The organism is Amycolatopsis coloradensis (assembly GCF_001953865.1).
Classification (GTDB): Bacteria; Actinomycetota; Actinomycetes; order Mycobacteriales; family Pseudonocardiaceae; genus Amycolatopsis; species Amycolatopsis coloradensis.
The window spans coordinates 624,237-724,872 of record NZ_MQUQ01000015.1 but is presented as its reverse complement, the minus strand read 5'-3'; the positions used below and the strand labels follow the sequence as shown (position 1 = coordinate 724,872).

91 protein-coding genes and 4 tRNA genes (1 of these 95 running past the window's edge) are annotated in these 100,636 nt (G+C 67.8%); 44 read left to right on the top strand and 51 right to left on the bottom strand.

Translation table 11 applies throughout. From position 1 onward, the window contains the following. Positions 1 to 247 precede the first annotated feature (247 nt). Together BS329_RS29085 and rpoB are read right to left on the bottom strand one after the other, a co-directional pair. Complete coding sequence (locus tag BS329_RS29085; RefSeq protein ID WP_076164395.1) at positions 248 to 4,159, bottom strand: DNA-directed RNA polymerase subunit beta'; 3,912 nt, start codon at positions 4,157 to 4,159, stop codon at positions 248 to 250. Between the two features lie 89 nt (positions 4,160 to 4,248). Further along, positions 4,249 to 7,749, bottom strand: a complete 3,501-nt coding sequence (gene rpoB, locus BS329_RS29080) for a DNA-directed RNA polymerase subunit beta (protein WP_076164393.1) — start codon at positions 7,747 to 7,749, stop codon at positions 4,249 to 4,251. A 716-nt stretch (positions 7,750 to 8,465) separates the two neighbouring features. Between rpoB and BS329_RS29075 the strand changes: the two genes are divergently transcribed. Then, positions 8,466 to 9,707 carry a hypothetical protein gene (locus tag BS329_RS29075; RefSeq protein WP_084750277.1) on the top strand — a complete coding sequence of 414 codons (1,242 nt, stop codon included), beginning with the start codon at positions 8,466 to 8,468 and terminating at the stop codon, positions 9,705 to 9,707. A gap of 65 nt (positions 9,708 to 9,772) precedes the next feature. Here BS329_RS29075 and BS329_RS29070 read toward each other — a convergent pair whose 3' ends face one another. The 13 genes from BS329_RS29070 to rplJ form a co-directional block, all read right to left on the bottom strand. Next, positions 9,773 to 10,747: a hypothetical protein gene (locus BS329_RS29070; RefSeq protein WP_076164389.1), complete on the bottom strand. Its 975-nt coding sequence runs from the start codon at positions 10,745 to 10,747 to the stop codon at positions 9,773 to 9,775. Positions 10,748 to 10,830: 83 nt separating this feature from the next. After that, complete coding sequence (locus tag BS329_RS29065; RefSeq protein WP_076164388.1) at positions 10,831 to 11,352, bottom strand: hypothetical protein; 522 nt, start codon at positions 11,350 to 11,352, stop codon at positions 10,831 to 10,833. A gap of 31 nt (positions 11,353 to 11,383) precedes the next feature. Next, the gene (locus BS329_RS29060; protein WP_076164386.1) at positions 11,384 to 12,649 is read right to left on the bottom strand and encodes an MCE family protein; all 1,266 of its coding nucleotides are present in this window, start codon (positions 12,647 to 12,649) and stop codon (positions 11,384 to 11,386) included. After that, positions 12,649 to 13,866 (bottom strand): MCE family protein, encoded by a 1,218-nt coding sequence (locus tag BS329_RS29055; protein ID WP_143253227.1) that lies wholly within the window; start codon positions 13,864 to 13,866, stop codon positions 12,649 to 12,651. The genes BS329_RS29060 and BS329_RS29055 overlap by 1 nt, the downstream gene beginning before the upstream one ends. Next, positions 13,866 to 15,044, bottom strand: a complete 1,179-nt coding sequence (locus BS329_RS29050) for an MCE family protein (RefSeq protein ID WP_076164384.1) — start codon at positions 15,042 to 15,044, stop codon at positions 13,866 to 13,868. Before BS329_RS29050 ends, BS329_RS29055 begins: the two co-directional genes overlap by 1 nt. Continuing rightward, the gene (locus BS329_RS29045; RefSeq protein ID WP_076164521.1) at positions 15,041 to 16,027 is read right to left on the bottom strand and encodes an MCE family protein; all 987 of its coding nucleotides are present in this window, start codon (positions 16,025 to 16,027) and stop codon (positions 15,041 to 15,043) included. The genes BS329_RS29050 and BS329_RS29045 overlap by 4 nt, the downstream gene beginning before the upstream one ends. After that, the gene (locus tag BS329_RS29040) at positions 16,024 to 17,055 is read right to left on the bottom strand and encodes an MCE family protein (protein WP_076164382.1); all 1,032 of its coding nucleotides are present in this window, start codon (positions 17,053 to 17,055) and stop codon (positions 16,024 to 16,026) included. The genes BS329_RS29045 and BS329_RS29040 overlap by 4 nt, the downstream gene beginning before the upstream one ends. Beyond that, positions 17,052 to 18,389 (bottom strand): MCE family protein, encoded by a 1,338-nt coding sequence (locus BS329_RS29035; protein WP_084750274.1) that lies wholly within the window; start codon positions 18,387 to 18,389, stop codon positions 17,052 to 17,054. The genes BS329_RS29040 and BS329_RS29035 overlap by 4 nt, the downstream gene beginning before the upstream one ends. Further along, on the bottom strand, positions 18,386 to 19,222 hold the full coding sequence (locus BS329_RS29030) for an MlaE family ABC transporter permease (RefSeq protein WP_076164380.1): 837 nt from the start codon (positions 19,220 to 19,222) through the stop codon (positions 18,386 to 18,388). Before BS329_RS29030 ends, BS329_RS29035 begins: the two co-directional genes overlap by 4 nt. A 3-nt stretch (positions 19,223 to 19,225) precedes the next feature. Next, on the bottom strand, positions 19,226 to 19,978 hold the full coding sequence (locus tag BS329_RS29025; RefSeq protein ID WP_143253247.1) for an MlaE family ABC transporter permease: 753 nt from the start codon (positions 19,976 to 19,978) through the stop codon (positions 19,226 to 19,228). A 38-nt stretch (positions 19,979 to 20,016) separates the two neighbouring features. After that, complete coding sequence (locus tag BS329_RS29020) at positions 20,017 to 21,186, bottom strand: ABC transporter ATP-binding protein (protein ID WP_076164376.1); 1,170 nt, start codon at positions 21,184 to 21,186, stop codon at positions 20,017 to 20,019. Positions 21,187 to 21,694: 508 nt separating this feature from the next. Continuing rightward, positions 21,695 to 22,081 (bottom strand): 50S ribosomal protein L7/L12, encoded by a 387-nt coding sequence (rplL, locus tag BS329_RS29015; RefSeq protein ID WP_076164375.1) that lies wholly within the window; start codon positions 22,079 to 22,081, stop codon positions 21,695 to 21,697. Positions 22,082 to 22,129: 48 nt separating this feature from the next. Continuing rightward, the gene (gene rplJ, locus BS329_RS29010; RefSeq protein ID WP_020633288.1) at positions 22,130 to 22,681 is read right to left on the bottom strand and encodes a 50S ribosomal protein L10; all 552 of its coding nucleotides are present in this window, start codon (positions 22,679 to 22,681) and stop codon (positions 22,130 to 22,132) included. Between the two features lie 383 nt (positions 22,682 to 23,064). Between rplJ and BS329_RS29005 the strand changes: the two genes are divergently transcribed. Beyond that, positions 23,065 to 23,907 carry a hypothetical protein gene (locus tag BS329_RS29005; RefSeq protein ID WP_076164373.1) on the top strand — a complete coding sequence of 281 codons (843 nt, stop codon included), beginning with the start codon at positions 23,065 to 23,067 and terminating at the stop codon, positions 23,905 to 23,907. A gap of 88 nt (positions 23,908 to 23,995) precedes the next feature. Here BS329_RS29005 and BS329_RS29000 read toward each other — a convergent pair whose 3' ends face one another. The 6 genes from BS329_RS29000 to BS329_RS28975 all read right to left on the bottom strand — a co-directional run bounded on the left by BS329_RS29000 (position 23,996) and on the right by BS329_RS28975 (position 27,631). Continuing rightward, complete coding sequence (locus BS329_RS29000) at positions 23,996 to 24,760, bottom strand: alpha/beta fold hydrolase (RefSeq protein WP_076164371.1); 765 nt, start codon at positions 24,758 to 24,760, stop codon at positions 23,996 to 23,998. A gap of 77 nt (positions 24,761 to 24,837) precedes the next feature. Next, positions 24,838 to 25,551: a 50S ribosomal protein L1 gene (rplA, locus tag BS329_RS28995; protein WP_076164370.1), complete on the bottom strand. Its 714-nt coding sequence runs from the start codon at positions 25,549 to 25,551 to the stop codon at positions 24,838 to 24,840. 82 nt (positions 25,552 to 25,633) lie between these two features. Beyond that, positions 25,634 to 26,068 carry a 50S ribosomal protein L11 gene (gene rplK, locus BS329_RS28990; RefSeq protein ID WP_076164368.1) on the bottom strand — a complete coding sequence of 145 codons (435 nt, stop codon included), beginning with the start codon at positions 26,066 to 26,068 and terminating at the stop codon, positions 25,634 to 25,636. Between the two features lie 78 nt (positions 26,069 to 26,146). Beyond that, positions 26,147 to 27,001 carry a transcription termination/antitermination protein NusG gene (gene nusG / locus BS329_RS28985; protein ID WP_076164367.1) on the bottom strand — a complete coding sequence of 285 codons (855 nt, stop codon included), beginning with the start codon at positions 26,999 to 27,001 and terminating at the stop codon, positions 26,147 to 26,149. A gap of 77 nt (positions 27,002 to 27,078) precedes the next feature. After that, on the bottom strand, positions 27,079 to 27,531 hold the full coding sequence (gene secE, locus BS329_RS28980) for a preprotein translocase subunit SecE (protein WP_076164365.1): 453 nt from the start codon (positions 27,529 to 27,531) through the stop codon (positions 27,079 to 27,081). Between the two features lie 27 nt (positions 27,532 to 27,558). Further along, a tRNA-Trp gene (locus tag BS329_RS28975) sits at positions 27,559 to 27,631 on the bottom strand. Between the two features lie 206 nt (positions 27,632 to 27,837). Between BS329_RS28975 and BS329_RS28970 the strand changes: the two genes are divergently transcribed. The 3 genes from BS329_RS28970 to BS329_RS28960 all read left to right on the top strand — a co-directional run bounded on the left by BS329_RS28970 (position 27,838) and on the right by BS329_RS28960 (position 31,124). Further along, a complete protein-coding gene (locus BS329_RS28970; protein WP_076164364.1) occupies positions 27,838 to 29,067 on the top strand; it encodes a pyridoxal phosphate-dependent aminotransferase in 1,230 nt (409 codons plus the stop codon). After that, complete coding sequence (locus BS329_RS28965) at positions 29,064 to 29,957, top strand: TIGR03619 family F420-dependent LLM class oxidoreductase (protein WP_076164362.1); 894 nt, start codon at positions 29,064 to 29,066, stop codon at positions 29,955 to 29,957. The genes BS329_RS28970 and BS329_RS28965 overlap by 4 nt, the downstream gene beginning before the upstream one ends. 225 nt (positions 29,958 to 30,182) lie before the next feature. Next, positions 30,183 to 31,124 carry an SGNH/GDSL hydrolase family protein gene (locus BS329_RS28960; RefSeq protein ID WP_143253226.1) on the top strand — a complete coding sequence of 314 codons (942 nt, stop codon included), beginning with the start codon at positions 30,183 to 30,185 and terminating at the stop codon, positions 31,122 to 31,124. 90 nt (positions 31,125 to 31,214) lie between these two features. On the opposite strand, the gene BS329_RS28955 is transcribed toward BS329_RS28960, so the two are convergent. The 6 genes from BS329_RS28955 to BS329_RS28930 all read right to left on the bottom strand — a co-directional run bounded on the left by BS329_RS28955 (position 31,215) and on the right by BS329_RS28930 (position 35,253). Further along, the gene (locus BS329_RS28955; RefSeq protein ID WP_076164361.1) at positions 31,215 to 31,619 is read right to left on the bottom strand and encodes a MaoC family dehydratase; all 405 of its coding nucleotides are present in this window, start codon (positions 31,617 to 31,619) and stop codon (positions 31,215 to 31,217) included. Beyond that, entirely contained in the window at positions 31,616 to 32,065 is a 450-nt protein-coding gene (locus BS329_RS28950) for a MaoC family dehydratase N-terminal domain-containing protein (RefSeq protein WP_076164360.1), read from the bottom strand. The genes BS329_RS28955 and BS329_RS28950 overlap by 4 nt, the downstream gene beginning before the upstream one ends. Positions 32,066 to 32,152: 87 nt before the next feature. Next, positions 32,153 to 32,317, bottom strand: a complete 165-nt coding sequence (rpmG, locus tag BS329_RS28945; protein ID WP_005152047.1) for a 50S ribosomal protein L33 — start codon at positions 32,315 to 32,317, stop codon at positions 32,153 to 32,155. A gap of 45 nt (positions 32,318 to 32,362) precedes the next feature. Beyond that, a tRNA-Met gene (locus BS329_RS28940) sits at positions 32,363 to 32,435 on the bottom strand. A 50-nt stretch (positions 32,436 to 32,485) separates the two neighbouring features. After that, positions 32,486 to 32,558, bottom strand: a tRNA-Thr gene (locus BS329_RS28935). A 79-nt stretch (positions 32,559 to 32,637) separates the two neighbouring features. Continuing rightward, the gene (locus BS329_RS28930) at positions 32,638 to 35,253 is read right to left on the bottom strand and encodes a putative bifunctional diguanylate cyclase/phosphodiesterase (protein ID WP_076164359.1); all 2,616 of its coding nucleotides are present in this window, start codon (positions 35,251 to 35,253) and stop codon (positions 32,638 to 32,640) included. A gap of 280 nt (positions 35,254 to 35,533) precedes the next feature. Here BS329_RS28930 and BS329_RS28925 point away from each other — a divergent pair, with 280 nt between their 5' ends. From BS329_RS28925 to BS329_RS28900, 6 genes are all read left to right on the top strand, one after another. Beyond that, positions 35,534 to 36,472, top strand: a complete 939-nt coding sequence (locus BS329_RS28925) for a GNAT family N-acetyltransferase (RefSeq protein ID WP_076164358.1) — start codon at positions 35,534 to 35,536, stop codon at positions 36,470 to 36,472. Between the two features lie 37 nt (positions 36,473 to 36,509). Further along, positions 36,510 to 37,358 (top strand): SAM-dependent methyltransferase, encoded by an 849-nt coding sequence (locus tag BS329_RS28920; protein ID WP_076164357.1) that lies wholly within the window; start codon positions 36,510 to 36,512, stop codon positions 37,356 to 37,358. 333 nt (positions 37,359 to 37,691) lie between these two features. Continuing rightward, positions 37,692 to 40,094: an endopeptidase La gene (lon, locus tag BS329_RS28915; RefSeq protein WP_076164356.1), complete on the top strand. Its 2,403-nt coding sequence runs from the start codon at positions 37,692 to 37,694 to the stop codon at positions 40,092 to 40,094. Positions 40,095 to 40,263: 169 nt separating this feature from the next. Further along, positions 40,264 to 40,464 (top strand): hypothetical protein, encoded by a 201-nt coding sequence (locus tag BS329_RS28910; protein ID WP_076164355.1) that lies wholly within the window; start codon positions 40,264 to 40,266, stop codon positions 40,462 to 40,464. Beyond that, positions 40,461 to 40,961: a helix-turn-helix domain-containing protein gene (locus BS329_RS42840; RefSeq protein WP_076164354.1), complete on the top strand. Its 501-nt coding sequence runs from the start codon at positions 40,461 to 40,463 to the stop codon at positions 40,959 to 40,961. Before BS329_RS28910 ends, BS329_RS42840 begins: the two co-directional genes overlap by 4 nt. Continuing rightward, a complete protein-coding gene (locus BS329_RS28900; protein WP_076164353.1) occupies positions 40,962 to 42,122 on the top strand; it encodes an alkaline phosphatase PhoX in 1,161 nt (386 codons plus the stop codon). 44 nt (positions 42,123 to 42,166) lie between these two features. Here the strand turns inward: BS329_RS28900 and BS329_RS28895 are convergent, their stop codons facing one another. Continuing rightward, the gene (locus BS329_RS28895) at positions 42,167 to 42,817 is read right to left on the bottom strand and encodes a DedA family protein (protein WP_076164352.1); all 651 of its coding nucleotides are present in this window, start codon (positions 42,815 to 42,817) and stop codon (positions 42,167 to 42,169) included. Positions 42,818 to 42,952: 135 nt separating this feature from the next. On the opposite strand from BS329_RS28895, the gene BS329_RS28890 reads away from it, so the two are divergent. From BS329_RS28890 to BS329_RS28875, 4 genes are read left to right on the top strand one after another with little or no spacing between them, the layout of a single operon-like run. Continuing rightward, entirely contained in the window at positions 42,953 to 44,104 is a 1,152-nt protein-coding gene (locus tag BS329_RS28890; RefSeq protein WP_076164351.1) for a sensor histidine kinase, read from the top strand. Next, positions 44,095 to 44,739 carry a response regulator transcription factor gene (locus BS329_RS28885; RefSeq protein ID WP_076164350.1) on the top strand — a complete coding sequence of 215 codons (645 nt, stop codon included), beginning with the start codon at positions 44,095 to 44,097 and terminating at the stop codon, positions 44,737 to 44,739. Before BS329_RS28890 ends, BS329_RS28885 begins: the two co-directional genes overlap by 10 nt. Before the next feature lie 44 nt (positions 44,740 to 44,783). After that, a complete protein-coding gene (locus BS329_RS28880) occupies positions 44,784 to 45,074 on the top strand; it encodes an ArsR/SmtB family transcription factor (protein WP_076164349.1) in 291 nt (96 codons plus the stop codon). Further along, entirely contained in the window at positions 45,071 to 45,460 is a 390-nt protein-coding gene (locus tag BS329_RS28875) for a VOC family protein (protein ID WP_076164348.1), read from the top strand. Before BS329_RS28880 ends, BS329_RS28875 begins: the two co-directional genes overlap by 4 nt. 77 nt (positions 45,461 to 45,537) lie before the next feature. On the opposite strand, the gene BS329_RS28870 is transcribed toward BS329_RS28875, so the two are convergent. Beyond that, positions 45,538 to 45,918: a VOC family protein gene (locus BS329_RS28870; protein WP_076164347.1), complete on the bottom strand. Its 381-nt coding sequence runs from the start codon at positions 45,916 to 45,918 to the stop codon at positions 45,538 to 45,540. Positions 45,919 to 45,965: 47 nt separating this feature from the next. Beyond that, a complete protein-coding gene (locus BS329_RS43535) occupies positions 45,966 to 46,109 on the bottom strand; it encodes a hypothetical protein (RefSeq protein WP_158075837.1) in 144 nt (47 codons plus the stop codon). Between the two features lie 95 nt (positions 46,110 to 46,204). Here BS329_RS43535 and BS329_RS28865 point away from each other — a divergent pair, with 95 nt between their 5' ends. Both BS329_RS28865 and BS329_RS28860 read left to right on the top strand, forming a co-directional pair. After that, on the top strand, positions 46,205 to 46,843 hold the full coding sequence (locus BS329_RS28865; protein ID WP_076164346.1) for a TetR/AcrR family transcriptional regulator: 639 nt from the start codon (positions 46,205 to 46,207) through the stop codon (positions 46,841 to 46,843). Positions 46,844 to 46,976: 133 nt separating this feature from the next. After that, positions 46,977 to 47,399 (top strand): PPOX class F420-dependent oxidoreductase, encoded by a 423-nt coding sequence (locus tag BS329_RS28860; protein WP_076164345.1) that lies wholly within the window; start codon positions 46,977 to 46,979, stop codon positions 47,397 to 47,399. On the opposite strand, the gene BS329_RS45400 is transcribed toward BS329_RS28860, so the two are convergent. Further along, a complete protein-coding gene (locus BS329_RS45400) occupies positions 47,384 to 47,680 on the bottom strand; it encodes a GNAT family N-acetyltransferase (protein ID WP_341866343.1) in 297 nt (98 codons plus the stop codon). The genes BS329_RS28860 and BS329_RS45400 overlap by 16 nt on opposite strands. A gap of 183 nt (positions 47,681 to 47,863) precedes the next feature. Between BS329_RS45400 and BS329_RS28850 the strand changes: the two genes are divergently transcribed. The 4 genes from BS329_RS28850 to BS329_RS28835 all read left to right on the top strand — a co-directional run bounded on the left by BS329_RS28850 (position 47,864) and on the right by BS329_RS28835 (position 50,323). Then, positions 47,864 to 48,433 (top strand): dihydrofolate reductase family protein, encoded by a 570-nt coding sequence (locus tag BS329_RS28850; RefSeq protein WP_076164344.1) that lies wholly within the window; start codon positions 47,864 to 47,866, stop codon positions 48,431 to 48,433. Positions 48,434 to 48,505: 72 nt separating this feature from the next. After that, positions 48,506 to 48,877 (top strand): hypothetical protein, encoded by a 372-nt coding sequence (locus BS329_RS28845; RefSeq protein ID WP_076164517.1) that lies wholly within the window; start codon positions 48,506 to 48,508, stop codon positions 48,875 to 48,877. Between the two features lie 113 nt (positions 48,878 to 48,990). Continuing rightward, entirely contained in the window at positions 48,991 to 49,317 is a 327-nt protein-coding gene (locus BS329_RS28840; RefSeq protein WP_076164343.1) for a hypothetical protein, read from the top strand. A gap of 10 nt (positions 49,318 to 49,327) precedes the next feature. Continuing rightward, positions 49,328 to 50,323: a hypothetical protein gene (locus tag BS329_RS28835; protein WP_076164342.1), complete on the top strand. Its 996-nt coding sequence runs from the start codon at positions 49,328 to 49,330 to the stop codon at positions 50,321 to 50,323. 58 nt (positions 50,324 to 50,381) lie between these two features. On the opposite strand, the gene BS329_RS28830 is transcribed toward BS329_RS28835, so the two are convergent. Further along, positions 50,382 to 50,463, bottom strand: a tRNA-Tyr gene (locus tag BS329_RS28830). A gap of 119 nt (positions 50,464 to 50,582) precedes the next feature. Between BS329_RS28830 and BS329_RS28825 the strand changes: the two genes are divergently transcribed. Next, positions 50,583 to 51,074, top strand: coding sequence for a YajQ family cyclic di-GMP-binding protein (locus tag BS329_RS28825; RefSeq protein WP_005152002.1), 492 nt, complete (start codon positions 50,583 to 50,585; stop codon positions 51,072 to 51,074). Between the two features lie 52 nt (positions 51,075 to 51,126). Here BS329_RS28825 and BS329_RS28820 read toward each other — a convergent pair whose 3' ends face one another. Further along, positions 51,127 to 51,813, bottom strand: a complete 687-nt coding sequence (locus BS329_RS28820; RefSeq protein WP_076164341.1) for a hypothetical protein — start codon at positions 51,811 to 51,813, stop codon at positions 51,127 to 51,129. Between the two features lie 181 nt (positions 51,814 to 51,994). On the opposite strand from BS329_RS28820, the gene BS329_RS28815 reads away from it, so the two are divergent. Both BS329_RS28815 and rfbA read left to right on the top strand, forming a co-directional pair. Further along, the gene (locus BS329_RS28815) at positions 51,995 to 53,143 is read left to right on the top strand and encodes a sialidase family protein (protein WP_076164340.1); all 1,149 of its coding nucleotides are present in this window, start codon (positions 51,995 to 51,997) and stop codon (positions 53,141 to 53,143) included. A gap of 53 nt (positions 53,144 to 53,196) precedes the next feature. After that, positions 53,197 to 54,078, top strand: coding sequence for a glucose-1-phosphate thymidylyltransferase RfbA (rfbA, locus tag BS329_RS28810; RefSeq protein ID WP_076164339.1), 882 nt, complete (start codon positions 53,197 to 53,199; stop codon positions 54,076 to 54,078). Here the strand turns inward: rfbA and BS329_RS28805 are convergent. The 3 genes from BS329_RS28805 to htpX all read right to left on the bottom strand — a co-directional run bounded on the left by BS329_RS28805 (position 54,068) and on the right by htpX (position 57,738). Beyond that, positions 54,068 to 55,384: an NtaA/DmoA family FMN-dependent monooxygenase gene (locus BS329_RS28805; protein WP_076164338.1), complete on the bottom strand. Its 1,317-nt coding sequence runs from the start codon at positions 55,382 to 55,384 to the stop codon at positions 54,068 to 54,070. The genes rfbA and BS329_RS28805 overlap by 11 nt on opposite strands. 3 nt (positions 55,385 to 55,387) lie before the next feature. Then, the gene (locus BS329_RS28800; protein WP_076164337.1) at positions 55,388 to 56,458 is read right to left on the bottom strand and encodes an LLM class flavin-dependent oxidoreductase; all 1,071 of its coding nucleotides are present in this window, start codon (positions 56,456 to 56,458) and stop codon (positions 55,388 to 55,390) included. Positions 56,459 to 56,871: 413 nt separating this feature from the next. Continuing rightward, the gene (gene htpX, locus BS329_RS28795) at positions 56,872 to 57,738 is read right to left on the bottom strand and encodes a zinc metalloprotease HtpX (protein ID WP_076164336.1); all 867 of its coding nucleotides are present in this window, start codon (positions 57,736 to 57,738) and stop codon (positions 56,872 to 56,874) included. A 145-nt stretch (positions 57,739 to 57,883) separates the two neighbouring features. On the opposite strand from htpX, the gene BS329_RS28790 reads away from it, so the two are divergent. From BS329_RS28790 to BS329_RS44730, 16 genes are all read left to right on the top strand, one after another. Continuing rightward, entirely contained in the window at positions 57,884 to 58,852 is a 969-nt protein-coding gene (locus BS329_RS28790; RefSeq protein WP_076164335.1) for a YncE family protein, read from the top strand. Between the two features lie 52 nt (positions 58,853 to 58,904). Then, positions 58,905 to 60,092: a BtrH N-terminal domain-containing protein gene (locus BS329_RS28785; protein ID WP_076164334.1), complete on the top strand. Its 1,188-nt coding sequence runs from the start codon at positions 58,905 to 58,907 to the stop codon at positions 60,090 to 60,092. 240 nt (positions 60,093 to 60,332) lie between these two features. Then, complete coding sequence (locus tag BS329_RS28780) at positions 60,333 to 62,207, top strand: S8 family serine peptidase (protein ID WP_244197322.1); 1,875 nt, start codon at positions 60,333 to 60,335, stop codon at positions 62,205 to 62,207. A 280-nt stretch (positions 62,208 to 62,487) separates the two neighbouring features. Next, on the top strand, positions 62,488 to 63,723 hold the full coding sequence (locus BS329_RS28775; RefSeq protein WP_076164332.1) for a class I SAM-dependent methyltransferase: 1,236 nt from the start codon (positions 62,488 to 62,490) through the stop codon (positions 63,721 to 63,723). Next, the gene (locus BS329_RS28770; protein ID WP_076164331.1) at positions 63,720 to 64,517 is read left to right on the top strand and encodes a sugar phosphate nucleotidyltransferase; all 798 of its coding nucleotides are present in this window, start codon (positions 63,720 to 63,722) and stop codon (positions 64,515 to 64,517) included. Before BS329_RS28775 ends, BS329_RS28770 begins: the two co-directional genes overlap by 4 nt. Next, positions 64,514 to 65,167 carry a PIG-L deacetylase family protein gene (locus tag BS329_RS28765; RefSeq protein ID WP_076164515.1) on the top strand — a complete coding sequence of 218 codons (654 nt, stop codon included), beginning with the start codon at positions 64,514 to 64,516 and terminating at the stop codon, positions 65,165 to 65,167. The genes BS329_RS28770 and BS329_RS28765 overlap by 4 nt, the downstream gene beginning before the upstream one ends. A 5-nt stretch (positions 65,168 to 65,172) precedes the next feature. Beyond that, on the top strand, positions 65,173 to 66,195 hold the full coding sequence (locus BS329_RS28760) for an NAD-dependent epimerase/dehydratase family protein (RefSeq protein WP_076164330.1): 1,023 nt from the start codon (positions 65,173 to 65,175) through the stop codon (positions 66,193 to 66,195). Next, positions 66,195 to 67,469: a DUF4910 domain-containing protein gene (locus BS329_RS28755; RefSeq protein ID WP_076164329.1), complete on the top strand. Its 1,275-nt coding sequence runs from the start codon at positions 66,195 to 66,197 to the stop codon at positions 67,467 to 67,469. Before BS329_RS28760 ends, BS329_RS28755 begins: the two co-directional genes overlap by 1 nt. 6 nt (positions 67,470 to 67,475) lie before the next feature. Next, the gene (locus BS329_RS28750) at positions 67,476 to 68,750 is read left to right on the top strand and encodes an MATE family efflux transporter (RefSeq protein WP_076164328.1); all 1,275 of its coding nucleotides are present in this window, start codon (positions 67,476 to 67,478) and stop codon (positions 68,748 to 68,750) included. After that, entirely contained in the window at positions 68,747 to 69,697 is a 951-nt protein-coding gene (locus BS329_RS28745; protein WP_076164327.1) for a glycosyltransferase family 2 protein, read from the top strand. The genes BS329_RS28750 and BS329_RS28745 overlap by 4 nt, the downstream gene beginning before the upstream one ends. Beyond that, on the top strand, positions 69,694 to 70,881 hold the full coding sequence (locus BS329_RS28740; protein WP_076164326.1) for a polysaccharide pyruvyl transferase family protein: 1,188 nt from the start codon (positions 69,694 to 69,696) through the stop codon (positions 70,879 to 70,881). Before BS329_RS28745 ends, BS329_RS28740 begins: the two co-directional genes overlap by 4 nt. Further along, on the top strand, positions 70,878 to 71,426 hold the full coding sequence (gene rfbC, locus BS329_RS28735; protein ID WP_076164325.1) for a dTDP-4-dehydrorhamnose 3,5-epimerase: 549 nt from the start codon (positions 70,878 to 70,880) through the stop codon (positions 71,424 to 71,426). The genes BS329_RS28740 and rfbC overlap by 4 nt, the downstream gene beginning before the upstream one ends. A gap of 4 nt (positions 71,427 to 71,430) precedes the next feature. Beyond that, the gene (locus BS329_RS28730; protein WP_076164324.1) at positions 71,431 to 72,747 is read left to right on the top strand and encodes a glutamate-1-semialdehyde 2,1-aminomutase; all 1,317 of its coding nucleotides are present in this window, start codon (positions 71,431 to 71,433) and stop codon (positions 72,745 to 72,747) included. Further along, positions 72,744 to 74,243 carry a right-handed parallel beta-helix repeat-containing protein gene (locus BS329_RS28725; RefSeq protein WP_244197321.1) on the top strand — a complete coding sequence of 500 codons (1,500 nt, stop codon included), beginning with the start codon at positions 72,744 to 72,746 and terminating at the stop codon, positions 74,241 to 74,243. The genes BS329_RS28730 and BS329_RS28725 overlap by 4 nt, the downstream gene beginning before the upstream one ends. 56 nt (positions 74,244 to 74,299) lie before the next feature. Further along, positions 74,300 to 75,745, top strand: a complete 1,446-nt coding sequence (locus tag BS329_RS28720; RefSeq protein WP_084750267.1) for a right-handed parallel beta-helix repeat-containing protein — start codon at positions 74,300 to 74,302, stop codon at positions 75,743 to 75,745. A gap of 154 nt (positions 75,746 to 75,899) precedes the next feature. Further along, positions 75,900 to 76,850, top strand: coding sequence for a hypothetical protein (locus tag BS329_RS44730; RefSeq protein ID WP_244197320.1), 951 nt, complete (start codon positions 75,900 to 75,902; stop codon positions 76,848 to 76,850). On the opposite strand, the gene BS329_RS28710 is transcribed toward BS329_RS44730, so the two are convergent. The 14 genes from BS329_RS28710 to ddaH all read right to left on the bottom strand — a co-directional run bounded on the left by BS329_RS28710 (position 76,834) and on the right by ddaH (position 95,996). Next, positions 76,834 to 77,469 carry a phosphatase PAP2 family protein gene (locus BS329_RS28710; protein ID WP_076164322.1) on the bottom strand — a complete coding sequence of 212 codons (636 nt, stop codon included), beginning with the start codon at positions 77,467 to 77,469 and terminating at the stop codon, positions 76,834 to 76,836. The two genes, BS329_RS44730 and BS329_RS28710, sit on opposite strands and share 17 nt — an antisense overlap. Further along, entirely contained in the window at positions 77,466 to 78,647 is a 1,182-nt protein-coding gene (locus tag BS329_RS28705) for a glycosyltransferase family 4 protein (RefSeq protein WP_076164321.1), read from the bottom strand. The genes BS329_RS28710 and BS329_RS28705 overlap by 4 nt, the downstream gene beginning before the upstream one ends. Further along, positions 78,644 to 79,864, bottom strand: coding sequence for an O-antigen ligase family protein (locus BS329_RS28700; RefSeq protein ID WP_084750263.1), 1,221 nt, complete (start codon positions 79,862 to 79,864; stop codon positions 78,644 to 78,646). The genes BS329_RS28705 and BS329_RS28700 overlap by 4 nt, the downstream gene beginning before the upstream one ends. Before the next feature lies 1 nt (position 79,865). Then, entirely contained in the window at positions 79,866 to 81,395 is a 1,530-nt protein-coding gene (locus tag BS329_RS28695) for a right-handed parallel beta-helix repeat-containing protein (protein ID WP_076164320.1), read from the bottom strand. Next, on the bottom strand, positions 81,392 to 83,338 hold the full coding sequence (locus BS329_RS28690; RefSeq protein ID WP_076164319.1) for a heparinase II/III family protein: 1,947 nt from the start codon (positions 83,336 to 83,338) through the stop codon (positions 81,392 to 81,394). Before BS329_RS28690 ends, BS329_RS28695 begins: the two co-directional genes overlap by 4 nt. Then, complete coding sequence (locus tag BS329_RS28685) at positions 83,338 to 85,518, bottom strand: bi-domain-containing oxidoreductase (protein WP_076164318.1); 2,181 nt, start codon at positions 85,516 to 85,518, stop codon at positions 83,338 to 83,340. Before BS329_RS28685 ends, BS329_RS28690 begins: the two co-directional genes overlap by 1 nt. Positions 85,519 to 85,669: 151 nt before the next feature. After that, positions 85,670 to 87,598 carry an asparagine synthase (glutamine-hydrolyzing) gene (gene asnB / locus BS329_RS28680; RefSeq protein WP_076164317.1) on the bottom strand — a complete coding sequence of 643 codons (1,929 nt, stop codon included), beginning with the start codon at positions 87,596 to 87,598 and terminating at the stop codon, positions 85,670 to 85,672. 13 nt (positions 87,599 to 87,611) lie between these two features. Then, positions 87,612 to 89,363 carry a Wzz/FepE/Etk N-terminal domain-containing protein gene (locus tag BS329_RS28675; RefSeq protein WP_076164316.1) on the bottom strand — a complete coding sequence of 584 codons (1,752 nt, stop codon included), beginning with the start codon at positions 89,361 to 89,363 and terminating at the stop codon, positions 87,612 to 87,614. Then, entirely contained in the window at positions 89,360 to 90,640 is a 1,281-nt protein-coding gene (locus BS329_RS28670; protein ID WP_143253245.1) for a YveK family protein, read from the bottom strand. The genes BS329_RS28675 and BS329_RS28670 overlap by 4 nt, the downstream gene beginning before the upstream one ends. A 138-nt stretch (positions 90,641 to 90,778) precedes the next feature. Next, entirely contained in the window at positions 90,779 to 91,966 is a 1,188-nt protein-coding gene (locus tag BS329_RS28665; RefSeq protein WP_076164314.1) for a glycosyltransferase family 4 protein, read from the bottom strand. After that, a complete protein-coding gene (locus BS329_RS28660) occupies positions 91,947 to 93,263 on the bottom strand; it encodes a nucleotide sugar dehydrogenase (protein WP_076164313.1) in 1,317 nt (438 codons plus the stop codon). The genes BS329_RS28665 and BS329_RS28660 overlap by 20 nt, the downstream gene beginning before the upstream one ends. 357 nt (positions 93,264 to 93,620) lie before the next feature. Next, positions 93,621 to 94,292, bottom strand: coding sequence for a glycoside hydrolase family 75 protein (locus tag BS329_RS28655; protein WP_076164312.1), 672 nt, complete (start codon positions 94,290 to 94,292; stop codon positions 93,621 to 93,623). A 115-nt stretch (positions 94,293 to 94,407) separates the two neighbouring features. After that, the gene (locus BS329_RS28650) at positions 94,408 to 95,064 is read right to left on the bottom strand and encodes a polysaccharide deacetylase family protein (RefSeq protein WP_076164311.1); all 657 of its coding nucleotides are present in this window, start codon (positions 95,062 to 95,064) and stop codon (positions 94,408 to 94,410) included. A gap of 89 nt (positions 95,065 to 95,153) precedes the next feature. Next, positions 95,154 to 95,996, bottom strand: coding sequence for a dimethylargininase (ddaH, locus tag BS329_RS28645; protein WP_208619286.1), 843 nt, complete (start codon positions 95,994 to 95,996; stop codon positions 95,154 to 95,156). Between the two features lie 74 nt (positions 95,997 to 96,070). Between ddaH and BS329_RS28640 the strand changes: the two genes are divergently transcribed. The 4 genes from BS329_RS28640 to BS329_RS28625 all read left to right on the top strand — a co-directional run bounded on the left by BS329_RS28640 (position 96,071) and on the right by BS329_RS28625 (position 100,544). Then, positions 96,071 to 96,517 (top strand): Lrp/AsnC family transcriptional regulator, encoded by a 447-nt coding sequence (locus BS329_RS28640; protein WP_005151923.1) that lies wholly within the window; start codon positions 96,071 to 96,073, stop codon positions 96,515 to 96,517. A gap of 13 nt (positions 96,518 to 96,530) precedes the next feature. Further along, positions 96,531 to 97,283, top strand: coding sequence for an enoyl-CoA hydratase (locus BS329_RS28635; RefSeq protein WP_076164309.1), 753 nt, complete (start codon positions 96,531 to 96,533; stop codon positions 97,281 to 97,283). A gap of 289 nt (positions 97,284 to 97,572) precedes the next feature. After that, complete coding sequence (locus tag BS329_RS28630; RefSeq protein WP_076164308.1) at positions 97,573 to 99,480, top strand: 2-oxoacid:acceptor oxidoreductase subunit alpha; 1,908 nt, start codon at positions 97,573 to 97,575, stop codon at positions 99,478 to 99,480. After that, positions 99,477 to 100,544, top strand: coding sequence for a 2-oxoacid:ferredoxin oxidoreductase subunit beta (locus tag BS329_RS28625; RefSeq protein WP_076164307.1), 1,068 nt, complete (start codon positions 99,477 to 99,479; stop codon positions 100,542 to 100,544). Before BS329_RS28630 ends, BS329_RS28625 begins: the two co-directional genes overlap by 4 nt. Positions 100,545 to 100,560: 16 nt before the next feature. On the opposite strand, the gene BS329_RS28620 is transcribed toward BS329_RS28625, so the two are convergent. Continuing rightward, positions 100,561 to 100,636, bottom strand: partial view of a sunset domain-containing protein gene (locus BS329_RS28620; protein WP_076164306.1) — the 3' portion only. Its footprint extends 1,271 nt past the window's final position; the window shows 76 of its 1,347 coding nt (coding positions 1,272-1,347); its start codon lies off the right edge, out of view — the gene reads right to left on this strand; it ends in the stop codon at positions 100,561 to 100,563.

Here is a 100,636-nt window from a genome sequence, read left to right as displayed (position 1 = left end):
CGCCCGCCGACTCGCGTTTAGCCCCCTAATCGCGATCCGGGCCGCGTCGCTCCGGAACGCGTTCAGCGGGCAAAGTGCGATCCGGGCGGCGTCGCTCCCCTGGCGGCCAGATCGCACTTTGCCCGCTAAACGCAAGTCGCTCCCCCTGCCGCCGGAGCGCGATTAGCCCGCTGAACGCGAGTCGGGGGGCGCAAACGGGAAGGGCCCCCGCCGAATGGCGAGGGCCCTTCTCGTGGATTCGCTTCGATCAGCGGAAGTCGCGGCCGAAGTCGTAGTCGTCCAGCGGCACCGCGGCGCCCGGCGTGGAGCCGAACACATCCGGGGTGTAGTAGCCGTCGTCGTAGGACGGGATCGCGTAAGCGGCGACCCGCGCCTCCTCGGTCGGCTGCACCTGGATGTTGCGGTACTTGTTGATCCCGGTACCGGCCGGGATCAGCTTACCGATGATCACGTTCTCCTTGAGGCCCACGAGCTTGTCCGAACGGCCGTTGATGGCCGCGTCGGTCAGGACACGCGTGGTCTCCTGGAACGAGGCCGCCGACAGCCACGAGTCCGTGGTCAGCGAGGCCTTCGTGATCCCCATCAGCACCGGGCGACCCGAAGCGGGCTCGCCACCCTCGGCGACCGACGCCCGGTTCTTCGCCTCGAACTTGGTCCGCTCGGGCAGCTCGCCCGGCAGGAAGTCCGTGGCACCGGAGTCGATGATCGTCACGCGGCGCAGCATCTGCCGCACGATGACCTCGATGTGCTTGTCGTGGATCGACACACCCTGCGCCCGGTACACCTTCTGGACCTCGTCCACCAGGTGCATCTGCGCCTCGCGCGGCCCCATGACCCGCAGGACCTCGTGCGGGTCCGGCGTGCCTTCGAGCAGCTGCTGACCGACGTTGACGCGGTCACCGTCGCCCAGCGGGCCGTTCGGGGTGTTCGCGAGCCGCTGACGCTTGGACAGCTTGTCGAAGACGATCTCTTCGCTGCCGTCGTCCGGGATCAGCGTGATCTTCCAGAACCGCTCGCTCTCCTCGATGCGCACCCGGCCATCGACGTCGGCGATCGGCGCCTTGCCCTTCGGGACCCGGGCCTCGAACAGCTCCTGGACACGGGGCAGACCGGTCGTGATGTCGTCACCGGCGACACCACCCTGGTGGAACGTACGCATCGTCAGCTGCGTACCCGGCTCACCGATCGACTGGGCCGCGACGATACCCACGGCCTCGCCGACATCGACGAGCTGACCGGTGGCCATGGACCGGCCGTAGCAGGTGGCGCAGATACCGACGGCCGACTCGCAGGTCAGCACCGAACGCACCTTGACCTTGGAGATCCCGCTCGAGATGAGCTTGTCCAGTGCCGGGTCGCCGATGTCGTCACCGGCGTTGAGCACGACGTTGCCCTTGGCGTCGACCGCGTCGGTCGCCAGGTTCCGCGCGTACACGCTGGTCTCGACGTGCTGGTCACGCAGGACCTTGCCGTCGCCGATGTCCTCGCCGATCGGCATGTTGATGCCGCGGGTGGTGCCACAGTCGACCTCGCGGACGATGACGTCCTGCGACACGTCCACCAGACGACGGGTCAGGTAACCCGAGTCGGCGGTACGGAGCGCCGTGTCCGCCAGACCCTTACGGGCACCGTGCGTCGCGATGAAGTACTCCGCCACCGACAGGCCTTCACGGAAGTTGGCCTTGATCGGACGCGGGATGTACTCACCCTTCGGGTTCGACACCAGACCACGCATACCGGCCAGCGACCGGACCTGCGTCATGTTGCCCGCCGCGCCCGACTTCACGATCATCGCGATCGGGTTGTCGTCCGGCAGCGCCGTCTCCATGATCTTGTGGACCTCTTCGGTGGCCTGCGTCCACACCTTGACGAGCTCGTTGTTGCGCTCGGTGTGCGACAGCTGACCACGCTGGTACCGCTTCTCGACCTGGTCGGCCTTGCCTTCGTACTCGTCCAGAATGGCTTTCTTGCCCGTCGGGACCAGCACGTCGGAGATCGCGACCGTGACACCCGAGCGGGTCGCCCAGTAGAAACCGGCGTCCTTCAGGCGGTCCAGGGTCTGCGCGACCTGCGTCATCGAGTAGCGCTCGGCAAGGTCGTTCACGATCAGGGCCTGACGCTTCTTCGGCATCGGCTCGTTGATGAACGGGTAGTCCGCCGGCAGCAGCTCGTTGAACAGCACGCGGCCAAGAGTGGTCTCGGCCAGCCAAGCCTTGCCCGGCTCCCAGCCCTTCTCCGCGAGCCTCGCTTCGTCGGCCTTGGCGGGCTGACGGTCGACGATGCGGATCTTGACCGGGGCGTGCAGGCTCAGCGCCTTGAGGTCGTACGCCATGATCGCTTCGGCGGGCGAGGAGTACGCGTTGCCGGCACCCTCGGCCTTCTCGGTGAGACGGGTCAGGTGGAACAGACCGGTCACCATGTCCAGCCGCGGCATGGCGAGCGGGCGGCCCGACGCCGGCGAAAGGATGTTGTTCGCCGACAGCATCAGGATGCGGGCCTCGGCCTGCGCCTCCGCGGAAAGCGGGAGGTGCACGGCCATCTGGTCACCGTCGAAGTCCGCGTTGAACGCTTCACAGACCAGCGGGTGCAGCTGGATGGCCTTGCCTTCGACCAGCTGCGGCTCGAAGGCCTGGATACCGAGGCGGTGCAGGGTCGGCGCACGGTTCAGCATCACCGGGTGGCCGGTGATGACCTCTTCGAGCACGTCCCACACCTGCGGGCGCGAGCGCTCCACCATCCGCTTGGCGGACTTGATGTTCTGCGCGTGGTTCAGGTCGACCAGCCGCTTCATGACGAACGGCTTGAACAGCTCGAGCGCCATGTCCTTCGGCAGACCGCACTGGTGCAGCTTCAGCTGCGGGCCGACGATGATGACGGAACGGCCGGAGTAGTCGACACGCTTGCCGAGCAGGTTCTGGCGGAACCGGCCCTGCTTGCCCTTGAGCAGGTCGGACAGCGACTTCAGCGGGCGGTTACCGGGACCGGTGACCGGGCGGCCGCGGCGGCCGTTGTCGAACAGCGCGTCGACGGCCTCCTGCAGCATCCGCTTCTCGTTGTTGACGATGATCTCGGGCGCGCCGAGGTCGATCAGCCGCTTCAACCGGTTGTTCCGGTTGATGACCCGGCGGTAGAGGTCGTTCAGGTCGGAGGTGGCGAACCGGCCACCGTCGAGCTGGACCATCGGGCGCAGGTCCGGCGGGATCACCGGGACGGCGTCGAGCACCATGCCGCGCGGGTCGTTGCCGGTGGCCTGGAAGGCCGCGACGACCTTGAGCCGCTTCAGCGCGCGGAGCTTCTTCTGCCCCTTGCCGTTGCGGATGGTGTCGCGCAGGTTGTCGGCTTCGGCCGCGACGTCGAACTCGGTGGCCAGCTTCTGGATGGCCTCCGCGCCCATGCCGCCGGTGAAGTACTCGCCGTAGCGGTCGATGAGCTCGCGGTAGAGCAGCTCGTCGGCGATCAGCTGACGGACGTCGAGCTTGGTGAAGGTCGTCCAGACCTCCTCGAGACGGTCCAGCTCGCGACCGGCGCGGTCACGCAGCTGACGCATCTCGCGCTCGCCGCCTTCCTTGACCTTGCGGCGGACGTCGGACTTGGCGCCCTCCGCCTCCAGCTCGGCCAGGTCGGCTTCCAGCTTCTGCGCCCGTGCCTCGATGTCCGCGTCACGCTTGGTCTCGAGGTTCTTGCGCTCGACGCCGATCTCGTTCTCGAGGGTCGGCAGGTCGTTGTGCCGCAGCTCGGTGTTCACACCGGTGATCACGTAGGCCGCGAAGTAGATGATCTTCTCGAGGTCCTTCGGCGCCAGGTCGAGCAGGTAGCCGAGGCGGGAAGGAACACCCTTGAAGTACCAGATGTGGGTGACGGGAGCGGCCAGCTCGATGTGGCCCATCCGCTCACGGCGCACCTTGGCGCGGGTGACCTCGACGCCACAGCGCTCGCAGATGATGCCCTTGAAGCGGACCCGCTTGTACTTACCGCAGTAGCACTCCCAGTCCCGGGTCGGGCCGAAGATCTTCTCGCAGAAGAGGCCGTCCTTCTCGGGCTTGAGCGTCCGGTAGTTGATGGTCTCCGGCTTCTTGACCTCACCGAAGGACCACTGACGAATGTCGTCGGCGGTGGCGAGGCCGATGCGGAGCTCATCGAAGAAGTTGACGTCCAGCACGTCTTTGCATCCCCTTGGGGTTGAGTCGACTAGAGGGGTTGGCGGTCGAGGCGGGGCCCACGGGAGGCAGGCCCCGCCTCGGACAGCCGTCAGTGCACGACGTCGTCCACCGAGGGCGACTCGTTGCGGGACAGGTTGATGCCGAGGTTGGCGGCGGCGCGCTCGAGGTCCTCGTCGTCGGAGTCGCGCATCTCGATCGCGGCGCCGTCGCTGGACAGCACCTCGACGTTGAGGCAGAGCGACTGGAGCTCCTTCAGGAGCACCTTGAACGACTCGGGGATACCCGGCTCGGGGATGTTCTCCCCCTTGACGATCGCCTCGTACACCTTCACGCGGCCGACCACGTCGTCCGACTTGATGGTCAGGAGCTCCTGCAGGGTGTATGCGGCGCCGTACGCCTGCATCGCCCAGCACTCCATCTCACCGAAGCGCTGGCCACCGAACTGCGCCTTACCACCCAGCGGCTGCTGCGTGATCATCGAGTACGGACCGGTGGACCGGGCGTGGATCTTGTCGTCGACGAGGTGGTGCAGCTTCAGGATGTACATGTAGCCGACCGCGACCGGGTACGGGTACGGCTCGCCGGAGCGGCCGTCCAGCAGCGTGGCCTTGCCGTTCTGCTTCACCATGCGCTCACCGTCGCGGTTCGGCTTGGTGGCACCGAGCAGGCCGGTCAGCTCGTCTTCCTTGGCGCCGTCGAACACCGGGGTGGCGGTGTTCGTGCCGGGGTCGACGTCGTACAGCTCCTCGTTGAGGTTCTTCGCCCAGTCGGGGTTGCCCTCGATCTTCCAGCCCTGCGACGCCAGCCAGCCCAGGTGGAGTTCCAGGACCTGGCCGATGTTCATACGACGCGGGACACCGTGGGTGTTCAGGATGATGTCGACGGGCGTGCCGTCCTCCATGAACGGCATGTCCTCGGCGGGGAGGATCTTGCCGATGACACCCTTGTTCCCGTGGCGGCCGGCGAGCTTGTCGCCCGGCTGGATCTTCCGCTTCTGGGCCACGTAGACGCGGACCAGTTCGTTGACGCCCGGGGGCAGTTCGTCGTCGTCCTCGCGCGAGAACACGCGGATGCCGATGACCTTGCCGGTCTCGCCGTGCGGCACCTTCAGCGAGGTGTCGCGGACCTCACGGGCCTTCTCGCCGAAGATCGCGCGGAGCAGGCGCTCTTCCGGGGTCAGCTCGGTCTCACCCTTGGGCGTGACCTTGCCGACCAGGATGTCGCCGTCGCGGACCTCGGCACCGATGCGGATGATGCCGCGCTCGTCGAGGTCGGCCAGGACCTCCTCGGAGACGTTCGGGATGTCCCGGGTGATCTCCTCGGCGCCCAGCTTGGTGTCGCGGGCGTCGATCTCGTGCTCCTCGATGTGGATCGACGTGAGCACGTCGTCCTGCACCAGGCGCTCCGAGAGGATGATCGCGTCCTCGTAGTTGTGGCCCTCCCACGGCATGACCGCGACGAGCAGGTTCTTGCCGAGCGCCATCTCACCGTTCTCGGTGGACGGGCCGTCGGCGATGACCTGACCCTGCTCGACCCGGTCGCCCTCGTTGACGATCGGGCGGTGGTTGAAGCAGGTGCCGTGGTTCGAGCGGCGGAACTTGTACAGTCCGTAGCTCTTCCGCGTGCCGTCGTCGTGCATGATCGTGATCAGGTCGGCCGAGAGCTCCTCGACGACACCGGACTGCTCGGCGACGAGCACGTCACCGGCGTCCACCGCGGCACGCAGCTCCACCCCGGTGCCGACGTACGGCGCCTGGTTGCGGAGCAGCGGCACGGCCTGACGCTGCATGTTCGCGCCCATCAGCGCGCGGTTCGCGTCGTCGTGCTCGAGGAACGGGATCATCGCCGTCGCGACCGAGACCATCTGTCGCGGCGAGACGTCCATGTAGTCCACGTCCAGCGGGTCGATCAGCTCGACCTCGCCGCCCTTCTTACGGACCAGGACGCGGTCTTCGACGAAGGTGCCGTCTTCCGAGATCGGCGCGTTGGCCTGCGCCTTCACGAACCGGTCTTCCTCGTCCGCGGTGAGGTAGTCGACCTGGTCGGTGACGCGGCCCTCGACGACCTTGCGGTACGGGGTCTCGATGAAACCGAACGGGTTGACCCGCGCGTACGAACAGAGCGAACCGATCAGGCCGATGTTCGGGCCTTCCGGCGTCTCGATCGGGCACATGCGGCCGTAGTGCGACGGGTGGACGTCACGGACCTCCATGCCGGCGCGCTCACGCGACAGACCACCCGGGCCGAGGGCGGACAGACGACGCTTGTGCGTCAGCCCCGACAGCGGGTTGTTCTGGTCCATGAACTGCGACAGCTGCGAAGTGCCGAAGAACTCCTTGATCGCCGCCACGACGGGACGGATGTTGATCAGGGTCTGCGGCGTGATCGCTTCGACGTCCTGCGTGGTCATCCGCTCACGGACGACGCGCTCCATCCGGGACAGACCCACGCGGATCTGGTTCTGGATGAGTTCGCCGACGGTGCGGAGACGGCGGTTGCCGAAGTGGTCGATGTCGTCGGTCTCGACCGGGATGGTCTGGTCGCCGACGGTGACCTTGTCCTCGCCCGCGTGCAGGCGGACCAGGTACTCGATCGTCGAGACGATGTCCTCTTCGGTCAGCGTCCCGGTGTCGTACGGCGTGGTGAGGGCGAGCTTCTTGTTGACCTTGTACCGGCCGACCTTGGCCAGGTCGTAGCGCTTCGGCTTGAAGAACAGGTTCTCCAGCAGCGTCTGCGCGCTCTCCTTGGTGGGGGGTTCGCCCGGGCGCAGCTTGCGGTAGATGTCGAGCAGCGCCTCGTCGGTGCCGGCGGTGTGGTCCTTCTCGAGGGTGGCGAGCAGCGTCTCCGAGAAGGAGAAACGCTCGCGGATCGCCTCGGTGGTCCAGCCCAGCGCCTTCAGCAACACGGTCACCGGCTGGCGGCGCTTGCGGTCGATGCGGACGCCGACGGTGTCGCGCTTGTCGACGTCGAACTCGAGCCAGGCACCCCGGCTCGGGATCACGCGGACGTTGAAGACGTCCTTGTCGGTGGTCTTGTCGACACTGCTGTCGAAGTACACACCCGGCGAACGGACCAGCTGGGACACGACGACACGCTCGGTGCCGTTGATGACGAAGGTGCCCTTGTCGGTCATCACCGGGAAGTCGCCCATGAAGACCGTCTGGCTCTTGATCTCGCCGGTGTTGTTGTTCACGAACTCGGCGGTCACGAACAGCGGGGCCGCGTACGTCATGTCCTTGTCCTTGCACTCCTCGACGGAGGCCTTGACCTCGTCGAAGCGCGGGTCGGAGAAGGACAGCGACATGGATCCGGAGAAGTCTTCGATCGGCGAGATCTCGTTGAGGACCTCTTCCAGGCCGCCGACCGGGTTTTCTTCACCTTCTTCGACGCGGCGTTCGAACCACGCCTCGTCGCCGGTGAACCATTCGAACGACCTGATCTGCACGTCGAGCAGGTTCGGGGTGCTGAGCGGCTCGCGAATCTTTGCGAAGGAGACCCGCTTGGGGGCTCCCGGGATTCCCGTGGACTCCGAGCGAGATACAGCCGAGGTGGTCGCAGCAGTGGCCTGGTTCGCGGGAGAGACTGCCAAGATGCGTCCTTCCGGGGACAATGAGCGGTGAGCAGCCGCGTCAGCAACAGCTGATGCGGACTGTCAAGGGTGCCGTGTGCCCACTATCCTAACTACCGGCTCCGGGCAGCCTGAAAGAGGGCAGCGCAAAGAAGCAGTCTAGCCCGAACGTCGCGGTCTGTCCAGGGGGCGCTCCCGATGGGGCCCAGCCTGCATCGCAACGTCTTCAGGAATGCCTCTCCTCGGCTTCCCCGGACCGTCCCTCCCGCAAGGGCACCGCCGGTTCTCACCGTTGGCAGTAAGCGTGACCCCACGCGGGCTCTGAGTCAAGATGCCGCGCGGCGGACCCGCCGGTTGGCGCAGCGTCGAAGTAGCGCCGTGACGAGGGCTTTACCGGACGGTCATCCTGGTTACCGCCCGGTACCCGCAGGTGACGGCCTTGGGGCGCCGACCTGCGTTTAGCGGGCTAATCGCGCTCCCGCCGGGGGTCGTTCCGGAGAGTCACCGGGCCGGGGCGGGGCAGTCCCGGGACGGGTTGGATCTTGTGGCGGTTGTGGCCGGTGAGTCTTCTGGTGCGGCGCACAGGGAGGCGCGGGGATCGCGTTTAGCGGGCTAAACGCGACGCGCCTGGGCGGCATCGCGATCAGCCCGCTGAACGTACTCCGCCGGGCGCTGCCAGACTGGGCCGCGTGTGCGAAATGTGCGAGCAGGACGCCGGTGCCGAGGTGACGCCGGCAATGTCCCCGGTCTTCTTGCGGCCGGAGGCCGAGCTGCGGCTGGCCGCGGAGCGGAGTCTCCTCCTCGACGATCTCCGCGGATACGTCGCCGGGTTGGACGAGAACAGCGAGCCGGACGGCGAACTGTTCTCTCGCTGGGCGGAGGCGGCCGGGCTGGTTCGGGTCTTCAAGGGCAAGCATGTGCCCGTCAAGAAGAACGCGAAGCTCCTCGACGACCCTCTCCAGCTCTGGGAGCGGCTGTATTCGACGATCGGTGAAGCCGGGTGCGGCATCGCTTCCCAAGACGCTGCCGTTCCGCTGGCCTTCGGGATGCTGTTCCCCCAACTGGTCACCTCGATCTCCCTCACGCTCTACCAGTCGGATCCGGTCCCGGTGCCGGTCGAGCTTCTCTTCGAGATCTTGGCTTCGACCCTCGATCTCGGGCAGGCACCCAGTGAGTCGACGCGGTACGCGACAGTCGTCACGCTGGACTTGCTGGGACGGCTCGGCGCGATCGAGCAGGACACCGCGGACGCGGCCGGGCTCGCGAGGATCGCCGAGATCGCAGGCAAGCCTGATCCCTCCCCGGTCCTCGTCAGCCTCACCCCGATCGCCGTCTGGGCGATCAACAGGCAACTCCGCGAAGCCGGAATCGACGCGCCGGTCATCGGTGACGCCGCGGAAGCGAGTCTCGATGAGCTGAGCCCACACCTCATCGACGCCGCGCCGGAGATCATCGACGCGGAGCTGAAGTCCTGGGTCCGGCACCGGTCACCCTCAGGCGCGGCAGTGGAAGCGAGCGAGTTCCTCCGCGCGGCGCGGCTTCCCGAAGAACGGCTGTTCGCCTTGATCGCGCTCGGGGAAACCGGCGAAATCGGTCTTGAGACCGCCGCGGGAGTCCGAACCGAAGGCGGTCTGATCGGCGCGGTCGCCGCGATGTGGCTTTCCGAACGTGGAGCGGTCGGCCCGGAAACGATCACCCGCGACGAGGTGATCCTCGGGATGACCGACCACTTCGCGGCAATGCACGCGCTCGGCGCGTTCGTTCATCAGCTCGCCGACATGGACGACGGGTTCGACATCGTGGACCTGCTGACGTCCTCTGGCCACCCGGACAGACTCGAACTCCTGAATGTCGTCGGCGTGGAACATCCGGACCGGACGATGGCCAAGAAGGCGCGAAAGGCGAGCTTCAAGCTCCGGTCGAGCGACGGCGTGCAACCCCCTGGTCAACGCAGCGACACGTCACGATTAGCCCGCTAAACGCAGGTCAGTGGGGCCGGGATCGCGTTTAGCGGGCTAAACGCGATCCGGTCCGAGGCCGCGGGCTACTTCGAGGGGGCGGGCGAGGCGGGGGGTGCGGCGGGGGCCGAGGAAGCGGCCGGGTTGGGCGGAGCGGCGTAGGTGTTCATCGCCGTGATCTTCCACTTGTCGCCCTGCAGCTCCGCGTTCAAGTGCAGCTGCGCGCTCCCGGCGGTCGTCTTGTTCGTGTCGGCCCGCGTCGAACTCTGGTCGACGAACACCATCACGTCGGCCCGGTCGCCTTCCAGCCGGATGACGGCGCTGCGGGTGACCTTGCAGGTCACGACCATCTTCTGCTGCGGGGCCAGCCGCTTGACCTCGCCCATCAGCAGGTTGTACTTCGCCCGCACCTCGTCGTTGACCAGCAGATCGCCCGCCGCGGTCTCGGTCTTCGCGATGTTGTTGTAGTCGTACGAGAACAGCGCCTCGGTCGCCTTCGCGACCTGGTCCTTGACCTGCGCGGTCTTCGCGACGTCCAGCAGCGCGGTGTTGTCCGTCGAACTCGACACGTCGTCGGCCTGGATCTTGAACACCACTGCGGACGCGGCCAGCAACAGCCCGACGACGACCAGCGCGCTCGCCAGGATCAGCTGCCCGGAGAACGGCTTCTTCGCCTTGCCGGGCTTCTCGTCGGAGTCGGAATCGGAGTCGGCCTCGGAAGCGACCTCGGCTTCAGCCTCTTCGATGTCGTCCGGCTTCGCCTCGGCGACCGCCCGGGCCTTCGCGCGCGGGCTCGGCTTCGCGACAACCTCCTCCTCAGCGACCTCCTCAGCGGCCTCAGTGCTCTCAGGAGCCTCGACAGCGGCCACTTCAGGCTCAGCAGCCTCAGAGACCTCAGCAGACTCCTCAGCGACCTCGACAGGCTCAGGCGCCGGACGCGGAGCAGGCCGCGGCGAAGGACGCCGAACCGGCGCCGGCTTCACCTCGGGCGTCTCCTCCACCGAAGGAGCCGTGTCGACCTCGGAAGCGGGAGAGGAACCGGGCCGTCGCAGACCGGCCACCCGGGGGCGGCGCACCGGCGGGGTGCTGCGAGGGGGCTGGCGGCGGGAGGAGGGCACTACGGACTCCGTTCTGGGTGACGCTCTTACTGGCCGGCCGCGACGAGGGGCACGTTGTCGATCCCGGACAGCTTCCACTCATCGCCGACCCGGGTCATCGAGACCTCCAGGCGCAACGCCTTCGAACTCGCCTTGTCGCCCTGGGTGACCTGCGTGGTGATGGCGGCGAGGAAGCTCGCCTTGCCCTCGTGATCGTCGAGTTCCTCGACGGCGATGTCCTGGATCGTGGTCACGACCTTGGTCTTCGCGTCACTGAGCGCCTTGCGATAGGTCGGTTCCAGCTGCTTCAGCTGCTCGGCCATCTTGTCGTCGGACACGGTCTTCTGCCGCTCGAAAAAGTCGTTGAGGTTCTCGAAGTCGACCTCGGTGTACGCCTTGATCGCGGTGCCGCCCGCCTTGACGACGTCGTCACGCGAACGCGCGAGATCGGCGTTGTCGTCGGAGGCGGCCACGGCCCACATGACACCGAAGATCGCCGCGGCGACGAAGGCGGCCAGGGCGAACGCCGCCGCCCCCAGGACCAGGGTCCGCGATCGAGAAGAACTCATGACACTCCAGGGTAGGTATACGGTCTCGGGCTCAGCCGGGCAGGCCCAGCAGCGCACCGAGGCTGGCCAGGCTGACCCCCGGGCTCTGCAGGACGCTCGGCATGCCCTGTGCAGCGCGCAGGCTGGCCAGCTCCTCGGCCGACCGGCCCGCGTTGGCGGCGACGTCACCCTGCGACGGGATCTGCGGGACACCGTTGTACGGCACGTTCTGCGAACCGCGCACGTTGATCGGGCTGCCCTTCGGCTCGGCGCAGTACGCGTCGTCCTTCGGCGGGCGAGGCGCCGTGTCGGTGCCTTCGCGGTACTTGTCGAGGCCGATGTAGCCCTTGGTGCACGAAGGCGGGTTGAACAGGTTGAGCGCGAGGCCCAGGTGCGCGGTGCCGTCGTTGGCGACGCTGTTGGCGCCCGCCGCGAGCATCGGATAGGTCACCAGGCCCTGTTCGAGTCCGTCGAGCCGGGTCACGAGCAGGTTCGACGTCGTGAGCAGGTTCGCGGTCAGCGCGCCCAGCCCCGGCCCCGATTCCGCCAGCACCTCGCTGATCTGGGTCGCCACCCGCGGGGTGATCCCGATCAGCTTCCGGATGTCGGCGTCGGAGTTCTTCAGCGTGCCGGAGAGTTTGTTGAGGTCCGCGCTGAACGACTTCATCGAACTCGCCATGTCGTTCTGCGTGTCGAGGACCTGCCCGCCCTTTTCCAGCAGCTGGATGGTCTGCGGCAGGTACTCCTGCGCGGTCGCGGTGAAGCTGCGCGCGGTGTCGAGCAGCCGCTGCAGATCCGGGCCGGTGCCGTTGAAGGCGTTGTACGACTCGTCGACGACCTTGCGCAGCGAGTCGGTCGGCACCGACGCCGCGAGGCTGTCGAGGTCACCGATGAGCTGCTCGGTGGGCACCGGTGTCTTCACCTTGTCGGCCGGGATGACCGAACCCGGCTTCAGGAACGGGCCCTTCTCTCCCTTGGGCCTCAAGTCGACGAACTGCTCGCCGACCGCCGACCGGTTCGCGACCACGGCGTCCAGATCGGCGGGCACCTGCGGGGCGTCGGGCGCGATGTTGAGATCGGCTTCCAGCCCGGCCTTGGTCAGGCGCAGTTCGCCGACCCGGCCGATGTTGAAGCCGCGGTAAGTGACTTCGGCGTTCTGGAAGATGCCGCCCGACTGCTTGAGTTCGAGCTTCACCGTGTAGCCCTCGTCGCCGAAGACCTGGCCGAGACCGGCGAACCGGATCAGCGCGTACACGATCGCGACGATGGAGATGATCGCGAACGCGACCAGCTGGAGTTTCGTCCTGCGGAGCAGCATCAGCCCGCACCTCCCGAAAGCAGGCCGAAGATCCCGGCGGGTCCGGTCTGTCGCGGCTGCCCACCGCCCTGCGGCGCGCTCGCCTGACTGCCCGCGACACCGCCGACGCTGTCGGGGATCGGCAGCGGCGGGTTCACGCCGGGTCCCTCGGTCCCGCCGGTCAGCCCCGGCACCGGGACGACGTCCTTGAGCGGGTTCTCGCGGCTGCGGCCGAGGTTCTTGAGGATCTCGTTCAGGTTCAGGTCGACCTTCGCGAACAGGTTGAAGTAGTCGCCCTTGACGCCCTCGTACGCGGCGTCGCTGAACGGGAAGGTCAGCAGGATCTCCAGCGCCTTGGGCAGATCCGAGCCCGCTTCGCCGAGCTTCTGCAGCGTCGGCCGCAAGGCCTTGAGGTCGGCGACGAGGTCTTCCTTGCTCTTGTTCACGGTGTCGACGGCGACGCCGGAAAGGTGGTTGAGCGCGTTGAGCATGGTGACCAGCTGACCGCGTTGCTGCTCCAGCACACCGAGACCGGGGCCGAGGTTGTCGACCGCGCCGACCAGTTTGTCCTTCTGGCCGTTCAGCGTCAGCGAGAGCCGGTTGAGCCCGTCGAGCGCGCGTGTGATGTTCGCGGACTGCTTGTCCAGGTTCGTCACCAGCTGGTTGGTGTTGTTCAGCAGCGCCTTGAGCTCCGGTGAGCGGCCGCTGGTGGCGTTGTTGAGTTCCTTGGTGATGGTGTTGAGCTGGTCCACGCCGCCACCGTTGAGCAGCAGCGAAAGCGCGCCGAGCAGCTCTTCGACCTCGACGCTGCGGTTTGTGCGCGCCAGCGGGATCACCGCGTTGTCGGCGAGCTTGCCCTGACCGTCGGCGGGCGCGGCCAACTCGACGTACTTCTCACCGAGCAGGCTCGACTGTCTGACGTTGGCCAGCGCGTTCGCCGGCAGTTTCACGTCGCCGTTGACCCGGACGGTGACCTCGGCGTTCCAGCCGTCCTGGGTCAGCCCGATCGCTTCGACGCGGCCGACGGAGACCTCGTTGACCTTCACCCCGGCTTGCGGGGTCAGGTCCAGCACGTCCCGGAACTGCACCTTGACGGTGTACGGGTGGTCGCCGAGTTCGGCGCCACCGGGCAGCGGGATGTCGTAGATCCCGCTGAAGGCACAACCGCTCAACGTCAGCGCCGCCACCGTTCCGCAGGCCACCAGAGCGAGCTTCCGCAGTGTCTTCTTGCAGCGCATCACTTCGCCGCCGATCCGTAGAGCTGACCCGCGATGGGGAGCGGAAGCGGCGGCAGCTCGCCCGCCTGCGAGGACTGGATCACCTGCGCGATCGACGGCAGCGGCACCAACCCGTCGACCAGACCGGCGACCCCCTTGCACGCGTCGCCCAGCGCGTCGAGCGCGTCCGGGGTCTGCTTGAGCAGGTTGCACACCATCACCAGCGGGGGCTGGGTGAGTTCGTTGAGGTTGGCCCGCGCGTCGAGCGTGCCCGACGAGGCGTTGTAGGTGTTGACCAGGTTCCCGAGGCCGACCGGGGCGACGTCGAGGATCTCGGCGAGCGCGCCGCGCTGGTCGACGAGCACCTTGGTCACGCTCGCCAGCTTGTCCACATTGGACTTGAGCCGGTCGCGGTTCTTCTCGATGAACGCCTGCACCGCGGTGAGCGTGTCGGACAGCTGTTTCACCGTGGCCGCGAGGTTTTCCCGCTCCCCCGCGAGGAATCCGCTGACGTCGGCGAGCTGTCGCTCGAAGTCGCGGACCTGCTTGTCGCTGTTCACCAGCGTCTGCGAGAAAGAGCCGAGGTTTTCGACGGTCTTGAACAGGTCGTCCTTGTTCCCGGACAACGTGCCCGCGGCCTGGCCGAGTTTCGTGATCGTGTCGTGCAGTGCCTGCCCGTTGCCGTCGAAGTTCTTCGCGGCGGTGTCGAGCAGGTTCGACAGCGACCCGTTCTTGTTGGCGCCGTTGGGGCCGAGCGACTTGCTGACCCGCGAAAGGCTGGCGGCGAGTTCGTCGACCTCCAGCGGGACCTCGGTGCGATCGAGGCCGATGACGGCGCCGTCGTCGATCCGCGGGCCGCCCTTGTAGGCCGGGGCCAGCTGCACGTAGCGGTCGCTGACCAGCGACGGCGACACGATGATCGCCTTCGCGTCGGCGGGCACCGCCACCGTGCGGTCGTATTCGAGTTCGACGCGGACCTGGTTGCCCATGGGCTGGATCTTGGTGATCGTGCCCATTTCGACGCCGAGCATGCGGACGCTGTTGCCCTCGTAAAGGCCGACGGCGCCGGCGAAGTAGGCGGTCAGGTGGTTGCGCCCGGCGTCCTTGAGCGTCCACCACAGCGCGCCGGCGACCACCAGCGCGAGCACGATCGCGATGGTGAAACCGCGGGCGAGGCCCGCTCCGAGACGGGTACTCATTTCTCGTAGCACCCCTTCTCGTTGATCGGCCCGAACGACGGCAGGACCAGTCCGCAGATGTAGTTGTCGAACCAGCGGCCGTTGCCGATCGTGTTCGTGAACACCCGGATGAACGGCGCGAACCGCGCGATGCCCTGGCCGAGGGCGTCCTGGTTGCGCTGCAGCATCGAGGTCAGCTGGTCGAGCTGGGTGAGCACCGGGTCGAGCTGCGCGTCGTTGTCGTCGACCAGGCCCTTGAGCTGGGTGGCGAGGTTGCGCGAGCCGTCCAGCAGCGCGGCGATCGCGTCCTTGCGCCGGGACACCTCGCCGAGCAGCTTGTTGCCGTCGGTGAGGAGCTTCTGGAACTCGGCGTCGCGGTCGACGAGCGTCTGCGAGACCTGACGCGTGTTCGCGAGCAGGGTCGAGAGCTGCGAGTCCCGCGACGCGATCGTGTCCGAGAGCCGGGAAAGGCCGTTCAGGGCGCCCTTCACGTCGGCCGGGGTGTCGGCGAAGGTCTCCGTGATGACGTCGAAGCTCTTCGCCAGCTGCGCGGTGTCGATGTCGTCGACGGTCTGCGAAAGCCCGCGGAAGGCGTCGAGTACGTCGAACGGCGACGCCGTGCGATCGCGCGGGATGGTCGCGCTCGGGTCGAGCGTGCGCTGCCCCTGCGGGTCGAGCGCCAGGTACTTCTGGCCGAGCACGGTCTTGATCTTGATCGCCGCGCTGGTCTTGTCGCCGAGCCAGGCGTCCTTGACCTTGAAGGAGATCCGGACCTTGTCGCCGTCGAGTTTGATCTCGGAGACCTTGCCGACCTTCACCCCGGCCACCCGGACGTCGTTGTCCTCCTGCAGGCCCGAAGCCTCGCTGAAGTCCGCGCTGTAGGTCGTCCCACCGCCGATCACCGGCAGGTCCTCGGAGTTGAGCGCGGCGAGGAAACCGAGCAGCAGCACCGAGACACCGACCAGCGCGATCGGGATCGGATTGCGTTTCCGGAACGACTTCATGCCGTGCACCTCGCCCGGTTCACCGGCAGCAGCGGCAGGTTGATCGGCTCGTTGATCAGCGGAGGCAGGGCGACGGCTCCCGTCAGTTCACAGGCGAAGAAGTTGAACCAGGAGCCGTAGTCGGCGGTGCGGGTCAGCGCCGTCACCTTCTGCGGCATGAACTGGATGAAGTGCTCGACGATCGGCTGGCTGTCGTTGAGGTTCTTCGTCAGCGTGCCGAGCGCGGCGATGTCCTGCTTGAGCGGCTCGCGCGCCTCGCCGAGCAGGCCGGACGTCGTCTGGGCGAGGGTGCCGAGCGAAGCGATGGCGTCGCCGATCGGCTCGCGGTCCGCGGCCAGCCCCGACACCAGCTGCTGCAACTTGACGATCAGGTCGTTCAGCTGCGGCGTATGCGCGTTGACCGTGTCGAGCACCGAGTTCAGGTTGTCGATGACCTCACCGATCACCTGGTCCTTGTCGGAGATCGTGGTGGCCAGCGACGCGGTGTGCCGCAGCAGGCTTTCGATCGTGCCGCCTTCACCCTGCAAGACCTGGATGACCTCGTAGGACAGCTTGTTGATGTCGTCCGGGTTGAGCGCGGTGAACAGCGGCTTGAAGCCGTTGAACAGCTGCGTCAGGTCGAGCGCGGGCGTGGTCCGCTCCAGCGGGATGTTGCCGCCGGGCTCCAGCGTCTTACCGGAGGAGTCGGTGCCCTGCCCGAGCGAGAGGTAGCGCTGGCCGACCAGGTTCCGGAACTTGATCTGCGCGGTCACCCCGGCGGGCAGTTTGCGGCCGGCGTCCACTTCGAACTCGATCTCGGCCTGGCGGCGGTCGACGATGCGGACCTCCTTGACCTGCCCGACCCGGACGCCCGCGATACGGACGTCGTCGTTGGGCAGCACCAGGGTCGCGTCGCTGAAGCGCGCCTTGTAGGCGTTGGTGCTGGTGGTGTTGATGTTGGCGATGCTGATCCCGAGGATCGTCGTGAACAGCACGGTGATCACGACGAAGACGCAGAGCTTGATCAGCGGTGCGAGCAGTCCCCTCACTGGACGTGCACCTCCGCTCCCCGATAGAGCGGCCCGACGAGCAGCGAGCCCCAGCCGGGCACGTCCGAGGCGGCCATGCCGACCTGCGGGGCGACCAGCTGCGCGAGGAAGTCCGATTCGGAAGTGCTGTAGGACGGGCTACCGCCGGGCGCTCCCCCGCCGTTGTAACCGCCTACGTTGGCGAAACCGTTCGAGGGTGAAAGGCCGTCGTTGGCCGACCGCGCCGGCGGTTTGACCGTGCTGCCGTCCTTGATCGGGCCGTCCGGCGGGTACTGCGGGAACGGGTCCGGGAACTGCTTCAGGTCGTAGCAGCGCGGACCGCGTTTGTCCTCGAACCGCGGCTCGTCCTTGCCGGGCAGGTACGGCCCGCGGTTGACGGTGACCTCGATGGTCGCGTGCAGACCGGGCCGGTTCGTGCCCTTGCCGAGCGCCTTGTCGATCTTCGGCAGATTGGCGGCCATCTGCCCGATCACGCAGGGGTACTCCGGCGCGTACTTCGCCAGCAGTTCCGCCGTCGGGCGGGCGCTGTCGGCGAGGCGGATCAGGTTGTCGGCGTTGTTCCGCAGGAACGTCTGCAGATCGACCGAAGCCTGGGTGACGCTGCCGTAGAGGTTCTGCAGGTTCATCTTCTGGTCGGCCACGGTGCGCGTGGTCGTGCTCAGGTTGTCCAAGGTCTGCACCAGATCCGGGGCGACGGCGTTGAGGTTGTCCGAGAACTCGGCCAGCTCCTTGAGGTTCTGCTGGAGCTGGGGCTCGTGGGGATTCAGGTCGCCGACGTAGGTGCCGAGCTGCGCGAGGGTGTCGCCGAGCTGGTCGCCGCGGCCGTTGAGCGCGGTGGAGATCGCCGAAAGCGTGCTCGAAAGCTTCTGCGGCTGAACCGCCTGAAGCACCGGCATCAAATGGGCGAAGGCCTGCTCGAGTTCGACGGCGCTGGACGTGCGGTCTTGCGTGATCACGTCGCCCTCGGCGATCGTCTTCGCCGAGGGGACTTCCGGGATTTCGAGGGAAACGAAACGCTCACCGAACAACGTCTTCGGCAGGAATCGCGCGGAAACGTTCTGGGGGATCAGTTTCGCCGACTCCGGATTCAGCGCGAGCGTGAGTTCGGCGCCCTCCGTCGTCGCGGCGATGTCCTTCACCGAACCGACGATGAGCCCGCGGACCTTCACGTCCGACTGCTTCAGCAGCTGGTTCCCGATGCTGCCCGACTGGAGCTTCACGCTCACCACGGGCGTGAAAGCGCGTTGGTACAGCGCGATGCTCAAGGCCACCCCGCCGATGAGCAAGGCGACAAGCAACAGACCGAGAAGCCTGCGCCGGACTGTCGCGATCATCCTGCGATCCTCACCGTGACGTCGGTTCCCCAGATCGCGAAACCGATGAAGAAGTTCATGATGGACACCGTGACGATGCTCAGCCGGACCGCCTTGCCGACCGCCACGCCGACACCGGCGGGACCACCGGAGGCCCGGTATCCGAAATAGCAATGGGACAGGATGATCAAGACGCTGAACAACAGCACCTTGATGAACGAATACAACACATCCTGTGGTGGTAGGAACAGGTCGAAATAATGGTCGTAGGTACCCGCTGACTGGTTGTAGATATAGATAACGACCAGCCGGGACGCCAGATACGAACTCAGCAGGCCGATCACGTACAGCGGGATGACCGCGACGAAACCGGCGATGATCCGCGTGGTCACCAGGTACGGCAGGCTCGGCACACCCATGACCTCGAGCGCGTCGATCTCCTCCGAGATCCGCATCGCGCCCAGCTGGGCGGTGAACCCGGCGCCCACCGTCGCCGACAGCGCGAGGCCCGCGACCAGCGGCGCGATCTCACGGGTGTTGAAGAACGCGGTCAGGAAGCCGGTGAAGGCCGAGGTGCCGATCGAGTTCAGCGCCGAGTAACCCTGAAGGCCGACGAGAACACCGGTGAACAAGGTCAGGCCGACCATGACGCCGACCGTGCCGCCGATGACGGCGAGCGAGCCGGAACCGAAACTCACCTCGGCCAGCAGCCGCAGGACCTCTTTGGTGTAGCGGCGCAGCGTCCGCGGCGTCCACAACAACGCGCGGCCGTAGAACGACATCTGGTCGCCGAGGTTGTCCAGTGTCTGCAAAGGACGGTTGGCAACCCCCTTGGCGCGGGTGAGGAAGGTCATGCGTCAGTCCAGCTTTCCGGGCACGATCTGCAGGTAGATCAGCGTGATCACGAAGTTCACCACGAACAGCATGAGGAACGTGATGACCACAGCCTGGTTCACCGCGTCCCCGACGCCCTTCGGGCCGCCGGACGGATTCAGTCCCCGGTAGGAGGCGACGACCGCGGCGATGAAGCCGAAGATCAGCGCCTTCAGCTCGCCGACCCAGAGGTCCGGGAGCTGGGCCAGCGCGGAGAAGCTCGCCAGGTACGCGCCCGGCGTCCCGCCCTGGAGGACGACGTTGAAGAAGTACCCGCCGAGCACACCGATGACGCTGACCATGCCGTTCAGCAGGAGCGCCACCAGCATCATCGCGAGCACCCGCGGCACGATCAGCCGCTGCACCGCGGAGACGCCGAGCACCTCCATGGCGTCGATCTCTTCACGGATCGTCCGCGCGCCGATGTCCGCGCAGACCGCGCTACCGCCGGCGCCCGCGACCAGCAGCGCGGTGACCAGCGGACTGGCCTGTTGCACGGTGGCGAGCACCGACCCGGCGCCCGTGTAGGACTGGGCGCCGAGCTGGCGGGCGAGCGAACCGAACTGCAGCGAGATGACCGCGCCGAACGGGATCGCGACGAGCGCCGTCGGCAGGATCGTGACGCTGGCGATGAACCAGGCCTGCTGGATGAACTCCCGCAGCTGGAACGGGCGCTGGAAGATGCCACGAACGATGTCGAGGCCGAGAGCGAACAGGTTCCCGGTCTCGCGCACCATGCCGATGCCGGGGATCTTCGCCGATGAAGCGGGAGAGCTCACGCGCCACCTGACCCCGGATCATGTGGCCGCATGCGGTGGTTGCCCGGTCTTCCCGGATGCGGGATGTGGGCGACCTGGTCGTCGGGCAGCCGCCCCTGGTGGTGGTTCGGCATAGAGCCGTCGCTCTGCTGCGAACGATGTCCCGCGGCGGCGAGCCGCTGCGGGCGGACGCCGTAGCGCTGCTGCTCCTCCGTGGAGAGCGACTCGATGATGCTCTGCTGCGCCTCGTGCGGGAGACCGGAGAGGATCTGCATGACGCGGTCCTTGCGGCGGACCGCGCCCATCCGCGTCGGCACGCCCGGCGTCGGCTGCATCTGCGGCGGCACCCCGCTGACGTCCTCGACACCGCCCGAGTGGTGACCGGCCTCGAACATCGCGCGCTCGGCGGCGAGCTGGGCCGAATCCTTCTCCTCGCTCATGCCGATGGGGCCGTCCATCTTGCCGTTGAGGAACTGCTTGACGACCGGCTCCTCACTGGTCAGCAGCACCTCACGCGGGCCGAACATGACCAGTTCCTTGCGGAAGAGCATGCCCAGGTTGTCCGGGACGGTGCGGGCGAGGTTGATGTTGTGCGTGACGATCAGGAACGTCGCGTCGATCTGCGCGTTGACGTCGAGGAAGAGCTGGGAGATGTAGGTGGTGCGGACCGGGTCGAGGCCGGAGTCCGGCTCGTCGACCAGGATGATCTGCGGGTCGAGCACCAGGGCGCGGGCGAGGCCGGCGCGCTTGCGCATACCGCCGGAGATCTCGCCGGGCAGCTTCTTGTCGGCGCCGTTGAGACCGGTCATCTCGAGCTTCTCGAGGACGATCCGGCGGACCTCGGTCTCCGACTTCTTCGTGTGCTCGCGCAGAGGGAACGCCACGTTGTCGTAGAGGTTCATCGAGCCGAAGAGCGCGCCGTCCTGGAAGAGGACGCCGAAGAGCTTGCGCACCTCGTAGAGCTGGTGTTCGGAGCACGTCACGATGTCGACGCCGTTGATCATGCAACGGCCGCGGTCCGGCTTGAGCAGACCGATCATCGACTTCAAGAAGACGGACTTACCGGTTCCGGACGGACCGAGCATCGCCGAAACCTCGCCCGGAGGCAGGGTCAGCGTGACGTCCCGCCAGATGGCCTGCTTACCGAAGGACTTGCTCAGACCTTCGATGACCACCTCGGCACCCATCGCACCTCCAGGAGCTGTTCCGCGTCGTCGCGCACTGCCTTCCCGTCCCACTGGCTCGGGAGGGCGCATGCGTCCGCGCAGCGATACCCGCGTCAACCAGGTGCAACGAGCTGAGTGCGAACAGGTTACTCACCAGTTTTCTTTTCTGGCCAGACCCGCGGGTAACTTTTCGCGCAGCCCGTGCACCGCTTGCAGCACCGTAGTGCACGTCACTTCCACCCGCAGATCCACGACGCCCCCTCGCCCAGGTCAGCGCGCTGCCGCGTCGCGATTAGGGGGCTAAACGCAGGTCAGCGGACCTGCCGCCGGGCCCCTCCCACCCCTGGCCCCGGATCGCGATTAGGGGGCGAAACGCACCTGGGGGCTCAGGTGCTTAGCGTGGCTACGCGTCACACTTAGCCCGCGAAAGTCGAAGCGCGCAGGAGGCCGGGGACAGCGAAGGGGCGGGCATCCGTGCTGGATGCCCGCCCCTTCGACGGTGCTGCGGTAGGCGCTGACGCGCCCGAGATCACTTGATGGCGATCTTGGCGCCCGCGGCCTCGAGCTTCTCCTTGGCGGCCTCGGCGGCCTCCTTGTCGACCTTCTCCAGGAGGGCCTTGGGAGCGGCCTCGACCAGCTCCTTGGCCTCCTTCAGGCCCAGGCCCGAGACGACCTCACGGACGACCTTGATGACCTGGATCTTCTTCTCACCAGCGGACTCGAGAACGACGTCGAACTCGTCCTGCTCCTCGGCGGCCGGGGCGGCAGCGGCACCCGGCGCGGCGGCGACGACGGCAGCCGGGGCGGCCGCGGTCACGTCGAAGGTGTCCTCGAATTCCTTCACGAACTCGGACAGCTCAAGAAGGGTGAGCTCCTTGAAGGCGTCGATCAGCTCGGTGGTGCTCAGCTTCGCCATGGTGGCTTTCCTCTCTGAAACGAACTAAAAGTTCGGGGTGGGGGGTGTTCAGCTCTCGGCGGGTGCTTCGGCTGCTTCGGTACCGGCGTTGCGCTGCTTTTCCTCCAGCGCGGCAGCCAGGCGAGCGACCTGGGACGCCGGCGCCTGGAACAGCGCGGCGGCCTGGGACAGCTTCGCCTTGAACGCGCCCGCCGCCTTGGCGAGCAGGACCTCACGGCTGTCGAGATCGGCGATCTTGTTGATCTCGTCCACGGACAGCGTCTTGCCGTCCATGAAGCCGCCCTTGATCACAAGCGCGTTGTTGTCCTTCGCGAAGTCGCGAAGCGCCTTCGCGGCGTCAACAGCTTCACCTTCGACGAAGGCGATGGCGGTCGGGCCGACGAACAGGTCTTCAAGGCCCTCGATGCCGGCGTCCGTGGCGGCACGCTTGACGAGGGTGTTCTTCGCGACCCGGTACTTGGCACTGGTGCCGAGAGCGCGGCGCAGCTGGGACAGCTGGGACACGGAGAGGCCGGTGTACTGGGTAACGACTGTGGCCGAGCTGCTGCGGAAGCTCTCCGCGATCTCGGCGACGGCCGCCTCCTTGTCGGGCTTCGCCATGGTCGCCTCCTCTCTTGGCTAGTGGTCCACTGGCCTTGAGAGCCCTGAAACGACGAAACGCCCCAGCGCAGACAGGCGCGGGGCGTCAGGGCAAGCGACGGATAACGTCGCGAGCGAGCCTCGTTCCTCCTGCGCGGGTCGCCCGCCCTAGCGGGGCCTTCGTTCTCCAAGCCAGATGACCAGGAGAAGACCAGCGGTCTTCGGTAGAACCTTGACAAGAGTACGCGACCCCTTTTCACCTCCGGCGGCACCCCCTCCCAACTCGCGTTTTTCGAGCTCCGCGCGCGTCAGCGCATCCCTTGAGGGTGGTGGCGGGGGCATGGATGGAGGGCTAAACGCGACCGGCGGAGTGCGCCGGGGGTCTCGCGAGGCATCATGGTGACGTGGCGGAGCAGCGTGATGACGGAAAGCCGGGCAACGAGCCCGGCACGGACATCGAGCCCAAGGCGGGAGGTCAGCCCGCGCCTCAGCTGAACGAGGAGCAACTGCGCCAGTTCCAGCAGTTTCAGCAGTTCCAGGACTATCTGAAGTTCACCGAGGCGCAGCAACAGGGCCTCGTGCCGACCCAGCCCGCGCAGCCCGTCACCCAGCACTACGGACAGCCGCCGGCGCCTCCGGGACCTCCTCCCGGCGAGCTCGTCCATGCCACTCAGCCGCGAGTGCCGCGTTGGCTGCGACGCCTGGGCGGGAAACTCCTGGCCTGGATGATCGTGATCGTGCTGATCTGCGTCGGGGCCACCATCGCCTACCGCCAGATCTTCCCCAGCGACGCCGGGCAGGACACGGCGACGTTCGTGCAGGGCGGCGGCGGCAAGCACCACACCAACCAGGTGCTTTCGACCAATCCCTGGGAAGCCGTGCGGGCCATCTACGACACGATCGGCAAGCCGTACCCGCCCGCCACCCGGGTCGAGAAGGTCTGCCTGTCGATGAGCGAACAGGCACAGGCCGAGTTCGCCCGCAACCTCGGCTACCCGGACTGCGCGACCGCCGTTCCGGCTTTGAACGCCAAGGTCACCGACATCACGCCGTACATCTACGCGGTGCGGCCGATGTCGAGCGTGGTCCCGCGGCAGAACCTGACGATCCACTCCTGCTGGTACAGCATCCGCGGAGGCCCCCTGCTGGGCAGCTTCACCCTTCAGGAAGTCGAGATGGGCCAGTGGCTGATCACCGGGCACGCGAACTCCCCCGTCCCCTGCCCTGCTCCCCCCACCGGCAACTGACCTGGGGCTTCTCCACCCCAGATCGCGGTTAGGGGGCTAAACGCAAGTGCCCGCCGGATCGCGATCAGGGGGCGGAAGTCGACGCCGGTCAGAGGTCGTGTGAGGTCAGGAAGCCGGTGAGGGCGGAGCCGAAGGCGGGGTTCGTGACGGCGGTCAGGTGGTCGCCGGGGACGCGGACGAGCCGGGCACCGGCGATGGCGGCGGCCAGGCGTTCGGGTTCGGCGGCCAGCGGGTCGGTGTCACCGGCGAGGACCAGGGTCGGGACGGCGATGGCCGTCAGGTCCAGTTTCGGGTTCGCGGTCCCGCGTGCGGCGGCGGCCAGCGCGACGCGGTCCGCGCGCAGAGCGTCGGCCAGGACCCGGAAAGGCGCCGAAGAGCGCGGAAGCGTCGCGGGATCCTCCGCCAGCAGGGCCTCGCTGATCGCCGCCGGCGTGACCACCCGCGTGTCCACACCCCCGAAGTCGACGATCCCCGAGCCGACCCCGCCGATCGCGAGGCACCGGATCCGCGGGTCGGCGGCCACCGCGCCGAGCGCGATCATCGCGCCCATCGAGTAGCCCACCATCGACACCTCGTCGAGGCCCAGCGCGTCGAGCAGCGCGGACACATCGCGGACCATCGCGTCGTCGCCGTAGCTCGCCTCGTCGTGCGGCTTCGCCGACCGTCCGTGCCCACGCGCGTCGAGGCTGATCACGGTCAGTCCCGCCTGCTGGAGCGTGGCGACGACGCCGGGCGCGATCCAGTTGGCGTTCGTGTCGGCGGCGAAGCCGTGCTGAAGGAGCACTGGACGTCCTTCGCCCTCCCACACGGTGTAGCTCAGCTGGAGCCCGTCGAACGACGCGAAGGTAGGCATGCCCTCCAGCAAACACGAAGAAGGGGCGGCCCCGCCGTAGCGGGACCGCCCCTTTCTCAGTGATGTCTAACTCAGACTCACGCTTCCTCGGAAAGGAGGTTGCGGGTCCGGGCCGGGTCGACCGGGACACCCGGGCCCATCGTCGTGGAGATCGTGACCTTCTTCAGGTAGCGGCCCTTGGCCGACGACGGCTTGGCGCGGAGGACCTCGTCCAGCGCGGCCGCGTAGTTCTCCACCAGCTTCTCGGTGTCGAACGACGCCTTGCCGATCACGAAGTGCAGGTTGGCCTGCTTGTCGACGCGGAAGTTGATCTTACCGCCCTTGATGTCCGTCACGGCCTTCGCGACCGCGGGGGTCACGGTGCCGGTCTTCGGGTTCGGCATCAGGCCACGCGGGCCGAGGATGCGGGCGATACGGCCGACCTTGGCCATCTGGTCCGGCGTCGCGATCGCGGCGTCGAAGTCGAGCCAGCCACCCTGGATGCGCTCGATCAGTTCGTCGGTACCGACCACGTCCGCGCCGGCGGCCTCGGCCTCGGCGGCCTTGTCACCGACGGCGAAAACGATGACGCGAGCGGTCTTACCGGTGCCGTGCGGCAGGTTCACGGTGCCGCGGACCATCTGGTCGGCCTTACGAGGGTCGACACCGAGGCGCATGGCGACCTCGACGGTGGCGTCCATCTTCGTCTTGGAGGTCTCCTTGGCCAGCTTCGCGGCCTCGAGCGGGGCGTACAGCCGCTCGCGGTCCACCAGCTCGAGGGCCTGACGGTAGGCCTTGCTGTGCTTGGTCATGCTTCTGTCCTCAACTCTTCAAACGGATCAGTGTGGTGCGTGAGCCAGCACTGGCTCTCCCACGTGGTGCTGGAAAACAGCGTCAGTCGACGACCGTGATGCCCATGGAGCGGGCGGTGCCGGCGATGATCTTCGCGGCCTGGTCGACGTCGTGCGCGTTCAGGTCGGATTCCTTGGTCTTCGCGATGTCGCGGACCTGGTCCCAGGTGACCTTGGCGACCTTGGTCTTGTGCGGCTCGCCGGAGCCCTTCTCCACGCCCGCGGCCTTCAGCAGCAGCTTCGCGGCCGGCGGCGTCTTGAGCTTGAAGTCGAACGAGCGGTCTTCGTACACGGAGATCTCGACCGGGACGACGTCCCCGCGCTGCGACTCGGTCGCGGCGTTGTAGGCCTTGCAGAACTCCATGATGTTGACGCCGTGCTGACCCAGCGCGGGGCCGACCGGCGGCGCGGGGTTGGCCGCACCCGCCTTGATCTGCAGCTTGATGATCGCCGCAAGCTTCTTCTTCTTGGGTGGCATTTCGTTGGTTCCTTCTTACTGACTTGAGTCCCCCGCACACCTGCCAGTACGCGGGGACTGCCGGCCGTCTGGCGGCCGTCAGATCTTGGAGACCTGGTTGAACGACAGTTCGACCGGGGTCTCCCGGCCGAAGATCGACACCAGGACCTTCAGCTTCTGCCCGTCCACGTTGACCTCGGAGATCGTCGCGGGCAGCGTCGCGAACGGGCCGTCCATGACGGTGACCGACTCGCCGATCTCGAAGTCGACCTCGACCGCGGGGCCGCCCAGCTGCGACTCCGACGCGGCGGCCTCGCCCTTGCCGGACTTGGCGGGCGCGGCGGCCTCGACCTTGGGCGCGAGGAACTTCAGCACCTCTTCGACCGTCAGCGGCGAGGGACGCGACGTGGCACCGACGAACCCGGTGACGCCCGGCGTGTTGCGCACCGCGCTCCACGAGGCGTCGTTCAGGTCCATCCGGACCAGGATGTAGCCGGGCAGCACCTTGCGCTGCACCTGCTTGCGCTGGCCGTTCTTGATCTCGGTGACCTCTTCGGTCGGGACCTCGATCTGGAAGATGTAGTCCTCGACGTCCAGTGTCTGGGTCCGGGTCTCGAGGTTGGTCTTCACCTTGTTCTCGTAACCCGCGTACGAGTGCACGACGTACCACTCGCCGGGAGCGGCGTTGAGTTCCGCGCGCAGCTTCTCGACCGGGTCGGCGATTTCTTCGGGCTCGGGCTCGGCGGCGGTGTCGTCGGCCGCGTTGTCGTCGGTCTCGACGGACGACTCTTCGGCCTCCGCGACATCTCCGGCTTCGTCGACCTCGTCGCCTGCGGCGGGCACCTCGACGGAGTCCAGGTGCTCGGACGTCTCGTCGCCGAGTGCCGCGTGCACCTGCTCGTCGGAAAGCTCGGTCAGCTCATGACCGGCTGCTGTGCCGTTGTCGGAGGTCACGTTCCGTCCTCTCAGTTGATCGGTTGCCGTGGCGCAGGGCAGGCGTGCGGTGCGCTCAAGCCCCGCGACCGGCTGCCTCAGCTGCCGAAGACGGCACCGACGACCTCTTTGAAGGCCAGGTCGAGGCCGCTCACCAGCGCCACCATGAACACCACGAAGACCAGCACCACCGCGGTGTAGGTGACCATCTGCTTGCGGTTCGGCCAGATGACCTTGCGCAGCTCGGCCCAGACTTCGCGGACGAAGCGCATCAGCCGGGCGAAGATCGACGCCTGCTTCGGCTTGCGGTCGCGCTTCGGGGTCGCCGTGCCTTTGGCGTCCTTGGATTTCTCGGTCTTGTCCCCGGCCTTCGCCTTGCCGGCGGGGCGGGTCTTGTCGTCCGACTTGGCGTCGGCCTTCCCGGACGGGCGCGCGGACGCACGGCGCTCACGCCGGGCAGCGGCGGTCACCGGGCGGGACTGTTCGTCGGGCTTCCGCCCGGCGCCGTCCTGCGCCTTCTCACCGCTGGCGTCGCTGTCGCTCACGACCACTCCTCCGCCTTCACCAGTTCGCTTACGCAGGGGTGACAGGACTTGAACCTGCAACCTGCGGTTTTGGAGACCGCTGCTCTGCCAATTGAGCTACACCCCTTTGGAACCCCGATGCTCCGGAGCTCCCGAGGACACATTCCATCGTCCCCACCGCCGTGGCGGGGATGACCGTAGTGCGTTCCGAGACCAGAAGTCTACGGCAACCCCCGAACAGCTTCGCAACCGCGCCCCTCAAAGCGGCGCGGAGCAGCCTTCCGTGAGGAAACTCCCCCACGGCCGACCCCATGATCGTGCCACGATGTCGCCATGAGCGCTCCCCCACCCTCGCCTTCGCCGGCTTCCCGCGTCTCCGCCCGCATCGGCGGCATCACGCCGTCGGCAACGCTGGCCGTCGACGCGAAGGCCCGGGAGCTCAAGGCGCAGGGCCGTCCGGTGATCGGGTTCGGTGCCGGGCAGCCGGACTTCCCGACCCCGGCCAACGTGCTCGAAGCCGCCGAAGCGGCCGTCCGGGACAGGGTGAACCACGGCTACACCGCCGCGGGCGGGCTGCCGGAGCTGCGCGAGGCGATCGCCGTGAAGACGGCCCGCGACTCCGGGTTCGAGGTGGACCCGAGCCGGATCCTGGTGACCAACGGCGGCAAGCAAGCGGTCTATTCCGCGTTCGCCACCTTGCTCGACCCCGGCGACGAGGTGCTGCTGCCCGCGCCGTACTGGACGACCTACCCGGAGTCGATCGCCCTCGCCGGCGGCGTCGGAGTCCAGGTCACGGCGGACGAGACGACGAATTACCTGGTCACCGTCGAGCAGCTCGAAGCCGCCAGGACGCCGCGCACGAAGGTGCTGCTGTTCGTCTCGCCGTCGAACCCGACGGGAGCGGTGTACCCGCGCGAGCAGGTCGAGGCGATCGGGCGCTGGGCCCACGAGAACGGCCTGTGGGTCGTCACCGACGAGATCTACGAGCACCTGGTCTACGACGGCGCCGAAGCGCCTTCGATGCCCGTCGTGGTCCCGGAACTCGCCGACCGGACGGTCGTCCTCAACGGGGTCGCGAAGACGTACTCGATGACCGGCTGGCGGGTGGGCTGGCTGCTCGGCCCGCAGGACGTGGTCAAGGCGGCGACGGCGTACCAGTCGCACTTGTGCGGCAACGTTTCGAACGTCGCGCAGCGGGCCGCGCTGGCGGCGGTGAGTGGTCCGCTCGACGCCGTTTTCGAGATGCGCGAAGCGTTCGACTTCCGGCGCAAGACCGCGCTTTCGCTGCTTTCCGAGATCGCGGGCGTCGAAACGCCGGTGCCACTCGGCGCCTTCTACCTTTACCCGTCGGTGAAAGCCTTGCTGGGCAAGGAGATCCGTGGCGAGCGACCGGCGGACACGGTGGCGCTGGCCGATCTGATCCTGCGCGAGGCCGAGGTCGCCGTGGTGCCCGGCGAGGCGTTCGGGACCCCCGGGTACTTCCGGATTTCCTACGCGCTGGCCGAAAACGATCTCGCCGAGGGGATCACCAGGATGGGTCGCCTGCTCGCGGAAGGGCGGTGACCGTGATGCGGCTGGGAATCGCCCTTCCGCAGTACGGGCCCCTCGCGGCGATGGACGCCGTCGCCGGTTTCGCCACGGCCGCCGAAGAGCTCGGGTATGAGTCCGTGTGGGTCGGAGATCGGGTGCTGGCCCCGGTTTCGCCGTCGGACTTCTATCCCGGCGGCACGCCGGACCGGCCCTACCCGCCCGAATTCGTCACCTTCGCCGATCCGCTGATCCTGCTGACGGTGGCCGCGAGTGTCACGACGAAGGTTCGGCTCGGCACCAGCACGCTGACCGGGACCGTGTATCCGGCCGTAGTGCTCGCCCGGATGCTCACTTCACTGGACCAGGTGAGCGGTGGCCGGCTGGACGTCGGGCTGGGCACCGGCTGGCTTCGCGACGAGTACACCGCGACAGGCACGCCGTGGAAGGCGCGTGGCAAGCAACTGGAGGAGCTTCTCGACGTCCTTCGGGAGTTCTGGACCGGCGATCCGGTCGAGCACCGGGGCGACCGCTGGCAGATCCCGGCGTCGAAGGTGGGACTGCGGCCGTCGCAGCGCCCGCATCCGCCGGTGTTGCTGGGCGGAGGGTCGGCGGCGGCGCTGGACCGCGTCGGCAGGCGCGCGGACGGCTGGCTGCCTGCCGGGCTGCCCGCGCCCTACCTCGCGAAGCTCTGGGAAACCGTGGTGAGCGCGGCCGAGAAGGCGGGCCGCGACCCTGGCACGCTGCGGCGGGTGCTGCGGATCAATCCCAAGCCGGGCACGGACCTCAAGGACGTCGCGGCGCAGCTGGAGGCGGCCGCCGAAACCGGGATCACCGAGGCCTTCGTCGACCCGCACTACCTCGCACGGGATGTCGCGCACGCTCTCGATCTCGCCGCCGAGCTACGCGGTCTCGTCCCGAACTGAGGTCCCTCCCCCGGCGGGGAAGAGGCCCTCAGCGGTCAGGATTCGCCGTCGGTGAGCTGAACGAGTGCGTGGGCCTTCGCGGCGTACTTCCAGTCGCCGAGGTCCCGGACGGCGGTGCGTCCAGCAGCTCGTTGATGCCAGGTACGCGGCCCGCCCTGAACGTGATCCACGTCTCAGGCAACCGGCGATCACCCGTTCACGCGTAAATCACCGACGGTCGGACCGATGACAAAGGCGACCCAGGTCGCGTACAACGAACGGGTGACGCAGCGGAGAACTGGCGGCGGCTGTCTCTTCCTGGTGATCGTGCTGTCGGTCCTGGGGATTGCTTACCACCTGTGGGAGCGCGGAACATCGGTGACACCGACGGGGGTCACCACCTCGGATGGATCGGGCCGATATGTAGCGCTGGGTGACTCCTACACGGCTTCGCCGGGCACAGGACGTCCTGTGGGGGCGCCGGTGGGCTGCGACCGTTCGGACAACAACTATCCGAGCCTGCTCGCCGCGAGCCTGCGTCCGGCCGAGTTCGTCGATGTCAGCTGCGGTGGCGCCACGACCGAACACCTCACCGACGAGCAGAAGACGCGTGACGGCACGAACGCTCCGCAGCTCGACGCCGTCGATGGCGACACGACGCTGGTGACCGTCGGTATCGGTGGCAACGACGTGGGCTTCGTAGGCTTCGCGGGCCAATGCGCGACACAGCAACAGACCGCTTCGCCCTGCAAGACCCGGCTGACCTCGGGCGGGCGCGACCAACTCGCCGGTCGGATCACCGCCGTGGCGGACCGGCTCGGCGGAGTCCTGGACCAGATCCGCTCGAAGGCGCCCGAAGCGCGCATCGTGGTCGTCGGGTACCCGACGGTGCTTCCGGACGACGACGGCGGTTGCTGGCCGCTGCTGCCGGTCGGCGCGGGAGACGTCGCCTACTTCCGCGAGTCGCTGGCGCGGCTGAACACCACGCTGGCGAAGACGGCGAAGGAGCACGAAGCGGGCTTCGCCGACATGTCGACCGCGAGCAAGGGACGGGACATGTGCACTGCCGCGAACCGGCGCTGGGTCGAGGGCCCGGCACCCGCGGCGCCCGCCGCGCCGCTGCACCCGAACGCCCGGGGCGAGGAAGGCATGGCGGAGGTCATCGAGAAGCTGCTCAAGGTCGCATAGGGCACGCAAGTAGTCCTCTAGTTGCGATCCTTGCGCGCGCAAGGATCGCAACTAGAGGACCAAACGTGGAGGTGGGAGTCGCGCTTGAGGTCAGGCGCGGACGACCGCTTGGGCCTTCCCGAGCACGGCCTTGCCGTCGAACTTGGCGGTGATGTCGATCCGCGCGGTGCCGTCGTCGTTGATCACGGCGACCTTCCCGGTGAACTCGATCGTCGCCACGCCGTCGTTCGGCACGACCACGGGACGCGTGAAGCGCGCGAAGTAGTCAACGAGGCGGCCGGGGTCACCGAGCCAGTCTGTGACGAGCCGCGCGCCCAGCGCCATGGTGAGCATGCCGTGCGCGATGACGTCCGGCAGGCCGACCTCTTTGGCGAAGGCCTCGTTCCAGTGGATGGGGTTGAAGTCCAGCGAGGCGCCGGCGTAGCGCACCAGCTGCTCCCTGGTGACGTCGATGGTCAGCGGCGTCAGTTCTTCTCCGGCGGTGAACGTGCTCACGCGCCCTCCCCTCGGACCACGAGCTGGGCGTACGTGGTGGCGATCGGGCCACCGTCGGCGCCGGAGATCTCGGCGCGCAGGTTGATGAAGTCGTTCCCCGCACGGGTCATGATCTTGTCGATATGCGTGGTGAGCGACAGGATGTCCCCCGCGTGCACCGGCCGCGCGTAGGTGAACCGCTGGTCGCCGTGCACCATCCGCGAATAGTCGAGCCCCAGCTCGGGGTCGGTGACGATCGCGTTGATCGAGGCGAGGTTGATGATCGTGAGGAACGTCGGCGGTGCGATGACGTCGGGGTGACCGGCCGCCTTCGCCGCTTCGGTGTCGCGGTAGAGCGGGTTCGTGTCGCCGAGCGCGTCGGCGAACTCCCGGATCTTCTCGCGACTCACTTCATAGGTACTGGTCGGCGGGTACACCCGCCCGGTGAACGACTGGTCCAAGGCCACTCGAGCAGGCTACCGAACCCGGAAATGCCCGAAGCCGCCCTGGTGACCAGGACGGCTTCGGGTGAGACTTGTAGAACCGCCAGACGCTCAGCGGGTCTCTTTGTGAGTCCGGTGCGTACCGCAGTTCGGGCAGAACTTCTTCATCTCCAGGCGATCCGGGTTGTTGCGCCGGTTCTTCTTGGTGATGTAGTTGCGGTGCTTGCACTCCTCACACGCGAGCGTGATCTTCGGTCGCACGTCAGTGGCAGCCACAGCATTTCCTTCTCTACTAGGCCTGGGATACCCAGGATTACCGCGTAGCGGTGGCCGGACTTGAACCGGCGACACAGCGATTATGAGCCGCTTGCTCTGCCAGCTGAGCTACACCGCCCTTACATAACCCTAACCGCGACACGCTAGCGTGACGCGGTTGAGGTTGCGAGCCCCTTTACGGAATCGAACCGTAGACCTTTTCCTTACCATGGAAACGCTCTACCGACTGAGCTAAAGGGGCCTTGCCCTCTCGCGAGGACTTAGAAAGATTAGCAGGCCGGTTAAGGGGCCTTGACCGGGGGTCAGGTTACCGCAAAACCTCAGGTCAGCAGGGTTAAAACGGTCTCGGAGTGTCGGCCCGGCGAACGCGCCGTGCGGGCCTGCAGCCATGCCTCCAGGCGGTCCTCCGGCAGCGGCCGCGAGATGAGGTAGCCCTGTGCCACGTCACATCCCATCGCTTCGAGCTGATCCCGCGCCACGTCTTCCTCGACACCCTCGGCGACGACTGTGAGGCCGAGCGAGTGGCCCAATTCGACGATGGACCGCACGACGGCGAGGTCGCCGAGGTCGGTGCCCATGCCGAGGACGAAGCTCTTGTCGATCTTGACCTGGTCGACCGGAAGCTGCCGCAGATAGGCCAGCGACGAGTAACCGGTGCCGAAGTCGTCCACCGCGAGCACGATGCCCAGCGAGTGCAGTTCCCGCAGGATCGGCAGCGCCTTCTGCGGGTCGGACATCACACCGGATTCGGTCAGTTCGAAGGTGAGCAGCTCCGGCGGGATGCCGAAGCGGTCGAGTTCGCGGGCGACCTTCGTCGGGAAGTCCTCGTCGGCCAGGTTCCGCACCGACAGGTTCACCGCGGCGGAGATGCGCAGGCCTTCGTCGAGCCACTTCCGCACCCGCTTCAACGACTCTTCGAGGACGAAGGACGTCAGGACGCCGATGAGGCCCGCCGCTTCGATCGCCGGGACGAACTCGTCCGGGCCGAGCCTGCCGAACTCCGGGTGCACCCAGCGCACCAGCGCCTCGACACCCTGGATCTGCCGGTTCGGCAAGGTGATCTTCGGCTGGTAGTGGACGCTGAGCTGGCCTTCTTCGAGCGACTGCCGGAACTGCGTGACCATCTGGAACCGGCGCATGAAGATCTGGCCCATGCTGGCCATGTAGCCGCGGACCTCTTCGCCGCCCTTGGTGGCGCGGACGGCGACGTCTGCGCGCTGGAGGAGTCCATCGACGTCGACCTGGTCGTCGTCTTCGGCAGACGACGTGGCGTAGCCGATCATCGCGTTGGCTTCGACGGAAAGCCGGTCCACCGGGTACGGGGCGACGAGTTCCGCGCGGAGCAGTTCCGCGGCGGCCTGGGCGCGTTCCGGCGCGCAGCCGACGAGAAGTGCGGCGAAGGACGCGCCTTCGAGCCTGGCGAGCGGGACGTCCGGACCGAGCGCGTCACGGATCCGGCGTCCGGCGGCGATGACCATCCTGTCAGCCCACACGTAACCGAGCGCGTCGCTGACCGTGGAGAAGACGTCGAGGTCGACCCGCAGCACGACCGCGTCGACCTGTTCCCGCAACGGTTCCTTGGCGACCTGGCGGAAGCCCGGGCGGTTGAGCAGGCCGGTCAGCGGATCGTGGTAGGCGTCGTGGCGCAGGGTCGCGAGGAGGCGCCGGTTGTCCAGCGAAGTCGCGAGGTGGCTGGCCATCGTGCCGAGCAACTGGACGTCGTACTTGCCGAAACCACGCCAGCGGGACAGCCTGTCGTGCGCTTCGACGACGCCGAGGAGCTGGTTCGCACTGCGCAGCGGAACGACCAGCGCCTCCTGCGCGCCGCGGTCGAGCAACGCGGAGCGGACGTCGGGATTGGCTTCGGTAATCCGGAAATGCCGGACGTGCGCGCCGGGAAGGCGCAGCAACGGGTCGTCGGCGGCCGGGTCCACGGGCGGCAGTTCGTCACCCGCGACGACCATCCGCATGGTGTCCTTGGGTTCCAACCGCAGCCTGAGCACGACCCGGCCGGCGGCCAGCTGATCCTTGATGCGTTCGGCGATGGTCGCCCACTCGCGGACGTCGACGCCGCCGACGAGTTCGTCGGCTCGCCCGGCAGGCCGCGCGGCGGCCTGCTGACCGGAGCGCGCGACCATCAAACTGACGTCGGACAGCGCTTCCATGTCGCGCTGTTCGCGGAGCAGATCGGAGTACGCCCAGTACAACGCGGTGAGCCCGAGGAAGACGGCCAGCACGAGCGGCCAGGCCTTCGGCGTCCCGGAAATGACCAAATAGCCGGAAAGACCGACCGAGGCGTTGACGAAACCGACGACGAGGATGCGGCCGGTCAGCCGGATCGCGGTGCTGACCCGCATCCGGCGGCGCAGCACGCGGACGGCGGCGAGCGCGAGCAGCGTGCTGACCAGCGGCGCGGTCAAAGTGCCCGCCAGCGCGGCGATCCAGGTCATGTCGTGGGCGCCGGAGGCCTGTTTCACCAGTCCTGCCACGGCGAACGCGCCGGTGATCTCCAACAGGAACGCGCCCGCGTTGTAGAGGACGCGGCCGGCCACCTTGCGTGCCAGCAGGGTTCCGATGCCCGCCGCGAGATGCGCGACGAGGACGACTTCGAATGGTGCGACGAAGAAGCCGATGACCAGGGGGATCTCGGTGAACGAGATCGTCCACGAGATGCCGCTGCGGACGTCGACGTTGATCCCGAGTTGTTCGGCGAGCAGGAACGCGAGCGCGAGGATCGGCCCGATCCACAACAGGTCGTCCGAGGCTTCGAAGTCCAGCCACAGGCTGACCGCGGCCGCGGCGGCGATGCCCATGGTGAGGACGGCGAAGGTGTAGACGCGGAATCGTCGCTCGTCGGTACGAGCCTCCGTAACGGCCCCTCCCTTGCCCGGTGCCGCCTGTGCGGCGCTCCCGGGCCTGCCGTTCGTGTCCGGCATCCGACCTTCCTTCCCGGCTGCCCAACCGGTCTTGTCCTACCGCGACCTCGGGGACGAGGGCAATACAGTACCCCGGAGGGCGTACCCAAGTCCCATTCGAGACAGTATGAGATCACCCCAGGGTTAACAATGGGCGCGTCGCCCTGACCTGCGTGGACCAAGGGGTGAAATGGGAGCGTTATTCGCGTTCCTTCCGACTACCGGAAGTCACGCGGCGCCACGGCCGAGCCAATCTCGTGAAGTTCCCGTCGGACCCGTCAGTAGGCGCTTGAATAGTCCTATGAATAGCCACGCCATCGCCGCCGGGCATGCCGAGCGGCTCGCCACCGTGGACGCCCTGCTCCCCGAAATGCCTGCACTGGAGCCTGCCGAGGGCGCCGTGTCACTCTTCGCGACAGAAGGCGACTCGGCCGCCGCCGGATTGTCGGTACGGACTGAAGCGGGCCCCGATTCTGTTGACTCTCCGTGGCGGGCCCTCGTCGAACATCGCCTCGAAGCCCGGCTCACCGGCCCCCGCCCGGAAGCGGCGCTCGACGCATTACTCACCCGATGGGATGAACATCTGAAGGCGGTCGCCCCACCTGGGGATGTCGAAACGGCGGCGACCGTGGTGCGGCCCAGCCGCGATTCGCCCGGCTCGGCCGAATTGCTGCGCCGCGGCTTCGCGCCGGTACTGGTGATCGCGGTCCGTCCGGCCGACCGGCTGGCCGTGACGGGACCACCCGCCACTCCCGGAGTGCACATCCGGCCCGCCGAAGCCGATGATCTCAAAACCGCCGTCGGGCTCGAACTGGAATTGCAGCGTTATGACGCGCAGTTCGGTTCTGTCACTTTGCGCGAGGGCGCGGAAGAAGCGATCACCGCGGACCTGTCGAAACAGCTGGGCCGGGAGAATCCGACACTGTGGATCGCCGAGCTGTACGGACGCGCACTGGGCATGGTGCGGGTGCAGTTCCCCGACGAGACGTCGTGGATCGGCGACCGGGTCGCGGCCGATCGGGTCGGCTATCTGTCGTCGCTGGCGGTGGCGGAACCGGCGCGGTCGAGCGGGGTGGGGTCGGCGCTCGCCGCGCACGCGCACCAGGTTTTCGACGAATGCGGGACCGAAGCCGTGCTGCTGCACCACGCGCTGGCCAACCCGCGCTCGACGCCGTTCTGGTACGCGCAGGGTTACCGGCCGCTCTGGACGTACTGGCAGCGGCGGCCCGCGGTGCCGTGACCCCGATAGGCTGATCTTCGAGGATCAGGGGGTTTCTGTGACCAGGGACGATGACGCGGCCCCGGTGGCGCCGACCGGGGTCGACACCGAAAAGCCGTCCGCGGCGAGGATCTACGACTGGTTCCTCGGCGGAAAGCACAACTGGGCCGTCGACCGCGAGTTCGCCCGCGCGCTGGAAAAGCAGTGGCGGTGGGTCAAACCGGGCGCGCGGCACAACCGCGAGTTCATGAACCGTGTCGTGCGCGCCGCGTTGAACGCCGGGATCAGGCAGTTCGTCGATCTCGGTTCCGGTGTCCCGACCGCCGGGAACGTGCACGAGATCGTCGAAGAGGAACTGGAGCCCGGCGATACCGCGAAGGTCGTGTACGTCGACTACGAGCCGGTGGCGGTGGCGCACGCGGAGCTGATCCTCGAACGGCACGACGCGACCGACTGGGCCGGGATCGTCCACGCGGACATGCGGCGGCCCAAGGACGTCCTGCGGCATCCGGAGACGTTGCGGCTGATCGACTTCTCGCAGCCGGTGTGCCTGATGATGATGGCCGTGCTGCACTTCGCCGGGCCGCACGACGATCCGCCCGCACTGGTCGCGACCTACCGGAACGCGCTGGCGCCGGGCAGCTGGCTGGGGCTGTCCCACATGAGCTTCGGGGGACAGACCGGCAAGGACGCCGACGGGCTCCGCTGGATGGTCGAGCAGTACCGGAAGACGAGCAACCCGGTGTGGATGCGGGACCGCGAGGAGATCGAGCCCCTCTTCGGGGACTGGCCGCTGCTGGAGCCCGGCGTCGTCAACCTGCCCGACTGGCGGCCGGTACGAGAACTACGGCGAGACGAGGAAGGCGCCCGGCCGTTCGCCTGGTGCGGTGTCGCCACCCACCCCTGACGTCCGACCTCTTACCTCGAGGCGGCGACTTTAGCGGGCTAACTGCGCCGCGTTGGGGCGCAGACGTCGGAGGGGCGCAGAGGGAACGGGACCGATGTCGCGAAAGCCACTTTCAGGACGCCTGGCGTCCCGGAAGGGGCTTTCGCGACGCTTGGCCCACCTGGGACATCCGACCTTTGCTGTGTGCGCCTTGCGTTTAGCGGGCTAACTGCGCCGCGTTGGGGCGCAAAGGTCGGAGGGGAGGGTGATCGCTGACGGCGAACGTGAGGAGGAAACAAACGGGTCGATCGGAGAGTTGAGCTAGACAGACTCAACTAACCGAGGAGTGCACAGATGACCGACAACCGCCTCCTGCCCGTCCTCCCGCTCGATGACGACGTCGTGCTGCCGGGCATGATCGTCCCGCTCGACCTCGCCGACACGGAGACGCGCGCCGCGGTGGAGTCCGCCCAGGCCACCACGCCTGCCCAGGCTTCCTTCCCGGGGATCCGGTCCAGCGCCGCCACCAAGGCCGAGGTGCTGATCGTTCCCCGCGCCCACGGCGAGTACGCCGAGCTGGGCACCATCGCGACCGTCGAGCGCATCGGCCGCGTGCCCGGCGGCAAGACCGCGGTGCTGCTGCGCGGTACCCGCCGCGCCGTCGTCGGCAGGATCGCCGACGGGCCCGGCGCCGCCCGGTGGGTCCACGCCGAGGTCGCCACCGAGACCACCGACGACAACTCCGCGAAGCTCGCCTCCGAGTACAAGAGCGTCGTCCTCGCGATCCTCCAGCAGCGGGGCGGCTGGCAGATGATCGACGCCGTCCAGGAGGTCGAGGACCCGTCCGCGCTCGCCGACCTCGCGGGCAACTCGTCGTACCTGAAGACCGAGCAGAAGCTCGAGTTGCTCTCCACGCTCGACGTTTCGGCACGGCTCGAAAAGGCCCTCGAATGGAGCCGTGAGCAGCTGGCCGAGCTCGAAGTCACCGACACCATCCGCAAGGACGTCCAGGAGGGCATGGAGAAGCAGCAGAAGGAATTCCTGCTGCGCCGCCAGCTCGAAGCGATCCGCAAGGAACTGGGCGAACTCGACGGCACCGCCAACGACGACGACTACCGCGCCCGCGTCGAGGCCGCCGAGCTGCCGGACGCGGTCAAGAAGGCCGCACTGTCCGAAGTGGACAAACTGGAGCGGACGTCGGACCAGTCCCCCGAGGGCGGCTGGATCCGCACGTGGCTGGACACCGTCCTCGAACTGCCGTGGAACGAGCGCACCGCCGACGTCCACGACATCGCCGCCGCGCGCGACATCCTCGACGCCGATCACGCCGGTCTCGACGACGTGAAGGAACGCATCATCGAGTACTTGGCCGTCCGCAAACGCCGCGCGGAGTCGGGGCTCGGGCCGGTCGGCGGACGCCGTTCGGGTGCCGTGCTGGCGCTCGCCGGTCCTCCTGGGGTCGGCAAGACGTCGCTCGGTGAGTCCGTGGCGAAGGCGATGGGCCGCAAGTTCGTCCGGGTGGCGCTCGGCGGCATACGCGACGAAGCCGAGATCCGCGGTCACCGCCGCACCTACGTCGGCGCGCTGCCCGGCCGGATCGTCCGCGCCATCAAGGAAGCGGGGTCGATGAACCCGGTCGTGCTGCTCGACGAGATCGACAAGGTCGGCGCCGACTACCGCGGCGACCCGACGGCCGCGCTACTGGAGGTGCTGGACCCGGAGCAGAACCACACGTTCCGCGACCACTACCTCGAGGTCGAGCTGGACCTGTCCGACGTCGTGTTCCTCGCGACGGCGAACGCGCTCGAAACCATCCCCGGCCCGCTGCTGGACCGGATGGAGCTGGTCACCCTCGACGGCTACACCGAGCACGAGAAGGTCACCATCGCCCGCGACCACCTGCTCCCCCGCGAGCTGGACCGCGCCGGCCTCGGCAAGGAAGACGTCACGCTGACCGACGACGCGTTCAGCCGGATCGCCGCCGAGTACACGCGGGAGGCCGGGGTGCGCAACGCGAACCGGACCATCGCGAAGGTGCTGCGCAAGGTGGCGACCAAGGTCGCGCTGGACGAGGTCGAGCTGCCGCTGACCATCGACGCCGAAGGGCTCGAGACCTACCTCGGCCGACCGCGGCACCTGCCGGAGTCCTCGCTGCCCGCGTCGACGCAGCGCACGTCGACCCCCGGCGTGGCGACCGGTTTGGCGGTGACCGGCGCCGGCGGTGACGTCCTCTACATCGAGGCGTCGCTGGCGGATCCGGAATCCGGCTCGACCGGACTGTCACTGACCGGTCAGCTGGGTGACGTGATGAAGGAGTCGGTGCAGATCGCGCTGTCCTATCTGCGTTCGCACGGCGCCGAGCTGGAACTGCCGGTCGGCGACCTGAAGGACCGCGGCATCCACGTGCACGTCCCGGCCGGCGCGGTGCCCAAGGACGGGCCGAGCGCCGGCATCACGATGACGACCGCGCTGGCGTCCCTGCTTTCGGGCCGGGTCGTGAGGTCGGACGTCGCGATGACCGGTGAGGTGTCGCTGACCGGGCGCGTGCTGCCGATCGGCGGGGTCAAGCAGAAGCTGCTGGCCGCGCACCGGGCGGGGATGAAGACGGTGATCATCCCGCAGCGCAACGAGCCGGATCTCGACGACGTCCCGGCGGAAGTGCTGGCGCAGCTGGACGTCCACGCCGTGGCGAACGTCCGCGACGTGCTGGACATCGCGCTGGCCCCGGCGACGGCTCCGGTCGCCCAAGCGGCGTAACGGCGCGAGGCCGAGGCCCCGGATCCGCTCAGGATCCGGGGCTTTCGGCATTTCAAGATCCGGACGGATCCGGGCATTAATCAGTCTTAAACTTCATATCACGGTTTGATAACGTAGATTCCGTGCCACCCCGCCGGGTGCGGCCACTGAGCCTTGAGAGGGCAAGGTCATGAGTCACGGAATTCTGTCCCCCATCCTGCCGAGGCGCAGATGCGTTTCGGCCGGTCAGATCGCCTGTCTGAGCATTCTCACCGCATTCACCACGCTGCTGACCTTCGCCGGCACGAGCGCACCGATCGCGGCCGGGATCGCGATCACCCTGCTCGGTGCCGTCCTCGGCCGTCCCGTGCCCGCGCGGGCACGCCGGTGAACACCGAACCGGAGTTCATGGCGCACCTGCGCGAACTCCGCGACCGAAGCGGTCTCAGCATCCGCGCGCTGGCGGCCGCGACCGGTCATTCACGCAGCACCCTCGCCGACACCTTGGCCCGGAAAACCTTACCTAGCAACGAAAACCAGATGAGAGTCCTGCTCCGCGCGCTACTGCGGGCCGTTCCGGGGGAGCCGGGAGTCGACGACTATCTCGCCGCCTGGCGTCACCTGATCGGACGCCGCCACCACCGCAATGGAGGATGCGCCCCGCTCGACCGGATACTCCTCGCCATCGACGTCGCGGAACAACGCGGCGGGGACGAAGCTCCGGGGCTGCGCAAAGCGAAGGAAATCGTGGTGAGCCAAGGTTTCCTACGAAAGTTCCCTCCTCGCGGTGAATACGCCGCGAATTCACCTGGAAGTCCCGTTCCACCCGTAACCTCCGATCCGCTCCTTTACCGCACCACCACAACAGCGGATGCCTTGGAGGCATGAGTGAAGCGACGGAATTTCCTGCGCGCGGCCGTGGTCGGCGCTGGTGTCACGGCGTTCGGCAACCGGCTTTCGGGGACGGCCTTGGCCGCCCCCGCGCAGAACGGCCCCAGCCCGTACGGCGCGCTCCAGGCGGCCGACGCGAACGGGATCCAGCTGCCCGCGGGATTCACCAGCCGCGTCATCGCCCGGTCCGGCCAGAAGGTCGCGAGCACCGGTTACACCTGGCACAGCGCTCCGGACGGCGGCGCGGTGTTCGCCGACGGCAGCGGCTGGATCTACGTGTCGAACTCGGAGATCACCCCGGGCGGCGGTGCGAGCGCGGTCAGGTTCGACGCGAGCGGGAACATCACCGGCGCCCACCGCATCCTGGCGAACACGCGCCAGAACTGCGCGGGCGGCAAGACTCCTTGGAACACCTGGCTTTCCTGTGAGGAGGTCGACCTCGGATTCGTCTACGAGTGCCAGCCGAACGGTCCGGCCACGGCCGCCGTCCAGCGGCCCGCGATGGGGAAGTTCAAGCACGAGGCCGCGGCGGCCGACCCGGTGCGCAAGGTCGTCTACCTGACCGAAGACACGTCGGACGGCTGCTTCTACCGCTTCGTTCCGACGACCTGGGGCAACCTCTCCGCCGGAACGCTGCAGGTGCTGAAGGCGGGCACGGCGACATCGGGAAGCTTCACCTGGGCGAACGTGCCCGACCCGGACGGCTCCCCCACCGCCACGCGCAACCAGGTGTCCGGTGCCAAGCGGTTCACCGGCGGCGAAGGGCTCCACTACGCCAACGACACCGCGTGGTTCACCACCAAGGGTGACAACCGCGTCTGGCAGCTCAACCTCACGAACAACACCTACGAGCTGGCTTACGACGACTCGCTGGTCAGCCCCGGCTCGGCGCCGCTGACCGGCGTCGACAACGTCACCGGGACGTCTTCGGGTGACCTGTTCGTCGCCGAAGACGGTGGCAACATGGAGATCTGCATCATCACCCCGAACGACATCGTGGCGCCGTTCCTGCGGATCAACGGCCAGAGCTCGTCGGAGATCTGCGGTCCCGCGTTCACCCCCGCCGGGAACCGGCTGTACTTCTCTTCGCAACGCGGTACCTCCGGTTCGTCCTCCGGCGGGATCACCTACGAGGTGACCGGCCCCTTCCGATCTTGATCACGGCGTGCCGGGGTGCCCTGGCCAGGGCACCCCGGCACGGCTCATGCGTTGGTGCGGTTCTTCTCGCGCAGCCGGGTCACCACAAAGAGTGTCAGCGCGACCGCGACGGCGGCGATCACGAAGTACTGGAAGAACCCGGCGTATTCCTCGACCAGGTGCCAGCTCTCCCCCAGCCCGTACCCGGCCAGGACGAACACCGTGTTCCAGATCAGGCTGCCCGCCGTCGTCAGGGCCAGGAACCGCCAGAACGGCATCCGCTCGATCCCGGCGGGCAGTGAGATGAGACTGCGGAAGATCGGCACCATCCGGCCGAGGAACACCGCCTTGGCGCCGTGCTTCTGGAACCAGGCCTCGGTCTTGTCGAAGTCGGAGGCCTTGACCAGCGGTATCTTCGCCATCCAGCGGCGCGTGCGGTCGCGGCCGAGCAGCATGCCGAGGTAGTACACGATGATCGCGCCGGCGACCGAACCGAAGGTCGTCCACACCAGCGCTTCCACCAGGGTGAACGTCCCCTGGCTCGCGGAGAACCCGGCGAGCGGCAGCACGAGTTCGCTGGGGATCGGCGGGAACAGGTTGTCCAGCCCGACGATGATCGCCGCTCCTGGACCTCCCAGCGAGTCCATCAGTGACACTGCCCAGCCGGCGAGGCCGCCCATCGGTTCGTTGGTGGCGTCGGCGAGGAGGAGGTTCATGGCGGCCTTTCGTGGTCGTCTGCGGGTAACAACGAACGTACGAATTGCCCGGGTTCCGCACCCTGGGGTGAAGCGGCACAGATCACTGAGGAAAACCGCAATACCGGCCTTCGGACACCCCGCTAACCTGGCCCTATGCCTGTTCCGGCAGCGACGCGCCGCTACCTGCGCAAGATGCTCCGCGGCACGCTGGGCCTGGCGATCGGCGCCACGACGGCGGTCGCTGAGTTCTTCTACGTGCTCTTCGGTGGCATCGCGCTCGCGGTCCCCGCGTTGCGGCGGCCCGTCTTTTCGGGCGCCCGCGCACTGTCCGAAATGGAGCGACAACGACTGGAGAGGTACTTCGGCGCCGAGAACGCGAAGGACTACACCGGACGCCGCGCGATGGCCTACCTGGTCCCGCGTTGCGTCATCGGGCTGCTCAGCGCCGGGATCTTCGGCCTGATCCTGTTCGGTGCCGGATCCGGCGTGGTCATCGGGTACCAGCTCCTCAGCGGCAGGTCGCCCGGTGGTGACGCCCCGGCTGATTGGTACGACCCGGTCACCACCGTGATCTTCGGCGCGTTGCTCATTTTCCTTTCCCTGCAAGGACTCATCGGGGCCGCGACGCTGGATCACAAGCTGGCGATGAGCTTTTTCGGCCCCAGTAAGAAGGAACAGCTGCGCCGCCGGGTGTCCGAACTCGCGACCAGCCGGGCGGAAGTGGTCGAAGCGGTCAACGGTGAGCGCCGCCGGATCGAACGAGACCTGCACGACGGCGTCCAGCAACGGCTCGTCGCGCTGGGGATGCTGCTCGGCCGGGCGCGGCGCGCCGGTGATCCGGACCACGCGTCGGAGCTGCTCCGGCAGGCACACGAAGAATCCCAGCGTGCCCTCGAAGACCTGCGCGAGGTGTCGTGGCGGGTGTATCCGATCGCGCTGGACTCGGACGGGCTGCATCCCGCGCTGGAGGCACTCGCGGAACGTTCCGGCGTGCCGGTCCGCCTGCGGGTCGACCTGCCGGAACGGCCACCCGCGGCCATCGAGACCGTCGTCTACTTCGTGGCGTCCGAAGCGGTCACGAATACGATCAAGCACGCCGCGGCGACGCGGATCGACATCGAGGCCGAGCGGGACGGGAACAGCGTGCGGGTGCGGATCACCGATGACGGCACGGGTGGGGCGCGTGCGTCGGGCGGCGGCCTGTCCGGCCTCGCGCGGCGCGTCGCGGCCGCGGACGGGGCGTTCACCGTGGACAGTCCGCTCGGCGGTCCGACCGTGGTGACGGCGGTGCTGCCGTGCGAGTGATCCTCGCCGAGGACTCGACCCTGTTGCGGGAAGGCCTGGTCCGGCTGCTGGTCGAAGAGGGGCACGAGGTCGTGGCGTCGGTCGGCGACGGTGACGCGCTGCTCTCGACGACCGCCGCGTATCGGCCGGACGTGATCGTCACCGACGTCCGCATGCCGCCGACCCACACGGACGAGGGTCTTCGCGCGGCGCTCGAGATCCGGAAACGCTGGCCGGAGATCGGCGTCCTGGTGCTCTCGCAGTACGTCGAGAAGCGCTACGCGGCCGAGTTGATCACCGGTGAAGGTGAGCGCGTGGGTTATCTCCTGAAGGATCGGGTCGCCCAGGTGGGCGAATTCCTGGACGCGCTCGATCGGGTCGCCGCGGGTGGGGCGGCGTTCGATCCGGAGGTGGTCCGGCGGCTGCTCGCGCGGACCACGCACACCGATCCGCTCGCGAAGCTGACCACCCGAGAGCGTGAAGTACTGGAGAAAATGGCGCAGGGCCACACGAACGCCGGGATCGCCGAGGCGCTGTTCGTGTCGCTGAGCGCCGTCGAGAAGCACGTCAACGCCATCTTCGACAAGCTCGGACTGGCCACCACCGCCGGCTACAGCCGCCGCGTCCTGGCGATCCTGCGCTATCTGGGTTCCTGACCTCCGAGTTGACAGGCAAGTGGCGACTTGCCTATAACTGAGTCGTGGACGGCGACCTGTTCAAGGCCATCGGCGACGCGACGCGACGCGTCATCCTGGACGAACTGACCGAAAAGGATGGTCAAACACTGTTCGAGATCTGCGGACGGCTGACCATGAAACATGGCCTGAGCTCTTCGCGCCAGGCCATCTCGCAGCACCTCGCGATGCTCGAACAGGCAGGCCTGGTGCACACCCGGCGGCAGGGCCGCTACAAGTTCCACCACATCGACACGAGTCCGCTGCGCTCGATCGTCGAGCGGTGGCCCATCGACCGAGAGGAACCGAACCCGTGATCCGCATCAACATCACCAGCGTCTTCGTCGACGACCAGACCAAGGCGCTCGCCTTCTACACCGAGAAGCTGGGGTTCCAGAAGAAGCACGACGTCCCGACCGGCGATGCCCGCTGGCTCACCGTGGTCTCCCCCGCCAACCCGGACGGCGTCGAACTGCTACTGGAGCCGGACGGCCACCCCGCGGCGGGCCCGTTCAAGAAAGCACTGGTCAGCGACGGCATCCCGTTCACCCAGTTCGCCGTCGACGACGTCTTCGCCGAGGTCGAACGACTCAAAGGATTGGGCGTCGAGTTCACCCAGGACGCCGTCGACATGGGACCGGTGGTCACCGCCGTCTTCGACGACACCTGTGGCAACCTGATCCAGCTCGCCACGATGAAGTAGCTCCCGCACGAGAAAGCGGAGCCTGGTCCACTGTGGACCAGGCCCCGCCTTGTTTCACTGAGAGATGGGGCGTTTCCTTACTGCTGCACCCATTCCACGAGTTCCACGGGCACACCGTTCGGGTCGGTGACCATGAGGAGGCGCTCTCCCCACGGTTCTTCCCGCAACGGCAGCGTGATCTCGACACCTTCGTCGCGCAGGCGCTTCTCCTCGGCTTCGAGGTTCTCGACCGTGAAGGCCACGATCACGCCGGACGCGCGCTGCTGCCGCAGGTTCTCCGGCAGGACCTCGATCCCCGCCTGGAGCAGGACGATGGCCACCTTCGCGGTTTCATGCCCGAGGGAGACGAAACCCTCCGCGGCCATCTGCTCGGTGAAGCCGAAGTGCTCGGTGAAGAAGCGGCTGGAGGCGGCGACGTCGTCGACGGTCAGCGAAACGGTGGAGGCAAGGACGTTCATGGGCTATCCCCTTCGGTCGGCGGTGAGTTTTCGGAGGTGCTGGCCGGTCAGTACGACCGGCGGCGCGGGACGCCGAACGAGCGGCGCACCGGCGTCGAGCGGCCGGGGAACGGCTGCTGATGGCGGCGGTCGTTCCGGCGGACCTGGGCGCGGTTGGTGCCTTCGTTGCCTTGGGGGATTCGAGCGGTCAAGGAGCCTCTTCTCTCTGGTCGGTAGTACGGACATAAGTTTACATCCGGCCTACAAGAAGTCAAGAGTATTTTTACGACGGTGGTAAACTTCGCTCATGACCAGCACGGACGTGGGTTTGCGAGAGCTCAAGAAGCAGGAAACGCGGCGGCTGATCTCCGACCAGGCGACGCTCCTCTTCATCGAGAAGGGCTTCGAGGAGACGACGATCGCCGAGATCGCCGCGGCGGCGAGAGTCGCGAAGAAGACCGTCACCAACTACTTCGCGCGCAAAGAAGATCTGGCGCTGGACCAGCACGAGGAGTTCACGAACGGGCTGGCGAACGCCGTCCGCTCCAGGAAGGCCGGTGAGTCGGCGCTGGCCGCGCTACGGCGCACTTTCCTGGACGCGGTAGCGGAGCACTCGCCCGTGATCGGCTTCACCGGGCCGGTCTTCGCGAAGATGGTGTTGGAGAGCCCGACCCTGACCGCGCGGCTGCGTGAGCTGCACGAACTCCGCGAGGAGGCGCTCGCCAAGCTGCTCGCGACCGAGACCGGAGCCGACGCGGACGACGTCACCCCGGTCATGGCGGCCGCCGAACTCAACGCGATCGACCGCGTCCTCTTCCGCGAGGTCCTCCGGCGTTCGCATGCCGGCGAGAGCAACGACGAGATCGCCGAGGCACTGACGAAGGCGACCAAGCGGGCTTTCGAGCTGCTTGAACCGGCCTTCGGCGACTACGCGATCCGCGAGTAGCTCAGCGTTTTTTGGTGGCCAGCACCACCGCGACGACCACAGCGGCGACGAAGGCGACTGCCAAGAGCAGGATGATGAGGTGCAACGGCGTAATCGCGAACATGGAACCCCCTTTGCCAGAGGAGCATCCTAAGTGACCTTCACCGACGAAGAGATCGCGTACCTGCGCTCACAACCTCTAGCCCGCTTCGCGACCTTGTCGGCGGACGGCGAGCAGCCCGACGTCGTCCCGCTGTCGTTCGAGTTCGACGGCACCCACTTCTGGGTCGGCGGCGTGGGCGAGGCCGTCCTCGCGACCCGGAAGTTCCGCAACATCCAAGCGGGACAACGAAAAGTCGCTTTGGTCATCGATGACATGGTCTCGTTCGACCCGTTCATCGCGCGTGGCGTCCGGATCTACGGTGAGGCCGCCGATCCGGTCGAACGAGTGGGAATCGTCGGGCCGGGCGGCTACGCACGCGTCACGCCGACGGTGTCGTGGAGCTGGAACATGGCGGGCGAACCCGTTGGCGAGACCTGGTACGCGTCGAGGCGGGCAGTTCACGGGGCCACATAGAGGTGCATGTCCCGCGCTATGCCGCCGATCTCCTGATGGGTGGGCAGTAGTCCTTCGTGCCGGTGGCCCGCCTTCTCGGCCGCGCGGATCGAGCCGCGATTCCACGGTTCGATGTACGGCTCGATCCGCTTCACGCCCGGGAACGTCCTGGCGAACACGGTGATCGCTTTGAGTGCGTCAGCCGCGTCGCCGGTGCTTCGGTGAGACTGAATAGCCCACGATCCCGATGCCTTCCGACAGTTTCCGCAGCCACGGCCCGATCGTTCCGACCGCCGCTCCATCAGCGGTAATCACGAACGGGAAGCCCCTTCCCTCGGCGTGACGGCTTCCAGTCTCGTGGGATGCGCGAGAAGGCCGCCGAACAGCGGAATGTACGGATCTTCGCCGAGTTCGAGGCGAGACCGACGCCGGCTTCCGCGAACTCGCGCAGGATTCTTGTCGGGGGTCGGCGGTACGGTCTGTTCATGCGGACTCTGGTCGTGACGGAGAACAGCACGATCGACGGCGTGATCGAACTGGCGGGCGACTGGTTCAGCCCTGGCGACAGCGGTCCGGACGTCGACCTGACCGATGTCCTGGCCACGCTCCACGAACAACGTGAAAACGCCGACGCGTTCCTCCTCGGACGCGTCACCTTCGAAGACATGCGCGGCTACTGGCCGAATCAGACCGGCGACACGACAGGTATCTCGGACTATTTGAACTCTGTGAGCAAGTACGTGGTCTCCAGCAGGCTGACGGAGCCGGGGTGGGGGAACACGACGGTGCTCTCCGGTGGCCTGCGTTCGGAGATCGAGAGGCTGAAGGCCTCCGAGGGCAAGGACATCGTGACGACCGGCAGCATCTCGCTGGTGCGGGCGCTCATCGCCGAGGGGCTGGTCGACGAGTACCGGCTGTTCGTCTATCCCGTCGTGGTCGGGGAAGGGCGTCGGCTGTTCGAGGGAGCGACCGGCGTTCCGAAGCTCCGGCTGGTGGAGGAACGGGCGTTCACCTCGGGGATCGTGCTGCTGCGCTACCGGCCCTCGTCGGAATGACGTGCTCACCGACCGCTCGGTAGGGTCGTCGTACTCCGGCGTAGCGGCCGGAGACCGACGGAGGTGGCGGTCATGGTCGACGCGTCGAAGTTCACGGCCGAGGTGTATCGCCGCGCTGCCGCCCGGCCCGATGCGCCGCCGCGGCTGACCCGGGCGGCGGACTGTGTGCTGGACGGCAAGTTCAGCTGGGAGGAAGTCGCCGCCGGAACGTGCCCGCATCCGCTCGCGCAGGCACTCTTTACCCCGAAGGCCCAGGAAAAGTTGTGGCCGCTCTTGGCAGAGGTCGCCGCGGCGGCCGAACCCGCGCCCGCACCGGCCGAACCCCGGCGCGCGCGGAAACCGCCACCGGCGGACGACGACTTCAGTGGGTTCACCTACCTCGAAGACCTGGCCGAACCGCACAGGCATCCGGCATGGCCACCGAGGCCGGATCCCGGCCGGTGAACGCCCGCGTTTGCAGACGCGATCGATACTTGTCCGACCGAGTGGTCCAGGAAACCGATGAGCGTCTTCGGACGTCTGCAAGTCGACCGGCCTAAGTGACATGGAGGGGTCAAATGCCACAGCCCAAAGGCTTCAGCGTCGAGATCGACGACTTGAAAGCCATGGCCACGGACGACAAGGGCGGCACCGGGATGCCCAGCGCCGAGAACCTGGTACGGACGGCGTCGACGTCGATGCGTGACCTCTACACCTCGCCCGTCGAAGCGTTCGGGTCCGAGGTCGGCGAGGCCGCTGAACTGGGCCGCAACCGGAACAAGCTGATCGCGCTGCTGATCACGGGCGGGGTGGGCATCAGCGATTCGCTCGACGTGGCGGCGTCACGCCTCAAGACCATCGCCGAGATGTACGAGCGGATCGAACGAGAGATCGTCGGGAAGTAGGGGACTTCGAATGACCGACTTCAGCCCAGAGGCCTTCACGGCGATGTACAAGAGCCTGTGCGAGAAGGCCCGTAGTGAGTGGCCCGCGACGCCAGGCGCCTCGGACGACACCCTCTTCCTGCTTCAGCCACTGCGAGACTGGCTGAAGTTCGCCGTGGACGGCGATCTCGGGGCGTTTTCGGGGGCGGCGGGCGACATCCTCCGGAAGAAGGAGGCGTTCGAGGAGTCCAGGAACATCCTGAAAGGCATCGGCAACCGGCTCGTCACCCACTGGTCCGGGGAGGCGTCGCGGGAGTACACCAAGTATCTCGACATGGTGCAAAGTCACCTGGGGTACTTCGCGGGCGGATCCGAGAACATCGACGACGCCGAGGGTTATCTGCCCGAGGCGTCCGGGCTGCTGGACGCGGCGTTCGCGGTCCAGGCCGCCCGCAAGAACGACCTGCACCAGCTGGGGATGTCGCTGGACTCGGCGCTGGACCGGCTCGACGAAGGCACCGACATGCGAGCGGCCATGCTCTTCTGCGGCAAGGTCGCCGAACTCGCGATCGGCCAGATTCCCAACGGGAAACTCGGCCTCGACGTGGTCAGGTTGCTGTGGGGAACGAGTGGCCTGACTTCCGGAGCGCCCACGCAGACGCAAGGCGGGGACTCGACGCACATCGACGTCGGCATCAGCAGCGGGGTCACCGACGTGATGTGGGCGTTCCAGCAGCAATTGAACAAGGTGATGGAGAACTACCGCGGCGCGGTGAAGGCGTTGAACGGGCGGATGGACAGGTTGTTCGCCCACATCGACGCCCGCAACGCCGCGGACCTGGACTGGAAGGACCACATCCCCAGCTGGGAAGGGAAGACCGGTCTCACGCTGGCACAGCTGCTCTCGCTGGCCAACTCGAACCTGACCCCGGAACTCGCCGAGAAGGCGGGCAAAACCCCCGCGCCGGAGATGCCTGTCGAGAAGAAGAAGGAACACCGGCCGCCCGGTCCGCCCGTCGGGACTTGAGCCATTCAGGGCGCGAACAAGAGCGGCCCCGTGACCTGGTCACGGGGCCGCTCTGGTGTGGCGAGTGAGGGATTCGAACCCCCGAAGGCGTAGCCGTCTGATTTACAGTCAGATCCCTTTGGCCGCTCGGGCAACTCGCCGTGGCCGGGCAAGCCCGGTCGAGATGAAAGAATACCCAAGGCCGTGGCGGGCCCGTCAACCGGGTTGCACAGGGCTAGGGTGGAAGCTCCTGACAAGCGAGTACGAGGTGTGAGAACACGTGGCGGATCCCTCTTTCGACGTGGTGAGCAAGGTCGATCGCCAGGAGGTGGACAACGCCCTGAACCAGGCCAGCAAGGAACTCGGTACACGGTTCGACTTCCGGGGTACCGGGACCAAGATCGACTGGTCCGGCGAGGAGGCGATCGCGATCGAGTCGGAGACCGAGGAGCGGGCGCTGGCGGCGGTCGAGGTGTTCAAGGAGAAGCTGATCAAGCGCGGCATCTCCCTGAAGGCCTTCGAGGCGGACGAGCCGGCGTTGTCCGGCAAGATTTACAAGGTGGGCGGCAAGATCCTGCAGGGGATCGCGTCGGACAAGGCGAAGCAGATCGCCAAGTTCATCCGCGACGAGGGCCCGAAGGGGGTCCAGGCGCAGATCCAGGGTGACCAGCTGCGGGTGTCCGGCAAGAAGAAGGACCAGTTGCAGGACGTGATCGCCTTGCTCAAGGGCAAGGACTTCGAGATCGCGCTGCAGTTCACGAACTACCGGTGATCTCAGCGAAGAGGGCCATCTTCGGGAGCACCGAAGGTGGCCTTCGTCATCCCTACGACGCGGTGACCGTCCAGGTCCCGTCGCCTTCGATCGACACGAACGCGGGGCCGGGCACGGGAACGTCGCCCTTGTAGTCACCTAGCTGGTTCACGGGGAGATCCGAGAACTCGTCGCTGTGCACCCACACCGCGGTCCGGCCGCTGTTCTTGGTGGTGACGGCGACCGACGAGACGGTGCCGGGCACGGAGAACACAGCCTCGCTCTTACCCGAGAGGGACTTGCCCTGCTCCAGCACGGGCAGGCCGCTTTCGTCGGTGATGGTCAGCGTCCAGGCGGCGTTCGCCTTGATCGTGAACGTCTTCGCCCGGTAGCCGGGCATGTCGTTGATCCACTGTGTGCCCTTGTACGGGCCGCTGTCGTTGACGATCAGCTCGTTCTCGGTGTTGACCGCGACGTGCCCGGAGCACTTGGGACAGTCGAAGGTCACGAAGCCCAGGCGCATCGGCCAGGCCATGGTGACCGTCGCGCTTCCCTTGCCCGAGTGCTTCTCCGGGGGCTGGGGGCCGGGCGGCGGGGTGGTCGTGGACGTCGGCGGCGGCGGGATGGGCACACCGGAGGAATCACGCAGGCTTTCGGACCCGGCCCGCGGGACGACGCGGCCCGTGTTCGGCGGCGAGCAGGCCACCAGACCTGCGGTCAGCAGCACGGCACTCAAGGCCGCGCACAAACGCCTGATCACGTATCCCCCTAGTCGAGCCCCCAAGGAATCTTCACCGGGCGATCGCCCAGCGTTACCGCGCCACCCGCCCGAGCGATTCGGGTCACCCATGCGTGGGTTTCTGCCGCGCCGCCTTCACGGGAGTCCGAAATGGACAAATGTGCGTGATGTAATCCGGCGGTCGCGTTCGAGGAAGGTCACGATGAAGCGCCGACTCAGCACCGTACTCGCCCTCGCGCTGTCACTCACCGTGATCGCGTCGCTGCCCACTTCGGCGCAGGCCGCCGAACGGCAGCAGCTCGTTCCCGGCTACGGCTCGTACGCGCGGCTCATCCGCCTGGAGCATTCCGCCATCGGCCGTGACCGTATCCTCGCGTCGCTGACCAGCGAAGACGCGAGCGGCAAGTTCACCCCGATCATGGAAAGCACCGACGAGGGCCAGAGCTTTCACAAGATCGGCGAGGTCCGCGACCGCGACGGCCGCACCGGCATGTGCTGCGGAACGCTGTACGAGCTGCCGCAGCGGGTCGGCAGGCTGCGCGCGGGCACTCTGCTGTGGGCAGCGAGTTACCGTCAGGACGCCGGGCCGCAGCGGCGGATCGGCATCAAGATCTGGCACAGCCGCGACGCGGGCCGCAACTGGGCCTTCCTGTCCGAGGCCGCGCGCTCGCACAACCACGACGGCGTCTGGGAGCCGGAGTTCGTCATCGACGCGGGCGGCACACTGTGGCTGCACTACGCCGACGAGACCGAGGCGCCGCAGTTCGCGCAAGTGATGAACCGGGTCGCGTCCACCGACGGGGTGCACTGGGGCACCAAGCAGCGCACGATGGCCATCCCGCCCCATCGGGTCCGGCCGGGGATGCCGATCATCCGGCGCCTCCCCGACGGCCGGTACTACCTGGCGTACGAGATCTGCAACTACGGCAACCGCTACTGCGACCCCTACTTCAAGATCTCCTCCGACGGCGCCAACTGGGGCGACCCGCTCGACCCCGGGACCCGCGTCAACACCGTTAGCGGCAACTACTTCCAGCACGCCCAGACGGTCACGCTGTTCCCCGGCGGCCCGAACGGGGTGCGGCTGGTGATGGTCGGGCAGATCTACACCGACGCCGCCGGCGTCCCGCAGGAAAAGAACGGCAAGGTCCTGCTCGCCAACGACAACTTCGGCGCCGGGCACTGGTACGAACTGTCCGCGCCGGTCCATGTCGTCGGCATCCACGACAACTTCTGCCCCAACTACAGCTCGACGCTGCTGCCGGTCGACGGCGGCAAGAACGTGTTGCAGATCTCCACCGAGCACAACCTCGGCTGCAAGGCCTATTTCGCGAAGGGTCCGGCGTTCTGATCCACCCGGTAGGGTGAGTCGCAGGTCGGACGATTACGAAGCGGGGGCGCTGGATGAAGGGCATCGTGCTGGCGGGGGGCAGCGGGACGCGGCTGCATCCCATCACCCAGGCCATCTCGAAACAGCTGTTGCCGGTCTACGACAAACCGATGATCTACTACCCGATCTCGGTGCTGATGTTCGCCGGGATCCGCGAGATCCTGATCATCTCGACCCCCGCCGACCTGCCGAACTTCCGCAAGCTCCTCGGTGACGGCAGCCAGTTCGGGCTCAGCTTCAGCTACGCCGAGCAGGCCGCGCCCAACGGGCTGGCCGAGGCGTTCGTCATCGGCGCGGACTTCGTCGGCGACGACGAAGTGGCGCTCGTGCTCGGTGACAACATTTTCTACGGCCAGGGTTTCTCCAGCAGGCTGCGAGCCGCCGCCACCGCGCTCGACGGCTGTGTGCTGTTCGGCTACCCGGTGAAGGATCCGCAGCGCTATGGCGTCGGCGAGATCGACGCCGACGGCAAACTCCTCTCCATCGAGGAGAAGCCCGAGAAGCCGAAGTCGAACAAGGCCATCACCGGCCTGTACTTCTACGACAACCAGGTCCTCGAGATCGCCCGAGACCTCAAGCCCTCCCCGCGAGGCGAGCTCGAGATCACCGACATCAACCTCGCCTACCTGCGACAGGACCGTGCGACCCTGGTCGACCTGGGTCGCGGGTTCGCCTGGCTCGACACCGGCACGCACGACTCGCTGCTGGAAGCGGGCCAGTTCGTGCAGGTTCTCGAACACCGGACGGGCGTCCGGATCGCCTGTCTCGAGGAGGTCGCGCTGCGGATGAACTTCATCGACGCGGACGAGTGCTTCGCGCTCGGCGCGAAGCTCGCGAAGTCCGGCTACGGTGAATACCTCATGAACGTCGCGCGCACGCAAGGCGCTACTGGCTGAACAGGTGCTCCCGCAGGGTGTCGCCGGTGTAGCCGGTCCGGAAGACACCCCGCTCCTGGAGATACGGGACGACGTCGTCGACGAACGCTTCCAGTCCGCCAGGGGTCAGGTGCGGCACCAGCACGAAGCCGTCGGCGGCGTCGCTCTGGACGTACTCGTCGATCGATTCGGCGACCTGACGGGCGGTGCCGACGAATTGCTGGCGTGCGGTCACCTCGATGACCAGTTCGCGGATCGAGAGCTTCTTCTCCTCCGCGATCGCCCGCCATTTCGCGGCCACAGCCAGTGGATCCTTCTCGTGCCGGACGCGGCCCCAGGTGAGCGGTTCGGCGTCGGGGTCCGGGTCGACCTCGGGCAGCGGGCCGTCGGCGTCGTAGGCGGAGAGGTCGCGGCTCCAGACCTGTTCGAGGAACTGGATCGCGGTCACCGGGCGCACCTGCTGGTAGCGGATCTCGCGGGCGTACTCGTGCGCGTCCTCCTCCGTGTCGCCGAGGACGAACGTCGCGGCGGGCATGATCAGCAGCTCGCCGGGCTCGCGGCCGTGGGCGGGCAGCCGTCGCTTGACGTCGGCGAAGAACTCCTTGCCGCTCTCCAGCGAACCGTGGCGGCTGAAGATGACGTCGGCGGTCTTGGCGGCGAATTCCCTTCCCTCGTCGGAATCCCCTGCCTGGATGACGATCGGCTGGCCCTGCGGCGTCCTCGGGACGGTGAACTCGCCGCGGATGTCGAACTGCGGTCCACTGTGGACGAAGCGGTCGATGCCGTGCGCGAAGACGCCGCTCTCCTTGTCCCCCACCAGCGCGTCGGGCGCCCAGCTGTCCCAGAGTTCGCGCACGGTGGCGAGGAATTCCTCGGCGCGACGGTAGCGGTCTTCGCGGTCGAGGAAGCCGCCCCGCCGGAAGTTCTGTCCCGTCCAGGCGTCCGGTGAGGTGACGACGTTCCACGCGGCGCGACCGCCGGAGAGGTGATCGATGCTCGCGACCTGGCGAGCGACCTCGTACGGCTCGTTGAAGGTCGAGGACAGCGTTCCCGCGAGGCCGAGGCGGGTGGTGACCGCGGAGAGCGCGGCCAGCACGGTGGTGGTGTTCGGCCGCCCGACGACGTCGGAGTCGAGGATCTCGCCCGCGTGCTCGCGCAGGCGCAGGCCTTCGGCGAGGAACAGGAAGTCGAATTTGCCCCGCTCGGCCGTGCGCGCGAGGTGTTCGAAGGAGGAAAAGTCGATTTGGCTACCCGAACGCGGGTCGCTCCACACGGTCGTGTTGTTGACGCCGGGGAAGTGTGCGGCGAGTTTGACCTGCTTGGGCATCTGTCACGCCTCCGCGTACTGGTTGGCGGCGGCCCCGAGGCCGAGGTGGTCGCGCAGGGTGGTGCCGGGGTAGTTCTGCCGGAACAGTCCCGCGGCCTGGAGCGCGGGGACGGTCTCGGCGGCGAAGAGCGCCAGGTCGTCGGGGAGGACGGCGGGCCTGATGTGGAAGCCGTCGAGGTAGCCCGCGTCGGCGAGGCGGGGCAGTTCAGCGGCGAGGTCGGCGGGGGTGCCGGTGAAACTCAAGCCCGGCGGAAAGGGTGCGTAGGCCTCCAGCGCGTGGCGGCGGGCGATGGCCGCCTGCTCGGTCTCGGCGAGCACGATGGACAGTCCGGCCAGGAGCTTGGCGTCCGGGAAGCGCTCGCGGGCGCCGCGGACCTCGTCGACCAGGACGACGTCGGCGCCGTGCGCGTACGGCGAATCGCCGTACACCGCGACGACGGGGTGGCCCTGCGGCGGGCGCGGCGTGATCGACGGCCCCTTGACGCTGAAGAAGCGGCCTTCGAAGTCGACGTAGTGCAATCTCTTGCGGTCGATGAAGCGGCCGGTGGCCTCGTCGCGGATGATGGCGCCGTCCTCCCAGCTGTCCCAGAGGCGCGCGATGACGTCGACGACCTCGGCGTTCTCCGCTTCGGCGTCCGCCTCGGACGGCAGGGTGCGCCTGCCGAAGTGCGCGACCTCGGCTTCGGTGCGCGAAGGCACCGCGAGGACACCGGCACGGCCGCGGCTCGCGAAGTCGAGTGAAGCGACGGCCGTCGAGATGTGGAACGGCTCGGTGTGCGTGGTGGTGACGGTGGGGACGAGACCGATCCCGCTGGTCAGCGGGGCTATCGCGGCGAACGTCAACAGCGCGTCGAGCCTGCCCCGGACGACCTCTTCACCGCCTGGCTGGAGTGTGAGGGTGTCGTCGAGGGTGACGAAGTCGAGCGAAGCCGCTTCGGCGAGCTTCGCGTGCGTTAGGTAGTGGGCGGCGGTGAACAAGGCGGCCGGGCGGACCTCGGAAACCCTCCAGGCGGCCGGGTGGTGGCCTGCCCCGTCGAGCGCGACCCCGAGGTGCAACTGCTGTGCGGAACCCATGCCCGGGGAACTCCCCCGCCCATCCCTCGATTCCCTCTCCCACGAGGTGAGACGCGCGCGTTTAGCGGGCTAAACGCGATCCGCGCGTGTACGGGGCGGCAGGGCGCGCCCAAGGTCACTTTAAGGCGTTGAGCGCCTCCAATGCCGCATTGGGGACATCGGCCTCGCGTCGCCCGCGTAGGGGTCGGAGCCGGATCGCGTTTAGCCCGCTAACTGCGCTCCGGAGGCCGACCTGCGTTTAGCCCCCTAATCGTGATCCCGAGGACGCGTCACGATTAGCCCGCTAACTGCGCTCCGGAGGCGACCTGCGTTTAGCCCCCTAATCGCGATCCCGAGGCGCGTCACGATTAGCCCGCTAAACGCGACCCCGAGGGCACGTCACGTTTAGGGGGCTAAACGCGAAACGGCGGGGGTCAGAAGGGGCGGCGGGCCATTTCCTCGAGGCGGCGGATGCGTTCGGCCATGGGCGGGTGGGTCGAGAAGAGCTTCGAGAGGCCCTCGCCCGGGCGGAACGGGTTCGCGATCATGAGGTGCGACTGCGACACGAGCTTCGGCTCCGGCACGAGCGGCGTCGCGCGCGTCCCCCTGTCGAGTTTCCGCAGCGCCGACGCCAGCCCGAGCGGGTCGCCGGTCAGTTCCGCGCCCGACGCGTCGGCCTGGTACTCCCGCGACCGGCTCACCCCGAGCTTCACGACGGCGGCCGCGATCGGCCCGATCAGCACCAGCAGCAACGCGACCAGGGGGCTGTCGCCCTCCTCGCGGTTGCCGCCGCCGAAGACGCTGGTGAACATCGCGATGTTGGCGATCACGCTGACCACGCTCGCCAGCGCACCCGCGACACAGGAAATGAGGATGTCGCGGTTGTAGACATGGGACAGCTCGTGCCCCAGCACGGCCCGCAGTTCGCGTTCGTCGAGCAGGCCGAGGATGCCGGTGGTGCAGCAGACCGCCGCGTGCCGGGGGCTGCGGCCGGTGGCGAACGCGTTCGGGGCCTGGGTGGGGCTGATGTAGAGCCTCGGCACCGGCTGACGCGCGGTGGTCGCCAGCTCCCGCACGATCCGGTACATCGCCGGCTGCTCGGCCTCGGAGACCGGCCGGGCGCGCATGGCCCGCAGCGCCAGCTTGCCGGAGTTGAAATAGGCGTAGGCGTTGACCCCGAGCGCCACCAGCAGCCCGATGACCAGCGCACCACGCCCGAAGAACCCACTGATCCCGACGATGAGCGCGGACAGCACGCCGAGCAGGACGACGGTCTTCAGCCCGTTTTGGTGTTTGTGCACGGCGTCCTGCTCCTTTCTTTCTCCGGGCGTTCGGACGAGGGGAGGTTACTCATCGGAAACAACGCGATCGGGGGACGCTGAGTTCCTTCGCCCGGACGGACCGAGGATTATCGTCGAGCCACGGAACGATCATCGGGAGGCGCCTGTGCGAGGACCCGAAGTGAGCCGCCGAGCCCTGCTCACGCTGGCCGCGGCAGGCGCTTCCGCGGTCGCCTTCGCCCCGGCGGCCAGAGCCGAGAAGGTCCTTGTTGTCGAGGTCGGGGGCGCTCCGGAGGCGATCGCGGTGAATTCCGTCACCGGCTTCGCCTACGTCTCGGACCCGTCCACCGGCACGATCGTCGTGCTCGACTCGCGGTCCGGCACCGTCGGCGCGGTCATCCCTGTGGGCGGCGAACCCGCCGGACTGGCGGTGGACACCGTGACCAACCGGGTCTTCGTCACCAACCCGCCCGCCGGGACCGTCCTCGTCGTCGACGGGCTGACCAACGACGTCGTCAGTGTGATCCCCGCCGGGCCGGGGGCGTCCAGTGTCGACGTCGACGAGCAGGCGAACCGCATCTACGCGGTCAGCGACCTCACCGGGATACTCGCCGTCCTCGACGGCGTGGGCTGCCGCCTGCTGAAACTGCACCCGGGGCCCACCTCCGGCCTGTCCTCGATCGCGGTGGACGGTGGCCGCAAACTCGCGCACTGCACCAGCACCAGCACGGACTCGCTGGAGATCTTCGACATCGGCGCGGAGAAGTTCACCGGCGGCGTCAAGGTCGGCCAGTCACCGACCGGGGCCAGCGTGCACCAGGGGACCGGCACGGTGTTCGTCGCGAATTCGGCGATCCACCATCTGTCCGTTGTGGACACGAGCGCGCGCGAGGAGAAGGCGACGGTGCTGCTGCGCTCGGAATCGTCGGCCGTCGCGATCCACCAGGGCACGAACACCGTGTACTCCAACGGAGGTCCCAACGGCATCGCCCGGATCGACGGCGTGACGAACCTGCTCACCGGCGACCTGTCACTCGGGGTGAACCCTGGCGCGGTCGCGGTCGACCAGCGCGCCAAAACGGTGTACGTGACGGATCCCTTGCGTGGCAGGGTTTCCTTGATCAAGGATTTCTGAGCCGGACCTGACGACACTCGCCCCTACCGCCGTCCGCGGGCATGATGGCGGGGTGAGCGAGTACGAATTGCGCGGCGGGCTGCAACCGGACGTGTCGGCGGTGGCCGCCGTACTGGCACACCACGGTGTCGAAGGGCCGGACGGGAAGGCGCCCAGTGAGGCGTTGATCTTCGCCGTGTCCGGCGGGATCGGGGCGGGCTACATCCTGTGGGACTTCGCGCACGAGACGATGTCGACGATCGTGTTCGGCTTCCGTGCGCGCTGGCAGTACCCGCAGGAATGGTTGAAGTCCACAGTGGACCGTCTTGGCCTGCGGACGGACGTCCACACCACCGGCGGCAAACGCGCCGCCGCGAAACGGCTCACCGCCGACCTCGAAGCGGGGCGGCCGGTGCTCGTCCTCCCCGACCGCGAGTCGCTCGGTTACTGGCATCTGCCGCCGGAGATGTCCGGTGGTGGCGGGCATTTCGTCGTCGCGTACGGCGAAGTGGACGGCCAGGTGCTCGTCGACGACCGGAATCTCGCCCCGCTGACGGTCGACCGGAAGACGTTCGACGCCGCGCGCGGCCGGGTCGGCTCGTACAAGAACCTGCTCGTGACGCCTCAGCCCGGCGAGGTCGCCGACTGGCGGGCGGCCGTGCGCGGCGGGCTGACGGACTGCGCGCGGAATCTCTCGGCGCCGTCGAAGTCGTTCTCACTGCCCGCCTGGGGGCGCTGGGCGAAGGCGATGACCGACGAACGCGACCCCAAGGGCTGGCCACGCGCGTTCGGCGAGCGGCGCGGGCTCGTCGGGGCGTTGCTCAACGTGTGGGAGAGCGTCACCCCGGCCGGGATGGAGGGCGGGCATCTGCGCGGGCTGTTCGCCGACGCGCTCACCGAGGCCTCCGGACTGCTCGATCTCCCCGCCCTGGGTGACCAGGCCTCGACCTGGCGCGGGATCGCCGAACGCTGGGCCGAACTGGCCGAGACCGCCGTTCCGGCTTCGAACGCGGAGTTCGCCTGGGTTCGCGGCCTGGTCAGCACGGTTTCGGCGGGCGTCCGCGAGGGCGACGCGGGGCAGGACACGGCCGCCGCGGCGGCCGGGGAGATGTGGAAACTCCGCGCGCACTACAACGACGAGATGCCGTTCACCGACGTCGAGGTCGGTGACCTGTTCGCCGCGATAGGCACGCTGATCCGGGACATCCACACCGCCGAGAGCACCGCGATCCGCGAACTCTCCGAAGCCCTGATGGAGTGAACCCGGTCTGATCGCGAAGCACACCGCCCGACGGCGGCCCCCACCGCCCGCTGAAAAAGGTTTTCAACCGTTTATGCCCCATTTCCCGCAACACCGGAAACGGCTGGTCCGTTTAGCGGCTGATCATCACGCTTTTCGGCCGGTACCTTCGAAAGACCTCTCCCCTGCAGAGATCCCCGGAGGTATTTCATGCCACGGTCGAAGTCTCTCCGCCTTCTCGCGCCCCTGGTCGGCGCCCTTATGCTGACGAGCGGGGTCGCCGTCGCCGCCCCTGCCGAAGGCGACCCCCAGTTCATCCGCCTGGCCAGCAGGACCTTCGATCCACTCAGCCAGCGGACGGCCACGAGTCAGGACTGGAAGGGCGCCTACCTGCTTCAGGTCCGGGGTGCGCTGACCGATGTACAGCGCGGGCACTTGCGCGCACTCGGCGTGCGAATCGGGACCTACATTCCCGACTTCGCCTACGTGGTCCGGCTGAAGCCGGAGAACAGGGAATCGGTCACGAAAGCGAATTTCGTCCGCTGGCTCGGCGAATACCGGCCGGACGACAAGGTGGAGATCTCACCGGCCTCGACCGGCAGCCATCTGGTGACGCTGGTCGAATCCGACGCGCGGGACCAGCGCTTGGTCGCCGAGCGGATCCTGCGGCTCGGCGGCGGCATCGAGGCGGTCTCGCAGAGCGGGCAGCACATCGTCGCGAAGCTCGGCGCCGGCCAGGTCGCCGCCGTGGCCCAGGGTGCCGAGGTGCTCGCCGTCGGCGCGATCACCGCCCCCGGGACCGACATGGCGAACGCGCGGGAAAACAGCGGCGCGAACTACATCGAGAGTGTCGGCGGCTACCGCGGCCAGGGCGTGCGCGGTGAGGTGATGGACGGTGGGCTGCGCACCACTCACCAGGAGTTCAAGGCCCGGCCGACCGTGCTGCACGGCTCGAACTCGACAGACACCAGCCACGGCACTTCGACGTACGGCCAGATCTTCGCCTCCGGCGTGAGCGCGCCGCAACGCGGCCTGCTGCCCGAAGGCCAGGGCATCTTCGCCACCTACAGCAAACCGGACCGCTACGCCCACACCAAGGAACTGGTCGACCCGGCCGGCAAGTACCGCGCGGTGTTCCAGAGCAACAGCTGGGGCAGCGGGCTGACGACGGCGTACAACTCGGTTTCGGCCGAGCTCGACCGCATCGTCTTCGACCATGACCTGCTGATCTGCCAGTCGCAGAGCAACGCGGGGAGCCAGCGGTCACGGCCGCAGGCCTGGTCGAAGAACGTGCTGTCGGTCGGCGGGCAGTACCACTACAACACCCTCGGCCGCACCGACGACAAGTGGAACGGCGGCGCCAGCATCGGCCCGGCCGCCGACGGGCGGATCAAACCGGAACTGTCGAACTACTACGACCGGATCGACACGACGTCGTCCGCCCACGACACCTCGTACACCACGTCGTTCGGCGGCACGAGCGGCGCCACCCCGATCACCTGCGGAAACGCCGGCCTGCTGTTCCAGATGTGGGCCGACGGCGTCTTCGACGGCGCCCCCGGCAAGGGCCGCGACGTCTTCACCAGCCGCCCGCACGCCGCGACCGCGAAGGCACTGCTGATCAACGGCGCCGACCAGTTCGCGTTCACCGGCACCTCGCACGACCTGACCCGGACGCACCAGGGCTGGGGCACCGCGAACGTGCGGTACCTGCACGAACAGGCCAAGGCGAACGGGTGGAAACTGCCGGTGGTGGTCAACGAGACGGATCTGCTGGGCACCGGGCAGGCCAAGAAGTACACAGTCGCGGTGAACGGGTCCAAGCAGTTCAAGGCGACGCTGGCCTACACCGACCCGGCGGGCTCGCCGAGCGCGTCGGTCACCAGGGTCAACGACCTGACGCTGAAGGTCACCGCGCCGGACGGGACCGTGTACTACGGCAACAACGGGTTGAAGGCGGGCAACTTCTCGACCGCCGGCGGGTCGCCGAACACCGTCGACACGGTGGAGAACGTCATCCTCGAGAAGCCGGCCGCGGGTACCTGGACGGTGGAGGTCCTGGCGACACAGGTGAACGCCGACGGGCACCCGGAGACCTCGGCGACCGATGCGGACTACGCGTTGGTGGTTTCCTGACGGTGTGAGGGGCGCCACTGGCGGTGGCGTCCGGAGCTTTGCGCGTGAAGGCCCCCTTCCCGGCTGAGCCGAGGGAAGGGGGCCTTCACGTACTTCGACCTCGAGCGCCGCGCTCCGGGGGCCCCTTACCCGCGCCCGGATGGCGGAGACCGCCGCGCAGATGGCCGAGACGGCAGGTTTCGGTTGGGAGACAGAAGCACGAGAGCTTTGAAAGGCATGTAACGAGGCGACCCGGGGTGCCGACGTCTGGGATACGTGACGCGAGCCTAGGAGCCTTTCGATGACCACCTGCCGACTCTGCGGCTCGGCCCATCTCGCCAGTGTCGTCGACCTCGGGGCGACGCCGCCGTGCGAGCGATTCCTGACCGCGGAGCAGCTCGGGGAACCGGAGCCGACCTACCCTCTGCACCTGCGGGTCTGCACCGAATGTTGGCTCGCCCAGATCCCGCCCCTGATCACCCCGGAAGAGACGTTCACCGAGTACGCGTACTTCTCGTCGTATTCCGCCTCCTGGGTCGAACACGCCAAGACGTTCGTCGACGGCGCTGTCGAGCGGCTTGGGCTGGATGATTCCTCGTTCGTCGTCGAGGTCGCCAGCAACGACGGCTACCTGCTCAAACACGTTGTGGCACAGCAGATCCGCTGTCTCGGCGTGGAACCTTCGGTGAACGTGGGCCAAGCCGCGCGTGACGCCGGGGTGCCGACGAAGACCGCCTTCCTCAGTCCCGAGAGCGGAAGCGAAGTCCGCGAGGAGCACGGCCCCGCCGACCTCGTCGTGGCGAACAACGTTTACGCGCACATTCCGGACATCATCGGCTTCACCCACGGGCTCCGCGCCCTCGTCGCCGATGACGGCTGGGTCAGCATCGAGGTCCAGCATCTGCTGACGCTGATCCAGGACAACCAGTACGACACGATCTACCACGAGCATTTCCAGTACTACACGGTCGAATCCGCGCGCCGGGCCCTTTCGCGGGGCGGATTGTCCGTTGTGGACGTCGAACTCCTGCCCACCCACGGTGGTTCCATCCGGCTGTGGGCACGTCCGGACGCCGTCGCGGGTGAGCCGAGTGAGCGGATGACGCGGATCCTCGACGCCGAAAAGGCGGCCGGACTGCACGAAATGTCCGGCTACACCGAATTCTCCGAGCGGGTCACCAAGGTCCGGCTCGACCTGAACAAGTTCCTCACCGACGCGGCGCTCGAAGGCAAGACCGTCGTCGGCTACGGCGCTCCCGGCAAGGGCAACACGCTGCTGAACCACTGCGGCATCCGGCCGGACGTACTGCGGTACACCGTCGATCGCAATCCGTACAAGCACGGCCGGTTCACCCCCGGCACCCGAATCCCCATCCTCCCGCCGGAGCGCATCGAGGCGGACCGGCCCGACTACGTGCTCGTCCTCCCGTGGAATCTCCGGGAGGAACTGACCGCCCAATTGTCCTTTGTCGGCGATTGGGGCGGAAAACTGGTCTTCCCCATCCCGCACCTGGAAATCGTCGAGGTGAAGTCGTGAAGGTAGTCCTCTTCTGTGGCGGCTACGGCATGCGGATGCGCAACGGTGACGCGTCCGACGTGCCGAAGCCGATGGCCATGGTCGGCCCGAGACCCCTGATCTGGCACGTGATGCGCTATTACGCGCATTTCGGTCACACCGAGTTCATTCTCTGCCTCGGTTACGGCGCGCACCACATCAAGGAATTCTTCCTCAATTACCAGGAGACCGCCTCCAACGATTTCGTCTTGCGCAACGGCAAGGCGGAACTGCTGTCGACGGACATCGCGGACTGGTCGATCTCGTTCGTGCAGACCGGTCTCGAATCGGCCATCGGCGAGCGGCTTCGCCGGGTGCGCCCGTTCCTCGAAGGCGACGAGATGTTCCTCGCCAACTACGCCGACGTCCTCACCGACGCCCCGCTGCCGGAGATGATCGAGCGGTTCTCGGCCTCCGACGCCGGCGCGTCGATGATGGTCGTGCCGCCGCAGTCGTCGTTCCACTGCGTCGAAATGGGCGAGGACGGCCGGATCGGCGCGCTGACCCCGGTCAGCGAGATGCCGCTGTGGGAGAACGGCGGATACTTCGTGCTGCGCCAGGAGGTCTTCGACCACATCCCCGAGGGCGGCGACCTGGTGGCCGACGGCTGCGGCGAACTCGCGAAACGGGGCAAGCTGCTCGCGTACCCGTACCGCGGGTTCTGGAAGCCGACCGACACCGTCAAGGAACGCGTCCAGCTGGACGACGCCTACGCGCACGGTGACCGCCCGTGGGCGCGGTGGGAACGCGAACCCGCGACGGCGAGCATGGCGTGATCGCTCTCGGTACCGGCGGGATCGAGCGGATCGTCGCGCTCGGCGCGCATTGTGACGACATCGCCATCGGGGCGGGCGGCAGTTTGTTGACCCTTTGCGACCAAAATCCGGGTGTCCGGGTCGACGTGCTCGTCCTGTCCGGCGGCGGCACCGAACGGGAGGCCGAGGAGCGTGCCGCGCTCGCGGCCTTCTGCCGGGGCGCCGACGTCGAGGTCACCGTGCTCAAACTGCCCGACGGCCGGTTCCCCGCGCACTGGGAAGAGGCCAAGAACGGGCTGGAGGAACTGCGCCGCCGCACCGACCCGGACCTCGTCCTCTCGCCGCGCACGGCCGACGCGCATCAGGACCACCGCGGGCTGGCGACGCTGGTGCCGACGGTGTTCCGCACCCATCTCCAGCTGGAGTACGAGATCGCCAAATGGGACGGTGACCTCGGCAAGGCATGCGCGTACGTCCCGCTTTCGGCCGAACGGGCCGAGGAGAAGGTCCGCCTGTTGCAGGAGCATTACGCCTCGCAGCGACACCGTCCTTGGTACGACCGGGAAGCCTTCCTCGGCCTCGCCCGCATTCGCGGTATCGAATGCGGGCAGCGCTATGCGGAGGCCTTCGACCTCAAGAAACTCACGCTCGACCTCTCCTCGAAAGGCTGAAAGCCATGCGTGTGCTGCTGACCGGGCACAAGGGTTACCTGGGCACGGTGATGGCCCCGGTGCTGGCCGCCGCCGGCCACGAGGTGATCGGCCTCGACTCCGGTCTCTACGACACCTGCGTGCTGGGCCCCCGTCCCGAAGACCCCGAGGGCTACGAGGTCGACCTTCGTGACGTCACGGCCGAGCACGTGTCCGGAGTGGACGCCGTGATCCACCTCGGCGCGCTGTCCAACGACCCGCTCGGTTCGCTGGCGCCGGACCTGACCTACGACATCAATCACCACGCTTCGGTCAAGCTCGCCAAGCTGGCGAAGGACGCCGGGGTCAAGCGGTACCTCTACGCTTCGACGTGCTCGGTCTACGGCGCCTCGGGCGGCGACGGCCTGGTCGACGAGGACGCGCCGCTGCGCCCGGTGACGCCGTACGCCGAGTCGAAGGTGCGGGTGGAGGACGACGTCCAGGAGCTCGCGGACGACGACTTCAGCCCGGTGTACCTGCGCAACGCGACCGCGTTCGGCTTCTCGCCACGGCTGCGGGGCGACATCGTGCTCAACAACCTGACCGCGCACGCCCACCTCTCCGGTGAGGTGCTGGTGCTCTCCGACGGCACGCCGTGGCGGCCGCTGGTGCACGCCAAGGACATCGCGCGGGCCTTCACCGCGGCGCTGGAAGCACCGAGGGAAGCCATTCACGGCAAGGCGTTCAACATCGGCACCGAACGCAACAACGTGACCGTCGCCGAGATCGCCGAAGAGGTCGTCGAGGCCGTTCCCGGCTCGACGCTGCGGATCACCGGCGAGGCGGGCGCGGACCCGCGCTCCTACCGGGTCGACTTCTCCCGGTTCCGCGCGGCGATCCCCGGCTTCGAGTGCGACTGGTCGGTCAAGGACGGCGCGCTCGAACTGATCCAGGCCTACCGGACCCACGGCCTCACCGAGCACGGCTTCCAGCGCCTGTTCACCCGGCTGGCGCGGTTGCAGGACCGCACCGCCGCCGGCGAACTCGACGACACCTTGCGGCGTCGCTGATGACACACCGGGACCTGGAGACGGGCGCCGACCTCGAGAAGCTGGTCGAGCGCCTGTATCCGCTGTGCCGCAGCATCACCGGCGACGGCGTCCGCCGCACGCTGGAGATCGTCGGCGAGCACATCCCACTGGAGATCCACGAGGTCCCCACCGGCACCCAGGTGCTCGACTGGACGGTGCCGCGGGAGTGGAACATCCGCGACGCCTACATCAAGGACGCCTCCGGACGGCGCGTGGTCGACTTCGGCGAATCGAACCTGCACGTCGTCGGCTACAGCGTTCCGGTGTCGAGGAAGATGCCCCTCGCCGAACTGCGCGAACACCTGCACACTTTGCCGGATCAGCCGTCCTGGGTGCCGTACCGGACCAGCTACTACTCGCCGACGTGGGGTTTCTGCCTGGCACAGGACACCCTCGACGCGATGCCGGACGGCGAGTACGAGGTGCACATCGACTCCACTCTCGCCGACGGGCACCTCACCTACGCCGAACACGTCGTGCCGGGTGAGGTCACCGACGAGGTGATCATCTCCTGCCACACCTGTCATCCCTCGCTGGCGAACGACAACGTCGCCGGGATCGCGATCGCCGCCGCGTTCGCGCAGAAGCTCGAAAATCCCCACTACACCTACCGTTTCCTGTTCATGCCGGGGACGATCGGCGCCATCACCTGGCTCGCGCGCAACAACGAGCGCGTCGGCCGGATCAAGGCCGGGCTCGTCCTGGCGTGCGCCGGTGACCCGGGATCGCTGACCTACAAGCGAAGCCGCCGGGGCGACGCCGAGATCGACCGTGTCCTCGAGTACGTCCTCGCCGAACGCGAGCACAAGATCGTGGACTTCTCGCCGTACGGGTACGACGAGCGGCAGTTCTGCTCGCCCGGCTTCAACCTCGGGGTCGGATCGCTGACGAGGACGCCGTACGCGGGCTATCCCGAGTACCACACCTCCGCCGACAACCTCGATTTCGTCTCCACGGCGGCCATGGAGGAGACCCTCCAGACCCTGCGGGACGTGCACGCCGTCCTCGACCGCAACCGCAGCTACGTCAACCTCAGTCCCTACGGCGAGCCGCAGCTCGGCAAGCGCGGGCTGTACGACTCGCTCGGCGGGAGGAGCGACGCCAAACAAGCCCAGATGGCCATGCTCTGGGTGCTCAACCTCTCGGACGGCGAGCACAGCCTGCTCGACGTCGCCGAGCGGTCCGGGCTGCCGTTCGACTCCGTCGTCGCCGCCACTCGGGCGCTGCACGACGCCGGATTGCTCAAGGATTAGAGGCCGATGCGATCACTTCTGCGTTCCCAAGCCGTCCGGGCCATGGCCGGACGGCTCAGCTGGGGTTTGGGCGACCAGGCCGTCTCCAGCATCACCAACTTCGTGGTCGGGCTGTTCGTGGCGCGCTCGCTCGGCACGTTCGCCTTCGGCATGTTCAGCCTCGCTTGGGTCAGCTACGGCGTGGTGCTCAACCTTTCGCGCGGGCTGACGACGGATCCGCTGATGGTGCGGTTCTCCGGCGTGTCCACCGGATCCTGGCGGACGGCGACCGCCAAGGCGACCGGGACGGCGCTCTCCGCGGGTGTCGTCGCCGGTGTCATCAGTGTGCTCGCCGGTCTCGTGGTGGGTGGCCCCATCGGCGGCGCGTTCGTCGCGCTCGGGATCGTCATCCCCACCTTGCTGCTGCAGGACGCCTGGCGGTTCACCTTCTTCGCCGCCGGGCACGGGAAGAAGGCGTTCGTCAACGACGTCGTCTGGGGTATCGCGCTGATCCCGGCGCTGTTCATCGCGCACCGGTGGTTCGACACGGTCGTCGCGTTCATCCTGGCGTGGGGTCTGTCCGGGGCGGTCGCCGCCGGATACGGCGCCTTGCAGGCGGGGGTCCGGCCGGATCCGCGCGGCACGCTCGAATGGCTCAAACGACACCGCGACCTCGGTGCCCGGTACGTGGTCGAGAACGTCAGCAACGCCGGTTCGACCCAGCTGCGGATGTACGGGCTCGGCGCGATCGCCGGGCTCGCGAGTGTCGGCGCGGTCCGCGGCGCCGAACTGCTGCTCGGACCGTTCTTCGCCCTTTTGATGGGCCTTTCCCTGGTCACGGTGGCCGAAAGCGCACGGGTGCTCCAACGGGCCCCGCATCGCCTTCGGAACTTCTGCGCCGTTCTCGGCGCGGGCCAGGCGGTCGCGGCCCTGCTCTGGGGTCTCGCCCTGCTTCTGGTACCCGACGACGCCGGCCGGTTCGTGCTCGGTGACGTCTGGGATCCCGCCTCACAGTTGATCCTCCCGGTCACCATCGGCATCGCCGCCGCGGGATTCAACACCGGGGCGGCCGCCGGATTGCGTGCGCTCGGCGCTGCGAAAAGGAGCCTTCGCGCCCAGCTGATCAACTCGGCAGGCTACGTCTGTTTCGGGCTCATAGGCGCCTTCTTGGCCGGGGCGTCCGGATCCGCATGGGGGGTCGCGTTGGCGATCACCAGCGGGTCGGCGGTGTGGTGGCTCCAGCTGCATGCCGCGCTCAAGGAACATCTGACTTCGGAGAAGGAAGAAATGAGGACGTCATGAGCACCGCTCCTCGGCTGAGCATCGGGCTCCCGGTCTACAACGGCGAGGACTACCTCGCCGAATCGCTGGACGCACTCCTCGGCCAAAGCTACGAGAACTTCGAACTGATCATCTCGGACAACGCGTCCGCGGACCGCACCGAAGAGATCGGCCGCGAGTACGCGAAGCTGGATCCCCGCGTTCGCTACGTGCGCCAGCCGGTGAACATCGGCTGCGCGCCCAACCACAACTACTGCGTCGACGTCGCCCGCGGCGAGCTGTTCAAATGGGCCTCCGACGACGACCTCTACGCGCGCGACCTGCTGGAGCGCTGCGTCGAGGCGCTCGACGAACATCCCGAGTTCGTCCTCTCGCACTCGTGGACGGCGATGATCGACGAGAAGGGTGTCGTCACGCAGGCGCTGGAGTACCCGCTCAACACGGTCTCACCGCACGCCGCGGAACGGTTCCGCAGCACGCTGTTCGCGCCCGGCGGGGACGACGACGGCGCGGTCATCCGCACCGAGGTGCTGCGCCGCGTCGCGCCGCTGGACAGCTACCACCACGCGGATCGCACGATCATTTCGGAACTGGCCCTGCACGGCCGGTTCCACCAGGTGCCCGACTGGCTGTACTTCCGGCGGGACCACCCCGGCCGCTCCGAACACGAGCACCCGACCGTGCGCAGGCGGGCGGCCAACCTCGACCCGAAGCGGGCCGACAAGCTGCGCCACCCGATGGTCCGGCTGCTCGGCGAGTACGTCCTGGGTTACGTCACCGCGATCCGCAACGCGCCGATCTCCGGCGCCGAGAAGCGCGAGTGCTTCCGGTACCTGCGGCAATGGATGCTGAACCGGGCGGGGAACCCGGCCATGGGCCGGATGCCGGTCCAGGCCGAGGCCGAAACCGGACCGCGTGCGGTCTCCGTGGTCTCGGTCGTCGCCGGCCAGGAGGGACGAGTCCCTTGAGCTCGCCCGTGAGAATCGGGCTGTTCGGTCTCCTCGGGTCAGGGAATCTCGGCAACGACGGTTCCTTCGAGGCGGTTCTCGGGTATTTGCGCGCGGAGCATCCCGCTGCCGCGCTCAGTGTGATGTGCGGCGGTCCGGAGATCGTCGCGTCGCGCTACGGACTCGAGACGACCGCGTTGAACTGGTACCAGGGTGAGTACCGGACGGTCACTGGGCCGTTGTCCGTCGCCATGAAGGGATTCGGCAAACTCGTCGACGTCGTCCGCACGGCGGCGTGGGTGCGGCGCCAGGACGTGGTGATCGTGCCGGGGATGGGGGTCCTCGAATCCACCCTTCCCCTGCGGCCCTGGGGCTTCCCGTACATGCTGTTGCTGCTTTCGGCGGCCGGCAAGGTGGTCGGCACGAAGGTGGCGCTGGTGAGCGTCGGTGCCAGCGTGAGCACGCACCGGGTCACCCGGTCGATCATCGGCCGGGCCGCGCGGCTGGCGGCGTTCCGGTCCTACCGGGACGAGCCGTCGCGCGAGGCGATGCGCGCGATGGGGGTGGACGTCACGAACGACCGCGTCTACCCCGATCTCGCCTTCGCCCTTCCGGCACCGTCGGAACCGGTGCTGCCCCGCGCCGTCGGGGTCGGGGTGATGGCCTACTACGGCGGGAACGACGACCGGGCCCGCGCCGACGAGATCTACGAGTCCTATGTGGACAAGCTGACCCGGTTCGTCGCCGGACTGATCGCCGACGGCCGTCCGGTGCGGTTGTTCATCGGCGACCAGGCCGACCGCCAGGTGGTCGGCGAGATCATGCGGGAACTGGATTCCCCGCTGATCACCGCCGCCGACACGGCCACTTTGGACGATGTGCTGCTGGCGATGTCGGCGGTCGAGACGGTGGTCGCCACCCGGTACCACAACGTGCTGTGCGCGCTGAAACTGGCGAAACCGACGTTGTCCATCGGGTACGCCCACAAGAACGACGTCCTCATGACCGAGCTGGGTCTCGGAGAGTTCTGCCAGTCCGCCAAGGAGATCGACCTCGACGGGCTGGTGCGCCAGTTCGCCGAACTCGAAAGCCGGGCGGCCGAACTGACCGAAACCCTGGTGAAACGCGGCGCGGAGCAAGTACGACTGCTGGATGAGCAGTTCGCCGAACTGTCGGCCGCCTTCCTGCCGATGGGAGTCCGATGAAGACCATCCCGGTGCCCGCCATCGCGGGCGCGTACCTGTTCGAGCCGACACCGCACGCCGACGAACGCGGTTTCTTCAGCCGCACGTTCGACGCCGACGTCGTCCGGTCGGCCGGGATCGACCCGAACGGGTTCCTCCAGGACAGTGTTTCCCGGTCTCGAAAAGGAGTGCTGCGCGGGATGCATCTTCGTTCGGGCGCGGGCGAGGCGAAACTGGTCCGGTGTTCGTGGGGCGCCGTCTTCGACGTCGTCGTCGACCTGAGGCCGGATTCGCCGACCTTCCTCGGCAAGGAGACGTTCGAACTGTCCGGGGAGACGCAGGTTTCGCTGTACATCCCGGCCGGGTGCGCGCACGGGTTCCAGGCACTCACCGAATACGCCGACGTCTCCTACCGCATCGACCGCGCGCACGATCCGTCCGAAGACGTGGCGATCGCCTACGACGACCCCGAACTGGCGATCGACTGGCCGCTTCCGGCGGCCTTCGTCTCGGAGCGGGACCGCCGGGCCCTCCCGCTTTCCGCGGTATCACAGAACACGAGGTGAGAGCATGACCCGTCAGCTTCCCCAGTCCATGCGGGCCAACGAGCGCCTCCACGCGATGGTCCCCGGAGGCGCGCACACCTACGCCAAGGGAGATGACCAGTACCCGGAGAACCTGGCACCGGTCATCTCCCACGGGCGCGGCGCGCAGGTCTGGGACGTCGACGGGAACTCCTACATCGAGTACGGTTCGGGGCTGCGCGCGGTCAGCCTCGGGCACGTGCACCCGCGGGTCAGCGAAGCCGCCCACCGGGAAATCGACCGGGGTGCCAACTTCGCCCGTCCGTCCATTGTGGAAGAACGTGCGGCGGCGAAGTTCCTCGAAACCGTTCCGACCGCGGAGATGGTCAAGTTCGCCAAGAACGGTTCGGACGCCACCACGGCCGCGGTCAAGCTCGCCAGGGCGGCCACCGGCAGGCCGCTGGTGGCGATCTGCCGCGACCACGCCTTCTTCTCGACCGACGACTGGTTCATCGGCACCACGCCGATGTCGTCGGGCATCCCCGGCGAGGTCACCGACCTGACCGTGTCGTTCCCCTACGGTGACCTACCGGCCACGGAACAGGTGCTGAGGGAGCACGAAGGCCGGATCGCCTGCCTGATCCTGGAGGCGTCCACCCAGCTCGAACCGCCGCCCGGCTACCTCGCCGGGCTGCGGGAACTCGCGGACCGATACGGCTGCGTACTGGTCTTCGACGAGATGATCACCGGTTTCCGCTGGTCCGAAGCCGGCGCGCAAGGGCTTTACGGTGTCACGCCGGACCTTTCGACGTTCGGCAAGGCGCTCGGGAACGGGTTCGCCGTCTCGGCGCTGGCGGGAAGGCGCGAACTGATGGAACTCGGCGGCCTCCGTACCGGCGGGGAGCGGGTCTTCCTGCTGTCCACCACGCACGGCGCCGAGACGCATTCGCTGGCCGCCGCGATCGCGGTCATGGAGACCTACACCGAAGAAGGCATCGCCGCGCGGCTGCACGCGCTCGGCGACCGGCTCGCCGCCGGGGTCCGCGAAGTCGCGGCCTCGGCGGGGGTCGGGGAACACGTCGTCGTGCGCGGCCGGGCGAGCAACCTCGTCTTCGGCACGCTCGACGCGGAGAAGAAACCGTCGCAGGACTACCGAACGTTGTTCCTGCGGCAACTGGTCACGGGCGGGATCCTCGGACCGTCGTTCGTGGTCAGCAGCGCATTGTCCGAAGAAGACATCGACCGGACTGTCGAAGTGGTCTCGCAGGCCTGCCTCGTGTATCGCAAAGCGCTCGACGCGGATGATCCGGCGCCGTGGCTGGGTGGCCGTCCGGTGAAGCCGGTATTTCGGAGAAGGGTATGAGTTTAGGGATCGCACATCGCCCGGCCGGCTCGCGCGCGCTCTGCGTCGCGCTGTCGGTATTACTGCTCCAGGTCGCCGTTGAATCCACAGCGGTGGCGACTCCAGAGCCGACCCGAGGGGTGTGCGGCACGACCGTCGGCGTCCCTTCCGCACCGGAAGGCGCCCAGGTCGTCGAACCAGGTATCGATCTGACCGACAAGACCCGGTTCAGCCCACCGGGGAGCACGTTCTGGCTCGCGCCCGGCACGCACATCCTGAGTTCCGACCAGTTCGGGCAGGTGATGCCCAAGGACGGCAACGTCTACCTCGGCGCGCCCGGCGCCGTGCTGGACGGACGCGGGCTCAACCGCGCGGCCTTCACCACGCCGGCCAAGGACGTGGTGATCCGCGGGCTGACGATCCGCGGTTTCGTCGCCGAACGGGATCAAGGCGTCGTCAACCACGACTCCGGCGAACGCTGGACCATCGAAGGCAACGTCATCGAGGACAACGAAGGTGCCGGGATGATGACCGGGACCGGCCAGCGGGTGATCGGGAACTGCCTGCGGAACAACGGGCAGTACGGCATCAACGCCTACCGGTTCGGTGGCGGGCTGACCGATCTGGTGATCGAGGGCAACGAGATCTCCGGGAACAACACCGGTGACTGGGAGAAGAAGGTCCCGGGCTGCGGTTGCAGCGGCGGTGCGAAGTTCTGGGCCGTGAACGGCGCCGACATCGTCGGCAACTGGGTCCACGGCAACCACGGTGTCGGGCTCTGGGCCGACACGAACAACAACGATTTCCTCATCGAGGACAACCTGATCGAGGACAACGCCTCGGAAGGGCTGTTCTACGAGATCTCCTACAACCTGGAACTGGTCGGGAACACGTTCCGGCGCAACGCGCTGGTACAGGGACGCACCCGGGCCGCCAAGGGCGACAACTTCCCGGTCGCCGCGGTGTACATCAGCGAATCGGGCGGAGAACCGAGGCTGCCCGCCCGGACCAGTCAGATCGACATCCGGGGCAACATGTTCTCCGACAACTGGTCGGGGATCACGCTGTGGGAGAACGCCGACCGGTTCTGCAACAGCCCGGCCAACACCTCCACGCTGTCCTGTACGGCCCTGGTGTCGCCGACGCCCGCCTGCTCGGATCCGGGTATCAAGACCGAACCGCTGTACGGCGACTGCCGATGGAAGACACAGCGCGTTTCGGTGCACCAGAACACGTTCGAGTTCGATTCGACGATGGAGGGCTGTCTCGGCCTCTGCGGTCGGATGGCGGTGCTCTCGAACTACGGGACCTTCCCGGCCTGGTCGCCGTACCGGGGCGCGGTGGTCTCGGAGGCGATCACCTTCCGGCAGGACAACCGTTGGTACGACAACCAGTACTACGGGCCATGGACGTTCGTCGCCCACGACACGTCGCGGCGGCTGACCGCGGAACAATGGAAGGCGGCGCCCTATCTGCAGGACACCTGCAGCGGATTCGGAGAGTCGATGACGTGCTGAAGGTTCACCTGTAAGTGTCCATCTGAGACGGTCCGAAGTGGCCTACCGTTTCGGGTATGCCCGCGTTCCTGGTCATCTTGACGCTGCTCGCGACAGGGGTCGTCACGGCCTTACCGGCTTCGGCGGCTCCTGTCGCGGTTTGCGAGGCAGGACCGTCGAGTCCGTCGAAACCCGACGGCGCCGTGGTCGTCTCACCAGGGACGGATCTGTCCGCGAAGACGCGCGAGCTCCCGGCCGGCACGACGTTCTGGCTGGCCGGGGGCAAGCACACCCTGGATCCGGACGAATTCGGCCAGGTCATCCCGAAGGACGGCAACGCCTACCTCGGCGCACCCGGCGCGATTCTGGACGGTGGCGGCGTCAACCGCTACGCGTTCACCCAGCAGGCGCGCGATGTCGTCATCCGCGGCCTCACGATCCGCGGCTTCGCGGCGCCGCAGGATCAGGGCGTGGTGAACCACGACTCCGGCGAACACTGGATCATCGAGGGCAACACCATCGAGGACAACCGCGGCGCCGCGATGATGGCGGGACCGCGCCAGGAGATCCGGCGGAACTGCCTGCGGAACAACGGGCAGTACGGCATCAACGCCTACCGCGCCGGCGACGGGATCACCGGACTGCTCGTCGAGGGCAACGAGATCTCCGGGAACAACACAGACGACTGGGAAAAGCGGAACCCCGGCTGCGGTTGCAGCGGTGGCGCGAAATTCTGGGCCGTGAACGGCGCCGACATCCGCGGCAACTGGGTCCACCACAACCACGGCGCGGGCCTGTGGGCGGACACGAACAACAACGACTTCGTCATCGAAGACAACCTGATCGAGGACAACGAAGCCGAGGCGTTGTTCTACGAGATCTCCTACAACCTCGTGGTCCGCGGGAACACCTTCCGGCGGAACACGCTTGTCCAGGGCCGCGCTTTCGCCGCACGTGGCGACAATTTCCCGGTCGGGACGATCTATCTTTCCGAGTCGGGCGGGGAACCCCGTATTCGTGCCCGGACTTCTTCGGTGGAGATCGTCGACAACGTCTTCGAGGACAACTGGGCCGGAATCACCCTATGGGAGAACGCGGACCGCTTCTGCAACAGCCCGGCGAACACTTCGTCCGGCTCCTGCACTCGCTTGGTCCCTGCGGTATCGTCCTGTTCGGCGCCGGGGATCGCGTCTCGTCCGCTGTACGACGACTGCCGGTGGAAGACGCAGCGGGTGTCCATTCACGGCAACAAGTTCTCTCACGGGTCGGAGTGTTCGGATCTTTGTGGCCGGATGGCGCTCCTGGCGAACTTCGGGACTTATCCGGAGTGGTCGCCTTACCGCGGTGCCGTCGTTTCGGACGCGGTGACCTTTCGGCAGGAGAATCGGTGGTACGACAACGCTTACTCCGGGTCTTGGCGGTTCGTGGTTCATGACACTTCGCGGACTTTGGGGGTCTCGGAGTGGCAGGGGGCTCCTTACTCACAGGACGCTTGTAGCTCCTTCGGGGGTGGCGGGTGCTGAGGGGGCTCGCTCGGGTTCGGACCTCACACGACGATGTAGGAATTGGGACGTTGAACGTCCCAATTCCTACATCGTCACGGCCTTTTGGTCGTGAAAGGTACTTTCGTGCGAGCCGAGAGCGAAAATTGTCGGTGCTCTGTCGCACGATGTTCCGGTGCGACGAGGAATCTGGACAACCGACCCCCTGCTCACCGCTCCGGACCGGCCGGAAGTGGTCCGCGCGACCGATCTCGAACAGATCGGTGTGCCACGCCGGACCATCTCCCGTCGATGCGCGGCGGACGGCCCTTGGCGAACGCTGCTGCCCGGCGTCGTACTGCTCGGCAACGGTCCACCGACCGACGAGCACCGCGTCCGCGCCGTGGTGCTCCATGCCAGGCGGAACGCGGTGCTCACCGGCACTTGGGCGCTGCGGCGCCACGGCCTGGAACGGGTTCCTCGGCAAGAAAAGATCCATGTCCTCATTCCGGCGAACCGCGGTGTCGCCGATGCTGGATTCGCCCATGTGGAGCGAACTCACCGGCTGCCCCGCCCTCACTTGCGAGGAGATCTGCCGGTCGCCCCGGTCCCCCGAGCCGTCATCGACGCCGCCCGAAGACTCACCGACGAAGACGAAATCCAGGCGATGATGGCCGAGTCGGTCCAACGCCGCTTCTGCACCCCCGAAATGCTCACCCACGAACTCGACCAAGCAGGCCGCACCGGAACAGCGCTGCCCAGGAAGGCCCTGACCCCGCTCCTCGCCGGAGCGAGATCCGTTGCCGAGGCCGACGCCTGGCGCCTCTGGCGAAGATCCGGTCTTCCGCCGGGCCACTGGAACGTCCCGATCTACGACGCGAACGGCAACTACATCGCCACTCCCGACTTCTGGTGCGACGAGATCGCCTTCGCCTGGGAGATCGATTCCTACCGCCACCACGCGAATCTCGAAGATCATCGCGCCACCGTGGCCCGCAACGCGAGATACGTCGCCGCCGGGATCGTCGTGCTGCAGACCCTTCCCTCCCGGCTGCGCACTGAGCCGGACGAGGTCGAGCGCGAGCTTCAAGCCGCGTTCCGGACCGCGCAGGCTCGCCCTCGCCCGGCCGTCATGCGGGCCGCGTGAGCCGGTCCACCGCCCACCCCACCACCGGCACCACCGCGACAGCCACCCCGAAACCCCCGAAAGTGTCCGTCGGATAGTGCGCCCCCAGCGCCACCTCGGCCCACCCCATCGCGAGCCCCGCGAACGCGACCAGCCCCACCAGCACCCAAGCACCGCCGACAGGGCCGAGATCACGTACGTCGATCACCAGCAGCGCGACGACCGTCGCCACGGTCACCGCGAAAGCCGTGTGCCCGCTGGGATAGGAAAGGAACTCACCGTGGATCAGCCTGCCGGTCAGGGGTTTCAGTCCGGTGGTCAGCGCCACCGTCACCCCGGAGGCGACCACCATCAGGATCGCCATTCGCGGCCGCCGGTGCCGCAGGCACAGCCAGCCGAACAGCGCGATCACCACCACGGCGCCCACCGGTTCGCCCGCGAAGTCGATCGCGGTCGCCAGATACCAGAGCGGGCCTTCGACGCGGTCGACGACCGGCAACACGAGGGCGTCCAGTCCGGCGGTGTGGGAGGTCCCGGCATAGCGCAAGCCGAGGACAAGGGCGACGAGGAAACCGAAGGCGCCCAGAGCCCAGAGTGGGACCCGCGCCCGCGGCGGGAGTGCGGGCGGACCAGTGATCACGCGTCGATCGCGGCCTGGTAGCCGCCGATCAGCCGTTCGAGGCCGATCTTCGGCGTGAACTCCTGCTCGTACACCAGTCTGGCCGCCCAGCCCATCTCCTGGTTCCGCTCGGCGTCGCCGACGACCTCCCGCAGCCGTGCCGCGAGCGACTCGGGGTCGCCGGGCTCGTGCAGCAGGCCGGTGACGCCGTCTTCCACCAGTTCGCGGAAGGCGCCGTGGCCCGCGGCGACGGTCGGGACACCGGCTGCCATCGCCTCGACCACGACCAGGCCGAACGCCTCCAGCCATTCCGAGGGGGCGACGACGGCGTTCGAGCGGGCGATCAGATCCCGGCACTCCTCTTTGGACTGGAGCCCGACATAGCGGACGTCGTCGCGGCCGTGTGCCCAGCGCGCGACCTCGTCCTGCATCGGACCGGTGCCCGCGATCACGAGCGGCGGCAGCGGGCCGCCCACCGCGGTGAGCCGGTCCCAGGCCTTCATCAGCAGGCCGATGCCCTTTTCCTCGGTGATCCGGCCGAGGAACAGCACATGCTCCCCCGCGCCCTTGCGCGTCTTGCCCGGATCGGCGACGAAGTTGTACTTCACCGCGAGCCGCTCGGCGGGCATCCCGGCGGCGATCAGCACCTCGCGTTGCGCCCGCGAGATGCAGAAGAACCGCGAAACCCCGGTCCACCAGCGGTTGCGGTTCAGCATCAGGCTCGCGGCCATCGGCACGGTGGCGAGCCCCGAGCCGCGATAACACCCGTGCCGCACGGCCGGGATCGGCGTGCGTCCCACGCAGTCGGTGCAGATGTAGCCCTCGCGGTACAGCGTGCCGGGCGGGCAGATCAGGGTGTAGTTGTGCACGGTCGCGACCGTCGGCACACCTGCCTCGGCACAAGCGGCCAGCACCGAAGGCGACAGCAGCGGGAACGTGTTGTGGATGTGGACGACGTCCGGCCGGTCGTCGGCGAGGCGCCGGGCGAGTTCCGCGCGCACGGCGCGGTTCCACGGCACCTGGAGCGGGACGACGGCCTTGCGCGGCAAGGACATCTCCGCGATGTCGTCGCTGCGCCGCTCGAACAGGCCGACGTCGTGCCCGGCCTCGGCCAGCAGCGCGATCTCCTGGTCGACGACGTTGTTCTCACCGCTCGGCTGCTCGGATCTGTACCGATTGTGGATCACGAGGACCTTCACGCCGTCTCCTTGAGGAACTCGGGTTCGTCGGCGGGCACTCGCACCAGTAGCGACGCGGCCAGGGCCAGGTGCAGCAGGTACGGCGACGCGTCGCCGAGGCCCGCCTCGGTGTAGGAGGCGGAAAGACAGTAGGTGATCAGGAAGATCGCGCACGCCCTGGCGGGCGACGGCGGCCGCAGCACCGCGACCACGACCAGCACGAGCAGGAACGCCGCCACGATCGCGATCCCGACGAAACCCTGCTCGTGGTAGACCGCGAGCCAGCTGCTGTCGATCGGGAGCCCGTCGTAAGACTTGTCGGTCAGGCCGACGCCGAACAGGTACTCCAGCGTCGTGCGCGGCGCGTCGAGCAGCGCGTCCCACACCTTCGCCCGGCCCGTGAGGCTGGAAAAGTTCTCCTCGGACTGTCCCCGCAGGAACCACGTCTGGAGCAGCCCGCCCAGCACCACCACGGCGAACACCCCGCCGAGGACCAGTCCGGTGAACACCTTGCGGGCCCGGGCGCTGGACATCCATTGCGACATCAGCGCCACGATGGTCCCGGCGACCAGGCCGAGCATCGCGGTGCGGGTGTGGGTCAGCAGCAGGATGCCGAAGGTCGGGACGATGACGATCAGCGCGTTCCGCCGGTCCAGTTTCCCGCCGAGCCACAACAGGGTCGTGAGGCCGATGACGACGGCCGCGTACTGGCCGACCTGCGGCGGCGTCAACGGCCACAGCGTTCCGGTGAGCCGCCCGCCGTACTCGAACGGCATCGCGTTGCCCGGGCTCAGCGCGAATCCGATCACCACCGTCACCAGCACCGCGCCGTAGGTGCGGATGTGCTGGCGGACGAGGTCGAGACCACCGTCCCACCAGCGGGTCAGCAACCACAGGGTGCTGAGGAAGAGGGTGAACCGGAAGCAGCGGAACAGCGCGCCGAACCCGCCTTCCAGGTTCAGGCTCGCGACGATGCTCAGCACCAGCAACAGCGTGAGCAGGAAGAGATAGGCGCTCGGCCTGACCCGCAGCCTGCTGTTGAGTGCCAGCGCGATCAGGAAGGCGGCGCCCAGCGCGCCCATGGTGATCAGCTGGCTGACCGACCTCGGCAGCGGGATGACCGTCTTCGCGCCGGTCGAGCCCAGGGTGTTGACGATCAGCAACGTCCAGGCGATACCGACCGCCTTGGGCGTGCTCCGGCGAATCGCCGCTTCGGCCCGGACCGCGGGATCGAGCATGTCAGCCACCTCCCGCACGCGTGAACTTGCTGCCCTGGTCCTGACGGTACGGCGCGCCCTGCCATTCACCGAAGCCCAGCACCCGGCTCGGCTCGAAGCCCACGAAGTTCCACGGCCCGGAGTAGGTGTTGTCGTAGAACCGGTTGCCCTGGTCGAAGGTGATCGCCCGCTGGACGACCTCGCCCTTGTACGGCGACCACTCCGGGAACGTGCCGAAGTTCGCGAGCATCGCCATCCGCGCGCAGCTTTCTTCGCAGTTGGCGACGGCCGGGTCGAGCGCGAACCGGTTGTGGTGGATCTCGACGCGCTGGGTCTTCCACCGGCAGTCGGCGTTCAGCGGGCCCGACGCGATCCCGGGCTGGGCGCATTTCGCCTGTTCTGGCACCAATCGCGTGCAGGAGCCGGACGACGTGTTGGCCGGGCTGTTGCAGTACCGGTCGGAGTTCTCCCACAGGGTGACGCCGTTCCAGTTGTTCTCGAACGAGTTGCCGGAGATCTCCAGTTTGTCCGTGCGGGCCTTCACCCTCGGCTCGCCGCCGGACTCGGAGATGTAGATCGACGCCACCGGAAAGCTGTCGCCGCGGTCGATGTAGCCCTTGCCGTCCACCCAGTTGTTGCGGCGGATGGTGTTGCCGCTGATGACGGCGTTGTAGCTGGTCTCGTACATCAGGGCGGAGCCGTCGTTGTTCTCGATGACGTTGCCCTCGATGCGGAAGTCGTTGTTGTTCGTGTCGGCCCACAGCCCGACACCGCGGTTGTCGTGCACCCAGTTGCCCCGGATGTCGGCGCCGTCGACCGACCAGAACTTGATCCCGCCGGTGCAGCCGCAGCCGTCGATCTTGCTTTCCCAGTCACCGGTGTTGTTCCCGGTGATCTCGTTGCCCTCGACGACGAGACCGGTGATCTTGTTGCTCTGCGCGTACGCGTTCATCCCGTACTGCCCGTTGCGCCGCAGGCAGTTCCCCCGGACCTGCTGCCGCGCGCCCGCCATCAGCGCCGCGCCGTCGTTGTCCTGGACGGCGCTGTGCTCGATGACCCAGCCGTCGGCCGAATCGTGGTTGACCACGCCCTCGTCGTGCGGTGCGGCGAAGCCCCGCACGGTCAGGTTCTGGATCTTGACGTCGGTGGCGTCGCCGGAGAACGCGTACTGGTTGATCTTCCGGCCGTCGAGCACCGCTTGCGGGCCGCCCAGGTAGACGTTGCCCACCTTCGGGTTGACCTGGTCGTAGCGGTCGTCGCCGAGTTTGTGCGTGCCCGGTGCCAGCCAGAACGTCGTCCCGGGCGGGCTCGACCGCGTTTTCGCGGCGAGGTCGCCCGGCACCGCCGGATCGATCTTCACCGCCCCCGCCGGCGCCTCCGCCGGACCCGGCGGCAACTTGTCGCACACCCGCGCTGTCGAACCGGACGGCGCCTTCGCCGGATCCGGTCCGGGCCCGGCCTCGTCGGCCGGGGTGGTGCAGGAGACGAGCGCCAGCGGGCCGAGCAGCACCACTAGCGCTGCCCGGCGGAGACGATGCGATCGTGCGGTCACGATGGGGGATCCTCGTTACCTGTGTCGAAGGTGAGCCGGGTGGACAACGTGCCCCCGGCGCCGGCGGTTCCGGCTCCGAGCACCGTCCACGCGGGCTCGCGGCGGCCGAACCCGGCCGAGTACCAGCCGAGCGGCGGTCCGGTCTCGCCGCGATGCGCCGACCATCGTAATTCGGGCGGCAGCGCGAGCGAAGCCGTCCGCTCCTGGCCGTCGACCGTCCAGGACAGCGTCGCCGTCCCGCCGGAAAGCACGACCTCGACGGCCGGGCCGAAGTGGAACGCGAGACGGCATGGCTGTGCCTCACCGCCGCGGACCTCGTCCACGATCCGCAGCGTCGAGTCCTCCAGCTCCACCGACCGTTGATGGACCACCGGGGCGTAGCCGTCGTGTTCGGCACTCCAGCGTGACGGCGTCCCGGCCGCGATCACGGTGGTGACGGCGTGCTTCGTCCACAGGAACGGGCCACCGGACACGGACTGGTCGGCACGGGAGAGTTCGAGCGTGTTGTGCGCGGCCGTCGACCGGAAGTACGTCCGCCACTTCGGTTCGCCGTGGTAGCAGTAGGTTCCGGGGTCGGCGAGGATGTCGACACCGTCGTGCCGGACCTCGACCGAGAGCGCGTCCGCGTGCGCGTGCGCGGCGATGGACAGGAAGCCGTGCGGCCCGCCGTCGCAGCGGCACCAGATCTCGCCGTCACGCAGGATGGTCATCCCGGCGTCGGCGAAGTCGTCCCGGCGCCGGACCGGACGCTTCGAGCGGACCTGGATGTCCTTGACCAGCACGGAGAACAGCGGAGTGCGGACGTCCCCGCCGCGAACCTCCGGCCACCAGTCCAACCGTCCGAAAAGGACTGACCCGGTGTTGAGCAGCGACGCCCAGCGACTGGTCTCGTCACCGTCGACGATGAGGCCGAAGCCGTCGTCGGCGTCGCCTTGCCGCGGCGGCCGCAGCCGATTGTCCACCATGGACGCCAGCGCGTCGGTCATCCGCAGCAGCACGAGCCAGGTCGACTCGGGCACCGCGACACCGGCGGCCTTCGCCTCCAGCGCCCCGGCGAGCCCGAGTTCCAGGACGAGGCCGTGATACTCGGTGGCGAGTTCACGGTTGACACCGGAGTCGAAGGTGTTGTGCCGCACCATTTTGTCCAGCGACGCCAGTGCCGAATCCCGCCACTGGACCGATTCCGGGAACCAGCCGAACGCGCAGGCGGCCGCGAGCTGCCCGGCGTCCTCGGCGATCACGTGGTTGTTCGCCGACGAACCCCGGCTCGGGAACGCGGCCAGCCAGCGCTGGTGATGCCAGATCTGGTTGAGCGCCACCGGGTTGTCCTCGAACAGCGCCGGTGCCCGCACCCAGCCGTCGAGCAGCCGCCGGACCCACACCCACGACAGCAGCCGGATGCCGAGTTCGATCCCGCTGACCCAGTGCACCCCGCGCATCGGCGGGTTCGCCGCCCACCAGGACTTCAGGTGCGCGGCGACACGCTCGGCGTACCGGTCCTCACCGGTCAGGGCGTACGCGGCGGCCAGCACGGTGAGGTGCTGGTGCCGCGACGGCTCCCAGATCTGCTTGATGTCGCCGACAGCGTCTTCGCTCCGATACGGGATGTCGAAGGAGTACACATCGGACGGTGCGCGTCGACCGGTCTTAGGGTCGTACGACCAGTCCGGGTCGACGAGGTCGTCCCGCTCGACGCCGAAGTACTCGGCGCGGCCGTCCATGAGCCGGTCCGCCTTGACGAGCAGGTCCTTGACCGCCTCGCCGGAGACGGCGGCGAGGACGTCTTCGCCCGGCACCCGCGTGAACCGCCGGTCCGGCAGCCAGGCCGCCTGCTCGCCCGCGACCCCGCGCCACTGGCGTTTGCGCACGACGTCGGTGACCCGGCCCGCGATCTCGGCGGGCCCCATCCGCGACAGTCTTCGCAGGTACCAGGACGGATCCATCAGCCGAGCCCTTCCTTGGCGTTGATCCGCACCGGCGCCCCGGTTTCGAGGCTGCGGTTGACCGCGAGCGTGGCCAGCGTGGTCGAGACGAGCGAGTCGACGGACACCGGCATCGACACCCCGGTCTTCAGCGCGTTGACGAACGCTTCGAGTTCGGCGGCCTGGCCCTTGTCACGGCCCTTGGGGATGCGGGAGCTGGCCCACTTCTTGCGGCCGAACACCGACGCGCGCGCGAAGTCGTCGAACTTCAGCACCTTGCCGTCGGCGGTGACGTCGATCGTTTCCTTGGGAAACGCCGACGAGCCGCTGGTGGTGTACGCGATCGACGCGGTCGAGCCGTCCGGGTGGCGCAGCAGGATCTGGAGGTCTTGGTGCCCCGGGGTCGCGGTGGCGTACACCGAGACCGGATCGGACCCGAGTAGCCAGCTGACCGTGTCGATGAAGTGCCCGCCCTCGCCCGCGAACCGCGAACCCTCGCTGTCGGACTGGTTGTACCAGCTGCCCGCGTCGAGCTGACCGGCGTTGACCAGGTATCGCACGGAAGCCGGGCCGATCCGCGGTCCGAAGTGGAGCACCGATTCGTTCAGCAGCGGGGCGAACCGGCGATTGAAGCCGACCTGCAGCCGGTCGTTGCCGGACTCCTCGATCGCGCCGAGCACGATCTCGAGTTCCTTCTCCGACAGCGCGAGGGGCTTCTCGACGAAGACGGCCTTGCCCGCGAGCAGCGCCCGCCGGGTCAGCTCGGCGTGCGAGCTGTGCCGGGTCACGATGAACACGGCGTCGATCGCGGAGTCCGCGAGCATCGTGTCGAGATCGGTGGTGGCGCGGGCGAACCCGAACTTGCGCTTGGCGTTCGCGCCCGAGAGCGCGGAGGTGGTGACGACCTCGGTGAGGTGGACATGCTCCATCTCCGCCAGCTGCGGCAGGAGCATGGAGGACGCGTAGTTGCCCGCTCCGATGAACCCGATCCGCACGCCGCCTGCCTTCGGCGCCGCACGAACGGCCGAGGGCTTCGGCACGGAAACCGAGGTGACCTGCTCGGTCGTGGCGGCGGCACGCTTCTCGTACTCGAACAGCACCGCGACGGCCTTGAGCTCGCCCTCGTTCAGCTTCCGGTACGTCTCGACGGCGTCGGAGAAGTCCGAGACGTGCGAGATCAGCGGCTCGACGTCGAGACGGCCGCTGCCCATCAGGTCGATGACGCATTCGAGGTTGCGGCGTTCGGTCCAGCGGACCTGGCCGATCGGGTAGTCGCGACCCTCGAGTTCGTACTCCGGGTCGTAGCGGCCGGGGCCGTACGAGCGGGAGAACCGGACGTCGAGTTCCTTTTCGTAGTAGGCGTTCCACGGCAGGTTCAGCGAGCATTTGCCGATGTCGATCACCCGGCCGCGGTCGCGGCTCAGCTTCGCGGCCAGCTCCACCGGCTCGTTCGTGCTGCCGCCCGCGGCGAGATATACCTGGTCGACACCGTGCCCGGCGCTGATCTCCGCGACCGCGGTGTCGATGACGCCGGAGCCCGGGTCGCCGCATTTGAGCGCACCGAGCTGTTCGGCCAGCGCGCAGCGGGTCGGATCCGGGTCGACGCCGACCACGCGGACACCGGAGGCGACCAGTAGCTGCACGACCAGCTGGCCGATCAGGCCCAGCCCGATGACCAGCGCGATGTCGCCGATCTGCGGTTCACCGCGCCGGACGCCCTGCATCGCGATCGAGCCGACGGTGCCGAACGCGGCGTGCCGCGGGTCGACGCCGTCGGGCACCCGGGAGTACAGGTTCTTGGGCACCCAGTTCAGCTCCGAGTGCAGCGCGTGCTCGTTTCCGGCGCACGCCACGAAATCGCCGACGGAGACGTCGTCGATCCCTGGCCCGACTTCCTCGACCACACCGCAGAGCGAATACCCCAAGGGGGTGTAGGAGTCGAGTTTGTTCATCGCCTTGCGGTAGGTGGCGCCCAGGCCGTTCGTCGCGACGCTCTGCATCACCTTCGCGACCTGGTCCGGCCGCGCCTTCGCCTTGCCGACCAGGGAAAGGCTCGCCTCCGACACCTTCATCATCTCGGTGCCGGTGGAGATCAGCGAATAGGCGGTGCGGACCAGCACACCCCCCGGTTTGCACGCCGGGACTCCGACGTCGAGAAGCGCCAGCTCCCCGCTCTTGTAGTTCTGTACTACCTGCTTCACGTCGCTCCTAGTGGGGTACGGCAAGGTGAGGTGTGGAGGCGGAGATATCGCGCGGCTCGGTTCGGTCGCGAGTGGCCTTTGCCCGGGCATGTCGCGAAAGCCACTTTCGGGACATCTGATGTCCCGAAAGTGGCTTTCGCGACACCGCCGCTCACGACCCACCTGGCCGAGCTGGGGTGGATCGGGCCGCGATCGCGCCGCGATACCAGTACTCGAGGGTCAAGATGTGCCAGAGATGCTTGGACCGGTCCTGCTGCCCGGACGCGTCTTCGTCGACGAGCCGTTGCAGGGCCTCACGACGGAGGAACCCGGCCTTCACCAATTCGCCTTCGTTCGTCACCTCGCGCACCAGTGGCGCGAGGTCGCGGCTCATCCAAGCCCGCAGCGGAGCGCTGAACAGCCCCTTCGGCCGATGCACGATCTCGGCGGGGAGAATCGACAGCGCCGCTTCCTTGAGCGCCATCTTCCCTTGGCGCTTCACGATCTTCTTGTCGCCGGGGATCCGGAACGCGGCCTTCACGACCTCGATGTCGACGAACGGCGTCCGCACCTCGGTGGACGCGGCCATACTCGACCGGTCGGTGTAGGCGAGGTTGAGTCCCGGCAGGAACAGCCGGGAATCGGCGAGGCACATGCGGTTCACGAAGTCCGTCAACGTGTTGTCGTGGTAGGTGTCCGCGTGCTCGGTGATCACGTCGTCGACGGCGCCCGCGAGGTCCGGGTTCAGCAGCCCGACGAGTTCGGCCTGGTCGTACATCGTGTAGCTGCGCCGGAACGCGGTCTCCTCCGGCAGTTCCGCGAACGAGAGGAACCGCTTGGCGAACCGGACCGAGCGGAACCCGCGCTTCGACGTCGCCACCGGCAGTCTGTCCACAAGGGACTCCACCGGACGCCGCACGAGACCGGGAACCCGCTGGTACCGCACGGCGATCTTGTTCGCGAGATGCTTGCGGTACCCGGCGAACAGCTCGTCGGCGCCCATGCCCGACAGCATCACCTTGACCCCGGCTTCGCGGGCGGCGGTGCAGATCAGGTAGCTGTTGATCGCCGCCGGGTCGCCGATCGGCTCGTCGAGGTGATAGGTCATCCGCGGCAGCAGGTCCAGCACCTGCGGCGCGATCTCGATCTCGTGCAGGTCGACCCCGAACTTCGCGGCGACCTTCTTCGCGTACATCAGATCGTCCGGCATCGCCTCGAACTTCGCGTCCTCGGCCCGGAAACCGATGGTGTACGCGGAGATCCCCGGTTGCTCGCGCGCGGCGATCGCGGTCAGGTAGCTGGAGTCGAGGCCGCCGGAGAGGAACGTCGCGACCGGCACGTCGGCCATCAGGTGCTTGCGCGTGGAGTCCTCGATGACGGCGTTGAGATCGAACTCGCCCTCGTAGGCCGCGCCTTCCTCGGCGACCTGGCGCAGCGACCAGAAGGTGCCGCGCTCCACGTCACCGTTCGGCCGGAACCGCGCCCAGCTGCCCGGCGGCAGCTTCTCCGCCTCGGTGAACGCGCACCGCCCGTCCGGAACCCAGTAGTACAGCAGGGAGGCGACGAGCGCGGTGTCGTCGACGGTCAGCGAGCCGCCGAGTTCGGTGGCCAGTGCCTTCAGCTCGGAAGCGAACGCGACACCCTTGCCGCGGCGCACCAGGAACAGCGGTTTGATGCCCAGCTGGTCACGCACCAGCACGAGTTCACCGGAACGCTCGTCGAAGACGCCGAACGCGAACATGCCGCGAAGCCGGTGCAAACCCTCGGTGCCCCACTTGCGCCAGGCCTCCAGCAGGACCTCGGTGTCGGACGTCCCCCGGAAGCGCACGCCCGCCGCTTCGAGTTCCTTCCGCAGCTCCGGCGAGTTGTACAGCTCACCGTTGTAGGTCAGCGCGAGGCCGTCCTTGACCATCGGCTGCGCGCCGGTCTCGGTCAGGTCGACGATCGACAGCCGACGGTGTCCTAAATGGACTTCCCCGTCCCCGGCACGGTGGTCGTACCGCCCCGACCCGTCCGGCCCGCGATGGGCGATGATCTTGGTGAGCCGATCGGTGAGCGGTCCCCCGTCCGGCCAGAGGTAGGCCCCTGCGATGCCGCACATCTACTTTCGCTCCCTAAAGCGCTTCGGCGTTATCCGGTGACACAGGCGAGAATCGTTTGGTCGGCTGATCGGCGTTGTTGTCGTGGTCTTCGGGCCGCTTGTGCGGTGTCGGAGGCCTGCGTCGCACGCTCTTCTTCTCCCGCGGCGGCTCCAGCACCCGCTCGACGGTGCGTTCGGCGTCCGTCTCGACCGGCGCTACCCTCGAAAGCCGTCGCACCGGGGCGTCCTCGTCGGGGAACATCTCGACCGGTTTCGGCGCGGGCCTGGCGACCCGCTCGGCCACGGGCTTGCGTTCCGGCATGACCTGGCGGGCGGGCGTCACCGGCCGCGCGGGCACGGGCTGCGGCTCCGGCAGCGCACTGCCGCGTCCGCGCAACGCGGTGTGCAGGCCGTCCCACAGCGTCCCGTCGGTGTGGTCACGCGGATCGGGATCCACCACGACGACCCCGAGGATCGGGATCCGCCGGTCGGCCAGCTGCCGCGCGACGGTGTGCAGCCATTCGGTGTTCGCGTACCCGGTCTGGACGACGAGGATCGTCTCCCGGCCGAGGAATTCGAGGTCGGTCCACGCCGTCCCCGGTTCGATCGACCCGACGCCGATGCGGCGTTCCTTGCCCGCCATCGGCACGTCGCCGCGCTCCAGCACCCGCACCGGGCTTTCGCCCACCAGCTCGCGGAGCTTCACCTTCGGCAGGTCGTCGACGAGTGAGACCGGCCCCCTCTCCGCCAGTTCGCGCGCCATGTCGACGGCGAGCGCGGCGGTGACCTCGCGGGCGCCGAGGTCGAGCACCGACACCGAACCGCCCTCCCGGGAGGCGGCGCGGACGAGGGTCGCCGCGACCCGCTGCCGCCGGGTGGCCGCGCGCGAGGTCCGCAGGAATCGCGGCGGCTTCGGCAGCTGCGCGATGACCGAGGCGCCGAGATGCCGAGAGATCTCGCGGCGCAGCACCGGCCGGTCCTTCACCACGCTCGTGATGGCGGCGAGTGCCAGTCCGGCGAGAAGTCCCAGCGCGAAGCCGATCCCGGCGTCGGTGGCGAGGGTCTTGAGCAGTGAACGCGGCAGGATCCGCGGCGCGTCCACGATCTGCGTCCCGGCGGCGACCTTCGGCGTGCCGATGCCCGCCTCCTGCGCGCGGCCGTCGTAGTCGGAGATCTTCGAGTTCAGCTCCGCCCGGCGCGAGTAGAACCGCTCCAGCTGGGCGGGATTGGCGTTGCGGCCCTTGGCCTCTTCGGCGACGATTCCGCCTTCGATCGTGGTCAGCTCGTTCTGGGCCTGGTTGCGCTGGTCCAGCAGGGCTTTCTGGGTCGCCGCCGCGGCTGCCTGGTTGCGGGCGATGTACTCGGTGATGAAGGCGTCGGAAAGCGCCTGCGCGCGGGACAGGGCCTCGTCCTCGGTCTTCCCCTTGACCGTCAGCTGGAGGACATTGTTCGTCAGGCCCAGCCCTTCGTAGTCCTTGAGGAACTCCTCCGGCGCCTGGGTGCTGTTCAGCTTCTTGAGCGCCTCGTTGGCGATCTTCGTCGTCTGGAGCACGGCGACGTCGGTCCGCATCAGCGTCCCGCTGTCGGTCGGCGAATCGTCGGGGTGGATGACCAGGATCTGCGCCACCGCGGTGGGCGGCGACGGCAGGAAGAGCGCGACCAGTCCGCCGGCGATCAACCCCACCAGCGCGGTGGCCAGCCACAGGCGACGGCGTCTGCGTACCGAGACGACCAGTCGCTGAAGGTCGACGAGCGGTTCTGACTTCGTTTTTTCGGCGCTGGTCATGCTGTACCTGCCAGTGCTTCGTGGTCGGAAGGAGCGGGGGCGCCGGACCGGGTGCGCGTCGGCCGGACCGGGCGGGTCAGCACGGTGCCCACCACGGCGAGACCTGCGTCGGCGCAGGCTTCGGCGATGCCGACCAGCTCCCAGGCGGGCCGGGAACCGAGACTGGACACGACGAGGACCCCTTCCGCATCGGTGTCTTCGACGACGGGCCGCACCGGGGACACCGTCACGACGGTGAACCACCGGTCGGCGAGACCGGCGATCCGCCGGGCGGACGCCTGCCCGGCGTGGTCGCCGTCGGCGGCCAGTACCAGCAGCCGCCGGTGCGGGAGCCGGGAAACCAGGCGCCGGTACTGGACGTCGGAGTCGATCTCGTCGGCGAACACGTCGACCCGCGGCGTGTTCCACGGCTTGTCGTCACGGAGGAGCTTGGCCCGAAGACCGGTCCCGGCGGGCTGCGCGTCCACGACGTCGAGGGTGGCCAGCACCGGGCCGCCGAGCGCCGCGGCGATCTCCTCTTCGTCCCGTAGCCGCCGGTCGGTGCGGGCGGTGAAGAGGTGCCCGAACAGGCCGATGAGGAAGAACAACGCCGCGCCGCCGAGGGCGAGCTGCGGCAGTGTGGGTGCCGCGGCCGCGGACGGCAGCTCGGCCGAGCCCAGTACGACGATGTTGCCGAGACCGCTGGCGGTGTCGGCCGCGTTCAGGCTCGACATCGCCGACTCGATCGACGAGCGCAGGCCTTGCAGTTCGGTGCGGAGCTGGACGCTCTCCACGGTCGTCTTGCCCTCGTTGACCTTCGCGGAGAGTTCGCTGATCCGCTGGTTCGTCTGCGCGACCTGCTGGCGCAACGTCTCGCGGCGCTCCTGCGCCAGCTGGACGGCGGCGTCGCCGGAACCGGCGATGATCTGCGTGGAGTACTTCACGAACTCCTGCGCGAGCTGGTCCGCCATCCGCTGCGTCTGTTCGGCGGTGTCACCGGTGGTCTCGATGGTGATGACATTGCCCTGTGCGACCGAAGTGGCCACCTTGTCCCGCAGATCGGCGCCGGTCTCGCCGTCGCCGAGAACGGCGGCGGCCCGGTCGAGGACGACCGAGCTGGTCGCCACCTCGGCCTGGGTGAGCAGTTCGTCCGCCTCGCGCGGGCCCTGGAGCAGCACGCTGGACGTGGTCCGGTAGCCGGGGGAAAGGATCACCGACGATCCCGCGCCGACCAGGGCACCGAGGACGGCGAGGACCACCAGGGTCCGCCACCGTCCGCGCAGAACCTGCCCGATCATGGACAGGCGCACCGTATCGTCAGTCAAACCGGGATCTCCCATCGGTGCGTTTTCGTGCGGCATCAAACCCGTCGGCGAGATCACGGCGTTGGTTACAGGATTGCCCGAGTCTTGTTCAAAACGCGATCGGGAAGTCGATCAGCGGACCGCGGCGGCGTAGGCCGCGAGCAGGGCTTTCTGGGAGTTCTCCCAAGAGAGCGGCCCGGCGACGCGCGCCCGTCCCAGCTCGCCCATCTCCGCCCGCTGGTCCGGTGAGTCGAGCAGATGCGCGATCAGCTTCGCGAACTCCGGCTCGTCGTTCGCCGGCGCGTACAGCGCGGCCTCGCCCGCCGAAACCCGGGCCTCCCGCAGTTCGAAGGAGACGATCGGACGGCTCATCGCCATGTACTCCATGATCTTGTTCATGGTCGACACGTCGTTGAGCGGGTTGAGAGGATCCGGCGACAGGCAGACGTCGGCCGAGGACAGGTAGCGCAGTAGATCTTCGTCGGAGATCCGGCCGGTGAACTCGACCTGGTCGTCGAGCTTCAGTTCCTTGGACAACGCCACCATGGCGTCGAAGGCGTCACCGGAACCGATGAACACGGCGTGCCAATCGGTGCGGCCGCCCTCGTCACGCAGCGAAGCGAGCGCGCGCAGTGCGTAGTCGACACCGTCCTGCGGGCCCATCACGCCGAGGTACGCCAGCAAGTGCGGCTTGCCCTTCTTCAGTTCGGGCTCGGCCGGGACCAGATGGAAGCGCTCGACCATCGGCGCGCTGCGCACGACGAAGACGTCGTCCGGCGACTTGCCGCCGCGTTTCACCGCGACGTCCTTGTAGCTCTCGTTGGTCGCGATGACGACGTCGGCTGTCTTGTAGGTGCGGCGTTCCAGCGCGCGGACCGCGCGGTAGAGGAAGTCCTCGCCGCGGTCGAAGCGCGAGAGGTACAGCTCGGGGCAGAGATCGTGCTGGTCGAAGACGAACTTCGCGCCCTGGCGCTTGAGGTACAGCGCGACCAGGAACAGCAGGTCCGGCGGGTTGCAGGCGTGCACGACGTCCACCCGGCCGACCTTGCGGGCGAGCCGGAGCGTGTGCCACAGCGCGGAGCCGTACTCCTGGACGTACCCGGCCGGACCACCGGTGGCGGCCTTCAGCGGATACCGCAGGATGTGGACGCCGTCGACGGTGACTTCGGCCTCGGTGTCCCGCTTCGTCCCTTGTGGACAGATGACGTGGACTTCCCAGCCCGCGTCGCGCAGTGTCTGGCACTCCTGCCAGACACGGCGATCGAACGGGACGGAAAGGTTCTCTACGAGGATGAGAGCTTTACCAGGCAAGACCGACATATCCCTCTTCAGTCCGGCGCCGGTCGGCGTCGGGTACGCGGACGAGATCGATGATGGTGTGGCCGCCGCCGGCCGGGAGCGCCGCGAGGACGTCCGGGTCGGTGCAGCCGATGAGGCAGACCTCGGCGTGGTCGACGACCTCGCCGACGGAGCCTGCCAGCAGCTGGCCGAGATGCGGCAGCCTGCCCTCGATGTACTCGCGGTTCGCGCCCATCAGCCGCGAAAGGCTGACGTTGGCGTCGTAGATGCGGAGGTCGTAACCCTTGCCGAGCAGCCGCTCCGCCAGCTCGACCAGCGGGCTCTCGCGGAGGTCGTCGGTGCCGGGTTTGAAGGACAGGCCGAACAGCCCGACCTTGCGCTTGCCGGCGCGCGCGACCAGGTCGAAGGCACGCTGGAGGTGTTCGTCGTTGGACGGCAGCACATGCGACAGGATCGGGACGGCGACGTCCGCGCGGTGCGCGGCGTAGACCAGGCCACGCAGATCCTTGGGGAGGCACGAGCCGCCGAAGGCGAACCCGGGGCGGAGGTAGGCGGGGCTGATGTTGAGCTTGCGGTCGGCGAGGAAGACGTCGATCACCTGGTGCGAGTCGAGCCCCAGGGCACGGCAGATCGCGCCGAGTTCGTTGGCGAAGCCGATCTTGAGCCCGTGGAAGGAGTTGTCGGCGTACTTCGTCATCTCGGCGACGGGGATCGCGACACGGAAAACCTCGCCGGGAAGCCCTTCGTACAACGCCGCCACGACGTCGCCGCTGGCCTCGTCGAGCTGGCCGATGACGGTCTTGGGCGGGTCGTAGAAGTCCCTGACACTGCTGCCCTCGCGCAGGAACTCGGGGTTCACCGCGACACCGAAACCGACACCGGCGGTGAGGCCGGACGACTTCTCGAGGATGGGGACCAGCAGGTCAAGGCAGGTGCCCGGCAACATGGTGCTGCGGAAGACGACGGTGTGCCTCGCCGTCTTGGTCTTGAGCGCTTCGCCGATCTCCTCGGCCACACGCTCCAGGAACGCCGTCGACAGGCTGCCGTTCGGCGCCGACGGGGTACCGACGCAGATCAGGGAGACCTCGCTGTCCGCGATCGCCTGTCTGACGTCGGTGGTGGCTCTCAGCATGCCTTTGGCGACCACCTCGGCGGTGAGTTCGCCGATGCGCTCTTCCACCACCGGCGCCTTGCCGCCGGAGATGAGGTCGATCTTCACCGGGTTCACGTCGACCCCGACGACCTCGTGCCCACGCCCCGCCAGGCACGCCGCCGACACACAACCGACGTAACCGAGCCCGAAGACACTGATCTTCATGACGAATTCCTCCAGCCGCGTTCCGCTGCCCGTTGGTCGGACGCCGGGCCGGGTTCGTTACCGCTGCCCGCGAGTCGCCTGCTTTTGGCGGAATGCCTGTGCGGCAAGGGAATTACTCATCGCTCGAGGAGCGCGAAACGCTACAGGAAGGACGTAAGGGTTTCGTCTCGATCTCCCGTACACGCCCAAAACGCCCTCGCGGTCGCCTTCCGGTAACGCCGGAATGTTCCGTAGTGGTCAATCGGACGACACGGCTTTGAGGTTTGTTCCGTCCACGACGAGCACTTGGGAACATCGATGCGCAGCACCCTGCCGCACTCTGGGTCCCTCAAGGAGGCCTTCACGGACCGGCTTCCGTCACCCCTGGACGAACTTCGCCGCCAGCCCCTCCCCGACCGAAGTCGACTTCCCGTGGTCCTCGATCGGCGACACCTTCGAGTTCTTGAAGCAGATGTAGGTCACGCCCGAGTCGACACCACCGTTCTCCGGGTCCGGGTTGATGCCCAGCGCTTTCGCGGTCGCGTAGGACGCCTCGCCGATGATGTCGTTCGGGCCGGTGTCACCGATGACGGTGTAGAGCACCTTTCCGCCGTGGATGACCGCGCATGAACCGGCGCCCTTGAGGCCGGCCTTCTCGAAGTTCCACGTGCCGCTGATACTCGGCACGACGACGTACGGCGTCTGGTCGGCGATCAGCGCCTTGCCGTCGGAGCGCGGGTACGCGGTGCCGTCCTGGAACCACGGGTCCGTGTTCTTGTTGCACCGCGGGGTCGGCTGCCCGTCGCAGTCGATGTCCATGTCGGCCTTCCAGAACACGGCGCCGCCGGCGTCGCAGACCGCGATGGTCCGGCCGGTTTCGTCGTCGGTCTTGTACTTGCCGTTCGAGATCTGCTTGCAGCCGGTGGTCTTCGCGAGCAACTGCTGCGCGGTCGGGCCCGCCTGTGGCGCGACGCCTTCCGAAGCGGCGGCCGCCGAGGGGGCGAGTCCCGCAACCACCACCATCGCCGAGAACAGGAGCAGTTTCCGCATACCAGCACCCCTTAGTTAATAAAGCTTCTTATCGAGGGTGCTCAGAATGCCGTCGTCAATGACCGTTCTCAAGGCCCGGCGGGGTGTTGTTTTCCCACTATGCGACGAAAACCGGTCAAAGGCGGACAAGCCTGGATACTCGGGCCATCATCCGTCCCGCTCGGCGGTACAGGCGGTCCCGGTCACCGAGCACGCCGTCGATCCACTGCTGGTCGACGTCGTACCGGACCTTGGTCCGCGGCCGCAGCAGGCCATCGCGTGACGCCGCGCCGCCTTCCGTCGTGTAGATCCTCGTCGCACCGGAACGCCGGAGCCTGCCGAGCACCCGCCGGTCATAGGCGCCGAACGGGGGCACGTACGCGCGGACGGGCTTCCCGCTCAAGTCGGCGAGCAGCTTCGGCGCGACTTCGAGTTCGCGCCGGGCGTGCCTGCCGTCGAGCCGCCGCCAGTCCCGGTGTTCCCAGCCGTGCGAACCGATCGACATCCCCGCCTCGACCAGTTCGCGAAGGCCGTCGGCGTCGATGAAGCCCCGCTGGCCGATGCGGCCGGCCAGGGGGAAGAACTCCGCCGTGAGATCGCGCTCGACCAGCCGCGGCAGCGCGATCTCGACGTCGGAGGAGTTGCCGTCGTCGAAGGTGAGCCCGACGTCTTCACAGCCGGTCACCGCGTCGAGCACCCGCTCGAACTGCTCGACCGTCACCCACGTCTCGTTTTCGCCCGGATCCAGCGCGCGCACGGGCCTGCCCACGCCGCCGATCGCCAGGATCACCATCCGCACCTCATTCGGGACCGAGTGTTTCCCGATTAATCGCATTGGCGAATGGAGTAGTTACATGATCGCGCAAGGTGTCCACGAACGGATTACTTGCGGATCTCCAGGGTGCAGCACTTCGGGCCGCCGCCCGCCTTCCTGAGCTCCGAGATGTCGACGAAGACGACCTCGTAGCCACGTTCGGTGAGCCGCGACGCCAAACCGGTCGCTTCGACCGGCAGGACGACGTTGCGGCCGTCGGACACCCCGTTCAGCCCGAAGCATTCCGCGTCGGCACGGCCCGCGATCACGGCGTCGGGGAACATCCGCTCCAGCACCTTCCGCGACCCGGCCGAAAACGCTTCCGGGAAGTAGGCGAGTTGGGCGGGCGCGGTGTCGGTGGCCTCGGCGAGCACGAAGAGCGCGGTGTCGAGGTGGTAGTAGCTCGGGTCGATCAGCCGCAGGGAGACGACCGGGACGCCGAGGACCTCCTGCGCTTCGGAGTGCGCGGCCGGGTCGGTCCGGAAGCCGGTGCCGGCGAGCAGGACCTTGCCGGTCCAGGCGAAGTCCCCTTCGGCCTCGTTGATCTTCTCCGGCATGGTGATGTCGCGGTAGCCGTGCTCGACGAACCAGCGGCGGAAGTGCTCGGCCTCGGCGGTGCGCTGCGGGGCACGGAACCGGGAGCCGAGGACGCGGCCGTCGACGACGGTGCCGGAGTTCGCGGCGAAGACCATGTCCGGCAGTCCGGGCTGGGCGTCGATCTCCTCGACGGTGTGGCCGAGGCGGCGGTAGGTGTCACGGAGTTCGGTCCATTGCGCCATCGCGGTGTCGACGCTGACCGGGACGGAAGGGTCCATCCACGGGTTGATGACGTAATCCACCGCGAAGTACCGCGGCGGGCACATGAGGTAGCGACGCGTCGTGGGCACACGGGGCTGCTCTAGTACCGGCATACACGAAGGGTAAGTCTCCCCTAATTCCGCAATCAATCGCTGTTCGCTGCGCATATACCTGCTAAACATTGCGTGTGAACACCATCGACCAGCGAATCGTTTCTTGTCTGATGGCCAACGCGAGGTCCAGCTACGCCGACATCGGCAAAGTCGTCGGTCTGTCCGCGCCCGCGGTGAAGAGACGGGTCGACAGACTGCTCGAAACCGGGGTCCTGCGCGGTTTCACCGCGGTCGTCGACCCCGAGGCGCTGGGCTGGGGCACCGAGGCGTTCGTCGAGATGACCTGCAACGGCAACATCACCCCGGCCCGGATCCGCGCCAGGCTGGAGCCGTTGCCGGAGGTCGTCGCGGCCTACACGGTCTCCGGCGCGGCCGACGCCATCGTCCATCTGCGCGCTTCGGACATCCACCATCTGGAGACCGCGCTGGAGCGGCTGCGGGGGCTGGAGATCGTCGACCGCACGGTCTCCACCGTCGTCCTTTCCCGGTTGCTGGAGCGCCCGCCCACCCCCGAGGCATGACACCCTCGACCGCGTGACCGACCAGATCCGCTCCAGCCATGACGGCGGCGTCGCCGTGCTCACCATCGACGCGCCCGCGACCCGCAACGCCCTGACCCTCACCTTGTCCGCCCAGCTGGCCGAGGCCGTCGCGAGGGCCGAAGCCGACGAAAGTGTCCACGCACTGGTCATCACCGGTGCGCCACCGGCCTTCTGCGCCGGCGCGGACCTCGACATTCTCGCCGGCGCGCGGGAGGACGGGCTCCGCGCCGTTTACGACGGCTTTCTCTCGGTGGCCAGGTGTTCCCTGCCGACGATCGCGGCGGTCGGCGGGGCGGCCGTCGGCGCCGGACTGAACCTCGCGCTCGCCGCGGACGTCCGCATCGTGGGAGCCAAGGCGAAGTTCGTGGCCAGATTTCTCGATTTGGGCATCCACCCCGGCGGCGGGATGACCTGGATGATCCAGCGGCTCGTCGGCCCACAGAAGGCCGCGGCGATGACTCTCTTCGGAGAAGTCGTCGGCGCCGAAGCCGCTGTCGAAGCCGGGCTCGCGCTCCGCCTCGCCGAGGGAGATCTGGTCGAGGCCGCCCGTGAGCTGGCACAACCCGCCGTCGACGCGCCTCGCGACGTCCTCCTCGCGACGAAGCGCACGCTTCGGCACACCGCTTCGTTGACCGATCATTCGGCCGCCGTCGACGCCGAGATCGCGCCGCAGCTGAAGTCACTCACCGGACCCGCTTTCGCCGAACGTCTCGACCGGCTAAAAGCAAGAATCAGCGGCCGATGACCATTCCTCGAGCAGACTTCACTACGCTGGAAGGAGATACGGCTCACAATCGAGTCGCGTCGTTAACCGTTACCATCGGTAACACCTAAACCGGAAAACCCCCGCTCAGCGACGAGCTCAGGACACTCGAGAAGTAGGTCAAGGCCGCATTCGCGGGCAACCTGGGAAGTGTCGCGAGGACTAACCTCGGGACAGGACACCTGTGACCTGGCCGACATCGCCGGGCGAGGCGTCGGATACCCGGCATCGCCGGGACCGCGCACGTCGGGAGAGAGGGATTCCCTGACCTATGAGCACGAGTGCGAACGGCAACGGCTCCTTGTCGGCCGTCCGGCCCACCGAGGTCGCCAAACTGGACCGGGTGGTCATCCGGTTCGCCGGCGATTCCGGTGACGGGATGCAGTTGACGGGCGACAGGTTCACCTCGGAGGCCGCGGCCTTCGGCAACGACCTGTCCACCATGCCGAACTTCCCCGCGGAGATCCGCGCGCCACAGGGAACCATCCCGGGCGTCTCGAGCTTCCAGGTGCACTTCGCCGACTACGACATCCTGACGCCGGGCGACCGGCCGGACGTCCTGGTCGCGATGAACCCCGCCGCGCTGAAGGCGAACCTCGCCGATGTCCCGTCAGGCGGGACGATCATCCTGAACACCGACGAGTTCACGAAGCGGAACCTGGTCAAGGTCGGCTTCGAGCACGATCCGCTCGACGACGACACCCTTTCGGCCTATCAAGTCCACCGGGTGGCCATGTCGACGTTGACCAGGGGCGCGCTCGAAGAGACCGGACTGTCCAAAAAGGACGCCGAACGCGCGAAGAACATGTTCGCGCTCGGGCTGCTCTCGTGGATGTACCACCGGCCGACCGAAGGCACGGAACGGTTCCTGCGCGAGAAGTTCGCCAAGAAGTCCGACATCGCCGAGGCCAACATCCTGGCCTTCCGCGCGGGGTGGAACTACGGCGAGACGACGGAGTCGTTCGCGACGACGTACGAGGTCGCGCCGGCGAAGCTGAACCAGGGCACGTACCGCCAGATCACCGGGAACACCGCGCTGGCGTACGGGCTGATCGCCGCCGGGCAGCAGTCCGGCCTGCAGATCCTGCTGGGCACGTACCCGATCACCCCGGCGTCGGACATCCTCCACGAGCTGTCCAAGCACAAGAACTACGGCATCCTCACCTTCCAGGCCGAGGACGAGATCGCCGGTATCGGCGCGGCGCTCGGCGCCTCCTACGGCGGTGCGCTGGGCGTCACGTCCACGTCCGGTCCCGGTGTCGCGCTGAAGTCCGAAGCCATCGGCCTCGCGGTGATGACCGAGCTGCCGCTGGTCGTGGTCGACGTCCAGCGCGGCGGCCCGTCGACCGGGCTGCCGACCAAGACCGAGCAGGCCGACCTGTTGCAGGCGATGTTCGGCCGCAACGGCGAGTCCCCGGTCCCGATCGTCGCGCCGCTGTCCCCCGCGGACTGCTTCGACGCGGCACTGGAGGCCACCCGGATCGCGCTGAAGTACCGGACGCCGGTTTTCCTGCTGTCGGACGGCGCGATCGCGAACGGCTCCGAGCCGTGGCTGATCCCGGACGTCGAGACGCTGCCGGAGCTGCGCGTGGAATTCGCCACCGAGCCGAATGCCGAGGACGATTCCGGGGAGTTCTGGCCGTATGTCCGCGACCCCGAAACCCTCGCCCGCGCATGGGCGGTGCCGGGCGCGCCCGGTCTTCAGCACCGCATCGGCGGGCTGGAGAAGGCCGACAAGACCGGCCACATCTCTTACGACCCGGACAACCACGAGAAGATGGTCCGCCTGCGGCAGGCCAAGATCGACGGCATCGACGTACGCGACCTCGTCGTCGACGACCCGAGCGGCGGCAAGGCCCGCGTCCTGGCGCTCGGCTGGGGTTCCTCCTACGGGCCCATCGGCGCCGCGTGCCGCCGCGTCCGCAAGGAGGGCATGCCGATCGCGCAGGCGCATCTTCGGCACCTCAACCCGTTCCCGGGGAACCTGGGTGACGTACTCCGTTCGTACGACACCGTGGTCGTCCCTGAAATGAACCTCGGCCAGCTCTCGATGCTCTTGAGGGCGAAGTACCTCGTGGACGTGAAGTCGTACACGAAGGTCGCCGGGCTGCCCTTCAAGGCAGAGGAGCTGCAAGGCGTGTTCACGGAGATCATCAGCAGTACGGAGGCGGCGAAGTGACCGCGATTGACCTGGGGATTCCTACTCTCGGCGGCTTGGACCTCGTCCCGGCCGAAACCGAACCGCAGAAGGCGAAGGACTACAAGTCGGACCAAGAGGTCCGCTGGTGTCCCGGCTGCGGTGACTACGTCGTGCTCAACGCCGTGCAGTCCTTTCTGCCGACGCTGGGCCTCAAGCGCGAGAACATCGTGTTCATCTCGGGCATCGGGTGCTCGTCCCGGTTCCCGTACTACCTCAACACCTACGGCATGCACTCGATCCACGGCCGCGCGCCGTCGATCGCGACCGGTCTCGCGACCGCGCGGCCGGACCTGTCGGTGTGGGTCGTCACCGGTGACGGCGACGCGCTGTCCATCGGCGGCAACCACCTGATCCACGCGTTGCGGCGCAACGTGAACATCAAGATCCTGCTGTTCAACAACCGGATCTACGGCCTCACCAAGGGTCAGTACTCGCCGACGTCCGGGCCGGGCATGGTCACCAAGTCCACCCCGATGGGCTCGGTCGACACCCCGTTCAACCCGCTCTCGCTGGCGATCGGCGCCGAAGCGTCGTTCGTGGGCCGCGCGCTCGACTCGGACCGCAAGGGCCTCACCGAGGTGCTGGAGGCCGCCGCGAGGCACCGCGGTTCGGCCTTGGTGGAGATCTACCAGAACTGCCCGATCTTCAACGACGGCGCGTTCGACGTCCTCAAGGACAAGGACGAGGCCGCGAACAGGCTCATCCCGCTGCGGAGCGGTGAGCCGATCAAGTTCGGCCCGCAGGGCGAATACGGCGTCACGCGGGGTGGCTGGGGCGGGCTGGAAGTCGGGAAGGTCGCGAACATCGGCGAGGAGAACCTCGTCGTGCACGACCCGACGATCCCGGACACGGCTTACGCGTTCGCGCTGTCGCGGATCGGTGACCAGAACCTGAACCACGTGCCGACCGGCATCCTGCGTCAGGTCTCGCGGCCGACCTACGACGACCAGGCACGTGCCCAGGTCGAGGAGGCGCGCGCGGCGAAGAAGCCGAACCTGCAATCGCTGCTTCGCGGCAAGGACACCTGGACCGTCGTCAGCTAGCTCTCACGTCCGGGACTCAGCCGAGGGGGCGGAACCCCACGCGCTCCGCGTCCGAGGCGGACCGGAACCACACCTCGGCGACCATCTTCGGG

Bases quoted from the DNA above. Each gene is read 5' to 3' on its own strand.
- BS329_RS29075 (WP_084750277.1), top strand. From the start codon at position 8,466: ATGTCCCCGGTCTTCTTGCGGCCGGAGGCCGAGCTGCGGCTGGCCGCG.
- BS329_RS29065 (WP_076164388.1), bottom strand. From the start codon at position 11,352: ATGAGTTCTTCTCGATCGCGGACCCTGGTCCTGGGGGCGGCGGCGTTC.
- BS329_RS29060 (WP_076164386.1), bottom strand. From the start codon at position 12,649: ATGCTGCTCCGCAGGACGAAACTCCAGCTGGTCGCGTTCGCGATCATC.
- BS329_RS29055 (WP_143253227.1), bottom strand. From the start codon at position 13,866: ATGCGCTGCAAGAAGACACTGCGGAAGCTCGCTCTGGTGGCCTGCGGA.
- BS329_RS29050 (WP_076164384.1), bottom strand. From the start codon at position 15,044: ATGAGTACCCGTCTCGGAGCGGGCCTCGCCCGCGGTTTCACCATCGCG.
- BS329_RS29045 (WP_076164521.1), bottom strand. From the start codon at position 16,027: ATGAAGTCGTTCCGGAAACGCAATCCGATCCCGATCGCGCTGGTCGGT.
- BS329_RS29035 (WP_084750274.1), bottom strand. From the start codon at position 18,389: ATGATCGCGACAGTCCGGCGCAGGCTTCTCGGTCTGTTGCTTGTCGCC.
- BS329_RS29030 (WP_076164380.1), bottom strand. From the start codon at position 19,222: ATGACCTTCCTCACCCGCGCCAAGGGGGTTGCCAACCGTCCTTTGCAG.
- BS329_RS29025 (WP_143253247.1), bottom strand. From the start codon at position 19,978: ATGGTGCGCGAGACCGGGAACCTGTTCGCTCTCGGCCTCGACATCGTT.
- BS329_RS29020 (WP_076164376.1), bottom strand. From the start codon at position 21,186: ATGGGTGCCGAGGTGGTCATCGAAGGTCTGAGCAAGTCCTTCGGTAAG.
- rplL (WP_076164375.1), bottom strand. From the start codon at position 22,081: ATGGCGAAGCTGAGCACCACCGAGCTGATCGACGCCTTCAAGGAGCTC.
- rplJ (WP_020633288.1), bottom strand. From the start codon at position 22,681: ATGGCGAAGCCCGACAAGGAGGCGGCCGTCGCCGAGATCGCGGAGAGC.
- BS329_RS29000 (WP_076164371.1), bottom strand. From the start codon at position 24,760: ATGCCTACCTTCGCGTCGTTCGACGGGCTCCAGCTGAGCTACACCGTG.
- rplA (WP_076164370.1), bottom strand. From the start codon at position 25,551: ATGACCAAGCACAGCAAGGCCTACCGTCAGGCCCTCGAGCTGGTGGAC.
- rplK (WP_076164368.1), bottom strand. From the start codon at position 26,068: ATGCCACCCAAGAAGAAGAAGCTTGCGGCGATCATCAAGCTGCAGATC.
- BS329_RS28970 (WP_076164364.1), top strand. From the start codon at position 27,838: ATGAGCGCTCCCCCACCCTCGCCTTCGCCGGCTTCCCGCGTCTCCGCC.
- BS329_RS28960 (WP_143253226.1), top strand. From the start codon at position 30,183: ATGACAAAGGCGACCCAGGTCGCGTACAACGAACGGGTGACGCAGCGG.
- BS329_RS28930 (WP_076164359.1), bottom strand. From the start codon at position 35,253: ATGCCGGACACGAACGGCAGGCCCGGGAGCGCCGCACAGGCGGCACCG.
- BS329_RS28925 (WP_076164358.1), top strand. From the start codon at position 35,534: ATGAATAGCCACGCCATCGCCGCCGGGCATGCCGAGCGGCTCGCCACC.
- lon (WP_076164356.1), top strand. From the start codon at position 37,692: ATGACCGACAACCGCCTCCTGCCCGTCCTCCCGCTCGATGACGACGTC.
- BS329_RS28910 (WP_076164355.1), top strand. From the start codon at position 40,264: ATGAGTCACGGAATTCTGTCCCCCATCCTGCCGAGGCGCAGATGCGTT.
- BS329_RS28895 (WP_076164352.1), bottom strand. From the start codon at position 42,817: ATGAACCTCCTCCTCGCCGACGCCACCAACGAACCGATGGGCGGCCTC.
- BS329_RS28890 (WP_076164351.1), top strand. From the start codon at position 42,953: ATGCCTGTTCCGGCAGCGACGCGCCGCTACCTGCGCAAGATGCTCCGC.
- BS329_RS28870 (WP_076164347.1), bottom strand. From the start codon at position 45,918: ATGAACGTCCTTGCCTCCACCGTTTCGCTGACCGTCGACGACGTCGCC.
- BS329_RS28865 (WP_076164346.1), top strand. From the start codon at position 46,205: ATGACCAGCACGGACGTGGGTTTGCGAGAGCTCAAGAAGCAGGAAACG.
- BS329_RS45400 (WP_341866343.1), bottom strand. From the start codon at position 47,680: ATGGAGCGGCGGTCGGAACGATCGGGCCGTGGCTGCGGAAACTGTCGG.
- BS329_RS28850 (WP_076164344.1), top strand. From the start codon at position 47,864: ATGCGGACTCTGGTCGTGACGGAGAACAGCACGATCGACGGCGTGATC.
- BS329_RS28845 (WP_076164517.1), top strand. From the start codon at position 48,506: ATGGTCGACGCGTCGAAGTTCACGGCCGAGGTGTATCGCCGCGCTGCC.
- BS329_RS28840 (WP_076164343.1), top strand. From the start codon at position 48,991: ATGCCACAGCCCAAAGGCTTCAGCGTCGAGATCGACGACTTGAAAGCC.
- BS329_RS28835 (WP_076164342.1), top strand. From the start codon at position 49,328: ATGACCGACTTCAGCCCAGAGGCCTTCACGGCGATGTACAAGAGCCTG.
- BS329_RS28815 (WP_076164340.1), top strand. From the start codon at position 51,995: ATGAAGCGCCGACTCAGCACCGTACTCGCCCTCGCGCTGTCACTCACC.
- rfbA (WP_076164339.1), top strand. From the start codon at position 53,197: ATGAAGGGCATCGTGCTGGCGGGGGGCAGCGGGACGCGGCTGCATCCC.
- BS329_RS28805 (WP_076164338.1), bottom strand. From the start codon at position 55,384: ATGCCCAAGCAGGTCAAACTCGCCGCACACTTCCCCGGCGTCAACAAC.
- BS329_RS28800 (WP_076164337.1), bottom strand. From the start codon at position 56,458: ATGGGTTCCGCACAGCAGTTGCACCTCGGGGTCGCGCTCGACGGGGCA.
- BS329_RS28780 (WP_244197322.1), top strand. From the start codon at position 60,333: ATGCTGACGAGCGGGGTCGCCGTCGCCGCCCCTGCCGAAGGCGACCCC.
- BS329_RS28775 (WP_076164332.1), top strand. From the start codon at position 62,488: ATGACCACCTGCCGACTCTGCGGCTCGGCCCATCTCGCCAGTGTCGTC.
- BS329_RS28760 (WP_076164330.1), top strand. From the start codon at position 65,173: ATGCGTGTGCTGCTGACCGGGCACAAGGGTTACCTGGGCACGGTGATG.
- BS329_RS28755 (WP_076164329.1), top strand. From the start codon at position 66,195: ATGACACACCGGGACCTGGAGACGGGCGCCGACCTCGAGAAGCTGGTC.
- BS329_RS28750 (WP_076164328.1), top strand. From the start codon at position 67,476: ATGCGATCACTTCTGCGTTCCCAAGCCGTCCGGGCCATGGCCGGACGG.
- BS329_RS28745 (WP_076164327.1), top strand. From the start codon at position 68,747: ATGAGCACCGCTCCTCGGCTGAGCATCGGGCTCCCGGTCTACAACGGC.
- rfbC (WP_076164325.1), top strand. From the start codon at position 70,878: ATGAAGACCATCCCGGTGCCCGCCATCGCGGGCGCGTACCTGTTCGAG.
- BS329_RS28730 (WP_076164324.1), top strand. From the start codon at position 71,431: ATGACCCGTCAGCTTCCCCAGTCCATGCGGGCCAACGAGCGCCTCCAC.
- BS329_RS28725 (WP_244197321.1), top strand. From the start codon at position 72,744: ATGAGTTTAGGGATCGCACATCGCCCGGCCGGCTCGCGCGCGCTCTGC.
- BS329_RS28720 (WP_084750267.1), top strand. From the start codon at position 74,300: ATGCCCGCGTTCCTGGTCATCTTGACGCTGCTCGCGACAGGGGTCGTC.
- BS329_RS28700 (WP_084750263.1), bottom strand. From the start codon at position 79,864: ATGCTCGATCCCGCGGTCCGGGCCGAAGCGGCGATTCGCCGGAGCACG.
- BS329_RS28690 (WP_076164319.1), bottom strand. From the start codon at position 83,338: ATGGATCCGTCCTGGTACCTGCGAAGACTGTCGCGGATGGGGCCCGCC.
- asnB (WP_076164317.1), bottom strand. From the start codon at position 87,598: ATGTGCGGCATCGCAGGGGCCTACCTCTGGCCGGACGGGGGACCGCTC.
- BS329_RS28675 (WP_076164316.1), bottom strand. From the start codon at position 89,363: ATGACCAGCGCCGAAAAAACGAAGTCAGAACCGCTCGTCGACCTTCAG.
- BS329_RS28670 (WP_143253245.1), bottom strand. From the start codon at position 90,640: ATGATCGGGCAGGTTCTGCGCGGACGGTGGCGGACCCTGGTGGTCCTC.
- BS329_RS28665 (WP_076164314.1), bottom strand. From the start codon at position 91,966: ATGTCGGTCTTGCCTGGTAAAGCTCTCATCCTCGTAGAGAACCTTTCC.
- BS329_RS28660 (WP_076164313.1), bottom strand. From the start codon at position 93,263: ATGAAGATCAGTGTCTTCGGGCTCGGTTACGTCGGTTGTGTGTCGGCG.
- BS329_RS28655 (WP_076164312.1), bottom strand. From the start codon at position 94,292: ATGCGGAAACTGCTCCTGTTCTCGGCGATGGTGGTGGTTGCGGGACTC.
- BS329_RS28650 (WP_076164311.1), bottom strand. From the start codon at position 95,064: ATGGTGATCCTGGCGATCGGCGGCGTGGGCAGGCCCGTGCGCGCGCTG.
- ddaH (WP_208619286.1), bottom strand. From the start codon at position 95,996: ATGCCGGTACTAGAGCAGCCCCGTGTGCCCACGACGCGTCGCTACCTC.
- BS329_RS28630 (WP_076164308.1), top strand. From the start codon at position 97,573: ATGAGCACGAGTGCGAACGGCAACGGCTCCTTGTCGGCCGTCCGGCCC.